This window comes from Sporomusa sp. KB1 (assembly GCF_007830295.1).
Lineage (GTDB): Bacteria > Bacillota > Negativicutes > Sporomusales > Sporomusaceae > Sporomusa.
In genome coordinates, this window is record NZ_VLKC01000002.1 from 1,156,668 (window position 1) to 1,242,786 (window position 86,119).

Here is an 86,119-nt window from a genome sequence, read left to right on the forward strand (position 1 = left end):
TCCGGATGGGCATGTCCCAAAATCATGGGACCCCAGGAACCTACATAATCAATATATTCATTTCCATCAATATCGAAAATATGGCTACCGTTTGCTCTGGCAATAAACGGTGGTGTACCGCCAACACCCCGGAACGAACGAACCGGACTGTTGACACCGCCAGGAATATATCGTTTGGCTTCTGCAAAAGCAGTTTCTGCTTTATTCAATGTAAATGTCATATTGAATCTCCCTTCGGGTTCTTATAGCCATTTTACAGCATCAAGCGCATGATAGGTAATAATAATATCAGCGCCTGCACGTTTCATGTTTGTTAACGACTCGATAACCATACGGGGCTCGTCAATCAGCCCCTGGGCCGCCGCCGCCTTAATCATAGCATACTCACCGCTTACATTGTACGCAGCTACCGGCAACAAAAACTCATCCTTAACCTGGCGAACTATATCCAGATAGGCTAAAGCAGGCTTAACCATCACAATGTCCGCACCTTCCTCAATGTCAAGCGCAACTTCCCGGAGCGCTTCGCGGGAATTGGCCGGATCCATCTGGTAGGCCCGACGGTCTCCAAACTGCGGTGCCGAATCAGCGGCCTCGCGGAAAGGTCCATAATAGGCAGAAGCATACTTGGCCGCATAAGACATAATACTGACATTGCTGTAGCCGGATTTATCCAGTAATGCCCGAATAGCCGCTACCCTGCCATCCATCATATCAGACGGAGCCACCATATCTGCCCCCGCTTTGGCGTGGCTGAGTGCCACTTGGGCAAGCAGTGGCAATGTTGCATCATTATCCACCTGCTGCTCATGTATAAGACCGCAATGTCCATGGCTGGTGTATTCACATAAGCAGACATCACTAATAATAACCAGTTCAGGTACTGCCTGCTTGATGGCCGTGATAGCCTGCTGCACAGGACTGCTCATGTCCCAGGCACTGCTGCCACGTTCATCCTTGTACTCAGGTAAACCAAATACCAGCACCGCCGGAATGCCTAGAGCATATGCTTCCCGCGCCAACTCCACAGCCTTGTCAGATGACAAATGGTAATTGCCCACCAAGGAGGAAATTTCTCTTTTGACATTGGTACCAGGCACAATAAATAAAGGATAGACCAAGTTGGCTGGCGTTAGCACCGTCTCCCGTACCATACTGCGAATACCGCCGGTAGCCCTCAGCCGCCGGGGGCGATAAATCATTGACATGGTTATTCCCCCTTATACAACGCTGTAATAGCTTCTATTAAACCCTTAATGGTATATTCTTCGGCAATGACATCAGGCTTAATACCATGAGCCAAACAAGTTTCGGCGGTAATGGGACCGATGCAGGCTACCTTGGCCTTGGCAACAAGCTGTGCCCCATTTTCCCCTAACAAATCTAGCAGATTAGTCACCGTTGAGGAACTTGTAAAGGTAACCAGCTCAATAGCACCTTGCTCCAGTTTAGCAGCTAACTCCTGGCCGTTAGTATCACCGGCAACGGTACGATAGGCAGGCGCAACTTTCACATCAGCTCCTAACTCTGTCAGTTTCGCCGGCAGAACGTCCCTCGCCACCAAAGCGCGGGGAATCAGTATTTTCATGCCAGATTTTATATAATCTGCTAATGCCTCAACAATACCTTCGGCCCGAAACTCAGCGGGAACAATATCGGCAGTAATACCAAAACTTTTTAGCTTGCCAGCCGTTTGCGAACCAATGGCAGCCACCTTGGCGGCAATAGCCCTCGTATCCAGCCCGGCAGCAGCCATACGCTCAAAGAAATATTCTACGCCGTTAACACTGGTAAATATGAGCCAGTGATATTCCTTAAGGTGAGTAATGGCATCATCAAGCTCCTCATAGCTTTCAGGCGGCACAATCTTAATAGCCGGCGCCTCAATACAGTCAGCACCTAGTTTCGCCAGTCCATCTGTCAGAACACTGGCCTGCTCGCGGGCCCGGGTAACCAGTACCTTCTTCCCAAACAGCAGTTTATTATCAAACCACGCCAGTTGCTCCCGTAATGAGACGACATGACCGACAATAAAAATAGCTGGTGGCTTTAAGCCCCTGGCAACAACATCCTGAGCCGCCTGACCAACTGTTGTCACCAGCACTTCCTGTTCCGGTTTAGTGCCCCAGCGAATGACAGCAGCCGGCGTATCAGCCGGACGGCCGTGTTCAATCAGCTTACTTGTAATATAGGGCAAATTTTCCACTCCCATAAGAAATACCAGCGTATCCACTGCAGTAGCCAATTTGTTCCATTTCATCGTAGATTCTGTCTTGGTAGGGTCCTCATGTCCGGTAATAACAGCAAAAGAAGTGGCAATTCCCCTGTGGGTGACAGGAATACCGGCATAGGCCGGTACAGATATCGCGGAAGTAATTCCCGGAACAATTTCAAACGGAAGCTCATGCTCTAGTAATTTTATTGCTTCTTCGCCACCGCGACCGAAGACAAACGGATCGCCGCCCTTTAGCCGGACAACCACCTTATTTTCTAATGCTTTATCTACCAGCAACTGGTTAATATCCTCCTGGCGCATAGTATGAGCGCTGGAGGCTTTCCCCACATAAATAAGTTCAACATCGGGCCGGGCATGATCCAGCAGCCGGTCATCAGCCAGCCGGTCATACACAATAGTATCGGCTTGTTTAATACACTCTATTGCTTTCAAACTAATCAGCCCGTAATCTCCAGGACCGGCGCCAACTAAGTAGACAATTCCCTGCTTCATAGCATCCTCCCTTAAACCCATCTATTACTGGTTCTCATATAACTTCGCCAATATCTCACGTCCGCCATTATCCAGCATACGCACAGCCAGTGTTTGTCCCAGCATGGCTGCTTCTGCCGGACTGCCAGCGATAGTATCCCGAATAGCCTCTTTGCCATCAGGCGACATAATAACAGCGTTAAGGCTAAGTTGACCGCTTTGGTCAAGCTGAGCATAAACACCAATCGGTACTTGACAACCGCCCTCCACCTCAGCCAAAAAGGTACGCTCGGCTAATGTAGCCTGGCGGGTTGGCTCGTGGTTTAAAAATGCCAGCATAGCCAGAGTCTCAGCGTCGTTTTCTCTTGCTTCAATGGCTAACGCCCCTTGCCCAACAGCAGGCAGACAAATCGATTGCGGCAATACCTGGGTAATATGCTGAGCCCACCCCAAGCGTCTCAGACCGGCAACTGCCAGCAAGATGGCATCCAGATTTTCTGTTGTCAGCTTTTTTAACCTGGTATCCAGGTTTCCGCGCAGATCGACAATGGTAAGATCAGGGCGGGCATTCAATAACTGAGCTTTGCGCCGCAGGCTGGAAGTACCTACCTTGGCGTTAACAGGCAGCTTATCCAGCGTTTTATAGTCCGGACTGATTAAGGCATCCCCCGGATCGACCCGGTCAGTTACAGCGGCCAGTATCAAACCTTCCGGCAATTGGGTCGGCATATCTTTAAGGCTATGCACAGCCAGATCAATTTCTCCGCTTAGCATGGCAACTTCCAGCTCCTTGGTGAATAAACCCTTGCCGCCAATTTTGGCCAGCGGTACATCCAGGATTTTATCTCCTGTCGTTACCATGTTTTTTAATTCAATCACTACATTGGGGTAGTGCTCCCGTAAACAAGCGGCTATATGATTAGCCTGCCACAAAGCCAGCTTACTGCCGCGCGTACCGATGACAAGTTTTTGTTTCACTGTCTCGTTCCTCTCCCAGCTGATCTTCCCGATTTATTTCCAATGCAATATCAAGCTTAAACATCTTACGAAGAGCATCTTTGTAATAATACTCCTTGTCCGTACCGGCTGCTTCATTCAGCCGTACAATGGGGTCGCGGAGCAGTTTTCTCACAATCATCTTCGACATATTTTCAAATATCCGCCGTTCTTCCGGCGTAATGTCCGGCAGCTTGGTCAAAGCCCGCTTTATTTCACGCTGACGAATACGTTCGGCTTTATCTGTTAACTGAGCCAACATCGGCTGATAGGACAAATAACGAAAACGGTCAATAATCTCAGCCATTTCCTCATCAATCAGTTTTTCAGCTTCAGCAGCTTCCTGTTCCCTTTCCCGCATATTGGACTCAACCACAGCCTCTAAATCGTCAATATTATAAAGAGTTACACCCGCAATAGCTCCTACCTCAGGCTCAATATCCCGTGGTACGGCAATATCAATGAAGAAAATCGGCCGCCCCTGCCGTTTGGGCATCAGGTGAGCCACATCCCAGGCCTGAATAATATAGTGCGGTGCTCCCGTGGAGGTAATCACGATATCAGCATCAACCGCACATTTCAAAAAATCCTCAAAAGGCACTGCAACACCCCGGAACTTGTCTGCCAAAGCCTCAGCCCGGCTAAAGTTACGGTTAGATACAAACACAGTCTTAACACCGTTGGCCACCAAATGGCGTGCCGTCAACTCGCTCATCTCGCCAGCGCCCAGCACCAATACATTGGAGGCAGATAAGTCGCCCAGTACCTTCTTAGCCAGCTCCACTGCAGCATAACTGACAGATACCGCATTATAGGCGATCCGGGTGGTAGTTCGCACCCTTTTCCCAACAGCAATAGCCCTGTTAAACAGTGTATTTAAGACAGTCTTGGTGGTTCCTGCGATCCGGGCAATGGCGTAGGCTGATTTTACCTGACTGAGAATCTGCCCTTCACCCAGTACCAGTGAATCAAGGCTGGCGCTTACTCTAAATAGATGCCTGATACATTCCTCTTGCTGAAAATAAAATAGATAATCATAGTTTGTCTCAGCTAACACGTTGGGTGCCATATAGTCAAGGAAATCCTGCATAACCGTCAAAGCATCATCGGCATCTTCCACAACCGCATACATTTCAGTCCGGTTGCAGGTAGACAAAATAACGCATTCCCGAATATCATCATATTCATAAATACGCTTATAGGCTGCTTTGATTTGTTCTTCTGAAAAAGAGAAACACTCCCGGACTTCTACCGGGGCCGTTCTATGATTCAGGCCCAATACAACAAGCTGCATTTCGTATTCTCTCCTCTGCCTCGCTAAACTTGCCTTGTTTAAGCAAATCAAGCGTCTCCTGATCAATGGTTTCACGCCAAAATTTTTCCCGATCCTTAGCTGTTGCCAAACGGTCCTTCATTTCTGTTCTAAGCTTGGCAAGCAGCGTCAGATAATGGCCATATTCCGGTCCATACCTTGCGGCAAGCTCTTCCCTCAGCCGCCTTGAGAGGGCCGGACTACCACCGCCGGTCGAAATCGTAAGTAATAAATCCCCATGGGCTACATGGGCTGGCACATAAAAATCAGATAAATCAGGCGCATCGGCAATAGTAACCAAAGCTCCTGCTGCCTGGGCTTCTGCCGCTGCCTGACGGTTTATTTCCGGATCATTCGTGGCGCAGAACACCAAAAAAAAATTATGTAAATCTCCGGCCTGATAGGTACGCGGTATCCATGCCAAACGGCCAGTTTCCTGCAAGCCGTTAAGCCCTGGTGTTAGTACAGGGCTAAATACGCTTATCTCGGCACCGGCCGTCAAAAGTGCCATTACTTTGCGCTCAGCTACCGCACCGCCGCCAATAACTCCACACCGCCGTCCGGTCAATTTGAGATTAATAGGGTATAATTCCATTTGTTTCACGTCCTGGACAAGCTAGTAACTACAAATATTTTACCACATTTCGCTGTCAAAAGGTAATTTTCCTTTATCGAACCAATAGTTTAGGATAATTATTCACTTTAATCGGTTCTCGTCGCCGGCGGCAGCGGTTTGACGGGTAGAGCAAAATAAGCTTCCAATATGCGGCGGGTGACAGGCGCAGCTGCCATTGAGCCCTCGCCACCATCTTCAATAAAGACTGACATAGCAATCTCAGGATTTTCTGCCGGCGCATAACAAACAAACCAGGAATGAGTAGTACCGCGTCCAGTTTCGCCTGAGCCGGATTTCCCGGCTACCGTTTTGGGGAAACCGCTAAAAACCGCAGCCCCTGTACCCTGAGTTGTAACTGCAAGCATTCCCCGCCGAATCGTCTCCCACACCTCAGGCCTGAGATACACGTTCCTGATAACCTCAGGCTCAATTATTTGGGCAATATCTCCTTCTACTGTCAGCACTTTGTCAACAAGAATCGGCTTGTAAACAATCCCACCAGTTGCGACCGTCATGGCCAGCATGGCTTGTTGCAAGGGGGTTGCCAGGTAATAGCCCTGACCGATCGCAGCAATCAGAGTTTCGCCCGGATACCAGACTTCACCATAATTGGCCTGCTTCCACTCAGTAGTTGGAACCAACCCCTTTTCTTCACCTGCGAGCTTAATGCCTGTGGTTTGTCCATAACCAAAGGTCAGTGCATAGGAGGCTAACGTATCCACCCCCAGGCGGTTGCCTAATTCATAAAATACGGGATCACTCGACCAGGCCAAACCATCGACAATATTCAATTTTCCCAAGCCCTTGGTATTCCAGCCATAAAAGCTCCAGCCGTTTAGGACATATACCCCTTTATCATCAAATATTTCTTGTGTTGTTGTTGCATTCGTATCCAGAGCGGCCGCAGTTGTAATAATTTTGAATACCGAGGCCGGTGGATAGGCATTTTGAATAGCACGGTTAGTGAGAGGATTGTTGTGATTATTGATAAGTTGGTTCCAGTCCTGATTGCTAATACCACCGGCAAACCGATTGGGGTCAAAGGCTGGGGTACTGGCCATAACTAATACGCCGCCTGTTTTGACATCAAGTGCAACAACGGCCCCTCCTTTTGCTGGCGCACCTATTTTCCGGCTTTCTTCCACTTGCACTCTCAGTGCCTCTTCGGCTGCTTTCTGCAGGTTGCCGTCAATGGTTAGCCCTAGCCCTTGCCCCGGTATTGCTGGACGATCACCCAGTGGTTGCACTTCTTCCCCTACAGCATTGACCTCAATCTGCCGGGCACCGTCTTTGCCCCTCAGAATAGATTCCCATTCCCCCTCCAAGCCGTCTTTGCCAATTAGATCATTCGGATGATAGCCTTGCTTTTTACGCTCTGCATATTCTTGCTGATTAATATAACCAATAAAGCCCAGCACATGGGCTGCCAGTTCATTATACATATAGTGTCTGACAGGCATGGCCTCAATGACTACACCTGGCAGATAAGACTGACGCTCTTCGATTTTGGCGATGGTTGCCGCATCGGCATCCCGTTTGATAGGTAGCGGCGTATAAGGAAAATCCACACTGCTCTGCAGCAATTGCCGGATTTCCTCTGCAGCTACTCCGGTAATAGCAGCCAGTAGCAATGTATTCTCTGGTGAATTGTTATATTCGTTAGGAATAATAGATACAGCAAAACTTGGTCTATTGGTCACAATGACGGCACCATTTCTGTCATACATTGTACCGCGCGGTGCCAGTGCATTAATCTGTCTGGTACGGTTCTGTTCCGCTATTTTCTTATACTGGGCACCCTGAAACAGTTGCATCCATACTAATCGAAAAGTAAGTACACCGATTATACCAATAACAATCATAGCTAATATCCTAATGCGCCGGTTTCTCTCCCACATATGGCTGTCACCTTTTCCTCAATGACAAATTTACTACATAGTATCCCATAAATAGATAAAGAAAACACAACTTTCGCCAATCCTTAACCGCAGCGGGCTATTGTAAGAAAAATAAAAAAAATGCAGTAAGTTTACTTACTACACCCTATACAATATCTATACAATTATACAATGCGTTACATTTTATTCACTCTAATCTCATACTAATATCCGCAGCTTTTACAGAGTGGGTAAGCGCCCCACTCGAAATAATGTCTACTCCCTTGGCCGCCAATTCAGCGATTCGTTCCCCGGTAATATTGCCGGATACCTCAATTAATGCCTGACGGTTAATGAGCTTTACAGCCTCTTCTATCATCGGCAGCGGCATGTTATCAAGCATAATAACATCGACACCGGCAAGCAAGGCCTCCTGGACCTGATTTAAATCTTCAACTTCTACTTCCACCTTCATAAATGGCGACATCCTAGTACGCACCTTTTGCACAGCTACCAAAATACCACCTGCGGCTTTACTATGATTATCCTTAATTAATACCATTGAATCCAGACCATAACGGTGATTTGTACCACCCCCGATAGTAACAGCGTATTTTTCCAGCATGCGCAACCCTGGTGTTGTTTTGCGAGTGTCGGCAATTAATGTGTTTCGCTCCCCGCAGGCCTCAACATATTGCCTTGCAGTAGTGGCTATCCCTGTCAGGTGTTGTAAAAAATTTAAGGCTACCCGCTCCCCGGCCAATAATGCCCGGGTTGGACCTTGTAACTGCGCAAACTTTTCCCCCTGCTGCACCCAGTCACCATCAACGTATTGGGGCGTAACTTTCACTCTTTCATCGAGCAGGGCAAATACCCGTGAAAAAACCGTCATTCCTGCCAAAACCATATCTTGTTTAGCAACAAGATACCCCTGCGATACATGCTCTTCTGAAAAAATCGCCTCGCTTGTCACATCCCCATACCCGATATCCTCAATTAATGCCTGTCGCAACAGTTCATCCAATGCCAGCTTGTTCATTGTATTACCGTCTTCCTTCCCCATTGTTGTAAAATATGTTTCTGTAAATCTTGATCATTTTTCTCCGGAAAATCTATCCGGTAGTGACATCCTCTGCTTTCAGTCCTCAGTAATGTTGCTTCCAGCAATAACTCTGCCAGCTGATAAGCATTACAGGCAGGATAGCTTTGCATACCCCCAGGGGGAATCACCGAACTTTTCTTACTGTCACGCACCCACTGTAATGCAGCCTCCAACCCTTTACCCTGGCGTACCACTCCGGCAGCAAGCTCTAATTTCGTCCGCAGTGCACTTACGTCATTGTAATTGCCGCTTTCTCCCGTAGTACAAGCCAGCTGCCCAGAATTCATTCTTGGGGCAGGGAAATTATCATTGATGCTTGCAGCAACCCGGTGGCCAAACACAATCCCTTCAAGCAGAGAATTGCTGGCAAGCCTGTTGGCACCATGAACCCCTGTCGCGGCAGCTTCGCCACATGCATATAAACAAGCTACACTGGTCTTACCCCAAAGATCGGTCTTAATCCCCCCAATAGTATAATGTGCCGCCGGTGCAATAGGGATAATATCTTGTTCCATAAAATAGTTATTTTTCGCAAGCTCGGCATACACTTGCCGGAACCGGTCCATTACGTATTCTTTGCCAAGATGTCTGGCATCCAAACCAATCGGCTTGCCTCCTTGTTTGCCTGCCTCCTGCAGCATAGCTCGCGACACTTCATCCCGCGGAGCCAGTTCTCCTGCAGGATGATAGGTTGACATGAATCTTTGCCCTGCTGCGTTTAGCAAAGTAGCACCCTCACCCCGCAGTGCCTCTGTTAATAAAAATACCCTGCCGGATTTTGTGGTAAAAGCTGTCGGATGAAACTGAACAAACTCCATATCAGCAATAACCGCTCCGGCCCGATAGGCTGCCGCCACACCATCACCACTTGACGAAATTGCATTGGTAGAACGAGCATACAAGCCGCTATATCCACCTGTGGCAACAACAACGACCGCAGACCGGAAATATACGAGTTTGCCGGCCTGAACAATCACACAACCACAGCACCCTTCCTGATCTGTCGCTATATCCACCAAAAAGCACGATTCCAAGCGGTCGATGTTCGTAGTATCGTTAACTTTGCCTGCTAATAATTCCGCAATGTATTTCCCGGTATAGTCATAGTAATGCACTACCCGGTTGCGGGAGTGTCCAGCCTCCCTGGTTAACTGCAAACCTTTTTCATTATGGGAAAAACTAGCTCCCAGCGATATTAGGAAATCCAAGGCCTCAGACCCCTCAGATGCCAAAACCTTTACCGCTTCCTCCCGGCATATCCCTTGCCCGACTCGTAATGTGTCTGCAATATGTTCCTCCACCTTATCATCCGGGCCTACCGCTACCGCCATACCACCCTGCGCTTTATATGTACTGCATTCTGCAAGCTGACCTTTGCTTACAATAGCAACTTTTAATCTGGAGTCTAATAATAAGGCCGTAGACATGCCGGCAATTCCTGCACCGACAATGATAACATCATATTCTTTACTTGCACTTATCAACTCATTGTGTTTTGAAGTAAGATAGCCCCGTTCTGCCCTCATGCCAACTCCAGCATGAGGGTGAGCGTATGTCGCGCTTTTTCCGCAACTGTCTCGTCCACATTAATTTCGTAACGGTTATTCAGCAAAGCGTCATAAATACTCTGCTGTCTTGTCTTCTTCATATTCGGACATACCAGGCCAGAATGAAGCAAAATAAACTGTTTTTCCGGGCAAACAGTTCTTAATTTACACAAAACACCTACTTCTGTACCAATAACAAAAACCTCTGCCGGTGAATTTTCAACATAGCGGATAATCTCCGACGTACTACCCACAAAATCAGCCAATTTTACCACAGCCGGTATACACTCCGGATGAATCAGAATCTTGGCTTCAGGATATCGCTGCCTTACCTGGGTTACATTTTCAGCCTTTACCTTCGCATGGGTGACACAACACCCTTGCCACAAAATCAGTTCTTTGTCAGGCAATTGTTTGGCTACATAATCGCCTAAGTTTTCATCAGGAATAAAAATCACTTTCGAACCAGGCAGTGATGCTACAACCTTAACTGCATTTGCAGATGTGCAGCATATATCACTTTCCGCCTTTACTTCAACCGATGAATTGACATAGCAAACAACCGGCACACCTGGATGCCGGGACTTAAGCTCTCTCACATTCTCAGCGGTAATAGTATCAGCCAATGGACAACCCGCATCAATCTCCGGCAATAATACAACCTTATCAGGCGAGAGTATCTTTGCTGTCTCAGCCATAAAGCGAACACCGCAAAAAACAATACCATCACTTTCTATTTTTGCCGCAACTTTACTCAAATAGAAGGAGTCACCAACATAATCTGCAACCTCTTGCACTTCGTCCAGTTGATAGTTATGCGCCAGGATAAGAGCATTCCGCTTTCGTTTTAGATTCTCTATTTCCTCTTTTAGCTCTGTCAAGGTATTTGTTCCTCCTAAAGAAATTTCCATAGATATTATGATTACCATTACTCATATACCTATTCTATCTCTATGACAAGACAACTGTCAAGACAGTTGTCAAAGCTTACTCTAGTAATAAATGCCTGCGCTATTTAGCAAAAAAATAGTCAGGTATATGCTAAAGCATACACCTGACTAGTAGCATGGCAACCTCAGTCACCCGATTTTTAGTTAATTTGCATAGTCTTTACCGACTATTACCTGCACCACATTCGCCCGGCTGCTATCATTATTAATCTGCAGCGCATAGTTGAAAGGCAAACCTGTTAACTTGCCGCTAGCTTCATTGCTATTGGCAACAACCAGGGTATTTTTATTGCCAGAACCAGAACCAGACACACTGACAACATTATAGCCCTGACCTCTGAGAGTAGCTGCCATTTTCTCACCAGCGCCATTAATACCACTGGCATTTATTACCTCAAACTGCAGCTTACCGCTGGCAGCTGCCGCCTTGCTTTCAGGCACTTTCTCCTTATCGGTGGTCGTTGGCTTATTCGGTGCCTTGGGATCAGTTACACCAGGCTTTTTGGCCTCTTTAGTCTCGGTCGTTTTTTTTGGCAACTCAACAATTTTCATTTCTTTCGGAATGGAACGCTCATATTGACTTGCTGTAGTACGCACCTCGGCAAAATACTTATCGTCTGCTGTCACGCCCTGCGATGCGGCCACATAGGCTCGCAGTTCGGTTATGTCAGGCAGCCAATAACTAATATCATCAATATATGCCGGTTTCCCTGGCACCATAGCTGCCTTCAGTCCAGTCTTGCCAGCATCATTTAACAGCTTAGCCAGCTTAATCATATCAGCGGTTGTCATATCAGTTGTAACTGCGGCATTTACCTCCCGGATGATGCTTGGTACCCGGGGCAGGATAAATGGACTGGTCACTTCCTCAAGCAAGGCTTTGAGGAACTTTTGCTGGCGGGCAATCCGGCCAATATCGCCTTCTTCATCCCGGTAACGCACATATTTAATGGCTGTACGCCCATCCAGTTTTTGCTCGCCAGGCTGCAGATCAATCACCAGGTTGTCATAGGGGTCTTCATAATACATGCGTTTTTCGACATCAATAGTCACGCCGCCGACGGCATCGACAATTTTGTTGAAGGCAGCAAAGTTAATAAGCACATAATAATCCATCGGAATACCCAGTAAATCCTCGACAGCCTTCTGCGATAGTTTATGGCCGCCATAGGCATAGGCATGGTTAATTTTATCCCAGCCATTGCCGGGAATCTTGACCCTGGTATCACGCGGTACTGACAGTAAAGACACTTGTTTTGTCGAAGTATCTACTGTAACAACCATCATCGTGTCCGAACGGCCAACATCATCACTGCGTTCATCAACGCCCATTACCAAAATATTAATCTTGTGCGGCAACCCAACAACATCGGCGCCAACTCGCCGTGCTTTTTCAAAAGTGCCGCCAGTTGACCAATAATAAGTGGCACCGGCTACACTAACAAATAAAAGAAAACAGGTTAATATAAGTAAAAACCGGTTGCGCCGGGTTTTACGCTGATCCGTAATCCGCTTTTCGAGGCGTGATGCCATGACACAATCACCCTTTCCTCATCCTTTTACAACATTTTACTTTAATCACACAACAAGATAAGCCCCCTAGCACTGGGGGCTTATCTTGAAGTATAGCAAAAAATGTAGTTTCGGGTCAAGTTTTTTTTATAATCACTTTGTGTGTAAAACTTCACCAAATTACCTAAAAACTATTTTTGAGGTGATCTGGTAAAATAGTTTTTGTCATACTCTATTTTAAGATCATCTAGTTTGTTTTGTTTAAGTTTCGCTTCAATCTTAGCTTTATTAATAGTTGCATATGGAAAAAGTTCACATATTATCTATATCCATAAAGAGTCTACACCGCCCTCCAACCTATGTTATTATTTAAATACAAATGTCCTGGAAAACGAATTTTACACCCGTTCATCCAGGACATTTATGTCTTTTTTATTTGTAACCCATGTCTGGGTCAAAACCCGTTACTGTCCTTTAGGAAACTTTTTGTCAATAGTTCCCCATATTTCAGGCTGTTCCTGGCCTAAGCGCCAGATAGCAATACCGGCCGGGTTATATTTGGCCACAATATCCAGTTTAGCGGCTGTACTTTTGTCATTCTCAAACCAGACTTCATGATCCTTGTATTTAAAATGGGGGGCTTGGGCTTTATCATCATAGGCTATTTTAGCGCCATTCTTTTCCGCCAAGACAATGGCATCAGCATATTTTATGGTTTCACCCTTTTTGCCTACCCAATCATAGCCGTACGCACCAACTCCGATAATCACCTTATGCGGGCCACCACATTTGTCGATAGCGTACTTGATATTTTTATCATACCAGTCGATTGGTGCGATAGGACCAGGCTCAGAGGTAGCCCAGTGGTTGTCATAGGTCATAATCTGCAGAAAATCAGCATTGGCTGCTAGCTTCGGATAGTCATAGGCACCAGATACGTCCTCCGCCACGTCTACCTGAGGGAAAACGGAAATAATGAGCAATTTATTGATTGCCTTCATTTTGGGGTAAAGCTCGGCCATGAAGGCTGTCAGGTTATCCTTATGTTTTGGCGGCAGTAGCTCAAAATCAATATTAATGCCGTCATAGCCTTTTTCCTTGACCATCTTAATAATACTGTCTGTTACCTTGGTACGGATGGCCGGATCTCCCAGCACTGCATCAGTTGCTCCGGTTTTATTTGTTACCAGTGGGTACATTTTAAGACCCAGTTGACGAGCTGTGTCATAAACCAACTGACTATCCTTGGCTTCCAGCGTGCCGTCAGTGGTAGCTCTATACCAGAAAGGACCAACTGCCGACATGCTCTTGGCATGGGTTTTCATACTGGGAAAAGAGCCTGTTTGATCCGGTGTGCCCGGCCAAGGATTCTCATAATAACCAATAACCATCCGTGCCGGCATAGCAACATTGCCTGGCGCACCAGGACTCATTTGATTAGCCTGATCACCAGGCAGCAGCTTAGGTGCCGGTTTGTTAGCCGTACTGCAACCACCGGCAACAACAGCAGCAATAACAAAGAGAATGAGAAGAACACTTGTGATTACCTTGTAGTATGTATTAACACGCAAAACTGTCACCCTTTCCGTTACTATTGTTGATTTGTATCAATAATAGTATTGGCTGGGTGACAGTTCTTATGCCTGGCAATTTTACTCAGGCAGCTTGGTCAGCACTTGCGCAACATGTTTTAATGTTTCCCATTTTTTACAGAAACAAAACCGGACTTGGCGGCTGCCTTTGGCTTTATTCGCATAAAACGAGGAACCTGGCACAGTAGCCACGCCTGTCAACTCAATCAGCTTGCGGCTAAAGGCAGTATCATCGGTTATCCCTAAACGCGCCATAATATCACTGGCATCAGTAAGTACATAATATGCGCCTTGGGGCAGCTCGCATTTAAACCCAGCTTGGCGCAAAGCGCCCAGAACAAAATCGCGGGCTTCGCCATAATGGCTTTTTAATCCCTCATAGTATTCAGGCCCATAGGTCATAGCCTCAGCAGCAGCATGTTGAAGTGGCGTGGGCGCTCCGACAGTAAAAAAATCATGCACCTTACGGATGCGCTTAGTAATTTCCGGTGCGGCAATAGCCCAACCCACCCGCCAACCAGTGACCGAATAGGTTTTGGAGATGGAATTAATAGTGATTGTCCGCTCAGCCATACCTGGCAGAGAGGCAATTGATACATGCCTGGCACCGTCGTAGAGAATATGCTCATAGATTTCATCAGCGACAGCATAGGTATCCCATTTGATACACAGAGCAGCAATTTCCGCAAGCTCTTCCTTGCTAAATACCTTGCCTGTCGGATTATTGGGCGTATTAATGATGATGGCTTTCGTCTTTTCATTGAAGGCAGCTGCCAACTCTGCTGCCAAATAGTGCCAGTCAGGTCCATACAACGTTACATAGCGCGGCGTAGCCCCTGACAAAATAGAATCCGGGCCGTAATTCTCATAAAACGGCTCAAAAATAATAATTTCGTCGCCAGGGTTAATAAGCGCCTTTAAAGTGGCAATCATGGCCTCAGTGGCACCACAGGTGACGGTAATGTCGGTCTTGGGGTTGCATTCGATGTGATTGTAATCACGAACCTTTCGGCTGATGGCCTCTCTGAGCTCAGGCTCACCAAAGGTTACCGGGTACTGGTTAAACCCCGCCTGGATAGCACGGATGGCAGCTTCCTGAATGGCTTTAGGACTTTCAAAGTCCGGAAAGCCTTGCGACAGGTTATAGCCGCCTGCTTCATCACAGATACGAGTCATTTCCCGGATGACTGATTCGGAAAAAGTTTCGGTAATTTGGGATAATTTTTTCATAGCTGACCTCCGTGATTTAGGTATTGGTATTAGCTGCTTTCCACGCTTCTTCTCTGATAAGCCCCATGACTTCCTTTTTAATGCGGATAAAGTCATCAGTAAGTTTTAGATCAAAAGTACGTTCATTAGGCAGCTCCACATTGATTTTTGCCTTAATTCTCCCTGGCCGGGCTGTCATTACATAGATGGTGTCGCCAAGAAAAACGGCTTCATCCACATCATGAGTAACGAAAAGAATGGTCTTATGGGACTCATCCCACACACTTAAGAGCAATTCCTGCATAACTGTCCGAGTCTGGGCATCAAGAGCCCCAAAGGGCTCATCCATTAACAGCACTTCGGGATCATTGGCCAAAGCACGGGCAATAGCCACCCGTTGCTTCATACCGCCTGACAAGTCACGGGGGAAAAAGGTCTCAAAGCCTCTGAGGCCAATCTTTTCAATATAATGGTCGGAAACCTCAATGCGCTCTGGTCTACTTTTGCCAGCAACATCCAGTCCAAATTCAATGTTTTCCCGCACAGTCAACCACGGAAACAGGGTATACGTCTGGAACACCATGCCCCGGTCACTCCCTGGGCCGGTTATTTCCCGCCCGTCAAGGAGTACCCGGCCTGAGGTCGGTTCTTCCAGACCGGCAACGATTTTCAAAATGGTCGATTTGCCGCAGCCTGAGGGACCGAGTATGGTAACAAACTCACTGGGCTTAACGGTAAAACTGGCCTCTGCCAAGGCAATAACCTGACGCTCCTTGCCAGTAAATATTTTGCTTACGCCATCAATGATTACTTTATCTTGCGTCATTTCTGTCATGCTACCGTCCTCCTTTGCCCATCCAGGGGAACATCCTGGCATATAACCATTTGAATACAATATCAATAACAATGCCAATAACACCAATTACAATGATACCAACAATAATATTGCCTGTTTTCAAAAACCGTTGGGCCTGCATAATCATAAATCCCAGGCCTGAACCGGCGGCCACAATCTCCGCCACAACCAGGTATGTCCACGCCCAGCCAAAAGCAATTCGCAGCGTATCCACAATACCCGGCATACTTGCCGGCAGAATAATCCGGCGAAAAACGCCCCAGCGGGAAACGCCCAGGGTATAAGCAGTATCAATCAGATCATGGGCGACATTCTTGGTCACGTCCATAATCATGAGTGTCAGGGGAAAGAAGGTACCAAAAAATATGACGGCGATTTTTTCACTTTCGCCAATACCAAGCCACAGAATAAACAGCGGAATAAAGGCCGAGGCTGGCATATAGCGGATAAAGCTAAGCATGGGCTCGGCCAACGCCTCACAGACCTTGAGACTGCCCATCATGATCCCCAGGGGTACAGCAATCACAGCCGCCAGCAAAAAGCCAACAGTTACCCGGAACACACTGGCCCAAATATCATTCATTAAATCGAATTCAGAAAATAAGATAACTCCGTCTTTTACCACCTTATCCGGCGACGGTAAAAACATGGGGGGAATCAAGTCGCTATAGGTAAGCGCCGACCAGATGGCAGCAAGCAAAACAAAGGTCAATGCGCTCAAGGCAACATAGAACGGCGCAGGAATATCTGCTTTAGGTGTAAAAAGTTTGCATTTGACCATAGTTCATCCTCCTTAATTTGTAAAGGCCGCGTAGAAGCGCTGACGCCTCTAGCGCGGCCCTAAACCTTCGCTAGTATCCTACTTGACTTTGGTAATAAAAGTACTGTCAATGTATTTGTTCAAATCAGGTGCCTGTGCTAACAGCTTAAGTTTTACATAGAATTCACCGGCCCGTTTACCGACATCATAGATAGCGCCTGGTTTTTCTTTGGTGCCATAAAACTCAAGATTTTCTTTTAGGTCATAAAATTTAACAGTTTGAATATCCGCAGCTACCTCTTCTGGTTTCATCTTGAAAGCGGCTGCCAAAATTTTGTTAGTATCTTCCGGATTTTTATTCATATAATCTGTAGCTTCTGCCAACGCAGCTACGATGGCTTGCACTGTTTCAGGATTGTTGGCCGCCAGGTCTTCACGGACGGCCAGTATATCAGCAATCAGACCAGGCGTATCTTTGGTCGTAGCCAACACAGTTTCACCGGCTGCCTTTGCTTTACCCAGATGCGGTTCCCAGGTAATAGCAGCATCCACTTTGCCAGCCATAAAGGCCGAAGCCGCTTCACTGGCTTTCATATCTACAGCTTTAATATCGCCATCGTTTAAGCCATTTTGCTCCAGCAGGGTAGACAACAGGAAGTGGGAAGCCGAACCACGGTGGAAGGCAATTTCTTTGCCTTTGAGATCGGCAATTTTTTCAATACCCTTGCTCTTTTTCACAATCAAGCCATCTGCACCGTTAGAAGAATCAAAGGCCCAGACAAATTTCATGGGGACACCCTCCCCAGCAGCCGAAACCGATACATCAAGGGAGGCTGCCATAGCCTGGATTTTGCCGGCTACCAGTGCCTGTTTCCGGTCACCGACACCTTCGATGGATTGCAACTCTACTTCAACGCCCCTATTTTTAAACATGCCCTTTTCTTTGGCTACGAACAGCGCACCATAACCGGTCCAGGGAGTATAGGCAATAACAATCGGCTTTTTCTCTCCGACCTGGGACGCTTTTTCTGCGGATTTATTACCGCCACAGCCAGCAACAACCATTGCCAGCATAGCTGCCAGAAGCAGCATGGATACCAGTTTCTTTTTCACGAAAAATCCCTCCAAAACATTAACTAAGATACCCCTTATAAAGTTCTATCTATCACATATTCGAGCAAAATTTCTTTTATCCTTTTCCCCATTAAAGAAAAAGCAAAAAAATATAGGCCCTCTTTGCGAGTACCTATATTCTCTATTTTCCTTTAGAAAAACGATTCATTATAGCGAGGTAACGCTACACCGTGACTAGCACAAAACATCAACTTAGGTTTCATTTCACCTTGCCCAAGAAATAACTGCTTAAGAATAAGCGCCTTGTTTGTGATCGTTATTGCTCAACATCATAATATATGCGCCTGCCAAAATTAGTACAATTCCTATAATAGTGGATGTAGTAAGAGTTTCCCGTAAAATAAGGAGACAAAATAACGGCGCCAGAGCTGGCTTTATAAAGAATACGATCGACGCGACAGCAGCAGAACTTTTCTCCATAGCCATGAAGTAAAACAGATAACCTAAACCGCTTACAACAACGCCAAGATAAATCAGAACAGCAATATTGCTATAAGTAATCCCGGAAATTATCGAAATGTCGACTAAGAGCGGGGTAATATTTCCTATTTGATAGGTATCAAACAAAGCTAAATGGGAAATCAGCATCAAGGCCAATAAAATTATATCACCTGCCAGAAAGGAAAAACAATTGATCACAATACTGCCATACCTTGCTACTCTCTTTTTACTAACAACACTATAAAGCGAAAAGGTTATGGCCGATAATATGGCTAAAATGATGCCTTTCATATCTGTATGAATCCCAAAGGGATTTAAAATAAAGAGCACACCCAACAAGCTAACTGCCAGAGATAGCATTACCTTGTTATTGATCTTTTCTTTTAATAAAAAATACGCAATCGGCGTTGTAAATGTAGGGTTGGCACTAAATATAATAGCCACCGTCGAAGCCATCGTATAAAGGATAGCAAATTGAAAAAACGACATGCTGATAACGATTCCTAAAAATCCTGTTAATATAAAATATAAACAATCATTTCTATTTAACTCAATATTTTTCCTTTTTATCGCTTGCATTGATGCCGGCAGTAATATTACCCCCCCGATCAAGAATCTGATAAAATTCAGTTGAAAGGGATTAATATCAGCCGCCACAATTTTACCGGCTATCTCCATGGTGCTGAAAATAACAGCCGCCAGTATAATATATATGTAAGCTTTTTTCACAGTTATCATTTCCTTTTGGAGTGGATTGACAATAGTAGCTTCCTAAACAACTTTGACACCATGCCCTATGTCAAGTATGATTATAACAAAATATGAAACATAGTTAAAATATCTGTTAAGACTATTTTTCATTCGATAATCGAATGCTTGCAGGGTTGAAGGAGTCGTCAACATGGACATTCGTCAATTAAAATACTTTCTTGCGATTGCAGAAGCCGGACAGATTACCAAAGCGGCTACCCGGCTGCATATCACCCAACCACCCTTAAGCCAGCAAATTATCCTGCTGGAAAAAGAATTGGGCGTACAACTGATTGAAAGAACAAAAAAACATATCAACTTAACAGAATCAGGGCGTATATTACAAAATAGAGCTGAACAAATCATAGAACTAATTAACACCACCATTGATGAAATACACGAAGCGGCCAATGGCATAAGCGGCAAGCTGACAATCGGCACCATCACATCCTCCGGCAGAACACTAATACCCGAATTCGTTCAAAAATTTCATCAGATCTATCCTAAAATTTCCTTTGACTTACGTCTGGGAGATTCCCGGCGCATATTAGAATTACTAAATGCCGGCATTATCGAAATTGGGTTAGTACGTCTTCCCATTAACACTTCCTTATATAACTATCTAACCTTACCACAAGAAAATATGGTAATGGTTTCCCGGGCTGATGCTATTACAATTGGCGACAAAGAGATTTTATCTTTAGATAAAATCCAAAACCATCCTTTATTAATTCACCGGCGCTATGAAACCATAATTATCGATTATTGCCGGCAGATTGGTTTTGAACCAAATGTTCTTTGCACCAGTGATGACAATACCTCCTTACTCATTTGGGCTAAGCTGGGACTGGGTATTGCTATTGTGCCTGAAACAACTATCAATCTTCTCCAGGACTCGCCGCTGCTGATACAAAAGCTAACCAGTCCTGAACTCATAACAACGGCTGCTATCATCTGGCTAAAAAAGCACACTCTGTCTACAGCAGCCTCCCATTTCCTTGAAATGTTCAAAAAAGCTCACACCGAACTTTAGATCTGAGATTTTAAAAGCCGTAGGCCATCTTTTGAATGGCTTACGGCTTCAATTCCTAATCTTCGTAACTTTGGGCGTACGCTACTTGCAATATATCGTCAGGAAGTTCTTTTTCCCAACGGGCAACAACAACGGCAGCAACACAGTTACCGCAAACGTTGCAAGCAGTACGGGCCATATCAAGTACCCGGTCTACACCAAGGATTATGGCAATACCTTCTACCGGGAGACCGAAGGCAGCAGCAGTCCCGGCGATAACAATAAGGGAAGCCCCAGGTACGGCAGCAATGCCTTTAGTAGACAGCATCAGGGTAATAAGCATCAAAACTTGAGTCTCAATCGGAAACGGAATCCCATATACTTGGGAAATAAACACAACAGCCAATGCACTATATAAGGTGGAACCATCCAGGTTAAAAGTATACCCCAGCGGCAATACAAAAGTTACTATATGTTTTGGCACTCCAAATTTTTCTAATTTCTCCATAGCAATCGGCAAAGCAGCTTCACTGGCTGCCGTTGAAAATGCTAATATCAGTGGTTCTTTCAGCGCTCGTAACAAATGGAAGAAGTTAACTCGCACAACAACCGAGGCGGCCAGAAGAACGATAGCGAGAAAAAGAAGTAAAGCAAAATATAATGAAAGGATGAGCTTACCCAAAGGAAGAAGCATCCCTAACCCATAGGTACCTACCGTATAGGCAATAGAACCAAAAATACCGATAGGTGCTAGCATCATAACATAGTGAGTAAACTTGAACATAATTTCCGCAACACTAATGGCAAGATCAATAACAGGACGCCCTTTTGTACCGATGGCAGCAGCAGCTACCCCAAAAAAGACAGAAAAAGTAATAATTTGCAGCATATCCTGACGAGCCATTGCATCAACTACGTTGGTTGGCACAAGCTTAATTAACATATCAAGATGGTCTATCGTTTTCTTGGCCGCCTCCGCACCGGCGCCAGCAGCCCCACCGCTTATTGCTACACCCACGCCAGGCTGAAGGACATTTACCACTACTAAACCAACTACCAAAGCGACCGTCGTAGCAATCTCAAACCATATAATGGATTTCGCTCCCAAACGACCCAGTTTTTTAAAATCACCGGTACCAGCAATACCCATAATTAACGAACTGAATACCAAAGGAACAACAATCATTTTGATCATGCGGATGAACACATCACCAATTGGCTTAAGTGCTTTCCCATATTCGGGAAATAAATAACCAAAGACAATACCCAGAATAAGACCTAAAAAAATCTGTGTTGAGAGACCCATACCCTTTTTCGGTTTGGCAGTTGAATTTTGCGCCATAAAATATTCCCCCCTTTTTTATATTGGCCAATCACTCCTGAATTGAATGTAATCAACCAGCTACAAAAAACTACAAAAGGAGACGTAATATCTCATTTTTATCAAGTAAGTATACAAAATGCAAGAAACCGTAAAAAAAAGGTGATGTGGTTTCACTCAGCAGCTAAAAACAATAAGCCTTCAATAAATTTTTTGATATTAACTTTGCCATGATAAGCACTCTTCCCTTGGATAGAAGCCATCTCGTGTCTGATTTCCTTAAAATCGAACAGTGCGCCGCTATACATTTCAAATTTATCATCATGATAATCCTCAATCCCCATATTAGCCACATTTTGCATGGCTTTGGCAATAGCTCGCCTGACCCGCTGTTCAATGGTTTTAACATCTTGCTCAATAGCTACTGATAACTCCTGATACAGTTCATGCAGCTGATAAGTCTGATTCTGCCCGTGACTCAGACGAACATCAACCAATTGCGCCAACTGGTAAATATTTTTGGCCCCAGCTTCACTAATGATCCCCAGTTCTGAAAATATCCGGTTAATCCGGGTATTCCGGTTTCGTTTGGCATTGTCATCCTGCTCGACTGGCTTAGCATCAGGACTAACATAACGGGCCGTTGTTTGGGAAATCAGTGACATAACTGCCCGTAACTTCCTGCTTTCTTCCACCTTGCAGATTATCGATGTAATCTCTAAAACATTAATCGGCTTATGAATATAAAAGTCAATTCCTGTCTCGTACGCTTTAGTAATCATGGGCTGACTGGTACTTTCAGAAATCATAATAAACGAGGTATCCATGCCTCTTTCCTTGAGTTTTCTAATTAATTCTACCCCGTCCTGCCCTGGCAGCAGCAAGTCAACCAAAGCCACCTCTGGTGAATAGTCGGCAATAATGGCCTCGCCCTTAAGCCCATCGCCGCATTCTGCCACAACAGTTCCCAAATCATATTTTTTAATAATATTGCAGATGATTTTTCGAATACTTACATCATCTTCAATAATGACAAACCGCATTTTCCCACCCCATCTGCTATCTTGCTGTCCAAAGGCCTGCGCCACTATCGTATATCTGTCAAATTACTGCGCTTTATAGATTGGCAAGCGGCAGCAATACCGTAAATACTGTTTTCCCTGGTTGGGATGTCACTTTTATTTCACCACCTAATCCTTCCGTTAAGTTCTTAACATGACTAAGCCCCAGTCCTGTCGACATTTGCCCAGTTACTTCCGAAAACTTGGTAGAATACCCGGGAGCGAATATTAGCTCGGTTTCTTCGGCGGCAATTCCTGGACCATTATCGGCAACAATCAAAACTAAATTGCCGTTACTGCATTGCCCGGTTACCGCAATAATGCCGGCAGGCATCACAGCCTCAATGGCATTGATAATCAGATTGTTCAAGATGGAAACAATGCTGTAATACTTGTCGGTGATTAATTCGCCGTTATAGTTAAATGTAATGGTAACTGGCTTGTTCAAACTACTAATGTATCTTCTGGTATTTTGCTCAACAATCTGAAAAAATTCAGAGACTGGCAACCCCTCATCGCTTACTGCTACATCAAGAATCTCTTCAATTCCTCTGGTTACACGGTAATAGTCCTTTTTGACCTCATGAATTTCACGGGCAATCTCAAGCGCCCGGGCGGCAGGTGAGTCAAGCTGTGCTAACTCACCAGGACAAGCTTTATTTAGGGTTTGCGACAGAGTATAGCTTTTTTCCATGACTAACTCAATATCTGCTGACGATTTTTTCAGGTAAAATAACTCAGCCCTAAGCTTAGCAATAATTAAGATTAAATCAGCGTAGCGGGCCGCATAGTCTTCCGCCAGCACAAAGTCGCGATAGCGCTTTAGTGAATAGTAACCGACTACAGCTAATAGCGCACGACAAACCCCTACTGCCACTAGAGGAATGAAAATAGTTTCCAGGCTGCGGCCAACAAGTTCCCAGCGAATCATGAGTTCCACGCAATTACTAGTAATATCACAAAGGCTTAAGAGCAAAATAAGAGCCGGAATACTGCCCGTGTGATCGCGTATCTTAAGAACCTTAAATAAAAGTCCATAGGACAGATAATACCCAAAGGACGGCAGGTTATGCATAAAGGCACTAAACAGCGTATCATCAATAAACGGATATTTAAGTACTACACGAAGCAAGAGAACCAGCGCACCTGATAAAACTGCAATATGGACAATTGGTAATCGCTTAAAATACAACAATAGTGTGGCTAATACAACCACACTTATCGTAAAGCGGAAATACCCGTCAAACGGGTAGGTAAATAGTAAGCCTGTTATGCTTACCAGCAAAGCAACATTAATTATCATAATAAAGGATACCCGCTCATCCTATTCTGACAAATGCCAATAAAGGCTGCCAGAACTCTTGCTGTTACCCCCCAGATAACATAATGATTATATTGGTAGAAAAGCACCGGATATTTAGCGCGGCCCCGGTAGCCCCGGGGATACGCTGGCGGCAGCAGCTCAAACGGGAAACCATCCAGTGGCTTCGTAGCTGTCTCCATAAATGCAGTCTGTGGTTTAGCTGCAAGCAAAAAATCCAGCGGCACAGTAAAAACCTCGGCTACTTCATCCATATTGGGTACCAACGCTACGTCAGTTGTTATATGTACCACATAAGGATAAAGAATAACACCGATAGGACTGACTAATAGATCCAGTGCTCCCAAGGCCGCAATATCGCCCTTTTTCACCCCAAGTTCTTCCACCGTCTCCCGCACTGCTGCTTCCAGTGGACTGCTATCCCTGTTCTCGATACGACCGCCGGGAAAGCAAATATCGCCAGGCTGCCAGTTTAGTTTTCCTGAACGCACCTCAAATAAAATCGATGGCTGTCCAGCTATCTCAATAAGCGGTATAGTAACAGCCGCTTGCAGATAATCCTCTGCATTGACAATTTTCCCGGATTGATTGGGTAATGCACCCGCCAGAGCCCTTCTCACAGTATGAGTATCCATGGCTTCACCCCTTATCAAAGCTCTATCTTTCCTTCTAAGCCAGGTGTAATTATCTTTTTCCCATCAGTCGTAATAAAAATAGCTTCCGTCCCCGGATACTGCTTAAGCAGCTCTTGCCCCTTTTCAACGCCCATCACAAATATGGCCGTACTTAGTATATCCACATTGTTCTCTGCTTTTGCTACGATAGTGACACTGGCAACTCCTTGTGGCTGATAGCCAGTATGAGGATCAATGATATGTGAATACCGTACACCATCTTTGATAAAAAAACGCTGATAGTCGCCTGATGTCTCCAGCACATCCCAGTCAGCTAGCGCTAATTTGGCAGCAATACCTTCTGAATCCCGCGGGTCCTGTACACCAATACGCCAAGCTTGTCCGTCTGGTCGCTTACCGATAATCCGTACATCGCCGCCAGCGTTTACTAATGCCGACTTGATCCCATGAGCTTTAAGAGTGTCAATGGCTTTCCTGTCGGCATACCCCTTGGCTACTGCCCCGAGATCAATTCGCATGCCGGGCTTTGGCAAAAACACAGTATTAGCCTTATCATCAATCTCAATTAGTGCGAAATTGACTAATGGTAAAAGCGCTTTAATTTCGGAATCGCTAGGAACAAACTCCCCTTTATGGCCTACACTCCATAATTCCGTAAGCGCACCTACACTTACATCCAGCGCACCATTTAGCTGCTCAGACCGGCTGCGCGCCAGCTTTAGCATGGTAATAACATCTGGGTCAACCTGCACCTTTTCCTTGCCTGCCGCTTGATTGATCTTCGACACTTGGCTGCTTTCATCAAAACGATTTGTCAACTCATTAATCCGTTTAAACTCCGCAAATGCCGCCTTAACACCCGCCTCATTGCCATTACCATACGCCGTTATCTCAATAATCGTATCCATAAGAAACTGAGTTTCTTTGTACGGCTTGTCAGAAAATGGGCTGCCAATTGAGCAGCCTGCACCAACAACAAGTAGAAAAATCAGCAATACACTTGCTCCTACGCGACTTAAAACATTCATAAATGCAACATCCTCCGGACACAGTATAATGGTTAGTTCTCACCTTTATTCATTATACCATCGAATTGCACAACAGGGAGAGCATCCTGTCATTAACATACAAAATTCAAAAAAAAATCAGCTACTTAGCAGGAATAACTCGACTTATATAGAATGAATAACTATAGATGAAAATATTCACAATGCAGTGTATCATGAAGATGCCTGGGTTCTGAAGAACCGGTGAACTATTTTTTCTACACAATTTGATACCGCTGAACAAGGCTACGAAAGTCTCTTCCTGGCAGCAATGACCAGGGTTTCTTAGTAGTCTTTTTTTGTCCTTTGCATTACCCCTTAATTTAGTAATTAAATTTAGTAGGAGTGATTAAATCATGCATATGGCAGACGCACTTATTTCCCCGGCCGTTGGCGGGGCTATGTGGGTAGCAACAGCTGGCATGGCCGCTTACGCTGCCAAAAAAGTACAGAATGACCTTGATGACCGCAAAATCCCACTTATGGGAGTACTGGGAGCCTTTGTTTTTGCCGCCCAAATGATTAATTTTACTATTCCGGGTACTGGTTCCAGCGGCCACTTAGGCGGTGGCCTCTTGCTCGCCATCTTACTGGGACCACAGGCTGCCTTCTTAACCATTACCTCTATCTTAACCATTCAGGCTTTATTTTTTGCCGATGGCGGTATTTTGGCTCTGGGCTGTAACATTTTCAATATGGGCTTCTTGGCCTGCTTCATTGGCTACCCGCTTATTTATAAACCCCTAACAGGTGAAAACCCTTCACAAGGACGCCTATTCATCGCCTCAGTGTTAGCTGCCGTAATTGGCTTGCAACTGGGAGCCTTTGGAGTCGTACTGGAAACCTTCTTTTCCGGGATTTCCGAACTACCCTTTAGCACCTTTGTTCTTTTAATGCAGCCTATTCACTTAGCTATCGGCCTTATTGAAGGACTGGTTACTGCCGCTATCGTAATGTTTGTTATGAAAGAATCACCAGAAATTTTGCAGAAAACAGCTAAAGGACAACCCTTTGGCGCTATAGCTATCAAAGGAGTATTAGTTGCCCTGCTTATTGCTGCTATGCTTACCGGCGGTGCATTAAGCTGGTTTGCTTCCGCCAACCCTGATGGTCTTGAATGGTCTATTGCTGGAGTTATCGGTGCAGATGAATTGAAAGCTCCAGAAGGAATTCATAGCTTCTTTGCCGAATTACAAGAAAAAACCGCATTTTTGCCTGATTATAACCTGAAGCAACCAGAAAAAGAAAAACCAGCAGCCACCGAAGCCAAAGCAACTGAAGAAAACGCCGCTTGGCCAGCTGTTGACAGTGGCACTTCCTTTGCCGGTATCTTAGGATCACTGTTAACATTAGCCCTTGCTTACTCTATTGGTAAAGGCTTACGGCGCTTCGCTAAAGGGTAAAATGGATCTCTCTATATAGCAATAGCACGTTAAATCTTTACATGGCGGGTAGTGTGTTGGCAATGCACCACCCGCTTACGCCTATAAATTTCTTTAATGCGGAATATTTAGCTTGTAAAAGAGGTTGATTATGCTAAAAATTGAAGCTAACTGGATAGACTTACGCTATCTTGACGCGCTTTCCAACCAAAACACTTTTATTCACCGCCTCAACCCTTGCGTCAAGCTGATTGCTGCCCTTAGTTTTATCATTGCCGTTACATCTTTCTCCAAATATGAAATTACCGGACTCTTTCCTTTTTTCCTTTTTCCGGCAGTCTTACTTTCCCTAGGCAACCTCCCTGTTGCCCCCATAGGTAAGCGACTGCTGCTAGTAGCACCCTTTGTCCTGTTTATCGGCATATTCAATCCGCTTTTCGATCATACGCCAATCACTAAAATCGGCTCTATCGTCATTACCGGTGGCTGGGTTTCCTTTTTTTCTATCACCATCAGACTATGCCTGACAATTACTACCGCCTTGATTTTGGTGGCAACTACAGGGATTGATGCCATTGGATCGGCATTACTTAGGATTGGCGTACCAAAAATTATTGTTGTTCAATTGTTATTTATGTACCGCTATTTGCATGTTTTAGTAGAGGAATTTGTGCGCTCCACGACCGCCTACAGCTTACGCTCGTTCCATGGCGATGGGGTTCAGTTCCGGGCGTGGGGTTCACTCTTAGGGCAACTATTGATTCGTTCCATTGACCGGGCCAACCGTATTTATCAATCCATGCTTTGCCGCGGCTTTGACGGCGAAGTACGGCTGATGCGTACCAGCACTCTTACCATATCAGACATAGGCTATCTTACCTTTTGGATGGTCTTTTTCGTACTAATCCGCTTTTTTGATGTTCCCGAATTGCTAGGTAAATTACTCATGGGGGTTTTCTAATGAGCCATCATATTGTCGAACTAAAAGATGTAACCTATACCTATCCTGATCAAACAGAAGCCCTTCGTGGCCTATCTGTCCGTATTACCCACGGCGAATCAGTTGCCATCGTCGGCGCCAACGGCTCAGGAAAAACCACCTTGCTTTCCCATCTGATTGGAGTACTTTTTCCTACTAGCGGCTCAATCAATATCGGCGGTTATCCAGTAACGAAAAAAACCTTACCCCATGTGCGCCGCGCCGTCGGTATGGTGTTCCAAAATTCCGATGACCAACTATTTATGCCTACAGTTTATGACGATGTTGCCTTCGGGCCCCTGAACCTAGGGCTTCCCCCCGAAGAAGTTGATGCCCGCGTAATAGCTTCCCTAACTACAGTAGGAGCATTACATCTTAAGGATCGCACTCCTTATCGGCTATCAGGCGGTCAAAAGCGTTCAGTAGCTATTGCCACTGTCCTGGCTATGGACCCTTGCATTCTTGTCATGGATGAGCCTACCGCTGGCCTGGACCCGGCCGCACGGCGACAGCTTATCAACTTGCTCAAAACCTTTGAACATACAAAGATTATTGCTACCCATGACCTGGATCTAGTTTTAGACCTATGCGCCCGTACAGTCGTGTTAAGTGCCGGTACAGTCATTGCTGACGGCCCCACGTTGGACATCTTCAACAATGAAGAACTTCTCAATAAAGCACATTTAGAAAAACCCTTCCGCATGCAAGGCTGTCCTATCTGTCATCCGCCAAAACGGTGAACTTGTTTAATAAGTCTTTCAATCCAGGGAAAGTTAACCTTTCTATCTGGAAAATACAAAAACCCCATCATAGAATTTCGGTATATTCCTAAATTCAATGATGGGGCTTTTTTGTGTGCATACTCGACACGGCCAATGACAGACCCCGAACATACTGTTCATTCTGTCACCGAACGGCTATGTATACTTTATTCATGTATTTATTATAACATCTGTGTATACAAAAATCAATCTGAATTTTGAACAGATATGAACTAATACAAAAACCGTCCACTGAAGCGTGGACGATTTTTGGCACAACTAAAACTACATAAATCGCATGTTACACCCAAATAGAACAGGTACTATTTTAGAGCCGACTTGTTATCACAAATCAACAGGTTGAACTGTCATCACCAATGCAGCTAAATAATAGGATAATTATAATGATAATTATAACACAACTATTGCTGCCATGGCCACCACAACCTTTACCAAAACCAAAACCCATATATATATATACCTCCTTTATTATGTAGTGGGGAGATACTATATACTATGATACCAGCGAGATTTTGCTACTGTTCGCTCTGCTATATGGGGATCATATCCTATTATTGCACTACAGTTTTTCTACTTTTACCGCACATACTTTATATTCATATGTTTTTGTAACTTTATCACCGCAACCCATGGTGACCTCGTTAGTAGGACATGCGTGATAATGGAAAGACATCCAGATTCCACCAGGCAATACATCAGTAGTTACCCAAGCTCTAGCTTGTACTGTACCTCTGCGCGATGTGACTGTGATGAAATCTTGATCAGCGATAGTTAGACGTTTTGCATCATCAGGATGAATCATAGCACGTTCTTCAGGGCGGTATTCTGTCAGATGTTTGGAATAACCAGCCGTAGTTAAGCAATAATGATAAAGAATACGTCCAGTAGTAAGCAAGAAAGGATATTCAGCATCTGGCAATTCAGCAGGCGGCTGATGTTCAATAGCTTTAAACACGCCTTGCCCACAGGCAAATTTGCCATCGACATGGAGATACTGACTGCCTGGATGTTCTTTATCTGGTACTGGCCATTGCAATCCTTTTTCATCAATACGCTCAAAGGACAGACCAGCGAACATCGGACTTAATGAAGCCATTTCATCCATAATTTCACTGGGGTGGCTGTAGGACATCGGATATCCCATTTTGTTTGACAAGTCTCTAATAATTTGCCAGTCAGGGCGGCTGTTGCCAATAGGCTCAATTGCTTGGCGAACCCGCTGCACACGGCGTTCACAGTTGGTAAATGAGCCATCTTTTTCAGCAAAAGAAGCTGCTGGAAGGATGACATCAGCCAATTTACCCGTCTCAGTCATAAATATATTTTGCACTACCAGAAATTCAAGATGCTCAAAGCCTTTACGCACATGGTGGGCATCGCCATCCGACCGTATCGGGTCTTCCCCCATAACATACATAGCTTTCAGTTTACCCGCAATAGAGGCATCAAACATGTCAGGCATCATCAGACCGACTTTATCTGACAATTTTACACCCCATGCTTTTTCAAATTTTTCCCGTGCTGCTGCATTTGTGACGGCCTGATAACCGGAATAAACATTAGGTAAAGCCCCCATATCACAAGAACCCTGTACATTATTCTGTCCACGCATCGGGTTTACACCTGAGTAAAGTTTACCCACATTGCCAGTCAACATGGCTAAGTTAGCCAGGCTCATAACATTATCAGTACCACAAATATGTTCGGTAATACCAAGTGTATAGAATATGGATGCCCGTTCAGCAGTGGCATAAATTCTGGCGGCCTCCATCAGTAAATGTTTAGGCACACCAGTTATATCTTCCACATATTCCGGAGTATATTTTTCCACCACATCTGCCATTTTATCGAAATCAGTAGTGCAAGAATTGATAAAATTCTGATCATGCCAACCAGCTTTGAGGATAATACGCATCATGCCATTAATAAGAGCAATATCCGTGCCTGGCCTTAGTTGCATCCACACATGGGCTTTACCCGCCAGTTCGATCCTGCGTGGGTCGGCAACAATCAATGTAGCACCGTTACGAAGAGCTTGACGTATTTTTGCGCCAATCACAGGGTGAGCTTCTGTGGGATTGCCGCCGATCAAAAATATCACTTTACATTGAGGAGCTTCATTAATAGAGTTGGTCATTGCACCAGAACCAAATGAAGCTGCCAAACCGGCCACAGTAGGAGCGTGACAGATACGGGCGCAATGATCAACATTGTTCGTACCAATAACTGCGCGCATAAACTTTTGCATGATATAGTTTTCTTCATTTACACATCGGGCTGAACTGACAGCCGCCAGCGCATCGCTGCCATACGTATTTTTTATTTCCTTAAATTTAGTAGCAATTAAATCAAGCGCTTCCTCCCAAGATGCTTCCACAAATTTGCCATTTTTCTTTATTAACGGTGTGGTCAAACGCTCAGGACTATGAACATAATCGGTACCAAAACGACCTTTTACGCAGGTTAGTCGTCCATTGACCACACTGGTCAGATTGGAAGTCACGCCAATTAGTTTACCGTCTTTGACATTTAGATCATAGTTGCAACCAACACCGCAGAAAGGACAGGTTGTTTTAACCTTTTTATCCGGCTTCCCTACGCCATTCATTGGCTTTTCTGTCAAAGCACCTACTGGGCAAGCAGATACGCAAGTGCCGCAAAATACACAATTGGAAGAGTCAACCATATCGGTATCAAAAGCCGGCGCTACTTTGGTATTAAAACCACGCTCAGTCCAGTCTAACGTGTTACAACACTGCACTTCCTTACAAACACGTACACAGCGCCCACACAGGATACACTTATTGCTGTCCCTAATGATGAAAGGGTTGCTATCATCAATGGCAAATTGGCGTTGTTCGCCTTCAGCTTTAATTTCTCTAACACCAAAGGTGCTTGCTAAAGCTTGCAATTCACAATCTAGATTACGCTGGCAAGAAAGACATTCTTGGGGATGATTTGCCAGCATCAGTTCGACGACACTTTTTCTCGCTTCACGAATAGCAGGAGTATTAGTGCGCACAATCATTCCTTCTGATACAGGATAAGTACAGGCCGTAACTAATCCCCGTGCACCTTCAACTTCAACAACACATACTCGACATGACCCTTCCGGCGTTAAATCGGCAAGATGACATAAAGTTGGAATGGTAACACCCGCTTCACGCGAAGCTTCCAAAACCGTGGAACCTTTACATGCTTGCACTGTCTGACCGTCGATAGTTAAGGAAATCAGTTCCATTATAGATATTCACTCTCCCTTTAAATATTATATAATAATTGCCTATCCCGCAGTGTGTACAAATGATTAGTGAGATAAAGCAAATTATTCAAACTTTGAAAGAGATGAGACCTTCCATAAGGCTCCTATAGATAGTAGGTAAAATAGGCAAATAAAAACCACCCGTAGCAAAGAGGCACTTGGCCTAAATGTTAAATAATTATCCAGGAATATTCTCCACGCATAGTGAAAAATACCACTTCTGCCACCTGCTTGTACACGTTTATAAAGTATAACTTTACAGGATAGACATAAAGGTAGGGCTGCTCCTGGAAATTACAATAACACTCCTTTACCAACGGGAGGCGTAACAGTTTCCCACTACCCCTGCGGTCGTCAAATCATGCTCTTGCAAGTTTAGATAAGACAACTCGGAGGTATCCGTATTTCCATATATTTTATTTATAACCGATATATTATTTTTCTATATATATATATTTTATATTATTTATATTATTTTTATTTATATTCTTTTTTTAACTATTCAATATAATTTTTAAAATTCCTGCATATAATGTGAAAATAAATACAATATTTTGAATTCTGGTACAAAATAACACCATGATATCATCAATCTGGTGTGGAAAATTTCAATACTATCTATGTACTATCAAAAAGCGAATTTAAAATCCAAGTGCAATACTTATGTAAGACTCCATTCGAAATATTTGCGGCTGCCTATTCCGCTTAGCTTGACACTTCGCCAAAGAAAAAAGCTGCCACACTAAGTTACTTAGTGTGGCAGCTCCTTATTTGTAAGTATTGACTTAATTAAATATAGGCTTAACAGCTTAAACTATCGTCATCACCGCAGCAGCATAACAGTAAAATTATGATGATGATGATCACAACCCATGAACTCCCGCCGCGACCATGGCCACCACAGCCGCCAAAACCAAAGCCCATTTTAAATTCCCTCCTTCAGCTTAGCTATCAATATAGGGTTTATTTCAATGTATATTATGCTGGTGGCTATTGTTTAGTTACTGCTGTAGTGTATTGTTTTCTTTGTTTCACCTATCCTTATTTAATATCCCACTCTGCGTACTGAGTGGAATTCCAGGTCTCCATAAAAACAGTATCATCAAAGGAATAAACTTTTCAGGAAATTGATAAGGCCCATAATTATTGAATATTCCATTATATGATGCAATAACTCTTGTTGACAAAGTTATTTCCAATAGGACAGTCGTACTTGCAATCGTAAAACGCAAAGCTCCACCGCTAGATGTAGAAGACAAAATGTCACTCAGTCAGTAGACCTCCTAATTTGCCGAGTAGGCTAACATACACAATATAATGCCAAAAGCCCCGGATAGCGTGGGGCTTTTGGCATTATATTTATGTAATTCAATTGTTATCTTTACATACCCTCTCGCTTTGTAACACTCACTTAGCCTAAATCATATAGTATAAATGTAATTACTTTTAGTGGAGTAATTACTTCATTTATATAAGTTCGCATTAGTCCTACTCCAAAGAAAAAGAAGGAGGTAGTTTATGCAAAAAGTTGCGTTGATTACCGGCATCACTGGCCAAGATGGAGCTTATTTAGCTGAGTTTTTATTAAATAAAGGGTATTATGTACATGGAATAAAAAGAAGAACCTCGCAGTTTAACACATATCGGATTGATCATTTATATAAAGACATTCACGAAAATGATATTCGTTTTTTTCTCCATTATGGTGATCTTACCGACTCTACAAATTTAATTCGTATCATTCAACAAGTTCAACCTGATGAAATTTATAACCTGGCTGCGCAAAGTCACGTACAAGTTTCATTTGAAACTCCGGAATATACAGCTAATGCTGATGGTGTCGGAATTTTAAGACTACTCGAGGCCATTCGAATCCTCGGATTGACAACAAAGACCCGGATATATCAAGCATCCACTAGTGAATTATTTGGTAAGGTACAAGAAACACCCCAAAAGGAAACGACCCCTTTTTATCCGCGTAGTCCATATGCCGCAGCTAAAATTTACGCTTACTGGATAACAGTAAACTATCGGGAAGCTTACGGGATATACGCATGTAATGGTATTTTATTTAATCATGAGTCCCCTATCCGTGGCGAGTCCTTTGTAACCCGTAAAATCACTAGGGCAGCCGCACGGATTAAGCTTGGATCACAAGAAAGCTTATATCTTGGTAATCTTGATGCCAAACGAGACTGGGGCTATGCCGGTGACTTTGTAAAAGCTATGTGGATGATGCTTCAACAAGAGCAGCCGGAGGATTATGTTATTGCCACAGGAGAAACTCATTCGGTACGAGAGTTCGTAGAGTTAGCGTTTAAAAATGCTGGCATTGATATTGTCTGGCGTGGCACCGGATTGGAAGAAAAGGGAATAGAGCCAGCTAGCGGCAAGGAAATTGTCCATATAGACCCTCGCTATTTTAGACCAACAGAAGTAGAGCTTTTACTAGGTGATCCGACCAAAGCAAGAAAAAAATTAGGGTGGACATCGGAGACCAGCTTCGAAAAGCTTGTAAATATGATGGTTACTGAAGATCTAAAAAATGCAGAACGGGATTTGTTATGCAAGAGAAACGGTTTCAAAGTTAGTAATTGGAGCGAGTAAGAGCAGTGCTATTACTGCGCTGGAGGAATAGCAATGGACCTAAATGCTAAAATCTACGTTGCAGGAAGCCGTGGCTTGGTAGGTTCCGCGATTGTACGTAGATTGAAAAAACTTGGCTACAAAAATATCTTGGAAAAAACAAGTAAAGAACTTGACCTGAGGAGTCAAGCAGGAGTTGAACTTTTTTTTTGCAATGAACGTCCAGAATATATCTTTTTAGCTTCCGCCAAGGTAGGGGGTATTCTGGCCAATAATAGCCTTCCGGCAGAGTTTATCTATGATAATTTAATGATTGAAACCAATATAATTCACAATGCTCATAAATATAAAGTTAGTAAGCTCTTGTTTCTGGGCAGCTCATGTATTTACCCTAAATATGCTCTGCAGCCTTTAAAAGAAGAATACCTGTTAACAGGGGAATTAGAGCCGACAAATGAACCTTATGCCATAGCCAAAATTGCGGGAATAAAACTGTGCCAGTCTTACCGCCGACAGTATGGCGATAACTTTATATCAGTAATGCCGACTAATTTATATGGCATCAATGATAATTTCAACTTAGATACTTCACATGTGCTTCCTGCGCTTATGCGAAAGTTTCATGAAGCAAAGCTATCTGGTGCACCTTCAGTTACCGTCTGGGGGAGTGGTAAGCCCAGACGAGAATTCCTCTATGTAGAGGACTTGGCCGATGCTTGCTGTTTTCTGATGCAATACTATAACGATAGTGAGATTGTCAATATTGGTACAGGTATTGATATTACTATCGCTGAACTTGCTGCTATGATGGCTGATATCACTTGCTTTACAGGTGAAATTGTTTATGATAGAACCAAACCTGATGGAACGCCTGTTAAGTACCTGGATATCAGTAAGCTAACCAAACTCGGATGGTATGCCCAAACACCATTAAGAGCAGGAATTGAAAAAACTTATCAATGGTTTTTAAGGAACAGCGCTAACCTCACATTTCAACAATCACATGATCTAAACATATAGTATAGATGTAAAAATCTTTTTGTGGAGTAAAAACTTCATTAATACGAGGCCGTATTAGTCCTACTCCTAGAAAAAGAAAGGAGGTATTTTGTGCAAAAGGTTGCGTTGATTACCGGAATCACTGGCCAAGATGGAGCTTACTTAGCTGAGCTTTTGTTAGCTAAAGGATATTATGTACATGGAATAAAACGAAGAAGCTCTCAGTTTAACACGGATCGGATTGATCACGTATATAAAGGCATTAACGATACTGATATTCGTTTTTCTCTTCATTATGGTAATCTAACCGATCCTATAAATTTAATTCGTATCATTGAACAAGTTCAACCTGATGAAATATACAACCTGGCTGCGCAAAGTCACGTACAAGTTTCATCTGAAACACCAGAAGATGCAGCTAATGCGGATGCTATAGGCACTTTAAGACTACTTGAGGCCATCCGAATCCTCGGATTGACAGCAAAGACCCGGTTTTATCAAGCATCCACTAGTGAGTTATTTGGTAAGGTGCAAAAAACGCCGCAAAAGGAGACGACACCTTTTTATCCTCGTAGTCTATATGCCGCAGCTAAAATTTATGGTTACTGGATAACAGTTAATTATCGGGAAGCTTATGAAATATATGCATGTAATGGTATTTTATTTAATCATGAATCCCCTATCCGTGGCGAGTCCTTTGTAACCCGTAAAATCACCAGAGCAGCAGCACGCATTAAGTTTGGATCACAAGAAAGCTTATATCTTGGTAATCTTGATGCCAAACGAGACTGGGGCTATGCCGGTGACTTTGTAAAAGCTATGTGGATGATGCTTCAACAAGAGCAACCGGAGGATTATGTTATTGCCACAGGAGAGACTCATTCGGTACGAGAGTTCGTAGAGCTAGCGTTTAGAAATGCTGGCATTGATATTGTTTGGCGTGGTTCGGGATTGGACGAAAAAGGAATAGACGCAGCCAACGGCAAGGAGATCGTCTATATAGACCCTCGCTATTTTAGACCAACCGAAGTAAATCTTTTACTAGGTGATCCGACCAAAGCAAGAGAAAAATTAGGCTGGACATCAGAGACCAGCTTCGAAAAGCTTGTAAGTATGATGGTTACAGCAGATCTTAAAAATGTACAACGGGATTTGTTACGCAAAAAACGGATTTCAGGATTAGCGACTGGAGCGAGTAAAAGCAGTGCTGCTACTGCGCTGCTGACCTAAATGCTAAAATCTACGTTGCAGGAAGCCGTGGTTTAGTAGACTACGCCATCGTACGTAGGTTAAAAGATCTTGGTTATAAAAATATCTTGGAAAGAACAAGTAAAGAACTTGACCTGAGAAATCAAACGGAAGTAGAAATTTTTTTGCACTGAACGTCCGGAATATGTCTTTTTAGTTGCTGCATAGATAAGTTGACTATGTACAATTCGAAAACTTTTCAATAATGACATAGGAATAGGGAGAGGTGAATTATGGAGAAATCATCAGTAAATGAGTGTATTTCGACCAGTTTATCGGATAATCAAGCATATCCTCAAGTATGCATCACTGCAAGCCATGATTATAAGTTTTTCAATAATTTTAGAAGACACCCCAGCTATACGCAAATTTTAGAGCATGTTACAAAAGAACAAGGTAGTGCTTATCTCCAAATATTATCTAACGATCCAGATATCTTCGCGGAAATGAATATTTTTAAACTGAATGACAATTATGGTAATCCTGAAATGTATGAATATCCGGATATTGGACTGATTTCACCTACTACTCTTCGGTATATTAAAGTTCTTGTAGATATCAAAAAATATTTTCATACAGCGGATAATCTGAATATCTGCGAAATAGGCGTCGGGTATGGTGGGCAGTGTCGGATTATAGATGCTTACTATAAACCCTCAACATATTGCTTAGTTGACTTACAGCCAGTTCTTGCGCTTACCCAAAGATATTTGGATAATTTCATTCTTAATTCAATGATAAGTTATAAGACTATGAACGAACTAGATATTAAATTTTATGATCTAGTGTTAAGTAACTATGCCTTTACGGAATTGCCCCGATCGGTACAGGATATCTATTTAAGAAAAGTTATTTTAAATTCAAAGAGAGGTTACATAACCTATAACGAAATTACACCAAAAGAATATAATTCTTACAAAGCAGATGAATTGCTTGCCATGATTCCTGGTTCTAAAGCCTTCAATGAAGAACCACTCACCTACCCAAAGAACTGCTTAATCGTATGGGGAGCGAATGCGTAAAGAACGGATAATGTTTGGACAATAAGTTTTCGTTTGTCAACTATGGACTTACTAAAAAAACCTGTTTTTCAGTAATTTTTTACAAATAGATCTTTTTTCAAGGTGGCTTTAAAAAACTATTTGGTTAACCCTCATTAAGGTGGGTTACTAACAATTATTACTTTTGCAGCTTTTGGTTAAATAGGATGATAAACCATGAATAAGAAGGGAGAAGATAACTCTGGAGAGAAGAGTTTCCTCGCCCCCTTTGCAAGTAAGCCCTAACGAGAAAGCTTGAAACTAAATGATCATCACCCCGCAGCATCAACATGGTGCCCGGGGTGATTTTTGTGCAGGATCGATGTTGCAAACACGTCGCAGCGTAAGCGTCAATTAAACCGACACATATACAAACAGACTTCCCTATGAGAAAATCATTCAAGAGAATCGAATGGAGATCGTTAGATTGTTTTGGAATTCTCAAGCTGCCTGCCGATCTACACAAGCGGAACAGTCCGGTCCGGAATGCGGCTCGAACCTGCATATCATGGGCAAAGAAGCAAAATGAGTAAAGCAAACAACTGCGTCAAACCCTTACAGCCTTGTGCGTAAAGCGGGAATATCGAATGATTTCTACTGATATTCAAAACCGTCTGGGTTATTTTTATGCCAGCGCCAAGCAGTCGCAATTATTTTTTTTATATCGGTATATTCGGGCTGCCACCCTAAATCCTGGCGTATTTTATCAGAACTGGCAACCAGCCTAGCCGGATCACCAACCCGACGAGGCGCTATCTCTTTGGGTAACGTAAGTCCAGTTAACGTTTCCGCCGCTGCAATGACTTCTTTGACACTAAAACCGTTTCCATTGCCAAGATTGTAGACATCAGAACCATGACCATTTGCCAAAGCGTTAAGTGCCAATATATGGGCTTGACCTAAATCATTCACATGGATATAGTCCCGTACACAGGTTCCATCTTTAGTCGGATAATCATCGCCAAAAATTTTGAGACACTGTGTTTTTCCTAAACAAGCTTTCAGTACGAGCGGTATCAGATGCGTTTCGGGACAATGGTCTTCCCCAATATCACCTGCACCCTCAGCACCACAGGCATTGAAATAGCGAAGGGCAATATAGTTAAGGCCGTAACTCCGTGAATACTCAGCCATTACATTTTCCATAATTAGCTTTGTCCGCCCATAAACATTTGTCGGACTTTTCATCATAGATTCGGTTATAGGTGAGTTTTCCGGCTCTCCGTACACAGCCGCAGTAGAAGAAAATACTAATTGCTTAATCCCATTTTCCAGCATAACATCCAAAAGATTCAGCGTTCCGACTACATTATTATGATAATATTCTTTCGGCTTAACCATTGACACGCCAACTAAACTATAAGCAGCAAAGTGAACAACTGAAGTAATATGATAGCGCTTAATGGTATCCGCCAAGCGCTCACTGTCAAATATATCGCCTTCAACAAATAGGCTTCTTTTCACCGCTGCCTTGTGACCTGTCACTAAATTGTCATAAACAACTACCTTATGACCCAATTTTTCTAAAAGCCGCACAGTATGGGAGCCAATATAGCCCGCTCCACCTGTTACCAAAATACTCATATACGGTCCTCCAAACTAATTATGGTACACTCTCGAAAAGCCGAGAGACTTTATAGTTCAAGGCGTTATGCCTTGGACTTTTTGCTTTTTTCCTCCACCAAGTCCCAAGCTTAAAAGTTGGGACTTGATTTTTCAAAACACCCCCATGCAATGACGATCTCGTCGGCAAGACTGTGGTATCCGGCATAGCCATCCGTATGAAGGTAACCGCTGACTCCTTTCAAAAACTCTATGGGACGCTTTGCCTTGTGATCCGATTGGTAGTCATAAAGAATAATAGGCATACTGGTAAATGATAATCACCCCGCAGCATCAACATGGTGCCCGGGGTGATTTTTGTGCAGACGTCCCACCTTATTTATTGCATGCCTTTATCCGGTGTTATTCTTATAATATCATCAATTACTTCTACATTGAGATCAGTCCTGATACTCTTAATATGCTGCACAAATTCATCTAGTTGTGGATAATCATCCTTGCCTAAAAAGAGGCGAGCATCATCAATTAGTATAACGTGCTGTTTTACAGGATGTGCAAAAATGGCTTCAATTTCCTGGATAATGGGAGTTTGAATATCTCCACAAGCAGTAACTCCGGCAGAATAATGACCATCTAGCCAAAACAAACATGGCTTATTAATAAAATCAAGAACTATTGGTAAAACTTTGCTGGAATCCCCTTTAATAATTGAAACATGTTCCAAACTCTCAAACATTTTCTTTGCTCTTTCATACAGATCCTGACCTAGTTCAATTGAAATTATTCTACTAAAATGATTTCTAACTGACCAAACAGTTCCACCAAAATATGTTCCAGTTTCAATCAGAGTATTTAGGTGAAATCTTTCTCCATACGACTTAATTGTTTGATGTTTATATAAATCGGGAGGAGGAACAGGTTTGCCTGATTCTATCCATCGTGCTAATGAACCAAGTACATTTTGTTTAAACTCCAAAAGGTATTGCTCATTAAACTCACCCAATAAGTCAGTAACTTCATTAAAAAGATCTTTCATATATTGATCCGCTCTCCTTTTACTCCGTAACATGATTTCAAAACCAGCCTAGCGCTCGCGGCATAGATTGTTGTCTGTATAACCGTACGATTATCTTTCGGGTTCATGATGCTATAAAAGACCCGTTATCTTCACAATTATTTTGTACCGGAACCTTGATCCACTTATCAGGCAATACATCCTGAGTATTAAGGTGTTCGCCTGCAAACCAGCGGTCTGGCGCAATTACGAGTTTTTGTGGATTATTGTTAAGCCAAGCTCCCCACCAACTATACGTACTGTTAGCTATTACATTATGCTGACACTGACTCATTAACCATAAATCTTCGTGACAACCTAGCTCTCCTTTGTGTTCTAGCACATAAGAATTTGGAAAAACCGTAAATTCACGTTTACACCAGGCAACATCATCAGAAAAAATATAATATCGAGCAGAGGGAAATACGTTGTCAAGATACCGCCTGACATTTTCATAATAGCCCATAGGCAAAATACCAAGCTTATCGTATATTGCATAGTCTGTACGACGTACATGAATGGCTATTGACAAATATTTCTTTATGTCCATTGCAATATTCAAACTTTCTGCAGATAAACTAGGCAGCTTTGGCGACAACTCTTCCCGAATCACACTGGCAAAATCCTGAAAATACTTTTCAGTCTGCCAAAACCCGCCCTGCAAAAACACGCCATCACGTAAGGAAAAAACATTTTGGTCAAAATTATGTTGACGTTCAAAATAAGCTGGAATACCAGGGATACCCAGCCGCTGTTCTATTTCTTTATCCTCTTCTAAATTAATGATATTCGCTTGTATATTCAATACGTCCAGTTCATACCGCCTGCCTGGAGATATAGAGTAGCTGCTAATGTCTAAGAAAAGCTGCTTGCCTGTCCGTAACGCCAAAGCACGTCCGCAGGCATACTGGAACATTTGATTTCCCAGACCACCCAATAATTGTACCACTATCATTAAATCCCCACCTCTCAGCAATTATTGCATATCACTCCTTAATCACTATTTTCTAGCTATTGGGATGGCCACATAGCATTTCTTTAGCTTCCGTTTAGTCAAAAGTTTATATTTATTGCGGAACATGGTCAATTGCACTCGGACTAATAAGTGTAGTTAGGTTCGTGCTTCAGTAATATCTAATTTTTATGTGATATGGGGCTTGACAATGCCGCATGAAGTGTTTGGCAAATTTTCACCCATTGGAAATTGTCCCGTGCGAATTGCTGAATGACCGGGCAAATTGCCTGCATCTTGTTCTCGTCGTTACTAGTCTTAATCAAAAGCTCCGCCAGTTGTTGACTATCACCTACCGGGAAGATTTCACCATACTTCCCGTTCCCAGTAATATCCCTGGCCGAAGCAAGGTTTGAGGAAATAATAAAACAGCCATGTATGGCAGCTTCCGGGAAGACCAACGGGAATCCTTCCCAGCGAGATGTCAAACAGAAAATTTTTGCTTTTCTATACTCCGCATTTATATAAGACCTATCAGCAGTCTCACCTAGAATAATAACTTTATCCTTCAATTCAGGACTTTCCAGAAAATAATTAGACATTACCTGCTGAAATTCAGGCGATATCGGTCCGAGCAACTTCAGTTTCCAGTTTGGCATATGGGTGTGAGCCAAATTAAAGGCCGTTAATAGAACTTCATTGAACTTTTGCTGTGTTCCAATTCTGCCAACTGTCAGAATGGTATTTTCTTTTTCTTGATAGTCTATTAGGCACTTAGGACACGCGTAGACTCCATTCGTTATATATTCGACGCTGATCGGCCACTTTTCATTAAGACATTCACATACCTCCAAGGTTTCAGCACTCACAACATGACATTTTGTTAACGAACTCTTAACCCAATTCCAAAATCCTTGGTCAGCACCTTTTATATCTTCAGTTGTATCTAACTTTAAATACACCTTGCCGTTAGGATTTAGTTCTTTATAAATGCGAATCCAGTCAAAAGTTCTTTGTGACAAATGAAACAAGTGCAAAACATCAATATTCCGCGCATTATGCGTTAAGTAGTCAATACCATCTTTTGTATCATTATCGGTACGGTTTAAATATTCCAGCTTTAACCCCTTTACCTCATTATCAAGATACAGATAGGGGCCATTTTGATAAGTTACAATAGAAGCATCATAATTATAATTCTTATACATAGTGTATGGTATCATTCCTACGTCTTTAATCAGATGAACGTAACCTGTTTCTGGAAAGAGGGTAACAAATCTCGTCTTCTTCTGAGTATCCTCCAAAACCATTTACCAATCCCTCCAAGAGTTCTTTTATTTTCAGTAACACTATCAGATTTTATCTCTTATATAATATGAATCTATTTATCAAAAAGTGCTCCCTTTACTCACTCTTCAAACAAACTTGCGCACTAAATCTGAACTAAGCTGAAAACACAATTTACATAGCTGCTAGAGTAGTGTAAGAAAAAACACACAACCTTCTGCAATTCTACTCCACAATAATTGTGTACTTTGATGTTACCATTTTACAAAATATCGTTAACTACAAGTCTTAGCCTTAAAGCCGGATTACATTGGAGCGCCAAGTTCGAGCAAGAATAATTTCGACTCCGTTTCCTAATCGAACTGTCAAAGATACATCTAGGCAAGCCGTCTTCGGAATCATTGAAAAAAGTCGGCTCGCAGTCTTCACAGATTTATAAAAGCTGAATAACATAAATAAGAGCGACACAGTAAGCCAGCTTGAAAACAACTCCGCCAAGTAATAAGTAAGCCACGCTCAGCAAGCGTGGCTAAATCTCAACTATCAGAAAAAATAATGTTGAGGACTTTTTTGTTCTTGGCAGTTACACGGAATATAATAAAAAACTTTGGAAATTTGCAAATACGAGCTTTCAAGAGCAATCACATGCGACCCTTAAAGATAATTTAGAAATTGCTATGCAGGTCTGTTGAATTTAAGACTTTTATATAAAAACTTCAACTTGGGGGGATACCGCCGTGCTGGGTGAGAAGTATAAACATTGGATATTGAATAATGAACCTACTATGGCCGAGCTGGAACAACAGAAAAAACATACCTTCCTTTATGAACCGGTAGTCAGCCTTATTGTGCCGACTTTTAATACATTAGGGCCGTTTTTATGTGAGCTGATTGAATCCGTGCTGCAGCAAACTTATCAGAGATGGGAATTATGTATTGCTGCTGACAGTAATGAGCAGCAATATCATATGGAAGAAATCATTAGTCAATATGTGCATGACCCTAGAATTAAATATAAGATACTTGGAAAAAACAAAAACCTTTCCGTGAATATCAATACCGGGCTACATTGGACGCAAGGGGATTATATTGGGGTATTGGAACACGCTGATCTATTAGCACCGTTTGCTTTGTATGAGGTTGTTAAGGCGATAAATGAATATCAGAAACCTGATTTTCTTTATTCGGATACGGATAAGATCGAGAATGTGAATAAAAGGCGGTTTGCGCCATTTTTTAAACCAGATTTCGCACCGGATATGTTAAGAAGCTACAATTATATTGGTCATTTTAGTGTCTTTAAACAAACGCTTATCGACCGAATCGGTGGTTTTTGTTCCGGGTTTGACAGCAGCCAGCACTACGACTTAATTCTGAGAGCAACTGAAAACGCAAATCGTGTGGTGCATATCCCCAAAATATTATACCATCAGCGCTCCCTTGAAAATTCAGCAGCGGTCGACGTCAGCGCTAACATGCATACAGTTGAAGCTGGCAAAAAGGCGCTATTAGAGCATTTGCAGCGAATAGGGTTAAAAGGCAGTATTGATTTTAGTAACTATTCAGGCAGCTATACGATCAACTATGAACTCAACAGTAGCAAGAAAATATCGATCATTATTCCTAATAAAGATCATGTTACGGATTTGGATCGCTGTCTAAAATCAATTTATAGTAAAACAACCTATGATAACTATGAGGTAATTATTGTAGAGAACAATAGTATCGATGAACAGACATTTAACTATTATAAGTCGTTAAAAAAATATCCCAACCTTACGGTCGTCGAATGGAAAGAAAAAGGCTTTAATTTTGCTGCTATTGTTAATTATGGCGTCTTATTTGCCGAAGGTGAATATGTATTACTATTAAACAACGATGTAGAAGTTATTACTTCCACATGGTTAGAGAAAATGGTAATGTATTTACAGCGTGATGATGTCGGCATCGTTGGCGCAAAACTGTATTATCCTGATGGTACCATCCAACATGCAGGCGTATACATTGATAAGACAATTGCTGCCGGTCATATCTCGTACAAATTGCTCCAAGATCACCAGGAGTTTTTTAATAGAGCAAATCTGGTCCAAAATGTTAGTGCCGTAACGGGAGCTTGCTTGATGATCAAAAAGGATTTATATCATGCAGCAGCGGGTCTTGATGCGGCTTCATTTACCATTGATTATAACGATGTTGATTTATGTATGAAGATAAGGAAACTTGGTAAATTGGTGGTATTTACTCCAATGGCAGCACTTTATCATCATGAGTCAAAATCACGCATAAATGATGCTGATAACCTGAACAGAAAACGTGCAACCCGTGAACAGCATAATTTTCTGATTAAATGGGCGAGAGAGCTGGAAAAAGACGATCCGTATTATAACAATGCTGCGATAAATTTTGAAGATATACCAAAGGAAGGCCATAAAAGTATTGAAATTAAGCCGAATAACAGTCCGCTCGTAACCCACTTACTCAAACACAAAGAAGGTAGAATGATTTTCTATACTAATCTAGGAAAAACGATCCTGGAGAATAACACCCGTCAAAATTCAGCGTTAGGAAGCAAAACAATAGCAGAACAGAAAAGCGCTCCCGATATAAACAGTATTAAATCCGATTTTCGAATAGCTCGCAAGAAAGAATTGGAAGCCTTTTTATCTGCGAAACAGCAGCTGAATTTTAGTATACCTGTCTCACCTAAAATAACCATATTACTCGTCTTATGGAATCAGGCCGAGTTGACCCTTACTTGTTTGGAAGCTCTTCAGCGTCAGGATAAAGGCGACTTTGAAGTGCTGATTGTCGATAATGCTTCCTCAGACGCGACAACACAGCTATTATCTCTGCTTAATGGTGTTCGCGTCATTACCAACAAGGAAAATATAGGTTTTTTAAAAGCAGTCAATAGGGCGATAGACCAAGCTCACGGCCAATATTTACTACTATTAAACAATGATGCGATTGTCCGACCCGGCAGCATCCAGCAGGCAATTACCAGAATGGAATCTACTCCTGGTATTGGTGCTGTTGGCGGCAGAGTCATCCTCCCCGACGGATTGCTGCAGGAAGCAGGATCGATAATTTGGCAGGATGGCACATGCCTGGGTTACCAGCGTGGAGAATTGCCTGATACTAATGAAGCCATGTTTGTAAGAGATGTAGATTACTGTACCGGTGCTTTTTTACTGACGCCGACAGAATTATTTCGTCAAATGGGTGGCTTCGATGTTCGCTATGCCCCTGCTTATTATGAAGAAACTGACTACTGTGTGCGTTTATGGAAACGTAGGCTTAGAGTTGTGTACGATCCGGCCGTAGTTATCGATCATTTTGAATATGGAAGCACTACGATCAGTGAGCAAGCCTTGCATCAAATGCAAGTAAATAGATTTAAACTTCTTAGCACTCATTATGATTTCTTGACTACGCGTCATAACTATGCTGCTAAAAACATATTGTACGCCCGGATGAACAATAATTATAAGGGACGCGTGTTATTTATTGATGATCGTGTTCCTTTGAGAAATTTAGGAGCCGGCTATCCAAGAGCCAGAAGCATCTTACAGACAATTACCGCCAATGGCTGGTTTATTACTTTTTATCCATTTTACGAACCGAACCTGGTAGATGATTGGCAAGATATTTATAATGCTATACCTGATACGATTGAGGTTATGCGGGGATATGGCGCAAATAAATTGGAGCACTTCCTGACAGAGCGCGCTGGTTATTATGATGTTTTATTTATTAGCCGGCCACCAAACATGCTAAGAGTAAAGGAATTATATGACAAAAGGCCTGCTTTGTTTTCCGGACTAAAAATAATCTATGATGCTGAAGCAATTTGGGCAATTAGGGATATTCAAAATTCTAAAATTCAAAAAAAATTACTCTCGGAAAAGGAAGCAGCCAGGCGTATTGACACTGAAGTGGCATTAGCCAAGGTAGCGGACACCGTTCTCGCTGTCTCTAAGCAGGAAGCACAGTATTTTAAGAATGCCGGGCATAATGATGTGCATGTTTTAGGTCATGCATTAGCCGCTAACCCAACGAGTAAGAAATTTGAAGAAAGAGAAAATATATTGTTTGTAGGACAACTGGAGGATGACGGCTCGCCTAATGTTGATTCTGTGATGTGGTTTACTAACAAAGTGCTACCATTAATCAATGCAGGCTGTCAAGAGCGGATTAAGTTATATGTAATTGGTAAAAACGGAGCAAACACGCTCCAAAAGATAAATTCTTCGGATGTAGTTCTGTTAGGCGCGGTTGATGATCTTACAGAGTGGTATAATAATTGCCGGATTTTTGTTGCGCCGACGAGATTTGCAGCAGGCATCCCCCTCAAGGTACTTGAGGCGTGTGCTCATGGAATTCCTACTGTGTTAACACCTATTTTAGGAAAGCAGTTGAATTGGCGACATGAGCAAGAAGCTCTGGTTGGGGAAACGGCAACAAAGTTTGCCGAACAATGCCAGCGTTTATATAATGATAAAAAGCTTTGGCAACGCATTGGAGGAAACAGTATAAACAGGATTGTCACAGATTATGGTATTAGCGCCTTTGCCAATACTCTTGACAAAGTCCTAAATAGCTAGATGGATGAATCCAGACTGTAGCAAAATTTATGATAAGAGAATAGGGGTTATCAAAAGCCCGATGAAATTGTATGGAAGGCCTTGGTCACTGGAAGCTATCACTCTACAGTGACCATTATTTTTAGTCGTTTTTATTGGACAAGACTAAGGCTACGTTTGATCTATATCAACTAATCCAATAGGAAAACTGCACAATTGACGACCGAATAAAAAAGAACCCTAAATGGAATAAATGTACCACTTCCATTTGGGTTCCAGCAAAGTAACGGAAACGTCGCCTTTTTATCTGCATTAATAACCCGCACATACGACAGACATAATATTAACAACCGACTGAAATTTTGATTCAATATCCAGATTGGAACCAAATCTGACTACAAATTCAGATACTTTACTTTCTTGTATGAACCGAAATATTTCTTTGAACCACTCAAAAAGACTCCGAAACATAACATAATCCTCGGAATTTCAGATTCCAGCGTCCATTTGCGGTCAATAAAGGTTATGAACGACATACTCAATGTCGTTCAAGTTGCCATCTCCTTTTCAAATTACAACAAGGTCGTAAATGTCTGCATACGTAGATTTTCGTTTCCTTTGCTAACACCGCCCAAGCCCAGCGGTTCATCCATTTGCTGAAAGACATACGCTAAATTATAGGTCCATTATTCAGTTGCCTTATCTTTAAATCTTTGCCATACTCGTTCAAAAATACCTGGCGATAGTTATGATAATCATTCCTTACAATTGTAAGCCCGCAATCGTGAATACACCATGGCGTACACTGCCGGGGAACGATTACCTTATATCCAGCTCGTATAAATTCTAAACTTTGTGATAGATCGTAAAAATGCCAGCCGGTGAAAATATCCTCGCGCCACGGTATATCGTATTGGGTTATCATTATCAGACCATCTACACATTGCACTTGTTCAAATTCCGCTTCAACGTTGCGAAATGATAATAAACTCAACATCCCTGTGTGGCTATCATATACTTTGCCAAAGTTATAGCGTGATTCCCACCAGATTCCATTTGACGGAATTTGGGAGCTACCGGCAACTCCAATCATCCCTACTTTTGTATCACTAAAAATATGCAGAAAATCTTGAATAAAAGATTTATTAATTATGGATACATCTTGATGCAGATAGACCTTATATTTAGCATCATTATGCCGGATCGCTTTATTATAGCCACTTGTCATTGATTCCGCTTCTTTTATGGAAAAACTATCGATACTATAGCCTGCTGGTACATCAAGGTTACTAATATAAGAAAGGCTTTTTTGATAGATATCGTCATTATTAACGCATGTTATGAAACAAATTTTACTTACGCTCATGGTTACCTCCAATAATCACTGCCAAAAATCCCCCTATTGTATACCTCATGGTGAAGCTTCTTAAACGCTGTGAGTTAAACACCATTTGTTTAGGATACTTTAGCAAAGTATTGCTAGAGCCCTCACTGGCTTATTTATCCCAGCCACTTTGTACGAGATCCGCTAACCAGGCATTTAATAGTCTTAACTCTTGCTGATCTAACAGGTCTAATTCAATCAGTGCCTCGTAGCACCGTCTCATATTATCAAAAATATGGTTATGGCCACCCTTCAGTGACAAGGAGCCGAGTGTCTCGGCGATACGGCGATTATACGTATATCCTGGTATTTCATCAACATAATCCTTCATTAAGTCATGTCCATTTCGCTCCTGCCAAACAGTCGCATCATGAAAAAGAACATGCCAACCATTCTCCCAGGCGATACGCTGCGCCACAAAACTACGCCAAATATCCGTCATACGAAACGAACAATAGGCTGGTAAATATAGCAAGGGGAACGCATCTAACCACCATGTTGTATTCTGACTATTAAAAGGACACCAACTATTGATCCCCAATGCTATCTCTCTTTCCTTACGAAATACTTGCGGCAAGGGCAGGATTAAGCGATAAATCGCATCCACATCCGGATTTTCATCAGCCAAACCTTGGTGAATCGGGCAATCGATGGTATTTAAGGGCAAAGAATCTAAGTCAGGCAGTGAGTTGTGAATGGCATCAAGCGGCAATCCTCTTGGCCAAATGAGATTTTCACAAAAATACCGGTAAACGTTAACCCAGTTACCATTCGTTAAGGTATGTGCAACCCTATTTCTTTGCCTTTTTTGGAAAAACTCGTTTCTTGGTATATTATCGTCATCTGTTTCAAGGATGATTTTTGCACCGTCACGCATAGCCAAAAGGTAACCAATATTCTTACGGGCATAATGCTGTGTAGGACAAATTGCCGCAAACTCAAACCCGGATTTTAGCTGCTCCTCAATACCAACATACTTACATCCTTCAAGATAAAAATCCGCAGGGCTTTTAGTGTCCCCCACCACAATAAATTCGTAACCATGTTCCACAGCACCACAGGCAATGGAAGTTAAGACTTTATTGGGATTGCTAATCGACGTCACTACGATTGCTACTTTAGTCTGCATGGTATCCCCCCTGAAATTGATAAAGACCCATAATCCATTGAAACGATACCACAACTCATTTCAAGCAAGCTGGCAAAGAATTCACCTAAACAGACTAAAATATTATTTTATCCATGATGATGGATATAGAATCTTAATTAGCCGATTATATAGTGAATGCCAATCCATAGAGTACTTTTCATAACTTGTTGTAGGTGCACCTTCCTCTTTTAATACTACAACCTCATCTTCTGATACTACGATAGGAGCAAATATATCATTTCTGAGTCCACTCCAGAAGCCGCCCGCACGCACTTGCCACATATGGTTATGCTCAGAATGTACAATTCCAGGTTTATTAGCAATACAAGTTAACAATACTAGACCCGATCCGATAACGCACAGATAAGCATCTGTTCTGCACGCCCAACAAATTGTATCCAGCAAAGAAATATTAACACCATTATAGACAACTATATCCTTATGCAACGCATGATTAATCAACTCTGCATCTTCTTGACAATCACTTAAACCATCTAAAAAAATCCCAACATTGGGATAGTTTTGTTTTAAGGCTCTCGCAAGATTAATGATGCCATCGACCTGCTCCAGCCAGGCTTTATTATGTTTACGTAGATTAATAAAAATTAGAGGATCTGCCACACAATCGGCTAGCAGACGTTTTTGACTTCCACTGCAATAACTTTTGGCAGCTTGTTGGATATGGAAGGCAGCGTCTGCAGATAAATGAGAGACACAAGGGTACAATGAAAACAACCCATGTGTCATGCATGTTTCAAATAACTCATCTGCATTGTCACAACTATAGCAAGCTGCTTTGTTAAACTCAGGAAAAAGCTGATATAATGGAATTTTGTTATTTTTATATATTACTATATTCTGTACTTTTTTATATAAGCCAGTCATAATGATACGATAAAAGCCACTATACTCGTTTAGGAAAAAATGCCCTAGATTAGTCTGCATACCATATAGTAGAGCCAAATTTCTTGCAGGTTTTTGCAAAAAACTAATTGTTTTTTCTGTAAATATCAAAAATTTTCTGTATAATTGAGAAATTGCCGAAATTACATATTTCGTCGGATAGCCAAGCTGAAAATACAATGGCGAAACAATGACTACATTATGCTTAGGTAAATAAAGAAAACTTTTCAAATTTGCATAACCTGCCGTAGCTATATAAAAATCTTCTCTCCCTTCAACCCTATAGAAAATAAAATGTGTCCCTAATTCTTCAAGATATACTGGAAATGAAATTGATGTCTCAAGTACATGACCAGATTTAGGACATATAGCTCTAAATATACCTTGCTCGAGAGTAGCATAGACATATGTGTTATAAAGAGGCGGGCTGCCTTGCTTTTGGGGAAACATATATTGATATCGCTCGGTTGAAAATGAACTATTGCTCATTACTTGTTCATGTGCCCACTCATCAATGAAATTGTATTTTAGATATTGCCTATTCAAGCCTAAAACTTCCAATTCATTATCTTGCATCTCATCAATACTTTTTACCGTAATGGGATATTTTCTGAAATACTCGTTAATACCTTGATGCACATTGACATTATCAAGTGAAAGTATTGCTTTTGCTAACTGAATAGCAGTATCCCCAGGTAAACTATCCATTGATTTTTTGAAAGCCTCAAACAATATAATAAAGTCGAGTAAACCCATCTCTTCTCCCTCTTTAAAAGCTTTTATATCCTCCAAACTAAAATACTCCTTCCTTTATATTCTCAGATATGAATAATCGAAAAAATAAACCGCAACAAGTAAGCGAGAATGAAATGCAGAACATAAGTATGCTATTTTCATTATGGTATATCTTATGTGCCATCCAGTAGTCTGTGCAATTAACCGCCTAATATTTGAAAAGTAAGCGTCAAAAAATTTCTACCTAGAATGAATCTGAGATGCTTAAAGATTCCCGGACTGTTTAGCCAAAACTTGAACGGCTGAACCCAGACCGATACTGAAAGTACGCCCAAACGATGTCACTGTTAGTAGCGGTCTGTTCCCTAACAACCGGTATTCCTACAGGTTGATGAGCAATAGGCAGAAGCGAGTATAACGTATTTAAATTTTCCTGCCATCCTAAATAATGGTGCTGCAGTATGACAGATTTTAGATGTTCCCCTTGATTAACACGGTATACTTCATCATTTACCAGTTTGTCGATAATCGTGAACAGCTCTTCCAGATTAGAGAAATGCGTCTTTACAATATCTGGCACTATGTCACCGCTAAAATGTGCGGCAAAATCCGTAGCTAAACCAACAACCGGGATACCCACAGCACCTGCTTCAAGTGCTGCTGTAGGCGCCCCTAAAGGGAACGAATCAAGGTATACGTCAGCCGCACTGTAGAATTTCTTCAAATCCTGCTGGAAGTCAAAAACCTTTATTCGACTGTTACTTTGACTCTTAAGTAGCGTCCATTTTCCTAATTCAGAAGACCCAACAATTACAATCTCGATATTTGGGTGCCTGTTAATTAGTTCTCTAATTAAATGTGAAAAACTATATTCACCACAGGATACTAATTGATATGGCGTAGCACTCGTCAAAAAAACCACGCTATCCTTGCCTATACCAAGATCCTTTCTGGCTGCTTGCTTATCGCGAAAATTTTGTGGAATTCCTAAAGGAATCGGCAATAAAAAGGAATTATTCATATTTCTGCGGGACAAAGTTATTCTTTGTCCGACAGCTCGTTGCTCAGCTATGATATCAGCCGTACTCATACCTATCGTAAAAGCCTGGTCTGCATGGTTAACAAAGACCACCGGCGGACCGCCGGCGACGCCAAAAGCTATCGGTGCAACCGGGTCATGGGAGTGGATATGCAAAACAACTACATCGGCCCACATAGCGGCTGCGTCACGCAGTGCCTTAGCTTTTTGGCACAGACTTAGATTTGCCGTATCAAGAGTAGTGTACCATCCACCAGAATGAATCGCCGCATCTACTAACCATTGAGGATTTGTCGTACTATTGAGAGTAACTACGATAGAATGAATTGATTCAGAATCCAGATATACCCAACGTTCTAGTGTTTTTATGTGACTGCTGGCAGCACAACCTTGACTCAGTACATGCAATATATTTCGCTTCTCCATATTTTTGGGAGGTAAGTGTGTAGTTACCCGGCTATTCAGTGTCTTTGCCACTTTGTGAAGAATTAGCTCTAACCTGGGCGAAATAAAAAAGCCTGGGTGAGAATGATACCCATAATCGCCTGCCTGCTTCACTACCAGCGCAGCTTTCTCCAAATCGCCTGACAACAAGCTAAATTCAGCTTGATCCATAAATGAAAGAAATTTTCTTCTCGTGTTTTCTACCCAATGCTGATAATAACTAAATTCATATTGATACGTAAACCACTTTCCTGCCTCTACATCTTGTGTCAACTGATATGGCGCGGCCAAGTGCGGAGGCAATCCCCATTTTTGAGCAAATTTTCGTCTATTAACTTCCAAAAGGGAGTTATATTGATTAGCCTGCTCCTTAAAAGATACACTACCGAAATGGTGTACAAAGGTATCCCGGCACAAAACCAAACGATAACCAGCCTTTCTGATACGCAAACAATAATCGTCATCTTCATAATTCCCAGGTGAAAAATCTTCGTCGAATAAACCAATTTTATTTATTACTTCGTCCTTAATCAGCAGACAGTAACCAACAAGCCGTGTTCTATCCTCCCAAAGTCCCGGATTAGAGTGGTTCACTTGTCCGGCAAACCGGATCATTTCTTCCACACTGGAATATTCGCAGGGAATACTTTGGAAGTTTGAGCAGGAATTAGTAACTGCACCGACAGCACCGATATCACTGGCACTATATAAACACTTTGTAAGGTTAGTTAACCAGTTGGGCGTCACAATCGTATCATTGTTTAATAGAAGAATATTGTTTTCCTTAGCCGCTTTTATGCCTTGATTGCAGCCTGCGGGAAAACCGGCATTCTCGCTATTTAGAATTACTTTAACATCTTGCTGGCCTTGCAACCACTCAACCGTACCATCGGTTGAGTGGTTATCAATAACAATAAGTTCATACGAGTGCGGTTCCGTATATTTCCTAATACTCTCAATGCAAAACTTGTTATAATCCAGCTTGTTGTAAGTTATGACGATAATACTGGTAAGACCTTGTGAAATTGTTTTATATTTGTCTGTTCCCGTGCTATCTTCAGTTTGTCTATTATCGCCTAAACTGCAGACCACGCTGAGACCTCCTCTACTATAGGCGCTCCTAATACAACTCTGGAATTCAGTTATCACTCTTTCGAAGGCTCAATATTCAGTTTACTTTGTAGCAGGTTTCGGTTGTGTTGAATCATTGGATTATCGGGAATAAATTTTGCCGCTTTTTCATTGTGTTCGTAAGCTAATTTGTAGTCTCCAAGACGTGAATAACATACGCACAGCTGAAGATGAGGCAACCAGGTTGCACATTGATTATTCACTAACCCCCATGAGGAATTCGCGGTCGTTAGATGAGTAGCCAGTGTATACCAGAATGTGGCCTGTTTTATTTGATTATTATTAAGATGATGAAAACCAAGCCGGCAACAGAAATCGCTTCGGGGAGTACTATACTGAAAAGATTGAAATATATATTTAAGCTCATTTTCTCCATCATGGAGTTCATAAAAACAATCGGCCAAACTAGCGCAGGCAGCAATATTATCTTCCAGCGCCCCTTGTTTTGTTGCTAAAAATTTTTGGTAATGTTCTATTGCCCGGTTATAGAGATTATGATCTCTTAACTCTTTGGCGTAATAATATAAATCTCGCGGTGAGAATTCTTCTCCTTTTAACTGCAGTTTTTCGTAGATTTTAAGATTGCGATCGCTATCATGTTTTACAGGCTTGTGGGCTACAGCAATTTCTGCATCTAACTGGATACCTTGCGCTGCTAAGAATTCGTGAACTGCTCCCATCCACTGGTAATTTTTTTCTCGCTTAACCAAACGCTCCCTACGTATTTGATATAATACGTTTCCATCTGTGTCAAAACTTAAATAATAAAGCATAGTAAGGACTTCAATTTCCCGACTGAGAGTTGCTTTTAATTCAAGTAACTTTTGACAGTCTTGGTCCAAAATAACATCATCAGCATCCAACCAGAGAATATATTCCTGCGTAGCCTTACTAAATGCATAATTTCGCGCGGCAGCAAAATCATCTATCCACTCAAAATCATAAATATTATTAGTAAACTGCCTAACCAGTTCTTTTGTTTTATCTGTTGAACCTGTGTCTACTATGATAATCTCATCTACAAATTGCTCAACTGATCGCAAACAACGCTCAATTGTAGCTTCCTCGTTTTTTACTATCATACATAAACTAATAGTTATCGGTGAGTGAGATTGCTCAGCACTATCCGGCATGTTACTACCTCCTAACGATATATGTCAGTAATTACTTTATTCCTAAGGGTGCTGATATGTGAAAAAGCTGATCCCCGCTACATGGATCAGCTTTTTTTATTTAATAAGAATTTTGGCATATATCTTGTCTTCTGGACTTTTGTTTCTGGCACAAACGTACGTCTAACACCTACAGCAAATCCGTCCTGCGGCTCGCCGCTGGGGAAATCGCGGGCGAGTTCGACCATGTGGATTACTTTCGAAGAAAGCTACTGCGGGACAAAATTGACCGCAGCGCGAAGCTACTCTGTGACGAGGAGCTGCTTGATCAACCATAACCTCGAATTTACGAATAGCAGGGCCACTGTCCATTCCTGAAGCACAGGCAGCCTGAATACGCTCGCTAATGTTATTTTTTTGGGGAGACAATTAACCACAGCCATGTTCATGCATATATTACAGTGTGCAACCAAACATGCAAAATAAAAAAGTCTATTTTTCATAAGCACTTAACAATAGCGTTGCATAGTATATAGTAGGCAAACGCCAAAAAAATTATTTAATAAGGAGAGATTCAATTATGCCATTTGGTGGGAAAAAGAAAGGAAAAGGATTTAATCTGGACTGCGTATTAGGGAACGTGAATATTACCGTCGTAACCTGCTGTGGTTTTATATTTCAAGGAGTCATTGTTGAAGAAGACGACGAGCATACCCGTGCGCAATACGGCTGCCCAGTTGTTTTCCCAGCTATGACTATGGAGTATGGTCATGACAAAGATGACCATAAAAAAGAATGCAAAGAGGAAGAAGAGAAAAAACATCATTGCCCCAAACCGGTTGAAGTTGAGGTCAAATGCGAAGAAGAGCCCAAATTCATCTGCCTGCGCCTAGAGTGCCCTCCTGCTTTTGTGTGCTGTAATCCAGAAGTAGCAGGTGCCCCTGCCAATATCGTAGGTTTAACAGCAGCTGGACCATTATTTATAGAGGACGACACTATATTAATTAACTTAGAGGATATTGCCGTCATAGGCCCAAGTCGTAACTGCCTTGTTACTGATTAATGTCTTGCCTTGTGGAGAAAACGAAACCCCGGTCTTCCGGGGTTTCGTGCTTACAAACAGGTAAATATAGTACTTCGCTTATATGAAATTTAGAAGAAAGGAGTAACGTAAATTATGACCTTGAGAGATGAAGATAGAATAAATTTGGGTTGCATACTGGGAGACGTAAGAGCTACTGTTGTCACTCAATGCGGTATTGTCTATCAAGGAACAATCGAAGACTGGGATTGCGGCCGACAGACAAATACCCGCCCGGATAGTTCCACATCTGATTCAGATGAAAGCGTAGAAGCGTCCTCTGCGCAACGGATGGAAGAGTGTTGTGACCCTCGTTTTATTCGCATGACGATAGAATGTATTCCTGGAAACATCTGCTGCCCGACTTTTTCTACCGACATCCTAGTTAGTCCCTCAAGAGTTACACCGATACTCGGCTTCACCGGAGCCGCCGAAACACTTTATGCGGTGGGTTCCTCCATTTTAATTAATTGGGATGATATTTCCTCAATAGGACTAACCAGCACTACCGCTTGTCTCACAGATGATACACCATAAGACCACAAAGCCGGAGCGCACAAGCGCACCGGCTTTTTTTAGAAGACGCAACCAAACATAATAATTTTAATTAATATCTAGTTATAGTAACAGAAGTCCTCCTAAAACCATAAAATAATACAAATGGAAGATATAAGACATTTCATAGATAAGGAGGAACCCTCATGAGTAGTAAGTGTGTTGATGTTACGGGTATTACTCCGACATCACAGTTTCCAAAGTGTCCTCCCCGACATCCCTTCACCGAATTCTGCGAAACTGATAAATTATGTATACCACACCCCCATCCTAACATCCACGATGTGTTGGAAGTGTGTGTAAACGTAGTCATTTGCTCAGCTAAAATTATTTGTACCCCTGTTGGGAACAAGGTTGTTGTCGAAGGCACAAAACAGATCAAGGTTACTTTTGCCGCGGATGACCCCTGCCAGTCGGTCCATTGTGCCCATTTTGAAATCCCCTTTTGCAGTTTAATATTATTAGGCCCTATCAAGGATGAAGTAATCCAAGTATGCTCGGCAATAGAAGATATCTCTGTCCGCTGCTTAGATTGCAGATGCCTGATAGTAAACACAGTCATATTTATCTGCCCGGTATTTGAAGAAACATACAATTATTGTTCCCACCCACATGATGACGATGCCAATTACCGCTTCTAGTTTGCAACAGTACTTAGTAGGTAGCTATCATAAAAACTTTAGCCCTTACCGTAGACGATTAAATAACCTACCTGCTTTATCATATGAAGATAGGAGGAGATTTGAATATGGGATGTACTCAAATTTCCGTAAACGGTATGCTCACCGTACCCAAACATAAGCCTGATATCCAATCCATACTTCGCATTTCTACAGCTACAAAAATTGATAAAACTATAACTATACGGAAAAAGATTTTTTTTACTGGACATGTATGTATCCGTATAGAATATGTTGCATGTTCGTCTGACCACTCAGATCCTATTCACTTCCTACAAGCTGAGGTACCGTTCAACGGTTTGCTGCTTCACCGGTTTGCTCGTGAACGCTTCAATACTTGCCTGCAAACTAGAATTAGAGTTTCCGACACTGAAGTTGTTAGTCCAAGGATGATTAACACAATAGTACTATTAAAACTGTGTAAACTTAAGTTTTCTCGTATCCCTAAACATTCGCATAAAAAGTGCTCTAATCCTAGTCATGGAAGTCTCTGCAAACCTCATCACAATGACAAATGCAAGCCTCATCACAACTGCGAATGCAAGCCTCATCACAATGACGATTGCAAACCTCATCACAATGACGAATGCAAACCTCATCACAATGACGAATGCAAGCCTCATCACAATGACGAATGCAAACCTCATCACAATGGCGAATGCAAACCTCATCACAATGACGAATGCAAGCCTCATCACAATGACGAATGCAAGCCTCATCACGATGACGAATGCAAGCCTCATCACAATGACGAATGCAAACCTCATCACAATGACGAATGCAAGCCTCATCACAATGACGATTGCAAGCCTCATCACAGTGACGATTGCAAGCCTCATCACAGTGACGATTGCAAGCCTCATCACGACTGCGATTGCAAACCTCATCACAATGACGAATGCAAACCTCATCACAATGACGATTGCAAGCCTCATCACGATGACGAATGCAAGCCTCATCACAATGACGACTGCAAACCTCATCACAATGACGACTGCAAACCTCATCACAATGACGACTGCAAACCTCATCACAATGACGACTGCAAACCTCATCACAATGACGACTGCAAACCTCATCACAATGACGACTGCAAACCTCATCACAATGACGAATGCAAACCTCATCACGATGACGAATGCGAGCCTCATCACGATGACGACTGCAAGCCTCATTACAACTGCGATTGCAAACCTCATCACGATGACGACTGCAAACCTCATCACAATGACGAATGCAAACCTCATCACAATGACGACTGCAAGCCTCATCACAATGACGATTGCAAGCCTCATCACGATGACGACTGCAAGCCTCATCACAATGACGAATGCAAGCCTCATCACAATGACGAATGCAAACCTCATCACGATGACGAATGCAAGTCTCATCACAACTGCGATTGCAAACCTCATCACAATGACGATTGCAAGCCTCATCACAATGACGACTGCAAGCCTCATCACGATGACGACTGCAAACCTCATCACAATGACGAATGCAAGCCTCATCACAACTGCGATTGTAAGCCACCCTCTTACGACCAGGATTGCAAGCCTCATCACAACTGCGATTGCAAACCGCCCTCTTACAACCAGAACTACAAGCCTCATCACAACTACGATTGCAAACCGCCCTCTTGCGACCAGGATTGCAAGCCTCATCACAGTGACAATTATACTCTTCCCTCTCACGTCTATGACTGCAAGCCGAATCACAGCACCGATTATAATTCTCCTTCTCACAACCAGAACTGCAAGCCACATCATAACTACGATTCTGAACCGCCCTCTTACAAATATAACTACAAGTCATATAATAGCGGTTATTGCAAGCAACAGGGTAGAGATCCTGTTCTCCCCGATGGGTTTCATGCGCCAACTACTATTCAGCCGTACACTAGGATTGGAAATGGTCACGGTGTGGCATTCGCATTCAAATACGAAGATTAAATGCATAGCAAAGAGGCCTCCGAAAAAGCTATTAACTTTTAGGAGACCTCTTTTTACTATTACTATCAATTTACTCAATTACATGTTCATTCAAAATAAACACGACTATCGCTATCGGTATCACTAAACGGTTTTACCTGCAAAAACAGCGTTACATTTTTAAATACTTCTCTTGGATTAAATGGTATCGCGAATACGTCTTCAATACAGGCCTCTACGCAAAAATCTTTATGATCGTCATGTGGTGTCAAAACAATAAATGCCGAAAACTTTGCGTCAAAATGCACAGTAAAAACCGGCTGATCCGCTCTAGCTGCAGTATAAACGATCTTTTGCTTTAATACACCTTCAACTACCAGTTTTTTTCCGGTCAGCCTGGTGCCTTCAATATTTTCTTTTGTGGGGCAAGGCCCTATTGGTGTATTTACAATCCTAGTTGAAATAACTTTTACTTCAGCAAACACTTTATCAATCGTTCCGATATCAGGTTTGTCACCAGGTAGTCTAAATAATTCCGGAACAGATATTTGTGTCCAGGCTCCTACCTCAACACAATCATCTTCATCCTGCCGCTCCACAAATATAGTCGTTTCGGCGGGGTCACACAAGCCTATTATCTCAACAGCGTTCTGCCCAAAGCATTGACATACTTTCATCAGTGAGAACCTCCTTGTTCTTGTTTAGCGTAAGAGGGACAACGCCCTAATGACCAATGTAACATTTTTAAATATTTTTCGCTGAGTAATATCTGTGATAAATATATCCTCGATACAGACCTCTACCTTGAATTTTCTTGTGAGCGGATCCTGTGGATCAAGGACAATAAACGCCGAGAACGGCGTATCGAAATGCACAGCATGCACACTTTGCGTCTGGCAAGCAGAATATACAATTTTTTGACGCAGAACTCCCTCTATCACCAATTTCTTTCCGGTTATTGCTGTACCTTCTTGATTAAAAATAGGAGGAGAAAGCTTGGAGTTAGTTGTTTTGAACGGTGTGGTGATTACCCGCTCACAGATAAGTTCCACAGCAGCGGAAATGCTTATCAGCTGCTCAATATCTGGTTTAAATGATGGAATACATAACACTTCCGGTACCACCAGCTCCGTCCAACGTCGGATAGCACCGTCATCTAAAAACTTTTCTAGCTTTTCTGGGGAGCATATACCGTTAATAGTCAGAAGTTGGGTTCGGTCCTCAGGTTCAGACCGCCTCGGTTTCTGAAACTTACCCATAACTCTACAATCCACAGACTCTATGCTGACATTTTCTTTGTCAGGTTCTTTATCGCAATACCTCATATTTCTTCCTCCTTTTTGTACATATTGTCTGACTAACCCTCATCATGACAAATGTCGGCTGTAACCGGTACAGCCTGTAGCAGTAACATTACATTATCAAATACCTCTCTTGGAGTAATTTTTTTGACAAACACGTCTTCTAAGCAAGTATTAATCTGGAAAATAGTATGCAGCGAATCTACCTCATGATCGTCCTCTTTGTACCATACCCGCACCGATTTGGGAATAACGATAAAAGCGGAAAACGGGATAACAAAACGAGCTGAATGTACAGGTTGTTCACAGCGAGCGGCAATATAGGATATTGTCTGGCAAAGTTCTCCTTCAACAATTAGCTTCCGCCCTGTAAGTAATTTGCCTTCAAAATTTGGACACGAGTCTGTACTAGGTGTTACAATTACCTTTTTTCTAATGATCCTTACTGCCACATTTACTCCTGTGATTTGCTCGATCTCTGGTTTTATATCAGGAATATTTAAATTTTCCTGGATCGAGATTTGAGTCCAAAAATTATCTACTCCTTTTGTAAAATTGATTCCTCTAATGTCACAGAGCCCAGCAACGGTAACCAAGCTGTCATCCATGTATATTCCTCCTTACTATTGGATAATTGGCTGTTAGAAAAACTTCGGATGTAATTTATTCATCTGCTTCATTATATGTAGTATACTGTTCGGTAGTTCCAAAACACGGCTACATAAACACTAGAAAACGCTGTATTAGTGCTAGATAATCCAAGATCAAAAAAGATTATTAAAAACATATTTTTTTCAATTGTTATTTTTTATGTAAACAGCTTGCTAGTTTTTGGTTATATACGGAACACATTTCACTTAAAATCATAAACTACTAATAAAGCTCCAGAAATAATACATATAATTGCATGCAGAGCGTATATCATTAGATTAAGGAGGAAAGAGTATGGCTCATTCGAAGCACAGAAGAGCCCGTCAGTTTGCGACCAACAGTAACTTAACAATCCCTGGTGATAAACCTGACATTGATTTTCTACTTCGTGTAACATCAACACCAGTAATCGAGCAATGTGTAGTATCACCTAAACAAATGCATCTTACCGGTTATATCAGCATTTGTGCAGAATATGTAGCATCTGTTCACGACGGCACACAGCCTGTGACTTTTATATTCTTTAAGCTGCCTTTTGACGAAACCTTTGTGCATTACCATGCACGCACAGGCATGAATGCTTATCTGAAATGTGATATTAATACTCAACAACTGCATCTTACTAACTCAAGAGAGCTGGCAATCTCTCTCAATGTAAGAATTTTGGGTGTAAAACTGGCACGATCCTATCATCGACTGCCCCCTCATCAGTGCAATCCATGTTTGGTCAATTTCTTTGAGTCAAGTAACTCAGAAGTATTTACTCCTACTTGCCGTCCTGAGCTAGATACCGGCCAATCTGATAACCAACAAACGCCTTAAATGAGAAAGGGCCGTATTGAAACGTAAATGTTTCAACACGGCCCCTTTCTCATTTTGGGCGTTCTTATCAGCAAAATCCAAAATTAAATTCAAATAACCCCTAGATTACGAACTTCTTCTGAAAGCCACTTTGCACTGCCAATTCAATATAATTAACCTCATTGACAATAGAAAAACCTCGTCGACCTTCATAACTGAACTTATACAAATGTCCCCTTTCCGTTCTTATAGCCAGCAAGAATTCTCAGCCTGCCTACAAGAATCCAAAAGGGGACAAGTGTACTTAATTGGTGTTGCCTTAATTACTTAGCAACAAGCTTATCACAAAGAGCAACAGCCTCGTCGGCGGTTTCAGCCCAGGCATCAGCACCAATTTCATCAGCGAAAGCCTGACTGGTAGGACCGCCACCAATCATGACTTTGTATTTTTTACGCATTTCCTGGCTTTTAAGATAATCAACGATCGCTTTCTGGGCGGCCATGGTAGTGGTCAGTAAGGCCCCGGCGGCAATGATATCAGCTCCAACCTCTTCGGCTTTGGCCAGGAAGCTTTCTGCCGGTTGGTCAATACCTATATCATAGACTTTATAGCCGGCAGCTGTCATCAAAGCACCAACAATGTTTTTACCGATATCGTGAATGTCGCCGGCTACTTGGCCGATAACAATCTTGCCTTTAGCTTCGCCACCAGTGGCGCCTGATTCAGCAACAATCGGATCTAGCATATTAAGCCCAGTTTTCAGGGCGTCTGCTCCCATCATAACATCGGGCAAAAATGCTTCCCCGGCTTTCCATCTTGCACCAAGTTCTTCAATACCCTTGATTAGGCCGTTTTGAATGGCTGCAACAGGATCAATCTTTTGATCAATAACTTGCTGTACATATTCAACTACCAAATCATCATCACCATCAAGAATAGCCTCTTTTAAGTTTTCGAAAATATCGCTCATAGAAATATACCTCCATTTATTTTAATGATTAAACTAAATACTAACCTTTAAGGTATTCGGCAGTCTTCTTTTCCACGAAAGCTTGCAAAGCTTGTCCAACATTGCTATCAAGTGCAGGCGCTTGGAATTCGGCCAGCAGTGCTTTCCATTTGCGCTCGGCCCGCTTGTTGGTATCCAGCCCTTCTTTTCCCCAGCCGTCATAAGATAACCGGTCGCTAAGCTGAACACGTCTAAACTCTTTAGCGTGATTTTGTTTGGTATGTTTCTGCGTGAGGAAATGTCCTCCCGGACCAACCTTTTTGATAACATCATAGGCAAACTTATCTTCAGAGAAATCAATACCTTTGAGATACCGCAGAATCATACCGGCAATTTCATCATCTACGATGAACTTTTCATAAGACATTGCCATGAAATATTGCAAAATACCGGCAGTGTGCAGAACGAAATTGATCCCTGTTACACTGGCAGCCATCAATGTCATCATTGATTCATAACCGGCCTGGGCATCGACAATTTTAGAGTCGCTCAAACCACCGCCTCCCCGGCTAGGAACCCGATAGAATCTTGCCAGTTGAGCACTGGCAGAAGTGAAGAAAGCTCCTTCAGGGTTACCGATAGATAGTGACCCGGTCTGCATATCAGTGATAGCAGAGGTTGAACCATACACTACGGGGTTACCAGGGTTAATACTTTGTACTAATGTAATTCCGGCTAATACTTCAGCGTTCTGGAGGGCTAACGCACCGGCCATTGTTGCCGGTCCTGTTGACCCGGCCATTACCAAGGAGGCGATTACCATGGCCTGACCTGATTGTGCATAGGCCATCAAAGCACCTAACATACGGTCATCATATTTTAGCGGGGTAACCGAGTTAATGAGGCAAATCAAGGCTGGCTTTTCTTTGATTACGTCCTTGCCGCCAAACAAAATGGCTGCCATTTCAATATTGTCCTGTGCTTTGTCATAGCCAGACGCACTGCCCATAAAGCATTTATCGGAAAGTGTTATGGAACTGTAAGTCATTTTCAGATGTCTAATTGAGTCGGGAACATCGTTTGGCTCGGCTGCATTACCGCCGGTCATATGCAGGTTGGTGCTCATATGGGCTAACTTTACGAAGTTTTCATAGTCTGCCATATTTGAGTTACGCCGCGTTCCGTCTGCTTCATGGATAAATGGTGAGCCATAGCCAGGCATAAAGATGATATTCTCACCACCGACTACCAGGTTGTTTTCCGGGTTACGCGCATGGAGAGTAAACTCGGCAGGAGCCTTAGCTACTTGCTCTTCCACAAATTTTCTCTGGAAGTAAACTCGCTGTCCTTCTACTCTCTGGCCTTTAGCTTGTAGAACATCAAGAGCAGGTTGATAGGAAAACTCCACTCCGATTTCTTCCAAAATTCTCATACTCTGATCATTGACTTGCTGTACTTGATCAGGTGTTAATACATTAAATTTTGGTATCATTGTCAACACCTCTCCCTTACTATTGTTTTATGTTCACTGGGAGGCATGCCCCACAGTTACATCCTTCACTAGCCACTGAAAGTCTTTTTGTTGCAAGCTTGGGGCTAGAATAATTTTAGTAGTGGATGCTCAGTCGTTCCAAGTTTAGTACCAGTAAGTTTTGTTGTATAGCCCATCATTGCATCCGTAGTAGCAATTCCTCTATATACCCAAGGAGCGTTCATTATCGGGCCATAAAGAAGGAAGTCAGCCCCTTGAGTCACAGGATAGGTAAAGACAGCAGTACCTGCTGCTTCAAAGTACGGGGACCCTTTGGAACGCATCTTTTTCCATAGATATAAAGCATTGGAAGGAGCGCAGCCTCCGGGATACCCCAGCTGTTCTTTTACATCATAGATGGCCTTCGTAGTCCAGCTATTGCTGGCAACATCAAGTACACCAGGATCAACCAAAAACTGCTCAATACCGGCGCGTTTCGCGGCAGCAATTAGTCCTTCGGTTTTTCCGTCTCCCGCCAGCAACTTTAGACGGCTGCTAGGCTTAAGATGCTTTTTACTAAAAGCCAGGATTACCGCAGTTTTAACACCAAATTCTTTTATAACGCTGAGTTCATCCTCAGTGTAGTTTTCCTCTATGGAATTGTAGATAAGGCGATTAATGATTGCCGAATCCTTGCCAAGCAGTTTTAAGGCACCTGTCCGAATTTCCGGACTTACACTATCAAGCAGAAACGGGGAAGAAGTATGTTTAAGAATAAACTCCACATGACGGGCCAACGCCTCAGGGGTATCCCCCAAAACATCGATTATCCGGGGATTACCTGTCTCGGCACTCATTTCTGCTTCCAAGTCAAGTAAGGCTTTAGCCTCAGCTTCGTTGAAAATCCCCTTGACTGAATCAAGTACAATTTTGTGTCCCCGATAAAACATACTCCCAATCAGCACTGTCGGAAATTCCCCCGGTTGCCCCCCAATCTTTACACCATTAATGTCATACACCTGTTGTTCTGCAGTAAACCTGAACATTTCCTCACACTCCTAATAATTTGTAATTTAGTCTTTAATACTTTTGAATACCTGCCTTATGTGATCGTTAGCCCTTGCGCTGTTGTATCAAGACTTATTTCAACTGGTTCTCACCAATCTTTACCCGCCTTTTTAATAAAACCATACAATATGATCCCCATGATAAACATGGTTGGGAAAGACCCTGCAACCGCCGCCGCTTGAAGCGGTTTCATCCCCCCCAGGAATAATTAACGTGAGCGAAAGGCCCCCAAGCACTAAGGCCCAGAATAGCCGGTTCCATTTTGCTGGTTTCTCGCCGGTTTTTAACTTTTCAGTAGTTACCATAGCGAGGGTATATGCTATACTATTAATAGCAGTGGCTGTGGAAATAAATAGTAGGACTAGTATTATCGGCAAAATGATTGAACTAAAGGGCAGGGTTGCAAATATCTCCACAATGGCACGGGGAACACCTTGCGTTTTGATAATTTCAGCAAGATTTAGAATTCCTCTGGCTTGTAAGTCCATGGTATAGTTGCCAAATATCATAAAAATGGTATAAAGTAACTCCCATAAGCCCTCCTTCCTTATTAGGAATCGATACGCCTTGTAATTATCGCAATTATCATGCCAACATCACAACATCATGCAAAAATCAACTGAATAGTAAGACTCTTGCAAAAAGTCACTCATTTATTGCAAGAGTCTTACCATGATTTTGATGTAAAAATTATCTACCAACGAAAAACTTCTTTTCACCTGCTGGCCGAAAGTGTTGTATACACTGGACTCACAAACAAAAGAAAAGAATTTTTTCAGTGAAAAAATTCTTTTCTTTAAATACGATATGCAAAGGATGAGACATTAGATGATTGAAAAGACGCAAAAAAGTCTTAAAGACTTGACTAGGGAAAATCAGTTATTACATGAAATTATCGATGCTATATCAGAGGGTGTATATGCCGCAGATAAGGATGGAACCATTCTAATTTACAACCGGGCTTTTGAAAGAATTGAGGCCACTGATCGTCAAACTATGCTTGGAAAAAAGGATACAGATGTGTATTCCTTGCCCCCTCTATCAAACCTCCAGCGCATAGCAGTGCTGCAAAGTAAAAAGCCGCTATTAGAACAATATATGACATACCAACTATATACCGGGAAAAAGGTTGATATAGTTTACAATTCTTACCCCTTTTTCGAGAATGGGGAACTAACTGCCGTATATTCTATTAACAGGGATCTCCCCACCATAAATGAGTTACTGACCAATGTAGTAAAATGTTTTGGGCGTAATAAATCGAAGAACCGGCTAAACGGCACTATCTTTAGCCTTGATGACATTATTGGTAGCAGTCCGCTCATTAAAAAGGCACTTAAACAAGCCAGGAAAATTGCACCAATGCCATCAACTGTTATGATTTATGGGGAAACCGGTACTGGTAAAGAGCTCTTTGCCCAGGGAATCCATAACGCAAGCTGTTATAGCTCACGTCCTTTCATCGCCGTCAACTGCGCTGCATTACCTGAAAACTTGATGGAAAGCTTGCTTATGGGGACAGTAAAAGGAGCTTTCTCTGGTGCCATAGATTCTCCCGGTTTGTTTGAACAGGCCGAAAACGGCACTCTGTTTCTGGATGAAATTAATTCATTAAGCCTGCCCTTGCAGGCCAAGCTGCTCAGATTACTACAAGATAAGGTGGTGCGACGTCTCGGCGATAAAAAAGAGCGTAAAATTAACTGCCGTATAATCAGTGCAACCAACCAAAGTCTCTACGAAATGGCAAGTAAGAGCTTATTTCGTGAAGACCTCCTGTATCGTTTAACACCGGTGATTTTACACATCGCGCCACTAAGAGAGCGTCCAGAAGACATACCGGTACTCATCCTGGAGTTTGTTTCCCGGTTTAATCAGCAATTGAGCTTGAACATTAAGCAAATAAATCCAGAACTGTTGGAATTACTATCCTCATACAGCTGGCCAGGCAATGTCCGCGAACTAGAACATGTAATTGAAAGCGCTATGAGTATTGTTGAACATACAGCCTCAGAGTTAAGTATTGATGATTTGCCTTCTTTTCTAATAAAGCGAATGCTCAATAAAATATCGGATAAGCCTGTAGAAACGCCAGAAGGTGCTACTCCCTCTGGGGAAGCATTATCCGAATATCTTCGCCACTGTGAGCAATCTTATATTCAAAGAATTTTAAAGATGAAAAACGGCAACGTAAGCGACAGTGCCAAACATATGGGTATCTCCAGACAAGATTTGCACTACCGTCTTCGTAAACTGGGAATAAAATCAACCACCTATAAATCCTAGCTCTCCAGGTCCTTTTTCTATATACAGCCTCAACACCATAACTGCTTGGCATGATATTTGCAATATTAATTTAGTGAAATAGTATGAGACTGATTGGAAGTGACATTAATGCTAACAGTAATTTTGGCTTGTCAAACTATGAAAGACGAGCTTACACTTGCTATGCAGCAATCAGGTATTAATTATCCTGTAGTATACTTGGAATCAGGCTTGCACAATTCGCCGGAAAACCTGCGCGAGAAAGTCCAAGAACAAGTTGATACAATAGACGCCGATGTTATTCTCTTGGTGTTTGGCTGTTGTGGAAAGGGTCTCGTAGGAATAAAATCGACCAAAGCTAAGCTTGTAATCCCCCGGATTGATGATTGCATTACCTTGCTCTTAGGTTCAACTGAAAACCGAAGAAGCATCCCTAACGAGATTAGTACCTACTTTATAACTAAAGGCTGGCTAGACCCAGAAGGCAATGTAATGTGGTCATATCAGTCTTGGGTAGAACGCTATGGTGAGCAGAAGGCTTGGCGGTTAACAAAAAAAATGCTTGCGCATTATACCCGGTTTATGATCATTGATACTGGTGCCTATGACATAGAAGGCATAATGCCTAAAATCAGAGATTCTTGTGAAAAATTCAATATGCATTACGACATTACTCCAGGCTCGTTACGTTTATTATATATACTGCTAACAGGACCCTGGGGCCCGGAATTCATCATACTCAATCCTGGTCAAGAGACCTTAGCCAGTGATTTTTATCCCTCTTTGGCCACCTGATGTTACTGGTTAATACTATCATAAAGACTTCTCACATCGTCCCGAGAAAGGATTGGGCTATTGGCAGTGTGCTAGTAGCCATGCCAAGCACCCAAAAAACACACTGCAGCCTAAATTGCAGTGTGTTTTCTATGATCTCTCTATATAGATAGATCGTTACTCATCATTACGCCATTTTATTAAATTAGGCTTCGGGTCAAGAATAGAGAGGTATTGTTCTTGGACTCCATATTTAGCATTAGGGTCCAATTGCTTATATCTGAGGTACTTTGCGATCCTGTCCTCCAGCCGGGCCCAGCCAAAATGCTGTATGCGCAATTCACTTTGCTTGTCAGGAAGGCCCGCTATCCGTCCCCTTCATGTGCCTTGGTACTTTCCCCCTTCGTGGATCACACTTATAGGGTTTTCCCTTTGCATCACATGAAAAGTTCCCAAGTTCCGTATCTGGGCCTAGTTTAGATTCGCGCCACCTATACACCGGACATGACTACTTTAATCACAAGCAACACTCCCAAATATTTATCGGTACGACATGCTCCGGCCACAATGCTAACCATACCTCAAGACTTCTATTTATTTCCTTTGCCAGATAGCTTTGTGCTACCTGGCACTTTTTATCTGCTGCTAAAGCGTTCCATAAGAAGCAAAGAGCGAAACATATCAATGGGATTACGTGCAGGAGTGCCTTTATTAGAGGAATATCGATAACCAACAATATCAGCAACTTTGGATAAATCAGCAGACCAGACAAAAGCAAGAGCTTTTTCATTAATCAAAACAGAATTAGTAAAACCGATTTTAAGATAATTTAATTGCAACTGTTGTTTTACAAGTCTTGAAATTGATTATGAGACCGAGATGATTTTAATAAAAAAACACCACCATTCACAAAGATAGGCTAAAATGCCTTCATCACGATTATTGGGATGTTTTCCAAAAGTCAAGTCCCAAATTTTCGACATACGATATTGGGAGGAAAAAACAAAAAGTCCAAGGCGTGAAGCCTTGAACTATAAATGCTTTCGGGTTTCCGAGAGCATTTATAGTGGGGGATTTTTGAAGTAACATTTTCACTGAAAGTGGGGTACTTTTAGTTTAACAAAAACAATTACCATGCCAAAATGCGCGATTATAGTGAAATATTTTCTTGAAAATATGAAACCCTTGAAAAAAGTCATAATATTTTTGCAAAACTGTGTTTTCTGGTTGATTCTGAATTTTTCATCTAGTGAAAAAATTTTTTTCATTTATTTTGCCAAAAAAGTACGGCGAAAAGGGACATATCAACAGCTATACACTAAGTGAAAAAATTTTTTTCACTGAAAAAATTTTAAACTGCATGTAATGTGGTATATATCCCATATATATCCTGCAGAGCAAAAGGGAATCACGATATGACCGATAATGCGAAAAAAGTCTGGAAGAGCTGCGTAGGGAAAACCGCTTATTGCATGAACTTATTGACGCGATATCGGAAGGAGTTTATGCCGCAGACAAAGCTGATACGATCCTAATTTATAACCGTGCTTTTGAGAGGATTGAGGCTACTGAGCGCCAGAGTATGTTAGGCAGAAAAGATACGGAGGTATATTCATTACCGCCGATGTCAAACCTCCAGCGCCGGGCCGTGCTGCAAAGCAAAGCTCCTTTATTGGGGCAATGTATGACATATCAGTTATATACCGGAAAAAAGTTGATATTGTTTACAACTCCTATTCCTTTTTTGAGAATGGGGAAATTATGGCAATTTACTCGATTAACCGGTATCTCCCGTCCATAAACGAATTATTAACAAGTGTTGTGAATAGCTTTGACCACAGCAAATCTAAAAACCGGTTAAACGGTACTAGTTTTACGCTTGACGACATCATTGGTGTCAGTCAAAGCATCAGGCAGTCGGTTAAACAAGCCAGAAAAATAGCGCCAACTCCATCAGCGGTGATGATTTATGGGGAAACCGGTACAGGCAAAGAACTTTTCGCCCAGGGCATCCATAATGCAAGCAGCTATAGCGCACGTCCCTTTGTTGCCGTCAATTGCGCTGCCATACCTGAAACCCTGATGGAAAGCCTGCTTCTGGGAACAATAAAAGGAGCCTTCACCGGTGCTATTGATTCGCCGGGCCTGTTTGAACAGGCTGAAAACGGTACATTGTTTCTGGATGAAATCAATTCATTAAGCCTGCCGCTGTAGGCCAAGCTGCTCAGATTATTACAGGATAAAAGGGTGCGGCGTCTCGGCGATAAAAAGGAACGTAAGATCAACTGTCGGATAATCAGCGCAACTAACCAAAGCCTCTATGAAATGGCAAGCAAGGGCTTGTTCCGGGAGGACCTTCTTTACCGCTTGACACCGGGATCGGTGATATGCCCTTGCATTTGCAAGTCAAACTCTTGCGTGTATTGCAAGAATATACGATTGAACGGGTAGGCGGGACTAAGCCGCTAATTTATCGATGCCCGGATCATTGCTGCTACCAACAGGAATTTGGAAGAAATGATACCGACTAACCAATTCCGCAGTGATCTATATTATCGTTTGAGTGTTATACCTTTTCGCATCCCTCCTTTGCGAGAAAGAATGGAGGATTTGGGAGCTGCTTATTCATTGTTTTATTCAAAAATATAATTTGATTCTGAGGAAAAGAATTAAAGGCTATACCAAGGATGCTCTGGCAAGAATGTTTGAATACTCTTGGCCGGGTAATGTTCGGGAGTTGGAGAATGCCATCGAGTACTCTGCTAATGTTTGCCCAGATTCCTTGATTAATGCAAACTATCTTCCGGATCGAATTATTAAGCATGTTACAGCTTTACAACCGTCCCAGCCCCAAAAAGTGTACAATCTATCGCAGATTTAGAAAAGAAGGCAATAGTAGAGGATTAAAAAGATATGGTACAAGCAACCATGCCAAAGAAAATATTGCCAAATATTTATGAGCCGTTCAACTCTTTATCGAAAAATTAAACCTGAATTATTCATGGGGATATAAAAACGTCTTATTTATAAATGAATTTTCTTGTTAACAATAAAAAAACCAGAATTTAGCGTTTTGCCACCTAAAAATGGGCAGACGAATCCCCTCGATTTTAAAATCTGTTTTTAAAATTTTCAGGGAGCAAGCCATTTCTATTCTAATTTTGGTATTAGCCGAGAAATATTTGCAAATGTTTCATAAAACTGTTGTATATAAGGGCAACTACTGCAAAGCTTGAATGTAATACTCTTTTCGGTTGTCTTTTTTACCTTCACCTATTGAGTGAAGAAGAATAACTTGTGCAATACCTAATTTTATTGGCACATTTCTTGCAATTTATTATTTCCATATCGGCAAAGGAGGGATTAATAATGCTTATAATACGCAAATGTCACTTTGTGTGGATTGCGTTGAAAAAAGAGACGTGGTGATGAAACAAGGCAAAAAGGTGTTTGAGGTATAGTGCACATTTTAGGAAGGGAAGGGATAATTTGTGGAAAACGAACAAGGATCAAAAAGCAATATTGTTTTGTACATTTCAGCCGCTATAGCCTTACTGTTTATATCATTTAGCATATTCATGACCGAGCAAATGGGGAAAGCGGCTAATGCCATATTAAGCTTTTTAACTACCAATTTTGGCTGGTTATATCTATTGTCAGTAGGAATCTTTATATTGACCTGCCTTGGTATTGCTTTTAGCCGTTTTGGCAAAATCAGGCTGGGTCAGGATGACGAGAAGCCAGAGTTTACTGATTTTCAGTGGTTTACTATGCTTTTCGGCGGCGGCATGGGTATCAGCCTGATCTTTTGGTCGATTGCAGAACCCATGATGCACTATATGTCACCTCCCGTGGGTCAGGGCGGAACCACAGAGGCCATGTATTTAGCAATGATGCTGGTATTTAATGATTTTGGTCTCCATGTCTGGTTTATTTATACCATTTGCGGTTTGGCGCTGGCCTATTTCCAATTTCGGAAAGGCCTGCCATGCTTAATCAGTTCGGCTTTTTACCCGCTCTTAGGTGAGCGCATTCACGGGCCTATCGGCAAATCCATTGATATTCTGGCAGTATTTGCCACCATATTTGGCGTGGCTACCAGCTTAGGCTTGGGTTCCAGCCAGATTGCCGCCGGTTTGCAGTATGTTTGGGGGATTCCGGCAACACCGGCGATGACTGCTGTCGTCATCGCAATCATGACGGTAATTTTCACTCTGGCCACTGTCTCCGGGTTGCATAAGGCTATGCAGCTGGTTGCCGACATCAAGATCTGGCTGTCGATTGTTTCCATGGTATTTATCTTCCTGTTCGGCGGTGCGGTTTTCCAATTGAATCTGTTTACCCATACACTGGGTACGTACCTGCAGAACTTTATCGGCCAGACGCTGTGGATGGCCAACATTGAGTGGACTACCGCGTGGCCGATCTTCTACCGGGCCTGGTATATTGCCTGGGCGGCCTTTGTCGGCCAGTATATTGCCCGGATCTCCAGAGGTCGTACTATTCGCGAATTCATTTTGACCGCAACCTTTCTCCCTGTTGGTTTTAGCTTTGTGTGGCTGGCGATATATGGCGGGGCAGCTTTCCAACTGGATGTATTATCAGGTGGTGCCATTCAGGCAGCTGTTAAAAACGATTATACAACAGCCCTGTATGTAACACTTCAACAACTGCCGTTTTATATGATTACCGCCCCCTTGGCAATGTTTCTGATTATAGCCTCCTTTGCCGGCTCCGCCAACTCGGCTACCTTTGTACTGAGCATGCTGACCTCAGGCGGGGACATGAACCCCAGCAAAAAACTGCGTGGTTTCTGGGGCATTGCCCAGGGTTCTGTCACTATCATGCTGATTCTGGTCGGTGGCACTGCGGCCATAAAGACCCTGCAGACAGCCTCCATCGCCGCGGCTTTTCCGTTCATGCTGATTATGCTGGCCATGTGCTACAGCATATATAAAGCGCTTTCTGAGGAAAATGTGTAAGGCAACACGGTGTAAAAAAACCGCTAACGCGGGCCTTGGGCTTTATCTCACATCGAAACCCTATACTCATATCCGTGAATACCTTTATAATACTCTGGATACATGGCCCCACCACATTTCTCACAACTAAACTGCGGCGGTACTGTTGGGTCCCCATCATCCATGGCATCAAAGTCTCTGACTACCTCAATGTAATGTGGTCATATCAGTCTTGGGTAGAACGCTATGGTGAGCAGAAGGCTTTGCGATTAACAAAAAAAATGCTTGCGCATTATACCCGGTTTATGATCATTGATACTGGTGCCTATGACATAGAAGGCATACTGCCTAAAATCAGAGATTCTTGTGAAAAATTCAATATGCATTACGACATTACTCCAGGCTCGTTACGTTTATTATATATACTGCTAACAGGACCCTGGGGCCCGGAATTCATCATACTCAATCCTGGTCAAGAGACCTTAGCCAGTGATTCTTATCCCTCTTTAGCCACCTGATGTTACTGGGTAATACTATCATAAAGACTTCTCACATCGTCCCGAGAAAGGATTGGGCTATTGGCAGTGTGCTAGTAGCCATGCCAAGCGCCCAAAAAAACACACTGCAGCCTAAATTGCAGTGTGTTTTCTATGATCTCTCTATATAAATAGATCATTACTCATTATTACGCCATTTTATTAAATTAGGCTTCGGGTCAAGAATAGAGAGGTATTGTTCTTGGACTCCGTATTTAGCATTAGGGTCCAATTGCTTATATCTGAGGTACTTTGCGATCCTGTCTTCCGGCCGGGCCCAGCCAAAATGCTGTATGCGCAATTCACTTTGCTTGTCAGGGAGGCCCGCTATATTTATGGGAAATCTGCCGCAGTGGAGTGGCTGTTCCTGCCACTCATACTTATATCCTGGGCGATACCTTACCAAAAATGGCCGATATATCCTGTGAGCAATCCAGTAACTGTCTTCACGATAGCTGCTTTCATTCCACATGTCATATAACCGGAAATAAACCACATCTACGCTGACATCCGTAATTAATTCCCTAATACCCTCAGCGGCTTTATATTCAAATATTTCATCAGCATCTAGAATCATGATCCAATCCGGATTAGTACTCACAGCTAGCTCCCACAACGTTTTGCGGAGTTCCACTTCATTATTAAACCCACTTGTGGCATTTTCCACAATGCAGTGAGCTATATTCTCTAATTTTTTGCGGCAGATGGCGACAGTATTGTCTGCGCTGCCATCATCCAAAATCACCACTTCATCTGCATACTGGATAATACGGTGCAGCACTCTTTCTAAATATCGGCTACTTTCGTTTCTTACCAACATGCCGACCGTCAATTTTGATCGCTTAGTATTTTTCATTAATCTATCTTTATACTCAGCTAAACTTGCTAACTCAGACTCCCTATATATATGAAACGGCAGGTAGCATGTATCGGCATAAAGCTCTAACCCCAATGCTGCTGCCCGCACACAGAAATGCCGGTCTTCACCAATTAATCCGATATTATATATCTCTTTGAAATTAACCCCTTGCTCTAGCGCGTAGCGGCTTATCAGCGTGCAGGCTCCCAGTCCGCCTACTTTATAGACACCAGGAATAGTAAGCATATTTATAAATTCTTGACTTTTCATCGCTTGTTCATCCGCGCTATACTCTACCCCGCGCTCTGCTTGAAATAACCTATATTGATCTCCTACCCATACCTGTGGTAAAGGAACAAGCTGCAGTGCCCATTTAGTCCAAAACACCTCAGATACAATATCTTTTTTCAAACTGATTAGATGTTTAACCGTCTGCGGATGCAAATATATGTCTGAATCAACTAAAAATAAATAGTCTGCTCCGGTTTGCAACGTATACTCTATTATCCGGTCTTTATAGGCAGCAACTTTCCATATAAGGTTTTCCTGCCAGCAATGGGTTTCTTCATCACAGCGATATTCTATGGGGTAATCTCCTTTAAATACCACTGTGTTGGTATGCTTACCAGCAAAGGCATACAACAGATTACATCCTTCATCGTCATCAACAAATACATATTCTACAGTTAACCCCTCATAATCGAGGTTCTCTAACGATTGCAGGAACTGCTCCAAAATAGCAGGTTTTTGCTTTACCGGACTGCCAATGATCACTTTAATCATAAGCAACACTCCCAAATATTTATTGGCACGACATGCTCCGGCCAGAGCGTTAACCATACCCCAAGACTTCTGCTTACAGCCTTTGTCAGATAGCTTTGTGCGACTTGGCACTCTTTGTCCGTTGCTAAAGCAACCTTGCATATCTTCATTTGCAGACACAAAATCCCCAGGTAGTCTTTAACAATAGCTGGCATACTGTCTGCTTGTGTTATGATGGATTGATATAAATCTTTCCATTGATTAAATTTTTCGCCAGAATCCTTATCTGTGGCAGCAAGGCAAATGATCGCAGCCGCATAATAATCTCCTTTTTGAACAGCCTCCTGAGCCAGCTTGACGGAGTCTCCACCCAAGCCATCAGCCAAAGCCTTAACAGCCCCTGCTTCTCCCTGCCGTAGAACCTCTATCATCCTCACCGCACTATACAGCGAAGCTCCAGCTTCCAATGACAGCTTAAAATGATGCAGCGCCGCGTGCCAGATTCTTTGCCGGTAAAAAAGTTCTCCAACGATTGCATGAAGCAGCTGTGGCGGCACTAGTATGGTATTAATACCCCCTTTGGCAAACATCTCCCCAGCAAGACTACAATTTCCTAACGCCGCCTGCCGCAACCCTGCCAAAAATAATATATCGCTATCCGCAGGCATGATTGCCAGGGCTTTAACAAACAAGCCTTCATTTTCTACATGAGCATTATTTTTGAGACTGGCCATAAGCGCAAGCAATATTACCTCCCTAAAGTACCCTTCTCCCCCGGTCATATGGTTAAGAGCTTTCATAAGCACATCAGACGCTTCCCCATACTTCTCCTGCTGTATAAGCTCAGTACCCAAGCTGTATAGCATAAATGCGTCATCTTGCCGCTCAGCTAACTGACTTTTAATTATCTGGCTATTTCGTACCATCTTTTGCTTGCGTAAGATTTCTCCAGCCTCATAACCCCTGTGTCTGACAATAATACCCGAAAAAGCAAGTGCCTCCTGACCCTTGCGCTCTTTTATGCTGCCTGCGATCTGCTCATGTATTGCTCCGGCAAATTTATACCCCCGGCCGTTACGAAATAATCTCACGACAAAGTCCTCTGCCTCAATTTCCCCTGAACCTAGAGGGCTTTCTATTGTAAGATAATAGCCTTCATAATCTTTAGTCATCAAATCTAACAGACTTTCACTATTTCCAGCTAACCGTTCATCAGCATCTAACACCAAAATCCAATCACTTACAGCAAATTGCAGACTATAGTTACGTGCCTTAGCAAAGTCATTCTCCCACTGAAAATACTCAATTTGTGCATCATATTGTCTGGCGACTTGAACCGTGTTATCTGTTGATCCCGTATCTACAACCACAATCTGATCTGCCCAGGCTCTAACACTTTCAAGACAATCACCTAAACAATGCTCCTCATTTTTCACAATAAGACAAACTGTCAACGACCATCCTTTTTCCATACATATGACCTCGCACACTTTTATACCTGACATCAAGAAGCATCTCTATACCCTTTATCTCACTCTGCCAAAAATCAAGTAAGGCTTTACTGCCTTGCTCTAAGTCGCTCATGATCCCTTCACAGCACTTGGCCACTTGTATAAATATGCCTGAATTTTCACCGTACGAACGCATACAATCAGCCATTATCCTTAACAAGCTGTCTACCAAAACAGGCTCATATTTTTTACTGATCGCCAGCCTGCTGCCCCCTAATCTTTTAATAAGAGCTAAAAGAGCCATAGCATCAGCGCGCAAGGGCTCATATCGCCACATAGTTAGACACTTTTCTTTAGCCACCCCTAAATCACGAAGAAATATATAACAGATTATTTCCAGCTTCATTAGTACAGCATTATTCCGTTCTTGTCTGGCTTGAAGCGCCTCTATCATCTTGAGTGCCTGCTTAAAATGACCACTATACAGTAAATACTTTGCCAGATCACTTGACGGAATGATCTGCCTTTCTGCTTGACTACATACTTTTACCGCTAAATCAGGTCGGCTGCTAGCAAAAAAAAGCGCCGCCAACACCTGCCGACCCTCGTAACTCGATACATAACCCTGCTCGGTGAAGGTGATTAATAATTCCTCGCAGCTTTTCTTAGTCACCAGTACCATAAACAGCCCATATAGCGGATATATAGAATTTTTGTTTGCTTCAAGCGCCTTTTCGTACCACTCAGCAGCTTCCTCGCATTTTCCTAAAATTTGACAGCAATGTCCTACATGATATTGAGCTAAAAAATCCTCCGTACCATTGCTATGCTGGTACACAATAAGCGGTGCCCCTAAATCAACAGCGGCCTTAAACCATCGCAGCGCTACCTCATACTCCCCGAGTTGCTCCAACACTACCCCGCCATCAAAAAACAAATCGGTATATTCCGGATATACTGCTGCTTCTCTCATACAAATAGCTAAAGCTTCCACAAACCTTCCCATACTCTTTAAGCAGGCAACCAGGCTCCGGACAGCACTTGACCTAAAAAATATATGGCTCTTATCAAGCTGTTCATAAGCGCAACGAAAACAAGCATAGGCTTGCTGATATCGACCCAGCCCCAACCATTCACAGCCCAAATAATATTTTATAAATGCCTCATTCTCCGGCTCATGTTTTAACTGCTCTGTGAGCATGCTCATATTTCGCCTGCGTTTATCCTGCCGACGGCGTGTATTTATATAACTGTGACTGATAACCGGAAAATCACTGTGACCGACAACTTCTTGGTTTGCAATACCGATTTGCTCATGTATTTTTCCAATAAAGCGATAGCACGGCAGGTTGCGAAACAACCTTAATACGCCGATTATATTATAATCACTACAGCCAGGACCGCAATAATTTTTAAGCGGCACTATAAAGGCCTCTTTAGTTGTACTTGTAATTAGCTCTCGCAAGGATTCAGGCCTGACTGCTAAGCGTTCATCTGCATCTAAAGACAGAATCCACTCACAGTTACACTGGTCGATGGCAAAATTACGCGCAGCACTAAAATCCCCCTGCCATGAATAACTATATACTTTATCGGTGTAGCTTTTTGCTATCTCCATGGTCTTATCAGATGATCCTGTATCCACAATCACAATCTCATTAACTACCGCTTTAACACTATCCAAGCAGGCTCTCAGCATATCTTCTTCATTTTTTACAATCATAGCAATACTGATCAGCCCTGTCATTGTCTTGCTTCCTCCTGCTCCAGCATAGCTTTAAACAGCTCAACATCAGGATGGTTTTTAGCAGCAGTCTTTAAAGTCTCCAGACAAAGTTTGTCATACATCTTCAATAAGTTGACATACGCTTTGGGGCTGCAGGGGGCAACGGTAACAGCAGCACGGTAATATTCGACTGCCTCCCAGTACTCTTCTTTTTTATTTTTTATATCTCCCATGCATGCAAGTGCATCAAAGCTTTCCTGACTACTAACTAAGTATACATGTCCATACTGCTCTGCATCGTTAAGCCTGTTATGTCTTAGATACATCTGCATAAGCCTATAGGCATGCACCGTTATCCACTCATGATGCATCCTAGCTAAAATGCCATCCACCTTTTTAAAGTCTCCGTGATCCATAGCTCTCAGTAATATATCAAAAAGTAGCTCCGATGAGTCCGGCCTTAAGCTTAAAAAATCCATTTGTTCATTGGGCCTCGCCCTTATCAACTTAACTATTGCCATAAAATCATCATCCAAACCCATTTTTATCAGACTATCGGTAATACTTCGCACTTTGAAAGCATTATCCTGAAGCCAGAGAATGATGGCTTTGTTAAATATTGCTCTCACATAATGTTCGCTGTCATTTACATATTCATCAAGAATTCTTAAAGCCTCAATAACCCTATCCTGCTGTGCAAGACAAATAGCTCGGCATATATTGACCTCGGCTGTATTAAGTCCACCTGCAGCCGCTGCCTCAAGATATTCTCCTGCTAATTTATAAGATCGTTCCACAAACAACATGCGCCCTAATATGAATTTAGCGTCTGCCGTACAACACTCACACATATTAGCAAGGGCAACTCTTACATCGTCACTTTCCTCACCCTTCACCAAAATTCGAACCATCTGTTCTAACGCTATATGAAAAGAAGGATTCTCTCGAAAAGCTGCCAAATAATACCCGAGAGCTTCTTCCTCACTATCAAACTCTTCACAAATTTTCCCCATGTAAAAATAACTTTTAAAACCTCTGACACCAGGGTATGAACCATATATGTAAGATTGTTCCCCCAGTGTTGTAGACTTCATAAAATATTCAAAACTAGTGCCATAAGCCCTGAGCTCATAGAAACATAGCCCGCCATAGTGATACAAATCAGCGTAATCTTGATATATAGCCACACCATATTTAACATATTCAACAGCTTCTTCATATCTACGCGCCTGATATTGAGCCATAACAAGCAGGCGGATTAGTTTGGGTAGATACATACTTTCGGATCCACCCGGCTCTAGACCGGCTAGCGATTTTTTTAGTATATCGATGGATTCCCCATAGCGTTCAGCCCGATAAAGCTCTAATCCATATTGATACAGCACATACCTGTCTTCAGGATAATCCTTAATCTGTTGAGCTAGAAATTCAAGATTGCGTTTTATCTTGTCTTTCGCCTGAACCTGACTGTCTAAATATCCATAATGGTAGATGGTAATTTCATGGGCTATAGCAATATTGGCCTTGCTATCTTTCTCCAAAATTGAATTTAACACTTGTTCATGAATAATACCGCTGAATCTATATTCACTGCGGTTACGGAACAAGCGGAACAATATGTCCCGGCACTGCTCAGGTTGTTGTTCATTGCCATAGATATTAACAACCGGGATATAGTATCCTTCTACATCAGCTTGAGCAACTGTCTTACGCAACGCGTCATGGCAAGACGGGTCAAGGTATTCGTCAGCATCTAGGAATAGCACCCAATCTCCGTTGGCTGCTTCAAGGGATGCATTGCGAGCATCAGCAAAGCTGCCCGTCCAAATAAAATCTATCACATTGGCACCAAAGCTGGTGGCAATTTTTTTTGTCTCATCCTTAGAACCTGTATCGACGACAATTATCTCATCTGCAACCCCTTTAGCACTGGCTAAACATTTAGCAATACAATTTTCTTCATCACGAACAATCATACATAAGCTAATTGCAGGCATTTATCCACCCCCTGAATTTGTATTTAATATATGTTCTACTAGTTAGCATGGTGCCTAATAGGCCTATTACCAAATTACAATTAAAAACTATCCATATTTTATGTTCATAACATTAACCCTTACTTATTAAAGATCATAGACTACATCATGAGATAGATATTTGCATATTATGTTAAGTTTTTTTTTGCCACCGCTATACTACCTGCTATTATGGGAAATTTAACTTAATTAAGGAGGAAATATAGACTATGCCTAATTTTAAAGTTTTCCAAGACCAAGCCCAACAAATGAAGGTGCAAATCTATGGTAGTGATCTTAGTTCAGCAATAAAAAGCACCGCCGGCAGCTTAGATGTTAGCGCTACCGCGGCGCTGCCTATATGTACCACTTCTGTTCTTCCTATTTGTACAACCGCCATTACTCCTGTTAGCGCTTCTTCTGCTCTGCCTATCTGCACTACCTCTGATGTCCCTATAACTACTGCTACTGCTTTACCTATCTGCACTACTTCTGTTCTTCCTATTTGTACAACTGCCATTACTCCTGTTAGTGCTTCTTCTGCTCTGCCTATCTGCACTACTTCTGATGTCCCTATAACTACTGCTACGGCTTTACCTATCTGCACTACTTCTGTTCTTCCTATTTGTACAACTGCCATTACTCCCGTTAGTGCTTCTTCTGCTCTGCCTATCTGCACTACCTCTGATGTCCCTATTTCTGCTGCAACTGCCCTGCCTATCTGTCCAACTGTTGTAATTCCTGTTTCCGTTGCTCTCTCTACAACCGATGTTTCCTTCACTATTACCGACATCGACGAAGGCGGTCCTGGCTTCCAAAGACAAATACTGGGCCTCGGTCAATGGACATATGGTGTAGTTAACAACTCAGAAACGGGAAATACCGCAGCAGTATACCTGCAACTGAGCCCGGATGCCAACAATTGGATAAACGAAAGCATTTCTCCAGTAACACTCGCCTACAACGGCACAGCAGCCCTTGTCTCCTCTATCTTTCTCAAATATGCCCGCGTGTACTACTATGCCGAGGGCGGTGCCGCAAGTGCCGTAACACTCAACATCTTCTTCCAAGGTAATACGGTTGAGTAAAGCTACGCGCCGCTGACAGAGCCTGCTAAATACATTTCCCTCATCATTGAGATGAGGGAAATGTATTTATATCAAATGATATTTGTCACTTTTTATGTGAAATGTAGGTGAAAGTTTATGCCCAGTAAGTACATTAAGCCCCCTCTTATTGACGCGTACATTACGCGCAACCGAACAGTATCAAGGACAATGAAGCGTGGTTACTTATTAGTAGGTGGAAATATAAATTACTACTATGAGTCAATTGCATTATGGGATTTAACCTCGATCCCTGCTGACTTGGACATCATATCCGCTAGCGCTAATTTCTTTATCGCTTATAATAATCCATTATGCTCAAAGGTTATCGAAGCCTATCCAATCGTTTCCCGCTGGAAGCCAGCTTCTACATCCCTGCGGCATCCTCCACTCACCAGTCCTAATCCAGTTGCAACAACTATCTCTGACACTGCTGAGCAACTATCTTTTGGGATCACACCATTGATAAGGGAATGGCAAAGCTGCGAAAACAGCAATTTGGGTCTCTTGTTTAGAATGCATGAACCAGTTTTTCCCAACAATTTCGTTTCACTATTTAGTGGTAATTACTGTGACTCCAGCTACTGGCCGTTTATAAAGATTAACTATAACTCACCCGACATAGTTCCCTGTATTTATAAACCCGACACTATTAATGTATCAGATATCGTACATACAACCGCAGCTTGGTCCTACACTGCACCGCTTGATGTACTACCATACAATTACTCCTATACCATTAGCAATATAGGTACCAATCCTGCTATCGTTTGCTTGAATGTCAGCGCTGATAGTCACTATTGGATGGATCAATCAGCTATGCATATAATCTCCCCTTCAGAAAGTACGGCACTAACACCTAATACCCTGACTCGCTATGCCCGTATAGCTTTTTCTTCCCTAAACTCAAGCCACAATACAACCCTAAGCATCAGTACTCAAGGTCGTACAACAATGTAATTTTATGTTACGTCCAAATACCAGGCGCTTTTAATACCACTCGCCTCTTCCCTTGCAGAAGAGGCGAGTTCTTTGAATTATCCATTTTTCTATTATGAACTAAAAGAGAATATTCGGCATATTTTACTATATAGGGAGAGAGAGTCATTTGTTAGTAATAGGACTTGCTAAGATAGAATCCAAAAGCTGTTAAAGCTATTTATCCCAAATATTTTGCATACTGAGGTGAGAAGCAATGAACGATTGTCCCGTATGCAGCAGCAAAAACTTTAAAGATTTCTATAATTATGGAAGTCATCAATTAGTAACTTGTTTGAAATGTGGGCTTGTATATCAACCGATCTCCATAGATCATAATGAGTATAGCAACAATCTGGTTAAGGAGGTCTATGATGAAAATTGGGTACTCCTGCAAGATCAGTATAAAATGGACACTTTCAAACATGCGTCATTTTCTCTTAATTTATTAAGAGCGTATCTTTCCTCAGATTCCAATATACTAGAAATTGGGTCTGGGACTGGTGAGTTTTTATATTTAGCACAAAAATATAAATATAACATTTTAGGAGTAGAACCTTCCTTTACAGCTTGCACCTATGCCGTAGAAAAGTACCAAGTCAATATAATTAATGCGATAGGGAATCTTAACAACCTTAAATTTGACCAGCAGTTTGACGCAATATGCTTTTGGCATGTACTCGAGCACATCCCTGATCCACATACGTTTTTACGTGCAGTAAAAAATCATTTAAAAAAAGACGGACTAGTTTTTCTCAGTGTTCTCAATTTAGACTCGTTTACCAACCAAATCTACGACACATTATCCCCCTTATTTAGTGAACATGACCATCTACTCCATTTCTCGGCAACTACTTTAAAACTATTGATGAATAATTATTTTAAAATCTTATCATTTTTTTCACTCGAAGAAGATAAGCGATTGGAATCCGATCTGAATGCATTGTCTCAAGTACAATTGTTACGGAAACCTACCGACATCATAGGTTGGTTGGATATAAAAAGTCAACTAGAATGCGACAATCATGGACACGAATTATTTTGTATCGCCCAGGTTAAAACATCTGCAAGCTAAGCTTTTGTTCGTTCAACTCTTACGTAATCAATATGCATCGCGTTTGAATACATTAAAAAATGCTAAACAAGGTACAAAACCTGTTTAGCATTTGATGTCATGGTTGCGGGAGTAGGACTTGAACCTACGACCTTCGGGTTATGAGCCCGACGAGCTACCAACTGCTCCATCCCGCGATGTGTTCGACATTCACTAATCGACTTACGACTAGCGGTATATCTCTTTTATGAAGGGTGTTCCTTCAAAACTTCACAGAAGAAAGACTGCGCATTAGGATTAATCTATTAGTTCGTTATCTTCATTCGTTGCTCATTCGAACACTCGAACTTCGATCACCGAACCTCGATCACCGAACCTCGAATATAAGTCAAGTCCTCGGCCTATTAGTACCAGTCAGCTGCATGGATTACTCCACTTCCACATCTGGCCTATCTACCTTGTAATCTACAAGGGGCCTTACTTCTTTCGAATGACAGACCTCATCTTAAGGCTGGTTTCACGCTTAGATGCTTTCAGCGTTTATCCTTTCCGAACGTAGCTACCCAGCTCTACTCCTGGCGGAATAACTGGTACACCATTGGTTCGTCCACTCCGGTCCTCTCGTACTAGGAGCAGTTCCCTTCAAGTCTCTTACGCCCGCGATGGATAGGGACCGAACTGTCTCACGACGTTCTGAACCCAGCTCACGTACCACTTTAATGGGCGAACAGCCCAACCCTTGGGACCTACTTCAGCCCCAGGATGTGATGAGCCGACATCGAGGTGCCAAACCTCCCCGTCGATATGGACTCTTGGGAGAGATTAGCCTGTTATCCCCAGGGTAGCTTTTATCCGTTGAGCGATGGCCCTTCCACTCGGTACCACCGGATCACTAAGCCCGACTTTCGTCCCTGCTCGACTTGTCTGTCTCGCAGTCAAGCTCCCTTCTGCCTTTACACTCTTCGCGCGATTTCCATCCGCGCTGAGGGAACCTTTGGGCGCCTCCGTTACTCTTTCGGAGGCGACCGCCCCAGTCAAACTGCCCGCCTGACACTGTCCTCAGTTTCGTTACTTCTTGAGTTAGAATTCCAGTAAATAAAGGGTGGTATCCCAACATTGACTCCATCAAGACTTGCGTCCTAATTTCTCTGTCTCCCACCTATCCTGTACATCATTTACCAAAACTCAATGTCAGGTTGCAGTAAAGCTCCATGGGGTCTTTCTGTCCAGTCGCGGGTAACCTGCATCTTCACAGGTATTTCAATTTCACCGGGTCCCTCGTTGAGACAGTGCCCAAGTCGTTACACCTTTCGTGCGGGTCGGAACTTACCCGACAAGGAATTTCGCTACCTTAGGACCGTTATAGTTACGGCCGCCGTTTACCGGGGCTTCAATTCACAGCTTCGACTCACATCTAACCGCTCCTCTTAACCTTCCGGCACCGGGCAGGTGTCAGCACCTATACGTCAGCTTTCGCTTTAGCAGGCACCTGTGTTTGTGGTAAACAGTCGCTTGGGCCTCTTTTTTGCAACTCATTTCCGCTTCATCCGTTTCTAGATTACACGGTATATAAGCTCCCCTTTTCCCGAAGTTACGGGGACATTTTGCCGAGTTCCTTAACGAGGGTTCTCCCGCGCACCTTAGGATTCTCTCCCCGCCTACCTGTGTCGGTTTACGGTACGGGCACCTATTATCTCACTAGAAGCTTTTCTTGACAGTGTGGGATCAATGAATTCACCATTACTTCTAACAGCTACCCATTACTTCTCAGGTT

70 protein-coding genes, 1 tRNA gene, 4 pseudogenes, 1 riboswitch and 2 other annotated features (1 of these 78 running past the window's edge) are annotated in these 86,119 nt (G+C 42.5%); of the genes and pseudogenes, 27 read left to right on the plus strand and 48 right to left on the minus strand.

Annotated elements, in window-relative coordinates:
- The 17 genes from hemL to SALPA_RS09225 form a co-directional block, all read right to left on the minus strand.
- Positions 1 to 221 carry the start of a glutamate-1-semialdehyde 2,1-aminomutase gene (gene hemL, locus SALPA_RS09145; protein ID WP_145092621.1) on the minus strand. Its footprint begins 1,093 nt before the window's first position, so 221 of the gene's 1,314 nt are visible here — the first part of the coding sequence; it begins with the start codon at positions 219 to 221; its stop codon lies off the left edge, out of view.
- Between the two features lie 21 nt (positions 222 to 242).
- The gene (gene hemB, locus SALPA_RS09150) at positions 243 to 1,208 is read right to left on the minus strand and encodes a porphobilinogen synthase (RefSeq protein WP_145092624.1); all 966 of its coding nucleotides are present in this window, start codon (positions 1,206 to 1,208) and stop codon (positions 243 to 245) included.
- A gap of 2 nt (positions 1,209 to 1,210) precedes the next feature.
- On the minus strand, positions 1,211 to 2,728 hold the full coding sequence (cobA, locus tag SALPA_RS09155; protein ID WP_145092625.1) for a uroporphyrinogen-III C-methyltransferase: 1,518 nt from the start codon (positions 2,726 to 2,728) through the stop codon (positions 1,211 to 1,213).
- 24 nt (positions 2,729 to 2,752) lie between these two features.
- Positions 2,753 to 3,685: a hydroxymethylbilane synthase gene (hemC, locus tag SALPA_RS09160; RefSeq protein ID WP_145092628.1), complete on the minus strand. Its 933-nt coding sequence runs from the start codon at positions 3,683 to 3,685 to the stop codon at positions 2,753 to 2,755.
- Complete coding sequence (gene hemA / locus SALPA_RS09165) at positions 3,648 to 4,997, minus strand: glutamyl-tRNA reductase (RefSeq protein ID WP_145092630.1); 1,350 nt, start codon at positions 4,995 to 4,997, stop codon at positions 3,648 to 3,650. Before hemA ends, hemC begins: the two co-directional genes overlap by 38 nt.
- On the minus strand, positions 4,966 to 5,610 hold the full coding sequence (locus SALPA_RS09170) for a bifunctional precorrin-2 dehydrogenase/sirohydrochlorin ferrochelatase (RefSeq protein WP_145092633.1): 645 nt from the start codon (positions 5,608 to 5,610) through the stop codon (positions 4,966 to 4,968). Before SALPA_RS09170 ends, hemA begins: the two co-directional genes overlap by 32 nt.
- A 107-nt stretch (positions 5,611 to 5,717) precedes the next feature.
- Entirely contained in the window at positions 5,718 to 7,529 is a 1,812-nt protein-coding gene (gene mrdA, locus SALPA_RS09175; protein WP_145092636.1) for a penicillin-binding protein 2, read from the minus strand.
- Positions 7,530 to 7,716: 187 nt separating this feature from the next.
- Entirely contained in the window at positions 7,717 to 8,547 is an 831-nt protein-coding gene (gene nadC / locus SALPA_RS09180) for a carboxylating nicotinate-nucleotide diphosphorylase (protein WP_145092639.1), read from the minus strand.
- Positions 8,544 to 10,136, minus strand: coding sequence for an L-aspartate oxidase (nadB, locus tag SALPA_RS09185; protein WP_145092642.1), 1,593 nt, complete (start codon positions 10,134 to 10,136; stop codon positions 8,544 to 8,546). Before nadB ends, nadC begins: the two co-directional genes overlap by 4 nt.
- Positions 10,133 to 11,038: a quinolinate synthase NadA gene (nadA, locus tag SALPA_RS09190; RefSeq protein WP_145092644.1), complete on the minus strand. Its 906-nt coding sequence runs from the start codon at positions 11,036 to 11,038 to the stop codon at positions 10,133 to 10,135. Before nadA ends, nadB begins: the two co-directional genes overlap by 4 nt.
- A 213-nt stretch (positions 11,039 to 11,251) precedes the next feature.
- The gene (locus SALPA_RS09195) at positions 11,252 to 12,640 is read right to left on the minus strand and encodes an LCP family protein (protein WP_145092647.1); all 1,389 of its coding nucleotides are present in this window, start codon (positions 12,638 to 12,640) and stop codon (positions 11,252 to 11,254) included.
- Between the two features lie 443 nt (positions 12,641 to 13,083).
- Complete coding sequence (locus SALPA_RS09200; RefSeq protein WP_145092650.1) at positions 13,084 to 14,199, minus strand: glycosyl hydrolase family 18 protein; 1,116 nt, start codon at positions 14,197 to 14,199, stop codon at positions 13,084 to 13,086.
- A 72-nt stretch (positions 14,200 to 14,271) separates the two neighbouring features.
- Positions 14,272 to 15,441: a pyridoxal phosphate-dependent aminotransferase gene (locus tag SALPA_RS09205; RefSeq protein ID WP_145092653.1), complete on the minus strand. Its 1,170-nt coding sequence runs from the start codon at positions 15,439 to 15,441 to the stop codon at positions 14,272 to 14,274.
- A 16-nt stretch (positions 15,442 to 15,457) separates the two neighbouring features.
- A complete protein-coding gene (locus SALPA_RS09210) occupies positions 15,458 to 16,255 on the minus strand; it encodes an ABC transporter ATP-binding protein (protein ID WP_255451092.1) in 798 nt (265 codons plus the stop codon).
- A 1-nt stretch (position 16,256) separates the two neighbouring features.
- A complete protein-coding gene (locus tag SALPA_RS09215; protein WP_145092656.1) occupies positions 16,257 to 17,057 on the minus strand; it encodes an ABC transporter permease in 801 nt (266 codons plus the stop codon).
- 78 nt (positions 17,058 to 17,135) lie between these two features.
- Complete coding sequence (locus SALPA_RS09220; protein WP_145092659.1) at positions 17,136 to 18,149, minus strand: ABC transporter substrate-binding protein; 1,014 nt, start codon at positions 18,147 to 18,149, stop codon at positions 17,136 to 17,138.
- Positions 18,150 to 18,398: 249 nt separating this feature from the next.
- Complete coding sequence (locus SALPA_RS09225) at positions 18,399 to 19,340, minus strand: DMT family transporter (RefSeq protein ID WP_222427932.1); 942 nt, start codon at positions 19,338 to 19,340, stop codon at positions 18,399 to 18,401.
- A 172-nt stretch (positions 19,341 to 19,512) separates the two neighbouring features.
- On the opposite strand from SALPA_RS09225, the gene SALPA_RS09230 reads away from it, so the two are divergent.
- Complete coding sequence (locus SALPA_RS09230) at positions 19,513 to 20,394, plus strand: LysR family transcriptional regulator (protein ID WP_145092664.1); 882 nt, start codon at positions 19,513 to 19,515, stop codon at positions 20,392 to 20,394.
- Positions 20,395 to 20,449: 55 nt separating this feature from the next.
- Here the strand turns inward: SALPA_RS09230 and SALPA_RS09235 are convergent, their stop codons facing one another.
- The 5 genes from SALPA_RS09235 to SALPA_RS09255 form a co-directional block, all read right to left on the minus strand.
- Positions 20,450 to 21,715 carry a dicarboxylate/amino acid:cation symporter gene (locus SALPA_RS09235; RefSeq protein WP_145092667.1) on the minus strand — a complete coding sequence of 422 codons (1,266 nt, stop codon included), beginning with the start codon at positions 21,713 to 21,715 and terminating at the stop codon, positions 20,450 to 20,452.
- A 152-nt stretch (positions 21,716 to 21,867) separates the two neighbouring features.
- Positions 21,868 to 22,737: a response regulator gene (locus SALPA_RS09240; RefSeq protein ID WP_145092670.1), complete on the minus strand. Its 870-nt coding sequence runs from the start codon at positions 22,735 to 22,737 to the stop codon at positions 21,868 to 21,870.
- A 73-nt stretch (positions 22,738 to 22,810) separates the two neighbouring features.
- On the minus strand, positions 22,811 to 24,058 hold the full coding sequence (locus SALPA_RS09245; protein ID WP_145092673.1) for a HAMP domain-containing sensor histidine kinase: 1,248 nt from the start codon (positions 24,056 to 24,058) through the stop codon (positions 22,811 to 22,813).
- Positions 24,055 to 24,711, minus strand: a complete 657-nt coding sequence (locus SALPA_RS09250; RefSeq protein ID WP_145092676.1) for a CoA pyrophosphatase — start codon at positions 24,709 to 24,711, stop codon at positions 24,055 to 24,057. The genes SALPA_RS09245 and SALPA_RS09250 overlap by 4 nt, the downstream gene beginning before the upstream one ends.
- 14 nt (positions 24,712 to 24,725) lie before the next feature.
- Positions 24,726 to 25,739, minus strand: coding sequence for an FAD:protein FMN transferase (locus SALPA_RS09255; protein WP_145092678.1), 1,014 nt, complete (start codon positions 25,737 to 25,739; stop codon positions 24,726 to 24,728).
- Positions 25,740 to 26,113: 374 nt separating this feature from the next.
- Between SALPA_RS09255 and SALPA_RS09260 the strand changes: the two genes are divergently transcribed.
- From SALPA_RS09260 to SALPA_RS09270, 3 genes are all read left to right on the plus strand, one after another.
- Positions 26,114 to 27,160 carry an energy-coupling factor ABC transporter permease gene (locus SALPA_RS09260; protein ID WP_145092681.1) on the plus strand — a complete coding sequence of 349 codons (1,047 nt, stop codon included), beginning with the start codon at positions 26,114 to 26,116 and terminating at the stop codon, positions 27,158 to 27,160.
- Between the two features lie 130 nt (positions 27,161 to 27,290).
- On the plus strand, positions 27,291 to 28,100 hold the full coding sequence (cbiQ, locus tag SALPA_RS09265) for a cobalt ECF transporter T component CbiQ (RefSeq protein ID WP_145092683.1): 810 nt from the start codon (positions 27,291 to 27,293) through the stop codon (positions 28,098 to 28,100).
- On the plus strand, positions 28,100 to 28,858 hold the full coding sequence (locus SALPA_RS09270) for an energy-coupling factor ABC transporter ATP-binding protein (RefSeq protein WP_145092686.1): 759 nt from the start codon (positions 28,100 to 28,102) through the stop codon (positions 28,856 to 28,858). The genes cbiQ and SALPA_RS09270 overlap by 1 nt, the downstream gene beginning before the upstream one ends.
- Positions 28,859 to 29,459: 601 nt before the next feature.
- Here SALPA_RS09270 and fdhF read toward each other — a convergent pair.
- The gene (gene fdhF, locus SALPA_RS09275) at positions 29,460 to 32,141 is read right to left on the minus strand and encodes a formate dehydrogenase subunit alpha (protein ID WP_145092689.1); all 2,682 of its coding nucleotides are present in this window, start codon (positions 32,139 to 32,141) and stop codon (positions 29,460 to 29,462) included.
- Between the two features lie 309 nt (positions 32,142 to 32,450).
- Positions 32,451 to 32,569: riboswitch (molybdenum cofactor riboswitch) on the minus strand.
- 394 nt (positions 32,570 to 32,963) lie between these two features.
- On the minus strand, positions 32,964 to 33,086 hold the full coding sequence (locus SALPA_RS31435; protein ID WP_021169817.1) for a hypothetical protein: 123 nt from the start codon (positions 33,084 to 33,086) through the stop codon (positions 32,964 to 32,966).
- A 594-nt stretch (positions 33,087 to 33,680) separates the two neighbouring features.
- On the opposite strand from SALPA_RS31435, the gene gmd (SALPA_RS09280) reads away from it, so the two are divergent.
- From gmd (SALPA_RS09280) to SALPA_RS09295, 5 genes and pseudogenes are all read left to right on the plus strand, one after another.
- On the plus strand, positions 33,681 to 34,769 hold the full coding sequence (gene gmd / locus SALPA_RS09280; RefSeq protein ID WP_145092692.1) for a GDP-mannose 4,6-dehydratase: 1,089 nt from the start codon (positions 33,681 to 33,683) through the stop codon (positions 34,767 to 34,769).
- A 33-nt stretch (positions 34,770 to 34,802) separates the two neighbouring features.
- A complete protein-coding gene (locus tag SALPA_RS09285) occupies positions 34,803 to 35,768 on the plus strand; it encodes a GDP-L-fucose synthase (protein WP_145092695.1) in 966 nt (321 codons plus the stop codon).
- Between the two features lie 90 nt (positions 35,769 to 35,858).
- Entirely contained in the window at positions 35,859 to 36,977 is a 1,119-nt protein-coding gene (gmd, locus tag SALPA_RS09290) for a GDP-mannose 4,6-dehydratase (protein WP_145092698.1), read from the plus strand.
- An 8-nt stretch (positions 36,978 to 36,985) separates the two neighbouring features.
- A pseudogene (locus SALPA_RS33195) lies at positions 36,986 to 37,160 on the plus strand (NAD-dependent epimerase/dehydratase family protein); the annotation flags it as partial.
- Between the two features lie 68 nt (positions 37,161 to 37,228).
- Positions 37,229 to 38,017 carry a putative sugar O-methyltransferase gene (locus tag SALPA_RS09295; RefSeq protein WP_145092701.1) on the plus strand — a complete coding sequence of 263 codons (789 nt, stop codon included), beginning with the start codon at positions 37,229 to 37,231 and terminating at the stop codon, positions 38,015 to 38,017.
- A 612-nt stretch (positions 38,018 to 38,629) separates the two neighbouring features.
- Here the strand turns inward: SALPA_RS09295 and galE are convergent.
- From galE to SALPA_RS09320, 5 genes are all read right to left on the minus strand, one after another.
- Positions 38,630 to 39,619 carry a UDP-glucose 4-epimerase GalE gene (galE, locus tag SALPA_RS09300; RefSeq protein ID WP_145092704.1) on the minus strand — a complete coding sequence of 330 codons (990 nt, stop codon included), beginning with the start codon at positions 39,617 to 39,619 and terminating at the stop codon, positions 38,630 to 38,632.
- A gap of 110 nt (positions 39,620 to 39,729) precedes the next feature.
- Positions 39,730 to 39,903, minus strand: coding sequence for a transposase (locus tag SALPA_RS33200; protein WP_145092707.1), 174 nt, complete (start codon positions 39,901 to 39,903; stop codon positions 39,730 to 39,732).
- A gap of 74 nt (positions 39,904 to 39,977) precedes the next feature.
- Positions 39,978 to 40,634 carry a hypothetical protein gene (locus SALPA_RS09310; protein ID WP_145092710.1) on the minus strand — a complete coding sequence of 219 codons (657 nt, stop codon included), beginning with the start codon at positions 40,632 to 40,634 and terminating at the stop codon, positions 39,978 to 39,980.
- A 103-nt stretch (positions 40,635 to 40,737) separates the two neighbouring features.
- Positions 40,738 to 41,607, minus strand: a complete 870-nt coding sequence (locus SALPA_RS09315) for an alpha-1,2-fucosyltransferase (RefSeq protein ID WP_145092712.1) — start codon at positions 41,605 to 41,607, stop codon at positions 40,738 to 40,740.
- Between the two features lie 179 nt (positions 41,608 to 41,786).
- Positions 41,787 to 42,914, minus strand: coding sequence for a glycosyltransferase (locus SALPA_RS09320; protein ID WP_145092715.1), 1,128 nt, complete (start codon positions 42,912 to 42,914; stop codon positions 41,787 to 41,789).
- 714 nt (positions 42,915 to 43,628) lie between these two features.
- Here SALPA_RS09320 and SALPA_RS09325 point away from each other — a divergent pair.
- Positions 43,629 to 47,495, plus strand: a complete 3,867-nt coding sequence (locus SALPA_RS09325; RefSeq protein WP_145092718.1) for a glycosyltransferase — start codon at positions 43,629 to 43,631, stop codon at positions 47,493 to 47,495.
- 649 nt (positions 47,496 to 48,144) lie between these two features.
- Here SALPA_RS09325 and SALPA_RS09330 read toward each other — a convergent pair.
- The 5 genes from SALPA_RS09330 to SALPA_RS09350 form a co-directional block, all read right to left on the minus strand.
- Positions 48,145 to 48,840, minus strand: a complete 696-nt coding sequence (locus tag SALPA_RS09330) for a glycosyltransferase family protein (protein ID WP_145092721.1) — start codon at positions 48,838 to 48,840, stop codon at positions 48,145 to 48,147.
- A 130-nt stretch (positions 48,841 to 48,970) separates the two neighbouring features.
- Positions 48,971 to 49,987: an STELLO glycosyltransferase family protein gene (locus tag SALPA_RS09335; RefSeq protein WP_145092724.1), complete on the minus strand. Its 1,017-nt coding sequence runs from the start codon at positions 49,985 to 49,987 to the stop codon at positions 48,971 to 48,973.
- Between the two features lie 102 nt (positions 49,988 to 50,089).
- The gene (locus SALPA_RS09340; RefSeq protein WP_145092727.1) at positions 50,090 to 51,703 is read right to left on the minus strand and encodes a hypothetical protein; all 1,614 of its coding nucleotides are present in this window, start codon (positions 51,701 to 51,703) and stop codon (positions 50,090 to 50,092) included.
- Positions 51,704 to 51,929: 226 nt separating this feature from the next.
- Positions 51,930 to 54,221, minus strand: coding sequence for a glycosyltransferase (locus tag SALPA_RS09345; RefSeq protein WP_145092729.1), 2,292 nt, complete (start codon positions 54,219 to 54,221; stop codon positions 51,930 to 51,932).
- Positions 54,222 to 54,274: 53 nt separating this feature from the next.
- A complete protein-coding gene (locus tag SALPA_RS09350; RefSeq protein ID WP_145092732.1) occupies positions 54,275 to 55,393 on the minus strand; it encodes a glycosyltransferase family 2 protein in 1,119 nt (372 codons plus the stop codon).
- A gap of 559 nt (positions 55,394 to 55,952) precedes the next feature.
- Here SALPA_RS09350 and SALPA_RS09355 point away from each other — a divergent pair.
- From SALPA_RS09355 to SALPA_RS33205, 4 genes and pseudogenes are all read left to right on the plus strand, one after another.
- The gene (locus tag SALPA_RS09355; RefSeq protein WP_145092735.1) at positions 55,953 to 56,435 is read left to right on the plus strand and encodes a hypothetical protein; all 483 of its coding nucleotides are present in this window, start codon (positions 55,953 to 55,955) and stop codon (positions 56,433 to 56,435) included.
- 114 nt (positions 56,436 to 56,549) lie between these two features.
- Positions 56,550 to 56,990, plus strand: coding sequence for a hypothetical protein (locus SALPA_RS09360; RefSeq protein WP_145092738.1), 441 nt, complete (start codon positions 56,550 to 56,552; stop codon positions 56,988 to 56,990).
- A 164-nt stretch (positions 56,991 to 57,154) separates the two neighbouring features.
- A complete protein-coding gene (locus SALPA_RS09365; RefSeq protein WP_145092741.1) occupies positions 57,155 to 57,649 on the plus strand; it encodes a DUF3794 domain-containing protein in 495 nt (164 codons plus the stop codon).
- A 137-nt stretch (positions 57,650 to 57,786) separates the two neighbouring features.
- A pseudogene (locus SALPA_RS33205) lies at positions 57,787 to 57,981 on the plus strand (DUF3794 domain-containing protein); the annotation flags it as partial.
- A 117-nt stretch (positions 57,982 to 58,098) separates the two neighbouring features.
- Here SALPA_RS33205 and SALPA_RS30250 read toward each other — a convergent pair.
- From SALPA_RS30250 to SALPA_RS09385, 4 genes are all read right to left on the minus strand, one after another.
- A complete protein-coding gene (locus tag SALPA_RS30250) occupies positions 58,099 to 59,457 on the minus strand; it encodes a hypothetical protein (protein WP_222427933.1) in 1,359 nt (452 codons plus the stop codon).
- 269 nt (positions 59,458 to 59,726) lie between these two features.
- On the minus strand, positions 59,727 to 60,296 hold the full coding sequence (locus SALPA_RS09375; RefSeq protein ID WP_145092743.1) for a DUF3794 domain-containing protein: 570 nt from the start codon (positions 60,294 to 60,296) through the stop codon (positions 59,727 to 59,729).
- A 24-nt stretch (positions 60,297 to 60,320) separates the two neighbouring features.
- Entirely contained in the window at positions 60,321 to 60,944 is a 624-nt protein-coding gene (locus SALPA_RS09380) for a DUF3794 domain-containing protein (RefSeq protein WP_145092746.1), read from the minus strand.
- Positions 60,945 to 60,976: 32 nt separating this feature from the next.
- The gene (locus tag SALPA_RS09385; protein ID WP_145092750.1) at positions 60,977 to 61,528 is read right to left on the minus strand and encodes a DUF3794 domain-containing protein; all 552 of its coding nucleotides are present in this window, start codon (positions 61,526 to 61,528) and stop codon (positions 60,977 to 60,979) included.
- Between the two features lie 337 nt (positions 61,529 to 61,865).
- Between SALPA_RS09385 and SALPA_RS09390 the strand changes: the two genes are divergently transcribed.
- On the plus strand, positions 61,866 to 62,393 hold the full coding sequence (locus tag SALPA_RS09390) for an SPOCS domain-containing protein (protein WP_145092753.1): 528 nt from the start codon (positions 61,866 to 61,868) through the stop codon (positions 62,391 to 62,393).
- Between the two features lie 302 nt (positions 62,394 to 62,695).
- Here the strand turns inward: SALPA_RS09390 and SALPA_RS09395 are convergent, their stop codons facing one another.
- From SALPA_RS09395 to SALPA_RS09410, 4 genes are all read right to left on the minus strand, one after another.
- On the minus strand, positions 62,696 to 63,343 hold the full coding sequence (locus tag SALPA_RS09395) for a B12-binding domain-containing protein (RefSeq protein WP_145092756.1): 648 nt from the start codon (positions 63,341 to 63,343) through the stop codon (positions 62,696 to 62,698).
- A gap of 40 nt (positions 63,344 to 63,383) precedes the next feature.
- Positions 63,384 to 64,814, minus strand: a complete 1,431-nt coding sequence (mtgB, locus tag SALPA_RS09400; RefSeq protein ID WP_145092759.1) for a glycine betaine--corrinoid protein methyltransferase — start codon at positions 64,812 to 64,814, stop codon at positions 63,384 to 63,386.
- Positions 64,815 to 64,918: 104 nt separating this feature from the next.
- On the minus strand, positions 64,919 to 65,839 hold the full coding sequence (locus tag SALPA_RS09405; protein ID WP_145092762.1) for a tetrahydromethanopterin S-methyltransferase subunit H: 921 nt from the start codon (positions 65,837 to 65,839) through the stop codon (positions 64,919 to 64,921).
- Positions 65,840 to 65,971: 132 nt separating this feature from the next.
- A complete protein-coding gene (locus SALPA_RS09410; RefSeq protein WP_145092765.1) occupies positions 65,972 to 66,370 on the minus strand; it encodes a BCCT family transporter in 399 nt (132 codons plus the stop codon).
- 319 nt (positions 66,371 to 66,689) lie between these two features.
- On the opposite strand from SALPA_RS09410, the gene SALPA_RS09415 reads away from it, so the two are divergent.
- Both SALPA_RS09415 and SALPA_RS09420 read left to right on the plus strand, forming a co-directional pair.
- Positions 66,690 to 68,144 carry a sigma-54-dependent Fis family transcriptional regulator gene (locus SALPA_RS09415; RefSeq protein ID WP_145092767.1) on the plus strand — a complete coding sequence of 485 codons (1,455 nt, stop codon included), beginning with the start codon at positions 66,690 to 66,692 and terminating at the stop codon, positions 68,142 to 68,144.
- A 108-nt stretch (positions 68,145 to 68,252) separates the two neighbouring features.
- Complete coding sequence (locus tag SALPA_RS09420) at positions 68,253 to 68,918, plus strand: DUF1638 domain-containing protein (protein WP_145092770.1); 666 nt, start codon at positions 68,253 to 68,255, stop codon at positions 68,916 to 68,918.
- A gap of 614 nt (positions 68,919 to 69,532) precedes the next feature.
- Here SALPA_RS09420 and SALPA_RS30255 read toward each other — a convergent pair.
- Positions 69,533 to 69,736 (minus strand): hypothetical protein, encoded by a 204-nt coding sequence (locus SALPA_RS30255; protein WP_222427934.1) that lies wholly within the window; start codon positions 69,734 to 69,736, stop codon positions 69,533 to 69,535.
- Positions 69,737 to 70,365: 629 nt separating this feature from the next.
- Between SALPA_RS30255 and SALPA_RS31440 the strand changes: the two genes are divergently transcribed.
- The 7 genes and pseudogenes from SALPA_RS31440 (at position 70,366) to SALPA_RS09455 (ending at position 74,376) form a co-directional block, all read left to right on the plus strand.
- Positions 70,366 to 70,698 (plus strand): hypothetical protein, encoded by a 333-nt coding sequence (locus SALPA_RS31440; protein WP_186450997.1) that lies wholly within the window; start codon positions 70,366 to 70,368, stop codon positions 70,696 to 70,698.
- A pseudogene (locus SALPA_RS30260) lies at positions 70,659 to 71,258 on the plus strand (sigma 54-interacting transcriptional regulator); the annotation flags it as partial. The gene SALPA_RS31440 and the pseudogene SALPA_RS30260, both read left to right, overlap by 40 nt.
- Before the next feature lie 11 nt (positions 71,259 to 71,269).
- Positions 71,270 to 71,428, plus strand: a pseudogene (locus SALPA_RS33210) (sigma 54-interacting transcriptional regulator); the annotation flags it as partial.
- Positions 71,415 to 71,546: a hypothetical protein gene (locus tag SALPA_RS33215; protein ID WP_370516731.1), complete on the plus strand. Its 132-nt coding sequence runs from the start codon at positions 71,415 to 71,417 to the stop codon at positions 71,544 to 71,546. The pseudogene SALPA_RS33210 and the gene SALPA_RS33215, both read left to right, overlap by 14 nt.
- 1 nt (position 71,547) lies before the next feature.
- On the plus strand, positions 71,548 to 71,778 hold the full coding sequence (locus SALPA_RS09445; protein WP_222427935.1) for a hypothetical protein: 231 nt from the start codon (positions 71,548 to 71,550) through the stop codon (positions 71,776 to 71,778).
- A gap of 610 nt (positions 71,779 to 72,388) precedes the next feature.
- Positions 72,389 to 73,879, plus strand: coding sequence for a BCCT family transporter (locus tag SALPA_RS09450; protein ID WP_145092779.1), 1,491 nt, complete (start codon positions 72,389 to 72,391; stop codon positions 73,877 to 73,879).
- Between the two features lie 194 nt (positions 73,880 to 74,073).
- The gene (locus SALPA_RS09455; RefSeq protein WP_145092782.1) at positions 74,074 to 74,376 is read left to right on the plus strand and encodes a DUF1638 domain-containing protein; all 303 of its coding nucleotides are present in this window, start codon (positions 74,074 to 74,076) and stop codon (positions 74,374 to 74,376) included.
- A 157-nt stretch (positions 74,377 to 74,533) separates the two neighbouring features.
- Here the strand turns inward: SALPA_RS09455 and SALPA_RS09460 are convergent, their stop codons facing one another.
- Genes SALPA_RS09460 through SALPA_RS09475 form a run of 4 tightly spaced genes read right to left on the minus strand, consistent with a single transcriptional unit; the run spans position 74,534 to position 81,189 of the window.
- A complete protein-coding gene (locus tag SALPA_RS09460; protein ID WP_145092785.1) occupies positions 74,534 to 76,036 on the minus strand; it encodes a glycosyltransferase in 1,503 nt (500 codons plus the stop codon).
- Positions 76,033 to 77,487, minus strand: coding sequence for a glycosyltransferase family 2 protein (locus tag SALPA_RS09465; RefSeq protein WP_186451001.1), 1,455 nt, complete (start codon positions 77,485 to 77,487; stop codon positions 76,033 to 76,035). The genes SALPA_RS09460 and SALPA_RS09465 overlap by 4 nt, the downstream gene beginning before the upstream one ends.
- Positions 77,441 to 79,213 (minus strand): glycosyltransferase, encoded by a 1,773-nt coding sequence (locus SALPA_RS09470; protein ID WP_145092790.1) that lies wholly within the window; start codon positions 79,211 to 79,213, stop codon positions 77,441 to 77,443. Before SALPA_RS09470 ends, SALPA_RS09465 begins: the two co-directional genes overlap by 47 nt.
- Positions 79,210 to 81,189, minus strand: coding sequence for a TPR domain-containing glycosyltransferase (locus SALPA_RS09475; RefSeq protein ID WP_145092793.1), 1,980 nt, complete (start codon positions 81,187 to 81,189; stop codon positions 79,210 to 79,212). Before SALPA_RS09475 ends, SALPA_RS09470 begins: the two co-directional genes overlap by 4 nt.
- A 248-nt stretch (positions 81,190 to 81,437) precedes the next feature.
- On the opposite strand from SALPA_RS09475, the gene SALPA_RS09480 reads away from it, so the two are divergent.
- The 3 genes from SALPA_RS09480 to SALPA_RS09490 all read left to right on the plus strand — a co-directional run bounded on the left by SALPA_RS09480 (position 81,438) and on the right by SALPA_RS09490 (position 84,366).
- Positions 81,438 to 82,295 carry a DUF6385 domain-containing protein gene (locus tag SALPA_RS09480; protein ID WP_145092795.1) on the plus strand — a complete coding sequence of 286 codons (858 nt, stop codon included), beginning with the start codon at positions 81,438 to 81,440 and terminating at the stop codon, positions 82,293 to 82,295.
- 117 nt (positions 82,296 to 82,412) lie between these two features.
- On the plus strand, positions 82,413 to 83,273 hold the full coding sequence (locus SALPA_RS09485) for a DUF6385 domain-containing protein (RefSeq protein WP_145092798.1): 861 nt from the start codon (positions 82,413 to 82,415) through the stop codon (positions 83,271 to 83,273).
- A 235-nt stretch (positions 83,274 to 83,508) separates the two neighbouring features.
- Positions 83,509 to 84,366: a methyltransferase domain-containing protein gene (locus SALPA_RS09490; RefSeq protein ID WP_145092801.1), complete on the plus strand. Its 858-nt coding sequence runs from the start codon at positions 83,509 to 83,511 to the stop codon at positions 84,364 to 84,366.
- Positions 84,367 to 84,466: 100 nt separating this feature from the next.
- Here SALPA_RS09490 and SALPA_RS09495 read toward each other — a convergent pair.
- Positions 84,467 to 84,542: transfer RNA gene (locus SALPA_RS09495), tRNA-Met, on the minus strand.
- Positions 84,543 to 84,741: 199 nt separating this feature from the next.
- Positions 84,742 to 85,606 (minus strand) — a sequence feature (23S ribosomal RNA rRNA prediction is too short).
- A 9-nt stretch (positions 85,607 to 85,615) separates the two neighbouring features.
- Positions 85,616 to 85,981 (minus strand) — a sequence feature (23S ribosomal RNA rRNA prediction is too short).
- Between the last annotated feature and the right edge of the window lie 138 nt (positions 85,982 to 86,119).

Excerpts from the sequence above, each read along its gene's own strand:
- hemB (WP_145092624.1), bottom strand. The coding sequence starts at position 1,208 with ATGTCAATGATTTATCGCCCCCGGCGGCTGAGGGCTACCGGCGGTATT.
- cobA (WP_145092625.1), bottom strand. The coding sequence starts at position 2,728 with ATGAAGCAGGGAATTGTCTACTTAGTTGGCGCCGGTCCTGGAGATTAC.
- hemA (WP_145092630.1), bottom strand. The coding sequence starts at position 4,997 with ATGCAGCTTGTTGTATTGGGCCTGAATCATAGAACGGCCCCGGTAGAA.
- SALPA_RS09170 (WP_145092633.1), bottom strand. The coding sequence starts at position 5,610 with ATGGAATTATACCCTATTAATCTCAAATTGACCGGACGGCGGTGTGGA.
- mrdA (WP_145092636.1), bottom strand. The coding sequence starts at position 7,529 with ATGTGGGAGAGAAACCGGCGCATTAGGATATTAGCTATGATTGTTATT.
- nadC (WP_145092639.1), bottom strand. The coding sequence starts at position 8,547 with ATGAACAAGCTGGCATTGGATGAACTGTTGCGACAGGCATTAATTGAG.
- nadB (WP_145092642.1), bottom strand. The coding sequence starts at position 10,136 with ATGAGGGCAGAACGGGGCTATCTTACTTCAAAACACAATGAGTTGATA.
- SALPA_RS09195 (WP_145092647.1), bottom strand. The coding sequence starts at position 12,640 with ATGGCATCACGCCTCGAAAAGCGGATTACGGATCAGCGTAAAACCCGG.
- SALPA_RS09205 (WP_145092653.1), bottom strand. The coding sequence starts at position 15,441 with ATGAAAAAATTATCCCAAATTACCGAAACTTTTTCCGAATCAGTCATC.
- SALPA_RS09210 (WP_255451092.1), bottom strand. The coding sequence starts at position 16,255 with ATGACAGAAATGACGCAAGATAAAGTAATCATTGATGGCGTAAGCAAA.
- SALPA_RS09215 (WP_145092656.1), bottom strand. The coding sequence starts at position 17,057 with ATGGTCAAATGCAAACTTTTTACACCTAAAGCAGATATTCCTGCGCCG.
- SALPA_RS09230 (WP_145092664.1), top strand. The coding sequence starts at position 19,513 with ATGGACATTCGTCAATTAAAATACTTTCTTGCGATTGCAGAAGCCGGA.
- SALPA_RS09235 (WP_145092667.1), bottom strand. The coding sequence starts at position 21,715 with ATGGCGCAAAATTCAACTGCCAAACCGAAAAAGGGTATGGGTCTCTCA.
- SALPA_RS09240 (WP_145092670.1), bottom strand. The coding sequence starts at position 22,737 with ATGCGGTTTGTCATTATTGAAGATGATGTAAGTATTCGAAAAATCATC.
- SALPA_RS09245 (WP_145092673.1), bottom strand. The coding sequence starts at position 24,058 with ATGATAATTAATGTTGCTTTGCTGGTAAGCATAACAGGCTTACTATTT.
- SALPA_RS09250 (WP_145092676.1), bottom strand. The coding sequence starts at position 24,711 with ATGGATACTCATACTGTGAGAAGGGCTCTGGCGGGTGCATTACCCAAT.
- SALPA_RS09255 (WP_145092678.1), bottom strand. The coding sequence starts at position 25,739 with ATGAATGTTTTAAGTCGCGTAGGAGCAAGTGTATTGCTGATTTTTCTA.
- SALPA_RS09260 (WP_145092681.1), top strand. The coding sequence starts at position 26,114 with ATGCATATGGCAGACGCACTTATTTCCCCGGCCGTTGGCGGGGCTATG.
- cbiQ (WP_145092683.1), top strand. The coding sequence starts at position 27,291 with ATGCTAAAAATTGAAGCTAACTGGATAGACTTACGCTATCTTGACGCG.
- SALPA_RS09270 (WP_145092686.1), top strand. The coding sequence starts at position 28,100 with ATGAGCCATCATATTGTCGAACTAAAAGATGTAACCTATACCTATCCT.
- fdhF (WP_145092689.1), bottom strand. The coding sequence starts at position 32,141 with ATGGAACTGATTTCCTTAACTATCGACGGTCAGACAGTGCAAGCATGT.
- SALPA_RS31435 (WP_021169817.1), bottom strand. The coding sequence starts at position 33,086 with ATGGGCTTTGGTTTTGGCGGCTGTGGTGGCCATGGTCGCGGCGGGAGT.
- gmd (WP_145092692.1), top strand. The coding sequence starts at position 33,681 with ATGCAAAAAGTTGCGTTGATTACCGGCATCACTGGCCAAGATGGAGCT.
- SALPA_RS09285 (WP_145092695.1), top strand. The coding sequence starts at position 34,803 with ATGGACCTAAATGCTAAAATCTACGTTGCAGGAAGCCGTGGCTTGGTA.
- SALPA_RS09295 (WP_145092701.1), top strand. The coding sequence starts at position 37,229 with ATGGAGAAATCATCAGTAAATGAGTGTATTTCGACCAGTTTATCGGAT.
- galE (WP_145092704.1), bottom strand. The coding sequence starts at position 39,619 with ATGAGTATTTTGGTAACAGGTGGAGCGGGCTATATTGGCTCCCATACT.
- SALPA_RS33200 (WP_145092707.1), bottom strand. The coding sequence starts at position 39,903 with ATGCCTATTATTCTTTATGACTACCAATCGGATCACAAGGCAAAGCGT.
- SALPA_RS09310 (WP_145092710.1), bottom strand. The coding sequence starts at position 40,634 with ATGAAAGATCTTTTTAATGAAGTTACTGACTTATTGGGTGAGTTTAAT.
- SALPA_RS09315 (WP_145092712.1), bottom strand. The coding sequence starts at position 41,607 with ATGATAGTGGTACAATTATTGGGTGGTCTGGGAAATCAAATGTTCCAG.
- SALPA_RS09320 (WP_145092715.1), bottom strand. The coding sequence starts at position 42,914 with ATGGTTTTGGAGGATACTCAGAAGAAGACGAGATTTGTTACCCTCTTT.
- SALPA_RS09330 (WP_145092721.1), bottom strand. The coding sequence starts at position 48,840 with ATGAGCGTAAGTAAAATTTGTTTCATAACATGCGTTAATAATGACGAT.
- SALPA_RS09335 (WP_145092724.1), bottom strand. The coding sequence starts at position 49,987 with ATGCAGACTAAAGTAGCAATCGTAGTGACGTCGATTAGCAATCCCAAT.
- SALPA_RS09350 (WP_145092732.1), bottom strand. The coding sequence starts at position 55,393 with ATGCCGGATAGTGCTGAGCAATCTCACTCACCGATAACTATTAGTTTA.
- SALPA_RS09355 (WP_145092735.1), top strand. The coding sequence starts at position 55,953 with ATGCCATTTGGTGGGAAAAAGAAAGGAAAAGGATTTAATCTGGACTGC.
- SALPA_RS09360 (WP_145092738.1), top strand. The coding sequence starts at position 56,550 with ATGACCTTGAGAGATGAAGATAGAATAAATTTGGGTTGCATACTGGGA.
- SALPA_RS09365 (WP_145092741.1), top strand. The coding sequence starts at position 57,155 with ATGAGTAGTAAGTGTGTTGATGTTACGGGTATTACTCCGACATCACAG.
- SALPA_RS30250 (WP_222427933.1), bottom strand. The coding sequence starts at position 59,457 with ATGATGTGGCTTGCAGTTCTGGTTGTGAGAAGGAGAATTATAATCGGT.
- SALPA_RS09375 (WP_145092743.1), bottom strand. The coding sequence starts at position 60,296 with ATGAAAGTATGTCAATGCTTTGGGCAGAACGCTGTTGAGATAATAGGC.
- SALPA_RS09380 (WP_145092746.1), bottom strand. The coding sequence starts at position 60,944 with ATGAGGTATTGCGATAAAGAACCTGACAAAGAAAATGTCAGCATAGAG.
- SALPA_RS09385 (WP_145092750.1), bottom strand. The coding sequence starts at position 61,528 with ATGGATGACAGCTTGGTTACCGTTGCTGGGCTCTGTGACATTAGAGGA.
- SALPA_RS09390 (WP_145092753.1), top strand. The coding sequence starts at position 61,866 with ATGGCTCATTCGAAGCACAGAAGAGCCCGTCAGTTTGCGACCAACAGT.
- SALPA_RS09395 (WP_145092756.1), bottom strand. The coding sequence starts at position 63,343 with ATGAGCGATATTTTCGAAAACTTAAAAGAGGCTATTCTTGATGGTGAT.
- mtgB (WP_145092759.1), bottom strand. The coding sequence starts at position 64,814 with ATGATACCAAAATTTAATGTATTAACACCTGATCAAGTACAGCAAGTC.
- SALPA_RS09405 (WP_145092762.1), bottom strand. The coding sequence starts at position 65,839 with ATGTTCAGGTTTACTGCAGAACAACAGGTGTATGACATTAATGGTGTA.
- SALPA_RS09410 (WP_145092765.1), bottom strand. The coding sequence starts at position 66,370 with ATGATATTTGGCAACTATACCATGGACTTACAAGCCAGAGGAATTCTA.
- SALPA_RS09415 (WP_145092767.1), top strand. The coding sequence starts at position 66,690 with ATGATTGAAAAGACGCAAAAAAGTCTTAAAGACTTGACTAGGGAAAAT.
- SALPA_RS09420 (WP_145092770.1), top strand. The coding sequence starts at position 68,253 with ATGCTAACAGTAATTTTGGCTTGTCAAACTATGAAAGACGAGCTTACA.
- SALPA_RS33215 (WP_370516731.1), top strand. The coding sequence starts at position 71,415 with ATGATACCGACTAACCAATTCCGCAGTGATCTATATTATCGTTTGAGT.
- SALPA_RS09455 (WP_145092782.1), top strand. The coding sequence starts at position 74,074 with ATGTGGTCATATCAGTCTTGGGTAGAACGCTATGGTGAGCAGAAGGCT.
- SALPA_RS09460 (WP_145092785.1), bottom strand. The coding sequence starts at position 76,036 with ATGATTAAAGTGATCATTGGCAGTCCGGTAAAGCAAAAACCTGCTATT.
- SALPA_RS09465 (WP_186451001.1), bottom strand. The coding sequence starts at position 77,487 with ATGGAAAAAGGATGGTCGTTGACAGTTTGTCTTATTGTGAAAAATGAG.
- SALPA_RS09470 (WP_145092790.1), bottom strand. The coding sequence starts at position 79,213 with ATGACAGGGCTGATCAGTATTGCTATGATTGTAAAAAATGAAGAAGAT.
- SALPA_RS09475 (WP_145092793.1), bottom strand. The coding sequence starts at position 81,189 with ATGCCTGCAATTAGCTTATGTATGATTGTTCGTGATGAAGAAAATTGT.
- SALPA_RS09480 (WP_145092795.1), top strand. The coding sequence starts at position 81,438 with ATGCCTAATTTTAAAGTTTTCCAAGACCAAGCCCAACAAATGAAGGTG.
- SALPA_RS09485 (WP_145092798.1), top strand. The coding sequence starts at position 82,413 with ATGCCCAGTAAGTACATTAAGCCCCCTCTTATTGACGCGTACATTACG.
- SALPA_RS09490 (WP_145092801.1), top strand. The coding sequence starts at position 83,509 with ATGAACGATTGTCCCGTATGCAGCAGCAAAAACTTTAAAGATTTCTAT.